The organism is Mesorhizobium sp. (assembly GCF_004963255.1).
Classification (GTDB): Bacteria; Pseudomonadota; Alphaproteobacteria; order Rhizobiales; family Rhizobiaceae; genus Mesorhizobium.
The window spans coordinates 56396-171384 of sequence record NZ_SUGA01000004.1; the positions used below are offsets into that span (position 1 = coordinate 56396).

Consider the following 114989-nt stretch of genomic DNA (forward strand, 5'->3'; position numbering starts at 1 on the left):
CCGGCGGGCAGCAGCACGCCGACCAGCGCGGCAAGGACCGCCTTGCGGGAGATCGAACCGAACCTGAGAAAAAAAGTCCCGCCAACATCAATCGTCATATTGTTTTCCTGGCAGCCGGGTTACTGCGAATTGGACCCGGTCAGATGTCCCATGGTAATATGTCAAGAAAACGCTCCGGGAGGAACCCCGCGGACCATGTCCAAACCTGACGATTCGGACAAAGCGGAAAATGGCGGACCTTCGGCCATCGAGCAATATCTGGTGAAGGATCCCGAGCGCTTCGCCTTGAATATGGCGCGCATGATCGAACAGGCCGGCAAGGCGGCGTCCGCCTGGACCGAACCGCGCGAGAAGGGCGAGGTGCGCGATCATGTCGCCGAACCGGTCGTCGACATGGTCAAGACCTTCTCCAAGCTCTCGGAGTACTGGCTTGGCGACCCGCAGCGCGCGCTCGAAGCGCAGACGCGGCTCTTCGCCGGCTATATGACGGTCTGGGCCAACGCCATACAGAAGGTCAATCCCAATGCCGAGGCGCCGCAGGACGCGGTTCAGCCCGAGCGCGGCGACAAGCGCTTCCAGGACCCCGAATGGGGCCGCAACGCCTTCTTCGACTTCCTCAAGCAGGCCTATCTCGTCACCTCGCGCTGGGCGAACGAGCTGGTCGAGCACGCCGAGGGCCTGGACGACCACACCCGCCACAAGGCGAGCTTCTACGTCAAGCAGGTGTCGAACGCGATCGCGCCGTCGAACTTCATCCTGACCAATCCGGAGCTGTTCCGCGAGACGGTCGCCTCGAATGGCGAGAACCTGGTCCGCGGCATGAAGATGCTGGCAGAGGACATCGCCGCCGGCCGTGGCGACCTGAAGCTGCGCCAGGCAGACTACACGCCTTTCGAAATCGGCAAGAACATCGCCACCACGCCCGGCAAGGTCATCGGCCGCAGCGATGTCGCCGAGATCATCCAGTACGATCCGGTGACCGAAACGGTGCTAAAGCGCCCGCTGCTGATCTGCCCGCCATGGATCAACAAATTCTACATCCTCGACCTCAACCCGCAGAAATCCTTTATCCGCTGGGCGATCGAGCAGGGCCACACGGTCTTCGTCATCTCCTGGATCAACCCGGACGAGCGCCACGGCGCCAAGGGCTGGGAAGCCTATATCCGCGAAGGCCTGCAATACGGTCTCGACATGGTTGAGAAGGCGACCGGTGAGAAGGAAGTCAACGCCATCGGCTATTGCGTCGGCGGCACGCTGCTTGCCGCGGCCCTCGCGCTGCTGGCGCAGGAAGGCGATGACCGCATCAAATCGGCCACCTTCTTCACCACCCAGGTCGACTTCACCTATGCCGGCGACCTCAAGGTCTTCGTCGACGAGGACCAGGTTGCCGCCGTCGAGCGCTCGATGAGCGAGAAGGGCTATCTCGAAGGCACCAAGATGGCCACCGCCTTCAACATGCTGCGGTCGGGCGACCTGATCTGGCCCTATGTCATCAACAACTACATGCGCGGCAAGGAGCCCCTGCCCTTCGACCTGCTCTACTGGAATTCCGATTCCACGCGCATGGCGGCGGCCAACCACTCCTTCTATCTGCGCAACTGCTATCTCGAGAACAATCTTTCGCGCGGCACGATGGAGCTTGCCGGCCGCACGGTGTCGCTGGCCGACATTACCATCCCCGTCTACAACCTTGCCACGAAGGAAGATCACATCGCGCCGGCGCTTTCGGTGTTCCTGGGCTCGCGCTTCTTCGGCGGCGACGTCGAGTACGTGATGGCGGGTTCCGGCCACATCGCAGGCGTCGTCAACCCGCCTGCCGCCAGGAAATATCAGTACTGGACCGGCGGCAAACCGGTGGGCGATTTCAACGCCTGGCTCGCAGCAGCGCATGAGCATCCGGGGTCCTGGTGGACGCACTGGCAGCACTGGATCGAGAACCAGGACAACATCCGCGTGCCCGCCCGCAAACCCGGCAAGCGTATGAAAACCTTGGGAGATGCGCCGGGCACCTATGTCAAGGTGCGTGTGTAACGGACTGTAATGTCTGGTGAGTTGACGGGCCGCCAAAACAGGGCGAAATGGTGGCGTCAATCGTTTCACGGCCTCAAATCAGCGTTCGAAGCAGATTAATTCCGAGGCTTGCAGATTCGACACATGTCCCGTTTCCGGTTGGGAACAGGAGGGTTATCGCGGCGCGATGCTGGAGTAGCGCGGCGATGACGGACCGACCGGATGCCGAGGGGGAATTTATTTTGAAATCAGTAGGTTGGCGTCTCGCACGAAGGGAAGGTCGCAGCATAGCGGCAGCGCTTTTCTCCGTGCTTCTGGCCTCCTGCACATCGACCGGCGACCCGACGATGTCGGTCGTTTCGCCCGCCTACAATTCAACCGCCACCGAAATGAGCGCGACGTCCGGCGCCAAGACGGCAACAACTGCCGATTCGTCGGCTCAGGCGCTATCTGCGACTGCCGATGCGGCAGCGACCGTGATGAGCGAAGGCGACACGCCTTTGCCCGAGAAGGTCGCCTATGTGCCGGAGACGCGGCCGGAAGCCGCCTTCCCCGCCGTCGTGGTGCCCGCCGGCGCCGCCGCGATTGCCGGCAACACACCGCAACCGCTGGTTCAGCCGGCGCAAACGGCGGAACAGACGCAAGCCGTGGCCCAGCAGATCGCCGCCGGCGATGCCGCCGCCATTGCATCCAAGGCGCAGGCGACCACCCAGGCCATGAGCAACGGCGTCTATGTCACCGCGGGCGAACCGGCGCAGCCGCAAGTCGCCGCGCCGAAGAAGAGCCTGTTCGCCTCGCTGTTCAGCACCACGCCGGCCTCGGCAGCACCTGCGCCGCTGATCAATTCGCGCTCCGGCGACCAACCGCCAGCGCAGGCCAAGACCGCAACCGCCGAGCCCGCCCCCGCCAAGCCGATCGTTGAGCTGGCCTCCGCGACGCCCGCCGCGAAGCCGGTGCAGCTCGCCTCGCTCGACGATCCGAGCTATCACATCACTGGCGCCGACGCCCTCCCCGGCGTGCGCCAGACCGCGCTGTTCGAGATCAAGCGCAAGTCCGGCATTGACGACGAGAGCGACGTCGACCTCAACGAGGATGAGGGCGGCGGCGGTTCCTACCAGGTGGCCTCGGCTGCCGGCATGGCAAGGCTCGCGCCCAACGGCCTTCTGAAGCAGAACGAAAGCGTCGACGTCGCCTGCCTCAAACCGTCGCTGGTGCGGGTGTTGAAGACGATCGAGGGCCATTTCGGCCGCAAGATGGTCGTCACCTCCGGCTACCGCGATCCCTCGCGCAACCGCCGCGCCAACGGCGCCAAGAACTCGCTGCACATGTACTGCGCCGCCGCCGACATCCAGTTGCCCGGCGTCTCGAAGTGGGAGCTGGCGAGCTACGTCCGCTCGATGCCCGGCCGCGGCGGCGTCGGCACCTACTGCCACACCGAATCCGTCCATATCGACGTCGGCCCCGAGCGCGACTGGAACTGGCGCTGCCGCCGCCGCAGCGGCGGTGGGGAAGACGGCTGATACTTATGGAGGCCGGCGGCCTCCGTTTCGATAAACCCTCACAGCACCAAACGTCGGCGATTAGCCGAAACCCTCCGAGCTTCGTCATCCACGGGCGGAGCGGGAGCGAAGCGGACGCGCAGACCCGAGGATCCATTCCGTTACCTCGACCGTGGAGTGCAGCGGCGCAGATTCTGTACCGTTGCAACGCTCATAGGTAACGGAATGGATTCTATGGTCTGCGCCGCGTCGCTTCGCTCCTTGCTCCGCCATAGAATGGCGACCGCGACTGGCGTTGTCCCAGCCAATCTCCAAAGGTGCGTGACCGAATGCGGCCGGAACCCTGCCCTGCCGCGAAAAGCCGACTTTTCCCGCCTTTTGAAAAAAGTTGTCGCATGTGGCGGCAGGTGGGTTGCCGGTTGGCAACAACGCAATTATAAGCCGCTTCGTCTGAGCGCGCCCATCGTCTAGCGGTTAGGACACCGCCCTTTCACGGCGGTAACAGGGGTTCGATTCCCCTTGGGCGTACCAGTCTTATCCTCCCTGAACGGCTGAATCCGGCACCTCGCGCTCACCGGGCCGAAACGCGTCATTAACGGCGTTGTTGGGTGACTCATGTTGGCAGCGATCAGACGGTGTAGAGTTCTGCCTCGCCATGGAGGCGCGGATGAACCTGCTTCGGACAGTTCTCTTATGCGCGGCAATGACCGGCCTGGCCGGGCTACAGCCCGTCTGCGCCGAGGATCAGCCCGCTCAGTCCAACGGCGACGCGGCGCAACAGCTGCCGCCCGTTCACTGCGAGGGGATGAATTGCCTGCCGCCGAGGAACGACCCCGCTTTGGAGTGCAAAGGGCAGGATTGCACGCCGGCTCCGGCGACCGACCAGCCCACAGGCCCCGAGATCAAGAAGGTCAAGTGAGCGGCATCGGGCGCTTTGCGGCGGGAACAGAAGGTCGCCGCCCTCGCCGAGTGACGTTGACGCTCCCAAAAGCAGGCTCCAACAGAGAGAAGCATCAGCCTCAGATCAATCCGGAACCATCGGCGCCGGCTCTTCGCACCGATAGACCATGCAACGACCGTCACTGGCCGGAACATAGTCGACCATCGGCACGTAGGGAGCATCGCACTCATTGCCGAACTGGCGGACATAGCGCTCATATGTGTTCGCCCCGGTGGTCAGCACCGCCGCATGCCGGCTCTGGATCAGCGCCTGGGTCTGCGCGCAAGTCATTGTGCGCGTGTCGGGTCGTGCATCGGCGAAAGTTGTGGCGGCAACGATCATCGCTGCCGCGCAAAACGCAATCTTGCCTATGGGCATGGTGGCATCCTCACAAAACATCGGGTCGCCAAATTCGCATCTGGCGACGCCGCTCCGCAACGGCAGCGCGGTCACGATGCAGCGAGCAAAGCCTTGCAGTTGAAACCCGCGCCCAAACCCTGGAATTGCCCGAGGACAAATGACGTCCGAGGTCAGGCTGTTGCAAAAACCACTGTCTGCAGCAGCCCTCCCCCCGGCCGGTTCTCCAGCGTGATCGTCCCGCCGTAGCGTTCGATGATTTCCTTGGCGATGGCGAGACCCAGCCCCGCGCCCGGGATGAACTGCGTACGCGCCGGATCGACCCGGAAGAACGGCTCGAAGGCCTTGTTCAACAGGTCCGGCGGAATGCCGGCGCCGCGGTCGGCGATGGTAAGAACCGCCTGGCCGCCTCGCCGAGCAAGCGCGATGGTGCAGCTCTTGCCATGCGTGGCGGCGTTGACGATCAGGTTGCGCAGCGCGCGGCGCAAGCCGAGCGCGCCGGCCTTGACGAATACATGGTCGAGATGGTCGATCGTCACCGCATGGCCGAGCGAGACCATTTCGACCTCGATATCGCGGACTATCCGGTCCAGTTCCACCGGCTCGACCGCGTCCTGGTTGACCTCCTCGCGCACGAGGCGGATGGCGCTGTCGGCGATACGGTCGAGCTCGTCGAGGTCGCTCAGCCATTTCTCACGGTCCTCGTCGAGGAATTCGGCACGGAGCCGCATCCTGGTCATCGGGGTCCTGAGATCGTGGCCGGCCGCCGCGACCAGGCGCATGCGGCTTTCCATCGCCGTCTTCAGTCTTGCCGACAGCTCGTTGAGCGCATGGGCGGTGGCCCTCACCTCGGCCGAGCCTTTCTCCGGCAAAGTCGCCAGCATGCCATCCGAGCCGATCTTGCTGACGGCGGTTTCCAGCATTTCCAGCGGCCGAACCAGCACGCCGGTGAAATAGATCGACACCGGCGTGGCGCCGAGCACGATCAGGGCCATCCAGCCGGCGAACCCGTACCAGACATCGCGCGGCGGGCCCACGTCGGGAACATCGACGATCATCCAGCGATGGTCAGGCAAAGCGACCGAGGCGATCATCCCGGGTTGCTCGGCCCTGCGGCTGACGACCGCCGAAACATCGAGACCGTTCTGGCGCAGCATGTCGTTCAGCACCCGCGTGTGCTTGCGGTCCTCGAAACCCGGCGCCGGACGATCGCTGATCGTCACCGGCGCATCGCCGCTGCTCGGCACGTGGCCTGGAACCAATTGCGTCATATACCGGATCTGGTGCGCCAGCGGCCCCATCGTCAGCTCCGCCGACGGTCCGCCGAGCACCTTGACCGCCACGAAAGTGGCGAGGCCGACCACGCCGAGGATCGAAACGACCAGAAGAATGATCAGCCGACGGCGCAGCGAAGTCATGGCTCGACATCCGTCGTCGGGACGCGGCACTCCGCCGTCTCGACCCGCGCCGTCAGCTGATAGCCGCCATTGCGCACGGTCTTGAACAATGCCTCCTCGCCCGCTTCGGCGAATTTCCGGCGCAGCCGGCTCATCAGCACGTCGACGGACCGGTCGAGCGGCTCGCGCTCGCGCCCCTGCGTCAGATCGAGCAGCTGGTCGCGCGACAAAAGCCGTCCCGGCCGGTCGAGAAAGACCTGCAGCAGATCGAACTCCGCGCCGGTCAGGTCGACCAGGGCGCCATCGGCATCCATCACCTTTCGCGTGTCCGGCTCCAGCCTGTAACCGGCAAAATGATAGACGCGAACCTTGGGCGGGGCGGCTTGTTCGGGCGCCGAGCGCCTGAGTACCGCGCGGATGCGGGCCGAAAGCTCGCGGGGGTTGAACGGCTTGCCGAGATAGTCGTCGGCGCCGAGCTCCAGGCCGATGATACGGTCGACATCTTCCTTCAGCGCCGTCAGCAGGATGACCGGAATGTGCGGCTTGCGATCGCGCAGGCTCCGGCAGATGTCGAGGCCGGAGCCGTCCGGCAGCATGACGTCGAGCACGATCAGGTCGAACTGGCCGGAGCCGAGCTTCTGCTCGCATTCGCGCCGGTCCGCCGCCACCGACACGCGAAAGCCCTGCCCGTCGAGATAGCGCCCGAGCAGCGTCCTGATCTCGCGATCGTCGTCCACGACGAGGATGTGGGGTTGTGCCTGCATTCTTCGCCCGCTTGCCTTTTCGTTCCTGATTATAGGGAGCGACGCCGCCAAGCGGCATGGAAAATTGCAACGGAACGTTTCCAAGACCCCGCCGGAAACATTCCGAAACAAATCTCCTTTTTCTGGAAACCTTCGGCAACGCGCCGAAGCAAAGCGGCAAAAGATGCTTCCTATCCTCCCGGCATCCGAAGCATGCAGGAAAGGATCACGTCATGCGAAGCAGACTTCTGGCGCTCGGCCTGTTCTCGGTCGCGGCCGTCCACCCGGTGTTCGCCGGCCACCCGGAGCCCGGCGCTGCACCCGCGGACGAGCCGCCGGCAATCGGCCGGCAAGACGATGCTGGCCCCGGCCCGATGGAGCCGTGGCCCGGTCAGCGCTGGGCGATGCGTCAAGGCCCGGAAGACTTCGGCCCGCGTCGCATGGGTCCGCCGCCCGAATTTCTCGCTGCCCGGCTCGCTGCGCTCGAGACCCGGATCGGCATCCGCTCCGAGCAGCTCGATGCCTGGCGCGACTATACCAGCGCGCTGCAGGCGGTGCTGGCGCCGCCGCCGCGACCGGACTTCGGTTTGGGAGGCACAGGGGCTCAGGGTCCTGGCGGGCCTCCGCCAGATGCCGCCCCCGTCCCCTTCGCCTTCCAGGAAAAGCTGGCCGACGAGGTGACCAAACGCGCCGCTTCCGCCGCCAAACTCAAGGACGCCATCGGGGTGCTGCGCACCAAGCTGACGCCCGAACAGCTCGAAATCCTCGCTTCGGCGGACCGGCCTCATGGCCACCCCCCCGGTCCATGGGGCAATCCGCCGGATGCAGCCGGCCCCGGAGGTCTGCCTGATCACGGACAGCTCCCTCCACCCCTACCCCGGAGTGGCGAGCAACTCTGACCGGCTGCGCCGGCCGGCCCCCTCACCCACCCGTTCAAGGGCCGGCCGGTTTCCAATCAAGGCAGCGTCTCACAGGGCAGCGGCTTCGCGAAGCGCACGGAGAACACTATGTGGGAAGCTTTGATGATGCTGCGCCTGATCGCGTCTGCAGCTCCGCGCTTCACGCTTGGGCGCCTGCAGCCAGCCCTTGCGCGGCGCACGCTCAAGGGCGCGATACGGCTGAGCTTCGCCGGATACCGCCTCGCGCTGCCGACCCCGCCGCCAAACCTCGAAAATCGCACAAATCGGACTTCCATGGAGATATTTATCTCGGCCGACCGCGCTGAAGGCGCGCACCTACGATCGGCAAGGGCACTTGGTTTACTGGCACGGATCGGCATACTGATGCCGGCGGGCGTCGCGGCCGCTCATTCGGCCCCCTTCGTCGAACGATCCTGGCCGCGCAAAAGGAGCGCGACATGACCCGCTTCGGCTCATTGCTGGACGCCCAGGCGCAGTGCTCCGTCGCCCAGGCTCGGTACTCCGTCGCCCAGGCGCGGTACTCCGTCGCCCAGGCGCGGTACTCCGTCGCCCACGCGCGAACACCCATCGTGGTTGCCGCGACCGATAACGGCTTTCCTCGCCCTTCCATGCTTGTCCCACGCCTCCCCCATAGGTGCCCGTCGCCCAATGGCTCTGCAATGCGCCTGCGTCAGCCATCGGGCGGCCTTAGCAACTCCAGCGAAAGATGATCCGGGCCATGCGCATTTCATTCAGCCAGCATTCCTTGCCGACGCGCCTCATGGCGGTCCTCGCGCTGTTTGGCACCGCGCTGTTGCTGGCAGCCTGCTCGCAGGAGAAGAGCCAGGTGCCGGCGGGCATGGGGGGTGCCGGCAGGCCCGAGGTCGGCGTCGTCACCCTGCACCCGCAATCGGTCGCGATCACCGCCGAACTGCCGGGCCGTACCGCCGCCTCGCTCATCGCCGAGGTGCGCCCGCAGGTCGACGGCATCATCCGGCAGCGGCTGTTCCAGGAAGGCGCCGAGGTGGTGGCGGGGCAGCCGCTCTACCTCATCGACCCGGCGAGCTATCAGGCCGCCTATGACAGCGCCGTCGCGACGCAGCAGAAGGCCGAAGCCGCAGTGCCCACCGCCCAGGCCAAGTTCGACCGCTATGCCGGGCTGCTGAAGCAGAACGTCGTCTCGAAGCAGGATTACGATGATGCCGCCGCGACGCTGGCGCAGGCGCAGGCCGACGTCGCGGCGGCCAAGGCCAGCGTCGAAACCGCGAAGATCAGCCTCAATCGCACCTCGATCACCGCGCCGATCGCCGGCCGCATCGACAAATCGACATTGACGCCGGGAGCATTGGTCACTGCCAACCAAGAAACGGTGCTGACCACCATTCGCTCGCTGGACCCGATCAATGTCGACGTCACGCAGTCGAGCACCAACCTGCTCAATCTGCGACAGGCGATCAACGAAGGCCGGCTGAAATTCAGCGGGACCAATGTCAGCGTCAAGCTGAAGCTCGACAACGGCACCATCTACGCGCAGAACGGCAAGCTGGAGTTCGCTGGCGCCAATGTCGACCAGTCGACCGGCACCTTTGCGCTCAGAGCCCAGTTCCCCAATCCTGACCGCCTGCTCTTGCCTGGCATGTATGTGCGCGCCATCGTCGAGGAAGGCGTCGCCCAAAACAGCTTCCTGGTGCCGCAGCGCGGCGTCACCCGCGACCCCAAGGGCCAGGCGACGGCCATGGTCGTCAATGCCCAGGGCAAGGTCGAGCAGCGCGTGCTCAGCGTGCGCAACAGCGTCGGCAACAATTGGCTGGTGGATTCCGGCGTCGGCGACGGCGACCGCGTCATCGTCGAGGGCCTGCAGCTGGCGCGCGCCGGCGGCGACGCGACAGCGGTCGAGGTGACGATCGACGAAACGACCGGCGAGATCAAGGACCGCGAGCAGAACTCCGCCTCGGCCACCGCCGCCGGCGGCAATGCCGCCGGTGCCGCCAAGCAGCCGGCCTCCGGCGCAACCGGGAACTGAAGCGATGTCGGGATTCTTCATCAACCGGCCGATCTTCGCCTGGGTGATCGCCATCGTGATCATGCTGGGCGGCCTCTTGGCGCTGCAGTCGCTGCCGATCTCGCAATACCCGCAGATCGCGCCAACCACCGTCAACATCAGCGCCAGCTATCCCGGCGCCGACGCTCAGACCGTCGAGAACTCGGTGACCAAGGTCATCGAGCAGGGCATGACCGGCATCGACAACCTCGATTACATGACGGCGACGTCGACCTCGACCGGACAGGCCTCGATCACGCTGACCTTCACCAGCGGCGCCAACGCGGACACCGCCCAGGTGCAGACGCAGAACAAGCTGCAGCTCGTGCAGTCGCAGCTGCCGCAGGTCGTCCAGAACAACGGCATCACCGTCTCCAAATCCTCGACCGGCTTCCTGATGGTCATCGGCTTCGTCTCTAGCGACGGCAAGATGAACTCGACCGACCTCGCGGACTATGTCGACTCAACCATCAACGACACGCTGAAGCGCGTCGAAGGCGTCGGCTCGACGCAGCTTTTCGGCTCCGGCTACGCCATGCGCATCTGGCTCGACCCGGACAAACTAGCGCAATATTCGCTGATGCCGAGCGATGTCGCCACGGCCGTCGAGGCGCAGAACACGCAGGTCTCGGCCGGCCAGCTCGGCGGGTTGCCGGCGCGCAAGGGCCAACAGCTCAACGCCACCGTCACGGCGAAGAGCCGGCTGCAGACCGCCGAGCAGTTCCGCAACATCATCCTGAAGAGCAATACCGACGGCTCGTTGGTGCGGCTGAACGATGTCGCCGAGGTCGAGATCGGCGCCGAAAGCTACACCACCCAGGCCCACTACAACGGCAAGCCGGCCGCCGGCGTCGCCGTCAGCCTGGCGACCGGCGCCAACGCCATCAGCACGGCGGAAGCGGTGCGCACGACGATCAATCGCCTGAGCTCGACCTTCCCGCAGGGCGTCGAGGTCGTCTATCCGTACGACACCTCGCCCTTCGTGCGCCTGTCGATCGAGGAAGTGGTGAAGACGCTGGCCGAAGCGATCGTGCTCGTGTTTTTGGTGATGCTGCTTTTCCTGCAGAACCTGCGCGCCACCATCATCCCGACGATCGCGGTGCCGGTGGTGCTGCTCGGCACCTTCGGCGTGCTCTCGTTCTTCGGCTATTCGATCAACACGCTGACAATGTTCGCCATGGTGCTGGCCATCGGCCTGCTCGTCGACGACGCCATCGTCGTGGTCGAGAATGTCGAGCGCGTCATGCAGGAGGAAGACCTGCCGCCCAAAGAGGCGACGCGCAAATCGATGAACGAGATCACCGGCGCGCTGATCGGCATCGCCACGGTGCTGTCGGCCGTGTTCGTGCCGATGGCCTTCTTCGGCGGCTCGACCGGCATCATCTACCGGCAGTTCTCGGTCACCATCGTCTCGGCGATGGTGCTCTCGGTGCTGGTGGCACTGGTGCTGACGCCGGCGCTCTGCGCCACCATCCTGCGCCCGCCAAAAGACCATGCGACGCAAAGGGGTCCGTTCGGCTGGTTCAACCGCATGTTCGATCGCGGCACCATCGCCTACCGCGACGGCTCGCGCGGCATCATCAACCGTTCCTGGCGCTTCCTTGCCGTGTTCCTCGCCATCGTCATCGCCATGGGCTGGATGTTCGCCCGGCTGCCGAGCTCGTTCCTGCCGGACGAGGACCAGGGCATCCTGATCACCAGCGCTTCACTGCCGGTCGGCGCGACGCAGGACCGCACCGAGCGCGTGCTGGCCGAGGTGACCAACCACTATCTCAACGAAGAGAAGGACGCGGTCGAAGGCGTGTTCACCGCTTCCGGTTTCGGTTTCGGCGGTGCCGGGCAGAATGTCGGCATCGCCTTCGTGCGACTGAAGGACTTCGATCAGCGCAAGACGCCGGCTCTCGCCGCATCGGCGGTGGCCGGTCGGGCCATGGGCGCCTTCTCCAAGATCAGGGACGCTCAGGTTTTCGCGCTCGCGCCGCCCGCCATCCAGGGTTTCGGCAACACCAACGGCTTCGATTTCTACCTGCAGGACGTCAACGGCGCCGGCCACGACGCGCTGATCCAGACGCGCAACCAGCTTCTGGGTCTGGCGGCAAAGAGCAAGCTACTTGCCAACACGCGCCCCAACGGCCAGGAGGACCAGCCGCAATTCTCGATCGATATCGACCAGGAAAAGGCCAGCGCGCTCGGCATCGGCCTCGCCGACATCAACAACACGCTGTCGACCGCCTGGGGCAGCGATTACGTCAACGACTTCATCGATCGGGGACGAGTGAAGCCGGTCTATCTGCAGTCGGGCGCGGATTTCCGCATGCAGCCGGAAGATCTCGCCAAATGGCAGGTTCGCAACTCCGGCGGCGCCATGGTGCCGTTCTCGGCCTTCGCCTCCAGCCACTGGACCTACGGTTCGCCCCGCCTCGAACGCTACAACGGCTCGGCGGCGATCGAGATCCAGGGCGCCGCGGCCGCAGGCCAAAGCTCAGGTGCGGCGATGGACGAGATCGACAAATTGGTCGCGCAACTACCCGCCGGATATTCGCATGAATGGACCGGCCTGTCACACCAGGAGAGGCTTTCCGGCAACCAGGCGATGTCGCTCTACGCGATTTCAGCGCTGGTCGTGTTCCTGTGCCTTGCCGCGCTTTACGAAAGCTGGTCGATCCCGTTCGCGGTGATGCTGTCGGTGCCGATCGGCATCTTCGGCGCCCTGGCGGCGGCCACTCTCTTCGGCCAGACCAATGACGTCTATTTCAAGGTCGGCCTGCTCACCACGATCGGTCTGGCGGCCAAGAACGCCATCCTCATCGTCGAGTTCGCCATCGAGCGGCAGTCTGCCGGCATGGGGCTGGTCGAGGCAACGCTAGAAGCGGCGCGGCAACGCCTGCGGCCGATCCTGATGACATCGCTGGCCTTCATCCTCGGCGTCACGCCTCTGGCGATCGCCAGCGGCGCGGGCTCGGGCGCGCAGAACTCGGTCGGCATCGGTGTCATGGGCGGCATGATCGCGGCGACCGTGATCGGCGTCTTCCTGGTGCCGCTTCTCTTCGTCACGGTGCGCCGCATCTTCAAGGGCAAGGCAGCCAACGAGAATTCAGGCAGGACCCCAGCCACAGCCACTCAAGAATAGAGGTTTTTTCCATGCCAGGTTTTGAACGCGGTCTCGCGACCGCGAAGGGGTTCTTTTTGCCCGCGTTTGCCGCAGCCCTGCTCTCGGGTTGCGTCGTCGGTCCGGACTACCAGAAGCCGCTGCTGGCAATGCCGGCAAGCTGGAGCGGGCAAAGGGCGGCAAGGCCGGCAAAGCCTGCGCAGCTGTCGCAATGGTGGCGGCGCCTGTGCGATCCCGAGTTGGACGCGCTCGTCGCGGAGGCGGTCGCCGGCAATCTCGATGTCGCTACCGCCAAGGCCAAGATCCGTGAGGCGCGGGCAAGCTACCGCCAGTCGGTGGGCACGTTGCTCCCATCCGCGGACGGTTCGGCCTCGGCCACCCGCAATAGGACCGCAGCAACCAGCTCGGGCACGGCAACCAGCACAACCTATGACCAGTATCAGGCAGGCTTCGATGCCAGCTGGGAACTCGACCTCTTCGGCGCCAACCGCAGGGGCGTCGAAGCGGCGAGCTACGGACTGGACGCCTCCGAAGAGGAACTGCGATCCACCCTCCTTACGCTGGTTGGCGACGTGACCTCGAACTATGTCCAGGCACGCGGTTATCAGGCCCGCATTGCGCTTGCCCGGCGCTCCGCCGCATCGCAGCGGCAGACAGCCCAGCTCACCCGCACCATGGCGCTGGCCGGCTCGGCGACCGCGGCGGACGTCGCCAAGGCCGAAGGGCAGGCCAGCGGCACGGAAGCCGGCGTTCCGAGCCTGGAAGCGGGCTATGCCGAGGCCGTGCATCGGCTTTCCGTACTGACCGGGCGGCCGCCTGCGGCCCTCACCGAGCGCTTGAAGCTCGTAAAGCCGATCCCGGCGCCGCGCCTGCCGATCCCGACCGGAGTTCCAGCTGACATCCTGCTCACCCGTCCGGACGTACGCATGGCCGAGAGGCAATATGCGCAGTACACGGCAAAGGTCGGGCAGGCCGAGGCGGCGCGCTATCCGAGCGTCAGCCTGACTGGCGACATCAGCACCACGTCCCTCAAGCTCGGCGATCTCGGCAAGAACTCCACCATCGGCTGGTCCTTCGGGCCGGCGCTCAGCGTGCCGCTGTTCAATGGCGGCCAGTTGCAGGCGGCCGTCGACGTCGCCAAGGCCCAGCGCGACCAATATTTCGTCGCCTACAAGGCCGCCGTGCTGACCGCACTGGAAGATGTGGAGAACGCCACCGTTTCGCTGTCGCAGGAGCGCATCAGGAACGGCAAGCTCGCCTCCTCCGCGAAGTCCTACGGCGATGCCGCGCGGCTTGAAAGAACGCTCTACAAGGCTGGCGAGACCAGCCTCCTCGACGTGCTCGATGCCGAACGCTCAGCCTATTCCGCCGACGATTCCGTCCTGCAAAGCCGCGTCTCGATCGCCACCGATTACATAGCCTTGAACAAGGCGCTTGGCGGTGGCTGGAACGGCGCGATCGATACAGGCAGGCCCGAAATCATCGATGTCGGCACCGGACCGCGGCTGGCATCGAAGACCCAGTGAGACCAGGTGCACGGTGTCTATCCGCCTGTTGACAACCATACAAATTCCCGTGAGCGATGCCCGCAACCAATCTCCCGCTATATAACAGCGTCGTTGAGGTCATGAGATGTCAGGCGCTTACGATCTGGGAACCAATCTGGTCCGCCGTATCTATGAAAAACGCATAGATGCGCCGGCCATTCTTGATGCCGGCACGCATTTTCCCAATGCGGCGAAGTTCGCCGCCGCCTGGCAGGACATCCGCGATGAAGCGCTCGCAGCAAAACTGAACAAGGCGCCGCGTTTCCACGACATCATGCCGGAACAGGCCGATATCTCGGCCAATGACGGGCTCGACTGGCGCATGTTCGTGCTCAAGGCTTACGACATGACGGTCCCGGAAAACCTCGCGCGCATGCCGGTGCTGAGCCGGCTGCTCGCCGAATGCCCCGAGGTCAAGTCAGCGGCCGTCTCGTTCCTCGCCCCGCACAAGCACATCCCGCCGCACCGTGGACCGTTTCGCGGCATCATGCGCTTCCATCTCGGCCTGGTCATCCCGAAGCAGCCGGACGGCCGCCCGGCAACGATCATGATGATCAATCATGAGGAAAGGCGCATCGCCGACGGCGAATGCATGCTGTGGGACGACACGTTCGAGCACGAAGTCATGAACAACTCGGATCAGCCGCGCGTCGCTCTCCTGCTCGACGTGTGGCGTCCGCAAATGCCGCTGGATATGGAGATCCTGTCGCGCGTGATCGTGCGCGGCGTGCAGGTGGGAATGCGCTATCGGGGCGTGTCGTTCGGCGGCTGAACCCAGTAGCAAGGCTCAAGCGCGTCACGCTTTAAGCACGCGCCTCGCGATGTGTCCCTGCCCTGCGCTTGCCGGGAAACATCGCGTCCCTCGCCAGCAATCCGCTGACGCGGCAGAAGGTTGCAAACGCCCGGCAGGCTTCCTCGGTGCTGGCCACATCGACCGTCGCCCCGAAGCAGGCATTGAAGGCGGCTTCGTAGATCTTGCCCTGCCTGCGCTTCGGCCAATCCTGCAGGAAATCGAGCGCCTGCTCGACACTGTAGATTTCCTCGACCGGCAGGCCGGGCGCGGGCGTGATGCGCACCGGCACCTCGAATTGCAGTCTGTCCATTCCCTGTCTCCCGAACTGGCGTAGCCGAACCAACGCCGCTCGATGTGAAAAGTTGCTTTTGCGGCCTTCTGACTCAGGAATGTGACCTCAGTGCGGTGAAGAATCGGTTCGCGGACATGTCGGGCCAGCGCCCGGCCGATCCGCGCAGGCCGACAGGGCGACGCTACCCACACCGCCCTGCCCCCGGCCCCTTGCCTTTGCCGCTACTGATTGGCCGGGTCCGTCTCCGCGTCATAGGCCATGCGGGTAACCACCATCAGCACATAGGTGGACGGCAGCGCGAAGATGGCGCCGAGCACCATCGCCGCTGTTCCGTCCATGCCAAGGGTGGCGGCAACGGCCCAATAGACGGTGCCGATGCAGATTATCGCCTGAACCGCCAGGAAGCAGGCCGCGGCAGCCGCGCGGGTGAGTGTCTTGAATGTCTTGATGCGTTGCATTGAAGAAAATCCGTATTGAAGCGCACGCAACCGGCGGACGGCCGGCGGCCGTCGCTGGGTCGCGACGCGAAGGAATGTTTTGATTTGGATGCCGCGCTCGGCGGCCGGGGCTTATGCGGCGGGTGGCGCGCGTGGCTGGTTCGCACGCGACGGCGTTGCGATTCCCGCCGCGGGCGTGACACCCATTTCGGCTGGCAATGCCTGGCCGATAACCAGCAAATCGGCTGCGGGCGCAAGCACGCCGGGATTGCCGCTGACAAGCTTCACGGGAAGCGGCCGGCTGGCTCGAACCTCGAGCGCCTGCGTCTTGCCGGAGGTCCTGAGCAGCGCCATCGTGTCGCCCTGGCGGGCGGCGCTGATGCCGGAGCCACCCTGGAGCGAGACGGCCGATGCAGAGATTCCGGCCTGTGCGAAGCCCAGCAGCGCGAGCATCAGCAGCGCCATCAGGCCGGCAAAAGCGGTCCTGACCGGCAGCAGTTTCGATCTCTCGCGTTCAGGTGCCGTCAAGGCTATCTCCGGATACCAGAACCGGCCCTAACCCATGAAACGGCCGAAGGAAAGCCGCAACGGACGGCGCGCTCGCACTTCGTCCTTGAACCTTGCGGCTTCCGGTGCCAAATCTGGGGCAGATTTTGGCACTCGGCTCCCTTTGGAGCCAACGCCGGCAAACGGACAAAAATGGTTACCTATCTCGACGCCGCCACGGCCCCCCTTCGAAACACCGGCCAGATCCGCCTCTATGGCGAGGAAGGTTTTGCCGGCATGCGCAAGGCCTGCGATCTCACCGCGCGCTGCCTCGACGAGCTGGTGCCGATGGTCAAGCCCGGCGTGACGACGGAAGCGATCGACCGCTTCGTTTTCGAATTCGGCATGGACCACGGAGCATTGCCGGCGACGCTCAACTATCGCGGCTACACCAAATCGTCCTGCACCTCGATCAATCATGTCGTCTGCCACGGCATTCCCGACAACAAGCCGCTGAAGGATGGCGACATCGTCAACATCGACGTCACCTATATCTTGGACGGCTGGCACGGCGATTCCTCGCGCATGTATCCGGTGGGCACCATCAAGCGCGCCGCCGAGCGGCTGCTCGAAGTGACCTATGAATGCCTGATGCGCGGCATCGCCGCGATCAAGCCCGGCGCCCGCACCGGCGCCATAGGCGCCGCGATCCAGACCTACGCCGAGGCCGAGCGCTGCTCGGTGGTGCGCGATTTCTGCGGCCACGGCGTCGGCCAGCTTTTCCACGACGCGCCGAACATCCTGCATTACGGCACCGTCAATGAAGGCGTCGAGATGCGGCCAGGTATGATCTTCACAGTCGAGCCGATGATTAATCTCGGCCGCCCGCATGTGAAGGTCCTGTCGGACGGCTGGACGGCGGTTACGCGCGACCGTTCGCTGTCGGCGCAATACGAACACACGATCGGCGTCACGGATACCGGCTGCGAGATCTTCACGCTGTCGCCGAAGAACCTCGACCGGCCCGGCCTGCCAGCCTAGCTTTCTTGCCGCTGGCCTTCCCGGCCTGGCGAGCGCTTGAAGTTCGTCCGCGAGAATTGCCTGCCGTGGCTCCTTGGGGGCGCGAAAGGCATCTGGCGCCCGACCAAGAGCGGCCGGGGGCGACCTGCCGCATCATAGCCCCGTTTGGGGCCCTTCCTTCGACTCGTTCCGAACAGCGACCCGCCGTGATCGTCATGTAGCATTTTTGTTACAGGCGACGACGGATTGAACGCAGCTCCAATTACGTCATCCGACCATTGACCTAGGTCAACCGAGCATCTCTCCACGGCTGTCATTGCTGCAGCGCACCACATTCGAATTCCATGGAGAGATATTATGGTGAGAAACTGGGTTGGGCAGTGGCGGGGGATCGCAGTTGCCGCAGCGCTTGTCGTGGCAGGAATGCAGCAGGCCACGGCGGCGGACATACAATCCGTGACACAGAACGTGCCGCCTGTAGCAGCATCGGGTCCCTGGCAGATTCGCCTGCGCGCCTTGGGCGTGATCACGGACGACAAGGGCAACGTCAACGGAATCCCCGGCTCCGACCTTTCCTATTCGGATACCGTGACGCCGGAATTGGACATTTCCTACTACTTCACCGACAACGTCGCCGCCGAACTCATTCTCGGCACCACCTACGCCAATATCTATGGCGAGGGGACGATCAGCGGGTTGGGCAAGGTCGGCAAGGTCTGGGTGCTCCCGCCAACGCTCACGCTGCAATACCACTTTACCGATTTCGGCGCCTTCAAGCCCTATGTCGGCGCCGGCGTGAACTACACGATCTTCTACAATCAGGATGCCGGCAGCGCTGACGCCCTCCATGTCAAGAACACCTTCGGCGGCGCTCTGCAGGTCGGGTTCGATTACATGCTGGATCAGCATTGGGGCGTCAATTTCGACGTCAAGAAGCTCTTTCTGGAGCCGAAATTCGACGTCACGGTCGGCGGCACGAACTTGACTGGCAAGGCCAAGCTCAACCCCTGGCTGATTGGCACGGGCGTCACCTACCGCTTCTGACAAGGCGGGACGAAAGCCGGTTGCCGACATTAACTGGCCATAAGGAGGGTGCCATGTTGCACCCTCCTCTCACCTCGGATGCTGGCAACTCCAAATCATCGCCGGTGGAGCACGCTTACACCACCATCATGACGGGGCCGATGCAGGGATTTTCGCGCTCGCGCCGAAAAAACTCGACTGCGTCCGGCCCGTCGGCTTACAGTTTCCTTCTGCCGGGCCTTTCCGGCCAAGGGCGGGCAACCATGGGGGAAACCAGCGACGACGAGCGGGGATTTTTCGCGGAGCTGCCGGTCCGGCGGCCCACCAAGGCCGCGCCGATCGAAAAGCCGCACTATCACGGCCATCGCGATCGTCTGCGCGAACGGTTCGTCGCCGGCGGGCCAGACGCCCTCCCCGACTATGAACTGCTCGAGCTGCTGCTTTTCCGGCTGATCCCGCGCGTCGACACCAAGCCGATCGCCAAGGCGCTGATCGCCCGCTTCGGCTCGCTCGCCGAAGTGCTCGGCGCGCCGCCTTCGCTGCTCGAGGAGGTCAAAGGCATCGGGCCGACGGTTGCTGTCGACCTCAAAGTCATCGCCGCGACGGCCCAGCGCATGGCGCGTGGCGAGGTGCGCGGTCGCGAGGTGCTGTCCAACTGGACGCAACTGCTCGACTATTGCCGCTCCGCCATGGCGTTCGAGAACCGTGAGCAGTTCCGCATCCTGTTCCTCGACAAGAAGAACGGGCTGATCGCCGACGAGGTGCAGCAGACCGGCACCGTCGACCACACGCCCGTCTATCCGCGCGAGGTGGTGAAGCGCGCGCTCGAGCTCTCCGCCAGCGCCGTCATCCTGGTCCACAACCATCCGTCCGGCGACCCCACACCGTCCCGCGCGGACATCGAGATGACCAAGCAGATTATCGACACGGCCAAACCGCTCGGCATCGCCGTGCACGACCACATCATCATCGGCCGCAAGGGCAACGCCTCGATGAAAGGACTGCTGCTGATCTGATGGGCTGCCGGAGATTGCCAGGGGCTTGGCCGGCTACCGCAGATCGGACCATGCGCCTGCCAATGACTGGCGCGGCCTGCGGGGACAGCGCGCAAAAAGGCTGGATTTGAAAATCGTTCAATTGCGCAACGAATGATCCCCGTGACGGCGCCGGCGTGGATCAATCTTCTATCCAAGGAAGATCGCAGCAGCGTCTTTAGAAGATAATTCCGTTGAGGCCTTTCACATCCGCTGCTAGCGTTTGAAACGCTTCAATTGGATCACGCCTTTGCAACGCAAGCGCCCGACCATTGCCGATGTAGCACGAGCCGCCGGTGTTTCCATCGGCACGGTCTCAAACTTCATCAATGGCACGGCCGGCCTCAAGGAAGGCACGCGAGAGCGCATAGAGAAGGCGATCGCCGCCCTGATGTACCGGCCGAGCTCGTTTGCGCGCTCCCTGCCCGGCCGTGCCCCGCAGCGGCCGAAGAATCTCGACCATCTGCCCAGGCTCCTGGTCGCCGGACGGGTGAGCGTCGACTTCCTCTGCCGCGTCGAGGTGCTGCCGCATCGCGACGACCGGATCACGGCCAGCCATATCGACAAGGCGCTCGGCGGCCCCGCCGCCAATCTCGCGGTTGCCGCGGCCGGCGTCGGGGCGCCCTACGCGCTTGACGTGGAACTGGCGACGGCGGTCGGCGAGGACGCGGAGAGCGACTGGGCGCTGGGCGAGCTTTCCAAGCTGGGCGTGCACGCCTTGCCAATCCGCAGCACGCCCAACAACCGGCTCTCGCAGGCGATCGTCATTATCGAGCGCAACGGCAGCCGCACCATCATCAGCGAACCGTTCGAACTTGGCGAAGTCGATCTCACCGCCAATCTCGACATCCAACCCGAACAGCGACCCGCCTGCCTTCACATCGAAGGCTTCCATTACGAGACGATGACGGCATCCATCGCGCGTTTTCACCAGGCGGGCTGGAAGGTGAGCCTGCATTCCGCCGGCCTGCCCAGGAGCGCGCGCACGCCTGAAATCTTCGCGCAGATGGTCAGGCAGATCGACCTGACCTTCATCAACGATGTGATGATCAGGGAGATCTACGGATTTCGCACGCGCATGGCGACCATGATCGAAGAGGTTCGCCTCATGCTGTCGCGCATCAAGCCGCGCGGAACGGTCGTGCTCACCCTCGGCGAGTTCGGCGCGGTGGTGTTTCCGGCGACCGGCGGACCGCAGATCGAGGTGCCGGCCCTGCCAGTCAACCGCGTGGATGCGACCGGCGCGGGCGACAGCTTTGCCGGCATCTTCCTCAGCCTCTGGCTGCATGGCGCGTCGCTGGAAACCGCGGCCCGCTACGCCGCGGTCGGCGCCAGCCTGACGACGACGGTCGAAGGCGCGCAAGGCTACATCGCCGACTTCGCGACACTGAAGGCCACCGCTGCCGCGAGCGACGTTATGGCCAGCTAGATCAATGGCTTACCGGCCCAGGGCGGCCGGCAGGCAAGTAACAGGCAATATCGGGAGAACATGAGTCATGCCGAAAACGAAAGTCCTTCTGGTCGGCGAGAGCTGGATGAGTTCCGCCACCCACTACAAGGGCTTCGACCAGTTCGGCAGCGTCACCTTCCATCTCGGCGCCACGCCTTTGGTCAACGCCTTGAAGGACAGCGAGTTCGATCTTGAATACATGCCGGCCCACGAGGCGGTCGAAAAGCTGCCTTTCACCATGGAGGGCCTGTCGCAATACAAGGCGATCGTGCTCTCCGATATCGGCGCCAACTCGTTGCTTTTACATCCCGATGTGTGGCTGCACGGCAAGACCGTGCCCAACCGGCTCAAGCTGCTGCGCGACTGGACGCGAGGCGGCGGCGGCCTGGTCATGATCGGCGGCTATTTCAGTTTTCAGGGCATCGACGGCAAGGCCCGCTGGCACCGCACGGCCGTCGAGGACGCGCTGCCGGTGACCTGCCTTCCCTATGACGACCGGCTCGAAATTCCCGAGGGCTTTCGGCCCGAGATCATCGGCCCCAGGGATCATACACTCTTTGCCGGTATCGAGGGCGAGTGGCCGATCCTGCTCGGCGCCAACGAGGTCATTGCCCGCGACCGCGACGATGTCGAGATCCTGGCCCGGCTGCCGCAGGACCAGGGCGGTCATCCGCTGCTGGTCACCGGGCGCCATGGCGAGGGGCGCACCCTGGTCTGGACGTCCGATATCGGCCCGCACTGGCTGCCGAACAGCTTCGTCGAATGGCCCGGCTACGCGCGGCTTTGGACCAACGTGCTGCGCTGGGTCAGCAAGGCCGTCTAGCCTATCCACGAATGCCGGAGAAACCGTCATGACGGCCCCTTTTCTCGTCGCCAGGAACATCGCCAAGCGCTTCGGCGCGCTGACCGCCCTTGCCGATGTCGACCTGGAAATCCGGCCCGGCGAAGTGCTGGCGCTGCTCGGCGACAACGGCGCGGGCAAATCGACTTTCATCAAGATCCTGGCGGGCGCCCATCCGCCGAGCGACGGCGAACTTCTGATCGAAGGCAAAGCGGTGGCGTTCGCCTCGCCCAAGGATGCGGCGGCGTCCGGAATCGCGACGATCTTTCAGGAACTGGCGCTTTCGGAGAACCTCTCGATCGCCGAAAACGTCTTTCTCGGTCGTGAATTGAAACGCTCCATTTTTGGCATCCCGTTTCTGAAACGCGCCGAGATGCGCCAGCGCGTCGACGGACTTCTGCAGGAGCTCGACGCCCATATCTCCGATCCCGAGGCCCCGGTCGGCAGCCTGTCGGGCGGCCAGCGCCAGGCCGTCGCTATCTGCCGGGCGCTCAATCTCAACGCCCGGCTGGTCATCATGGATGAACCGACGGCCGCCCTTGCCGTCGCCGAGACCCGCAAAGTGCTGGCGCTGACTCGGCGCCTTGCCGGCCGCGGCTGCGCCGTCGTGCTCATCAGCCACAACATTTCCGAAGTCTTTGAGGTTGCCGACCGGATCGTGGTTTTCCGGCGTGGCCGCAAGGTGGCCGAACGGCTGGCCGCCGAGACCAATCACGAGGAAGTCGTTTCGCTCATAACAGGCGCCCATCCCGACGTGCGGGCGCTCGAAAAAACAAACTGACACGCACGTCATTCCAGAGAGGATCAAAAACAATGCTTTCACAACTCAGGAAAGTGCTCGCGGCCTCCGCGCTGTCCTTCGTCGTCGCGACGACGGCGCATGCGGCGGACAAGCATAAGGTCGCCTTCGTCCCGCAGCTTATCGGCATTCCCTACTTCAACGCCATGGAGGCGGGCGGCAATCGCGCCGCCAAGGATCTCGGCGTCGATTTCGTCTATTCCGGCCCGGTCGACACCAACCCGGTCGACCAGTTGCAGATCGTGCAGAACCTGATCGACCAGGGCGTCGAAGCGGTCTCGGTCTCCGTTCTCGATGCTTCGAGCATCGCCCCGGTGGTGGAGAGCGCCAAGGCCAAGGGCATCAAATTGTTCACCAGCGACAGCGACGCGCCCGACAGCGGCCGCGCGGTCTATGTGGCGCAGGCGACAGACGAGGGTCTCGGCACCACGATCATCGACGAACTGGTCAAGCGCGTCGGCGAGGACGCCACGATCGGCATCGTCTCCGGTGAGGCGACCGCGTCCAACCTCAACGCCTGGATCGGCTTCATGCAGAAGGAAGCCACCGCCAAATATCCCAAGCTGAAGCTGCTCGCCCCGCAATTCGCCGGCGGCACGGCCGAGCGCGCCGCGCAGATCTCGGGCGACCTCATGGCCGCCAATCCCGACATCAAGGCCATCATCGCCGTCGCATCCTCGACCTGCCCGGGCGTTGCCCAGGCGATCGAGACCGCGGGCAAGATCGGCTCGGTTATCGGGACCGGTTACTGCAGCCCGAACACCGCGCGCTCCTATCTGAAGAGCGGCGCCTTCGGCTTCACCGTGCTGTGGGACCCTGAACAGCTGGGCTACCTGACGGTCTGGGCCGGCAAGCAGCTTATCGACGGCAAGAGCTTCGAGGCCGAGAACAAGATTGCCGGCCTCGACAAGCCCGCCACCTATGATGCCGCCAAGGGCATCCTGCTGCTCGGGCCGCCGGCCGTCTTCACCAAGGACAATGTCGACAAGTTCAACTTCTGAGCCCTGACGTGAGCGCGGTGCGGCAGTCTGGAAGCGGTGTCTTCTCCATGAACGGGCGGGAGTGGTCTTTGCTTGTCGCCTGTTTGCTGGCGATCGCCATCTTCTCTGTCGCATCGCCGCACTACGCGACCCCGGGCAACGCGGTCACCGTGCTGCGCAACAGCGTCGAGCTGCTGCTGATCGGCCTCGGCATGACCTTGCTGCTCGCCATGGGCGGCATCGATGTCTCGATCGGCATCGTCATGGGCCTCGCGGCCATCGCCATCGGCCGTATAGTTGGCGCCGATGGCAGCCCGTTCGTGGCGCTTGTCGCGGGCCCGCTCGTCGGTGCGCTGCTGGGCTGCGTGACGGCCGCCGTCGTCGTCCTCGGCCGCGTCCCGGCAATCGTCGGAACGCTTGGCTTGCTCGGCGTCTACCGCACCGCCGTGTTTGCGCTGCTTGGCGGGCAATGGCTTTCCGGCCTGCCCTCGAGCCTCACCGATCTGCTGGCAACCACCGTGCTCGGCATCCCCGTGCCGGCCCTGGTGATCGCCGTTGCCTATCTGACTGTCTGGCTGGCACTGCGGCGCACGCCCTATGGTTTGCATCTGCTGGCGATCGGCAATTCGGAAGAAAAGGCGCGGCTTTCGGGAATTCCGGTGATCAAGGTCAGATTCCTGACCTTTGTCATCAGCGGCGTCCTGACCGGCATTGCCGCCACCTTCTATGTCGCAACCTACCGCAACGTTGAAATGTCGATCGGCAGCACCTCGGCGCTGGATGCCATCGCCGCGGTCATTCTCGGCGGCACAAGCATATTGGGCGGGCGCTGCAGCCTGCTCGGCACGGTGCTTGGCGTGCTCCTGCTCAGAATTCTCCAGAATGGCCTGCTTCTCATCGGTGTCCCCTCGCTTTGGCAGCCGGTCGTCACCGGCGTGCTGGTCATCGGTGTGCTCGGCTTCGAAGCGGTCTCCAATCGCCTGCCTCTTACCCGGTTCCAGCGAGCCCGCGCATGAGAACGCTTCGGAACCTGCAGGGCCCGGCCCTGACCCTGGCTTTGCTGTGCGCGCTGTGGCTGATCGTGATTGTCGGCCTGCTGGCGCTCAAGCCTTCCGTCTTCAATCTCGGCACCGTAACCACCATTCTTCAGTTCTCGACCATCCTGGCACTGGTTGGCCTCGGACAGGGGATGGTCATCCTGGCCGGCGGCACAGGCATAGACCTGTCGGTCGGCGGCGCGGTTTCGCTCTCCGCCATCATCGCCATGCTGTCGCTCAAACTGGGCTTGCCGCCGGTCCTGCTGCCGGCCGTCTGCATCCTGGCCGGCGCAGCGCTCGGCGCCCTCAATGGATTGCTGGTGAACGGCCTGGCGCTGCTGCCCTTCATCGCGACGCTCGGCACCTTCTTCGTCTATTCCGGCGTAGCGCTTGCCGTCACGGGCGGCGCGGCCCAGTCGGGCGTGCCAGGATGGCTGCTTCTATGGGGGCGCGGTGTCGTCGCCGGCATTCCCGTGCCCTTCCTCACCCTGGCCATCCCCTGCTTCGCGCTGGCCGGCCTTGCGCTGATGGCGACGGCCTGGGGGCGCTGGATCTATGCGATGGGCTTCAACGAACGCTCAGCCAGGCTGGTCGGCATTCCTGTCGATCGCGTGCGCTTCATCCTCTACGCCCTGAGCGGCGCGCTCGCCGGCGCCGCCGGCCTGGTTTCGCTCGCCTGGCTCGGCAGCGGCAGGCCCAATATCGGCCAGAACCTCGAGCTGGAATCTCTGACCGCCGCGATGCTTGGCGGCATCGCCATCACTGGCGGGCGCGGCGGCGTCGGGGGCGTGTTCGCGGCCGTGCTGCTCCTGGTCACGCTCAAGACCGGCCTGCTGCAACTGAACATCAACACGGTCTGGCAAGTGGGGATCGTCGGCGCCCTTCTGGTGTTCGTCCTTCTTGCCGACCGGCTTTCCCAACGTTGGAGATCCTAATGCCTTCCATGGAAGAGACCATCGCCGCGCGCGTCGAGGCAGCGGCCGATCGCATCGTCGAGACGCTGAGCGATCTCGTCGCCTTCCCCTCGATCGTGAAATCCAATCCGAAAGAGGCCGGCCCGGGCGAGCGCGACTGCCAACTCTATCTGCAGAAGCGCCTGGAGGCGCTCGGCTTCACCACCGATCTGTGGGACCCGGACGGCCCGGCGCTCTATGAAAAATACAAGGGACGCGCCGGCGCCAACAAGGGCAGGACATTTGAAGGCCGGCCCAATCTGGGCGGCGTGCTGAAGGGCACGGGCGGCGGCCGCTCGATCATGCTGACCGGTCATATCGACGTCGTGCCGCCGGGTGCGGCCGGACACTGGGCAACCGATCCGTTCCAGCCCGTGCTGAAGGACGGTTTCCTGCATGGGCGCGGCACCGTCGACATGAAGGGCGGCGTCGCCTGCATGCTGATGGCGGTCGAAATCCTGAAGGGGCTCGGCGTCAGTCTTTCCGGAGACATCGTCTTCACCACCGTCGTCGACGAGGAGATCGGCGGCATGGGGTCGCTCGCCATGGTCGATCGCGGCTTTCGCGCCGATGCCGGCATCATGACCGAGCCGACGGCAAACAGGATCGCGCCGCTCTGTCACGGCATATTGTGGGGCAGGATCATCATCGACGGCATCGGCGGCCATGCCGAGCTCACGCCGAACGCCTGGTATTCGAGCGGCCCGGTCGATGCCGTGCAACTCTGCCGGCAGATCCTCGACGGCATTGATATCCTCAACCGGCGCTGGATGTTCGATCCCAGGAAGAACCATCCGCTGATGGACCTGCCCAACCAGATCATCGTCACCCAGATCAATGCCGGCGAGCACCCCTCCTCTATGGCTGGTCGCGGCGAGATCATCATCGACGCGCAGTACCTGCCGAGCGAGCATGACGAATTCAGGCTGGGCGGCAACGTCAAGCGCGAGATCGAAGAGCATATCGCCAATGTCTGCCAGGCGGACCCTTATCTGCGCCAGCACCCTGCCCGGGTCGAATGGATCCTCGATGCCGACTGTGCCGAAATCCCCTCCGACAATCCGTTCGTGAGTGTCTTTCAGGAAGCCGTGAAGGACGCCAATCTGTCACCGATGCTGAGCGGCTTCGGCGCGCATAGCGACATCGGCCTGCCGACAGGCCTCGGCAACACGCCGACCGTCAATTTCGGCCCCGGCGACCCGGCGCAGGCGCATCAGCCCAACGAGCGCGTTTCGGTGCGCGACCTCGTCGATTGCACGAAGGCGATTGCGATTGCCGTGGAGAAATGGTGCCGCTAGAGCAAGCTGGAGCATGATCCAGAACGGTAGCGAAGGCGCTGGCATAGTAATCCGGCCATCTGGCCGCCGCCTTGCGTCTCGAAAGTCGGCGTAAAGAGCAGATTTTGCCAATCAGATAGTCGGCTCTGGAGTTCCAACCGAAAAGCGAGCATGATGCGCTCGGCATTTCGGAACGCTTCGCGCGTTTGGAATGCCGGGAGGAACGGGACATGGCCGTTGTGCTTGTACTCGTTTTGATCGTCGTGGGCTCGGTGTTGTTCCACCTGTTGAGTCCATGGTGGTGGACGCCCATTGCCTCCAACTGGGACTATATCGACAACACCATCATCATCAGCTTCTGGATCACCGGCATCGTCTTTGCCGCTGTCGTCCTGTTCATGGCTTATTGCGTCTTCCGCTTCCGGCATCGGGAAGGCAATCGCGCGGCATACGAACCCGAGAACAAGCGCCTCGAATCGTGGCTGATGATCGTCACCGCGTTCGGCGTCACCGCTTTGCTGGTTCCCGGCCTGTTCGTCTGGAGCCGCTTCGTCACGGTGCCAGGCGATGCGACCGCAATCGAGGTGGTCGCCCAGCAATGGCAGTGGAGCTTCCGTTTGCCGGGCAAGGACGGCAAGCTCGGCACTTCCGACACCCGCGACGTCACCGCCGACAATCCGTTGGGCGTCGCCCCCAAGGATCCGAACGGCCAGGACGATGTCCTGGTCCAAGCCGCCGATCTTCATCTGCCGGTCGGCAAGCCGGTCAAGGTGCTGCTGCGTTCGATCGACGTGCTGCATGATTTCTATATCCCGGAATTCCGCGCCAAGATGGACATGATCCCCGGCTCGGTGACCTATTTCTGGTTCACTCCGACCAGGACGGGTACCTTCCAGGTCTTGTGCGCCGAACTATGCGGCCAAGGGCACCCGCTGATGCATGGCGTGGTCGTGGTCGACACCGAGCAGGATTATCTGGCCTGGCTCGGCCAGCAGCAGACCTTCGCGCAATTGTCGGCGCCCCAGCAATCGGGCTCGGCGAAGCAGCCGCCAGGTAAGATAATGGCGTCCAATCTGGGCGTCGCGGCAAACTCGAAACTTTCGAGGTCCGCACAATAGGGCACGGAGGTGCTCCGATGGTCGACGTCACACCCGCAGATGCCGTTCCGCCCGCCGAAGTTGGCGAGGTCGAACTCTACCATCCGCACAGCTGGTGGACGAAATATGTCTTCTCGCAGGATGCGAAGGTCATAGCGGTCCAGTACTCGGCGACGGCAACCGCGATCGGCCTTGTGGCGCTGGTTCTGTCCTGGCTGATGCGCCTGCAGCTCGGCTTTCCCGGCACGTTCGACTTCATCACACCGGAGGCCTATTACCAGTTCATCACCATGCACGGCATGATCATGGTGATCTACCTGCTCACCGCGCTCTTCCTCGGCGGCTTCGGCAACTACCTCATCCCGCTGATGGTCGGCGCCCGCGACATGGTCTTTCCCTATGTCAACATGCTGAGCTACTGGATCTATCTGCTCGCCGTGCTCGTTCTGGTGTCGAGCTTCTTTGCGCCGGGCGGGCCGACCGGCGCAGGCTGGACGCTCTACCCGCCGCAGGCCATCATGTCCGGCACGCCGGGCGGGCAGGACTGGGGCATCATCCTGATGCTCTCTTCGCTCATCCTGTTCATCGTCGGCTTCACCATGGGCGGCCTCAACTATGTGGTGACGGTGCTGCAGGGCCGCACGCGCGGCATGACCTTGATGCGCCTGCCGCTCACCGTCTGGGGCATCTTCACCGCCACCGTCATGGCGCTGCTCGCCTTCCCGGCGCTGTTCGTCGCTTGTGTGATGATGCTGCTCGACCGCGTTCTCGGCACCTCATTCTTCATGCCGGCGATTGTCGAGATGGGCGAGCAACTGCAGCACAATGGCGGCAGCCCGATCCTGTTCCAGCACCTGTTCTGGTTCTTCGGCCATCCGGAGGTCTATATCGTGGCCCTGCCGGCCTTCGGCATCGTGTCCGACCTGATCAGCACGCATGCGCGCAAGAACATCTTCGGCTACCGCATGATGGTTTGGGCGATCATCGCCATCGGCGCCCTGAGCTTCGTCGTCTGGGCGCACCACATGTATGTCAGCGGCATGAACCCCTATTTCGGCTTCTTCTTCGCGACCACGACCCTTATCATTGCCGTGCCGACGGCGATCAAGGTCTATAACTGGGTGCTGACGCTGTGGCGCGGCGACATCCATCTGACCATACCGATGCTTTTCGCGCTCGCCTTCATCGTCACCTTCGTCAATGGCGGCCTGACCGGGCTGTTCCTCGGCAATGTCGTCGTCGACGTGCCGCTGTCGGACACCATGTTTGTCGTTGCCCATTTCCACATGGTCATGGGAGTCGCGCCGATCCTGGTGATCTTCGGCGCGATCTATCACTGGTACCCGAAGGTCACCGGACGGATGCTGGACGAGACGCTCGGCCGCTTCCATTTCTGGGTGACCTTCGTTGGCGCCTACCTGATCTTCTTTCCCATGCATTATCTCGGCCTGATGGGCGTTCCGCGGCGTTACGCCGAGCTCACCGACATGACCATAATGACGGAATCGGCTCGTCATCTGAACTCGTTCATCTCGATCATGGCCTTCATCGTCGGCTTCGCCCAGATGGTGTTCCTGTTCAACCTGATCTGGAGCATCCGCCATGGCCGCGAGGCCGGCGGCAACCCATGGCGGGCGACGACGCTCGAATGGCAGACGCCGCAGACGCCGCCGGCGCACGGCAATTTCGGCAAGGAGCTGCCGATCGTCTATCGCTGGGCCTATGACTACAGCGTGCCGGGAGCCAAGGAGGACTGCATCCCGCAGAACGTGCCGGGCGACTTCGCGCCCTCGAGGGAGCCGGCATGAGCGTCATCCTGGTCTTTCTGCTGGTGATCGCCGGCTTTGCCGGATGGTGGCTTTCGCACCAGCGGCTGACGGCCAAGCCCTGGCTGGAGCAAGGCCTGGCCGGGGATTTCGTCGGTTTCGACCGGTCGGCGCTGCCTACCGCCAAGATCGGCCTCGGCGTCTTCCTCGCCGTGGTCGGCTGCCTGTTTTCGCTGTTCACCAGCGCCTATTTCATGCGCATGGGCCTGCCCGACTGGCAGCCGCTGCCGCTGCCGCGCCTGCTCTGGCTCAACACCGGCGTGCTGGTGCTAAGCAGCGTCGCGCTGCAATGTGCCGTGGTCGCCGCGCGCAAGGGCCAGGTCGACAACGTCCGGCTGGGCCTTGCTACGGCGGGGTTCACGACGCTTGCCTTTCTCGTCGGTCAGTTGATGGCATGGTGGCAACTGACCGGGGACGGCTATCTGCTCGCATCCAACCCGGCCAACAGCTTCTTCTATCTGATCACCGGCATGCATGGCCTGCACATACTCGGCGGTCTGGTCGGCCTTGGGAGGACGAGCATCGGCGCCTGGAATGGAGCGCGGCCGGAGCGGCTTCGCCTAAGCGTCGAGCTCTGCGCCATGTACTGGCACTTCCTGCTTTTCGTCTGGCTCTGCATCTTCGCCCTGTTGGCGGGTTGGGCCGCGACCTTCATCGACATCTGCCAACGGCTGATGACCTAGGAGACCGCAATGGCTGACACGACCATGACCCATACCAGCCAGATGGAGACCAGGCCCGCCGGCTGGCGCGGCATCGCCGCCGATTGGGCCTCGGATCAGCGGGCGTTCAAGAACGTGTCCTGGGGCAAGGCCATGATGTGGATCTTCCTGCTCAGCGACACCTTCATCTTCGGCTGCTTCCTGCTCTCCTACATGACCGCGCGCATGTCCACGCGCGTGCCGTGGCCGAACCCGAGCGAGGTCTTCGCCCTTCGCATTGGCGGTTCGGAGATTCCGCTGATCCTGATCGCCATCATGACCTTCGTGCTGATATCGAGCAGCGGCACCATGGCGATGGCTGTCAATTTCGGCTACCGCCATGATCGCCGCAAAACCGCGATCCTGATGCTTTTGACCGCGGCACTCGGCGCGACATTCGTCGGCATGCAGGCCTTCGAATGGACCAAGCTGATCACCGAAGGGGTGCGGCCATGGGGCAATCCCTGGGGGGCCGCGCAATTCGGCTCGTGCTTCTTCATGATCACCGGCTTTCACGGCACCCATGTCACGATCGGCGTGATCTTCCTGATCATCGTGGCGCGAAAAGTCTGGCGTGGCGATTTCGACATCGGACGGCCCGGCTACTTCACCAGCCGCCGGGGCCGGTACGAGAATGTCGAGATCATGGGTCTCTACTGGCACTTCGTCGACCTGGTCTGGGTGTTCATCTTCGCCTTCTTCTATCTTTGGTGAGGCAGATATGGCTGAAGCAACCGCAAACGGTCTCGGACAACACGCACTGCACGCCACCCATGCGCATGATGCGGCGGCCGTCGCCACCACCGACACCCACCAGGAGCACCCGATCAAGCTCTACCTGGTGGTCTGGGCCTGGCTGTTCATCCTCAGCACATGCTCCTACCTGGTCGACTATTTCGGCATCCACGGCTATCTCAGATGGTCGCTGATCCTGATCTTCATGATGCTCAAGGCGGGATTGATCGTCGCCGTCTTCATGCACATGGCCTGGGAGCGGCTAGCGATGATGTATGCGATCATCCTGCCGCCGATATTGGTGCTGGTCTTCGTGACCATGATGGTTTTCGAAGCCGACTATACGCTGCTGACCCGTATCGCGTTTTTCGGACCCGGCCCCTGATTGCATAAAAACGAGGAGATGTTCTCTTGCCGTATCGCGCGCCCTTTTTGGGCGCGCACAGCGCGCTGTACCGCTTGATGGGCCTATGATCTTTTTCGAAAATCGATCCCGATTTTCGGGTCATCCCGCCCGGTCGAAGGTGAACGTCATGGACACGCGGACGCTTGTCATACTCGGCCTTGGCATAGTCGTTCTGCTGCTGTTGGGGTTCTTCGCGTTGCCGGCATAGCGGCATGCGAGCGCGACATTTCAACAGCGCAATTGCAGGACGACCAGCGATTGTGCCCGGAAGGGCAGCCTATTTGGAGAACTGCTTCAGGTAGGCGATGACGTTGGCTATGTCCTTATCATCCTTGAGGCCGGCAAATGTCATCTTCGTGCCCTTGACCATCGCCTGGGGGGCGTGAAGGTAGGTCGCCAGGGTCGGCTCGTCCCATTTGACGCCGGATTTTCCAGCCGCGATCATGGCCGCGGAATAAGTGAAGTTGGGATGCGTTCCGGCAACACGCCCGATGACGCCGTTGAGAGACGGACCGATCCTGTTCTGGTCCTGGTCGGCAACGTGGCAGACCTTGCATTTGGTGAAGACCTTCTCGCCCGCGGCAGCATCTTGCGCCTGCGATGGGGTTGCGAGGATGGTGGTAGCGGACAAGACGATGAAAAGCGCGATTATACGCATCGCATTTCCTCCCTGATGGTCTCGTTTTGCGTCGGAACGATCGGCGCCACACCGGCCCGCTTGCGTGCGCCACGCATTAGAGCGGAGGATCCGGGTTTCTTCAGTGGAATTGCGGCACCTATATACCACAGAATCGTGCAAACGGATAGAAAAAGGCGAGCTTTTGCCGAGGCTTAGGCCCGCACAATGCGATGCTCGATATCATCGGCAAGGTGTTTGGGCGCCCCATGACGACCACCGAACTGGAAAGCCTGTTCTAGGGCATGTCTCCTGAAAGGGTGATCCGGTTCGGGGAAAAGACAGGCGTAAAATCAAAACCTAAAGCGCATGGAGCGAATCTGAAAGATCGCGACGCGCTTCAGGCCGCGAGGTCAAGGTGGATCGGTTTTGCAGCTTGCGGCGATCTGGCCGATCGCTTTGGAGAGACCTGCAAGTTCGAAATCGGCCTCGCCGCGCCCCGACAGAAGACCGAAGCGCCATGACAGCGTCAGCCGGCTCGCTGAAACCAGGCGCTTGATGCCGTCGTCTCCGTCCCTGAACAGCGTTCTGCCGCGCGGGCCGACCGACCAGCTTTCATCGGTCTTGCCGCCGTCGACAATGACGGAGATGGTGATCTTGCGGCTGGCGGAGACCGGATCTTTGAGCTGTAGCCATTCGCTCCAGCGTGGTTCGCCATCGCGCCGGCAAGCCAAGGTCAGCACCGGGCTGTAGCCCAGCGCTCCGCCCCCTGTGATGAGCTTGTTGATGGCATGCAGCGAGGCCGTTATCTGGGCGTCGCTGCCGGTGTCGACGCGCCAATTGCCGAGATCCGGCTCGGTCCGGGCACCTCCTTCAGCCGCCGCCAAGAGGAGGGCCGGGACCTCCGGCTCGGCGCGGACGCTCCCGCCCGTCGTCGCCAACAAGAGCGTCGCGGCAACGACTAAGCCTCTTACCATGAACCCAGCCTCACAAACGCCTCTGACCCCGCGAACGCCATCGAAACAGATAATCTTCAACGGTTGGTATCGCCAGCGGCAGGCCATCAAGACAAGTTGCGTGTGTTGCCGCGCCGCCACAATGACACAGGCCGTAATGAAAAGGCCGCCCGGAGGCGGCCTTTCTAGATCACGGTATTGAAACCCGTTACTCGGCTTCCTTGGCAACCTTCTTCTTCGGCGCGGCCTTCTTCTTCGGCTCCTCGGCCTCGGCGGCTTCACCCGCCTCTGCCTTGGCTTCGGCCTTCTTCGAGGAGGCCTTCTTGGCCGGCTTCGCCTTTGTCGCGGTTTCGGCTTCCTCGTCGTCGGCCATCAGCTCGTCCTTGCCGACCTTGACGTCGTTCACCGAGATCTGGCCGAGCAGATAGTCGACGACCTTCTCCTCGAACATCGGCGCGCGCAGCGCGTTGATGGCTTCCGGATTGCTGCGATAGAACTCGAAGGCTTCCTGTTGCTGGTTGGCCGGGAAGCGGCGCACCTGTTCGAACAGGCCGCGCTGCAGTTCCTCGTCCGACACGGTGACGCCTGCCTTTTCGCCGATCTCGGCGAGCACCAGACCGAGGCGCACGCGGCGCTCGGCAAGGCGCATATATTCGGCGCGCGCCTCTTCTTCCGTGGTCTCTTCGTCGGCGAAGGTGCGGCCGGCAGCCTCGAGGTCGCGGTTGACCTGAGCCCAGATGTTGTTGAATTCGGCCTCGACGAGCTTGGACGGCGCCTCGAAGGAGTAGGATGCGTCGAGCTGGTCGAGCAGCTGGCGCTTCACCTTCTGGCGGGTCATCGAGCCGAACTGGTTCTCGAGCTGGCCGCGCACGATCTCGCGCAGGCGCTCTAGCGATTCCAGGCCGAGATTCTTGGCCGTCTCGTCATTGACTTCGAGCTCGCCGGGCGCCGACACTTCCTTGACGGTGACGTCGAAGGTGGCTTCCTTGCCGGCCAGATGCGCCGCCTGGTAGTTTTCGGGGAAGGTGACGGTGATCTGCTTCTCGTCGCCGGCCTTGGTGCCGATCAGCTGGTCCTCGAATCCCGGGATGAACTCCTTGGAGCCGAGCACCAGCGGCTGGTCGGTGCCGGCGCCGCCGGCGAAGGCCTCGCCGCCGATCTTGCCGACATAATCGATGGTCACGCGGTCGCCCTCGGCGGCCTTGCCGGTCTTGGGCTCGTAGCTGCGCGCCGATTCGGCAACGCGCTTCACCTGATCGTCGACTTCCGATTCCGGCACGTCATAGACCTGACGCGTCACCTTGATATCGGAGAAAGCCTTGATCTCGATCGCCGGGATGACCTCGTAGTTGAGGCTGAATTCGAAATCCGTGCCGCCGGCAAGGATCTTCTCGGCCTCCTTCTCGTCCTCCGTCATGATCACTTCGGGCTGCATGGCGGCCTTTTCGCCGCGGCCGGTGATGATCGAACGGGTCGAGTCGTTGAGGATTTCGTTGACGACCTCAGCCATGAACGACTTGCCGTACATCTTGCGCAGATGCTGCACCGGCACCTTGCCCGGGCGGAAGCCGTTGATGCGCACCTTGTCGCGGGCATCGGTCAGCCGCGCCATCAGCTTGGCTTCCATGTCACCGGCCGGCACGGTGATCTTGATCTCGCGCTTGAGACCGGAGTTGAGCGTTTCGGTGACCTGCATCCTAGAACCTTTGTTTTCAACAATGAGACTGCCAAACGGTCCTAGCCGTTTACAGCCTGCCGGTATGATGTTGCCGGAAATGGCTTTTGGTACGGAACCTGGCGATTTGACCGCTAACGCGGTTCAAACTCTCCTGAACTACGCCTTGCCAGATGCGAATAAGTCTCTGTTTTTAATATAACTTTTCACATCTTGCAGAAGCGGAAACTCACGTTCCGTCACATTCGACACGCCTTTTGTCACAGGCTAGGCCAATTTTCAACTATCTTCGCGTCTAGCCGGATAAGCATGATCTGAGCCTCGACATTGACAGAATGATGGCTACATGGGATTGCCGGGGACAAGCGGATGTGGCGGAATTGGTAGACGCCCTGGATTTAGGTTCCAGTGCCGAAAGGCGTGGGGGTTCGAGTCCCTTCATCCGCACCATCCTTTGCTCTTCCAGCTTCGTGTGGCGAGCCAACGCGTCAAACTCGTCAGCGCCAACGCAAAGACGCCTAGCTCTTCAATAAAGCGGCTCCTCGAACAGCGTCTTGTCGCCGTCCATCAGCGCCTTGATCTGTGCAGTACCGTCGGATGCGAGCGCGAGCTTGATGCCGAACGGCCGCACGCGCATGTCGTTCTGGATCGCCATGCCTTCGCCCTCCGGCAGATAGAAGCGGTCGATCCCGTAGTCCGGCGCGATCGTCGCGTCCGTATCACGAAGGCCCCAGCCCTCCACGACATGGCCGGCAATGTCCGCTTCACCCTCGCCTGCCGGCGCCGGCGCCTGGCCGAACCATGCCGCGGTCGGCTGCCAATAACCGTCGGCGCCTTTCTTCAGCCGCACCACGATCGATGTATCCTCGCTGGAGAACTGACCCTGTGGAATGTTGGCGATCAGCTTCACCGGGATCCGCGAAATGTTGTTGTTGAGCGAGATGTAGTCACCGCGCAGGAGATCGCGCGGATCGACGGGCTGGACTTTCAACAGCACTTCCTTGCCGTTGCGGAGGATCGCCGCGCGGCCGGCGATGATCCAGCTGAGAAAGCCGATCTGGACAAGCGCCAGCACCAGCGCGGAGATGATCAGTTTCTTGCCGGTCATGCCGCTGCTCCTGTTCCGGCAGGCGCTTTCATGCGTTTTTCGATGCGGATGATGACCAGCGCCAGTACGCCGAGCAGCACCGCCGCCGCCAGGAAGAAGCCGGCCGTATCCAGCATCGACCTCAAGGTGACGCTGTAGATGATGGCGAGCTCGAAGGCGAAGCCGGTATAGGCCAGCCAGCGCAAGCCCCTGCTCTCGCGCCCCGCCAGCATGATTGCCGCCACGATACTGGCCAGCGCCACGATCGAAGCGACGGCAAACCCGCTGTTGTAGGTGCTTTCATCCGCCAGCTCGAACTGGATGATCGCCATGGCGGTGAGGAAGCCGAGCAAGGCGTGCAAGGGCAGCCGGCCGCCGAGCTGCAGGATCCTGTCGATCTGATCGCCCGCAAAGACGGAAGCGGCAAAGAGCAGCACCGAGACCATGGCCAGCGACATGGCAACCGGCAGCGTCTCGCGATCCGTCGCCAGCAGGACCAGATAGAGAATGACCGACAGAATGACGAGATGGCGCGCGGCCTGGCTGCGCGCCCAGAACGAAATGCCGAACAAGACGATCGCCACGACGATGAAGAGATGCGGGGTTTCCGCGCGCCAGTAGAAGCCGAACCCCTTGAGGACCAGCCAGGCGTCGGCGATGCCGACCGCCGCGACCGTCAGCGGGCTTGAACGCAGCGCGACCGCCGCCAGCGCCGTGCCGGCGCACCACGTCACCAGCGCCGAGGCCTCGTCGCCAGAAAGGTGGTACATCTGGCCGACCAGCGCGATCGCTCCGCCGAACGCCGCCGCGGCAACGATCCACAGCGCCTCGCCGATAGCGGCATGGTCACGCGTCTTCAACACCGCGCCGCCGACATAGCCGCCGAGGATGACGAAGAAAAGCGCCGCCACGCGCAAGAGGCGTGGGAAGGCCTCCCAATTGGCGGCGACGAAGATCAGGATCGCCGCGCCGAACAAAAGCGCCGCCATCATCGCCAGGATGGAGCCGAAGCTCAGCGACGCGCGTTCATTGGCGGCGACATCGCGCGTCAGCGCCTCCGCCGTGGCGGGATCGATCAGCCCGATCTCCCGCCAGCGCGCGATATCCGCCCTCACCCGTGTGGCATAGCCCGCCATGCATTTCCCCCAAGCCCGACCACTTCCTTAGTCGAAACAGCCAAACCGTTGACGCAGCGGCATTTTTCGATTCGGCCTTCTTTGTGGCGCAGGCATGAACGGCGGTTAATGTTGCATTGCACAATTTGCATTGCTGCCATGCGCCAACGGCACTTTTAAACCGATATGATCCCACTTATTTTCTGTTCGTACACAAACGGAATGATCCGAACTAAAGACGAAACGAGAACTACCATGAACCTGATCCGCAACTACCGCAACTGGCGCCGCTACCGGGAAACCGTTTCCGAGCTGAACCGCCTGTCGAACCGTGAACTGACCGACCTCGGCATCAGCCGCAGCGACATCCACTACGTCGCCCGCAAGGCGGTCTAATCCGCTTCGGACCGCAAATGGTCCGAACCAGTTTTGAAGAGAGTTAAGACAATGAACCTGATCCGTAGCTACCGTAACTGGCGCGTTTATCGCGAGACGGTTTCCGAGCTGGGTCGGCTTTCGAACCGTCAGCTCCATGATCTCGGCATCGTTCGCGACGAGATCAAGATGGTCGCCCGCAAGGCGATCTAAGCAAGGAATTTCGCCAGGGTCGACCTCCTCCCCGACCCTGACGAATGAGGTCAACCTTCACCTCCTCCCGAGGGTTGGCCACCGAAACGGCGCCCGCCGGACCTCCTCCCCCGGCGGGCGTTGTTCAGAAGCGAAGATCGTTCGTCTTCGAAGGTTTCGCCCTTCTAAAAAGGCGAAAGAGATTTCGTCAAAGCCGACCTCCTCCCCGGCGATGACGAATTAGGTCGATCTTCACCTCCTCCCGAGGATCGACCCCCAAAACGACACCCGCCGGACCTCCTCCCCCGGCGGGTGTTGTTGTTTTTGGCGCCAGCTTCTCGCCGTCGCCGCCCGGCAATTGCAATCGGGCCGCCAAGCGATTATTCCGGCGCTCATGAACAAAAATCCCGTACACGTCATCGGCGGCGGCCTCGCCGGATCCGAGGCGGCATGGCAAATCGCCGAGGCCGGCGTTCCCGTCATACTGCACGAGATGCGCCCGGTGCGCGGCACCGACGCGCACAAGACCGATGGTCTGGCCGAGCTCGTCTGCTCGAACTCTTTCCGATCCGACGATGCCGAAAACAACGCGGTCGGCCTGCTGCATGCCGAAATGCGGCTGGCCGGCTCGCTGATCATGAGCTCCGGCGATGCCAACCAGGTTCCCGCCGGCGGCGCGCTGGCCGTCGACCGCGACCGGTTTTCCGACGCGGTCACCGCGAAGATCGAAGCGCATCCGCGGATCACCATCCAGCGCGAGGAAGTGCCTGGGCTCCCGCCGGCGGACTGGGACCAGGCGATCATCGCCACCGGTCCTCTGACGGCGCCGTCGCTGGCGCAGTCGATCGCCGAGGCAACCGGAGCCGACGCGCTTGCCTTCTTCGACGCCATCGCGCCGATCGTGCATTTCGACACGATCGACATGGACACGGCCTGGTTCCAGTCGCGCTACGACAAGGTCGGCCCCGGCGGCAACGGCAAGGACTACATCAACTGCCCGATGGACAAGGACCAGTATTTCGCCTTCGTCCAGGCGCTGCTGGAAGGCCAGAAAACCGAGTTCAAAGAGTGGGAAGGCACACCCTATTTCGACGGCTGCCTGCCGATCGAGGTGATGGCCGAGCGCGGCGTCGAGACCCTGCGCTACGGCCCGATGAAGCCGATGGGCCTGACCAACGCCCACAATCCCTCGGTAAAAGCCTATGCGGTGGTGCAGCTCCGTCAGGACAATGCGCTGGGCACGCTCTACAACATGGTCGGTTTCCAGACGAAGCTGAAGCATGCCGAGCAGGTGAGCATCTTCCGCACCATTCCCGGGCTCGAGAATGCCGAGTTCGCCCGCCTCGGCGGCCTGCACCGGAACACCTACATCAACTCGCCGACGCTGCTCGACCCCTCGCTGCAGCTGAAATCGCGGCCGGGCCTGCGCTTTGCCGGCCAGATCACCGGCTGCGAAGGCTATGTGGAAAGCGCCGCGATCGGCCTGCTCGCCGGCCGCTTCGCCGCCGCCGAGCGGCTCGGCCACGCGCCCGCGCTGCCGCCGGCGACCACCGCCTTCGGCGCGCTGCTCAACCACATCACCGGCGGGCATATCGTGTCGGACGATGAGCCCGGCAAGCGCTCCTTCCAGCCAATGAACGTCAATTTCGGCCTTTTCCCGCCGGTCGAAGCGCCGAAGACCGACGGCAAGCGCCTGCGCGGCAAGGACAAGACCGTCGCCAAACGTCATGCGATCACGGCGAGAGCGCTGGCCGATTGCCGCGAGTGGTTGGGACAGGCTCCCCGAACGGAAGCGGCAGCTTGATCTGTGGCTGACGTCTCGCGTCCGCCACAGCTTTTGCGACCGGGCTACGAGACCAGCGACGAACCCTTCACCGGCGACTGCGGACCGCTGCGAACGAAGTTGCCTGCGATACTTTGACCAAGGAACGCTTCCCCCATACGGTCTCATGGTGTATCACCCGGGACTTATGGGGCGAAGGGCGGTATAATGTCGGGCGTCGTCTTGGACGAAACAAATTTGTCGAGTGAGATCTTCGACGGCGAAGTCGTTGCGGTGAACTTTGCGACTGGCAAGTATTACGGCATGAAGGGAAGCGCGCAGCTCATCTGGGAGATGTTGCGCGAACCCGTCGATCCCGCCATGATCGAGACAGCGTTGAGGACGGGTTATCCCAACCTGGACGACGACGACGTTGCCTCAGTGCAACGTTTCCTCGACCTCCTCGTGGAGGAAGGCATACTTCAGCCGGCCTCGCCGATCGCATCGCCGAAGCTACCCGACATTTCCGGCCGTGCATCGTTCGTAAGGCCGGAGCTAGAGATCCACACGGACTTGCAGGAGTTGATCGTCCTCGACCCCATCCATGACGTGGATCCGAGCGGTGGATGGCCACTGCGGCGGGAATTGGGGGACAGCTGATCCGAATGGTCCGAGCCGCCGTCGATTCCCGTACGGCGCCTGCAGCATTCGTCCGCCGCGTCATTGCCGACGCGAGTTTCCGGTGGTCCGAATCCGGCGCTGAGCATTGCTTTCGCCTTGGCGGGTTGACGCTGAGGCTGCGCACATGCGGAAGCGCGCTCGATCCGGTCATCCTGCCGGTTCTACGCCATGCGCAAACAAGGTCAGCCATAGCGGGAGACCGCTCGATCACTGTCTACGCCGTCTCGCATGAGGATGACGGCTTCGCGGCTCCGCCTGCCGAATGGCCCTTTGAAGCGGACGAGGCCAACGCTGTCACCCGGACCGCATGGGACACCGCGGCCGGCGTCGCGATCGTATCCGACGAGAGCCGCGGAATCTGGCATCTGCACGACCTGTCCGCCGGCACCGGCGTGTATTGGGTCAGAGCCGCTGCCCGGCTGCCGGCCTGGGAATATGGGTCTCCGCTGCGCCACCACATCCATTGGGGCGCGTTGGCAATGGGCCATGCGATGCTTCATTCCGCCGTTGTCGGCGAAAATGGCGTGGGCGTGATGCTTGCCGGTCCGGGGGGTTCCGGCAAATCGACGCTGACGGCGGCCGCGATCTCCGTCGGGATGCAGACCACGGGCGATGACTTTATCCTAGTGTCGCAGTCTGGGGCAGACTGGCGGAGCCACTCGCTTTTCGACACCATGAAACTCATTGGAATGGCGGAGACCCTCTTCAGCGGGCTTGCCGCGCAAGCGGTGAACCGGGACCGTCGCCCGGAAGAAAAGGCGCTCATCCCGATCAGCACGACGATACAGGATGCGCTAGTCCCGCAAATCGCGGTGAAGGCGCTTGTCTCCTGCAAACTCACCGGCGAAGATGCTTCGATAATCCGTCCCGCTTCCCGGTTCGAGATGATCCGTGCCCTCTTGCCGAGCACGTCGAAAATCTTGCGGACCGCTCACGACGAGACATTCCAGCAGGTCGCTAGTCTGTCGCGCTCGCTTCCCTGCCATGAGTTCCTGATCGGCAATGATCCGGTGGAAGCGACAACTGTGCTGCAAGAGTTCCTGCGGGAACTGAGAGCATGAGCGACATCCCAAAGATCAGCGTCATCATGCCGGTGCGAAATGGCGAGAAATATATCGCCGACGCGCTGAAAACCGTATTCGACCAAGCGTGGCCGGTGCAGGAAATCCTGGTGATCGACGACGGCTCGACCGATCGCTCGCGCGAGGTCGTCGAGTCCCTGGCTTCGCGTTTCCCGGCGATCCGTGTCCTCGACGGACCGCGGCGCGGCCCGGGGCCAGCGCGAAACGTCGCCCTGCGGATCGCTGGCGGCGAATTCATCGGCTTCCTGGATTGCGATGACCTCTGGCCGGCCGACAAGTTGTCGCTGCATCTCGCACGCTTTGCCCGAACACCTCATATGGATGTCGTTTCCGGCTTCGTCAGCTATTTCGACCGACAAATGACGGATGCGCCCGCACCCGATCCGGCGGCGATAACAGACGAACTTTTCCATGTTCATCTGGGTGCAACCCTTTATCGCCGGACAGTCTTCGAGCGGGTGGGGATATTCGACGAGAACTTCCTTTATTCCGAAGACGTCGACCTCATGCTCCGGATCCGCGAAGCAGAAATTCCGATGACGATCCTCAATGCGGTGACCCTGTGCTACCGTCGGCATGCAGAGTCGATGACAAGCACCTATACGGCAGAGGAGAAGCGCGACTTCAACCGCGCCCTGATGCAGTCGCTCATTCGTCGGCGCAAGAGCGGCAACGCAAGACCGTTGCCTCCGTTCAAGCATCTGATGGAGGAGTGAGTGGAAACGCCGTTTTTCAGCGTCATCATTCCTGCGTGGAACGCGTCCGCCACGCTTCATGAGACGCTCGACAGCATCGCGGAACAGAATGACCTTTCGCCGAGGGAAGTCATCGTCGTCGATGACGGTTCGAGCGACCGCACGGTCGAGGTCGCTCAGGACCATTCATCCCACCCGCGCATAATCAGGAAAGCCAATGGCGGAGCGCCGTCCGCATTCAATGTCGGCATAAAGGCCGCCACCGGCGCGGTTCTCGCATTCCTGGATGCCGACGACCTCTGGATGCCCGACAAGCTGGCCCTGCAGCGGGCCGCGCTGGATTCGGATCCCTCGCTCGACGCCGTGCTGGGCCACAGCGAAACCTTCGAAAGCCCGGAATACCCAGCCGAAGCCTTTGACTCTCTCCACTATAAGAAAGGCCGCTATCCGGGCTATCTCGCGAGTTCGCTTGCGGTGCGGCGAGCCGCTGTCGAACGGCTCGACATCCTGTTCGATGAAAGCCTGCGCACTGGCTCCTTCATAGATTGGTACCGCAGGGCTATTGCCGCGGGTATGAAAATGACCATGCTGGACGAGACGGTTCATCGACGTCGTATTCGACCAGGCACTTTGTCCAGAAGGGTTGCCGTCGCCGGCAGCGCACCGGCCGGCATGGCATCCGACTTTCTTGAAATCGCTCGCCGGGCGATCATGGCCAAGAGGGGTGATGATGAAGGAGAGAGAGGGGGGCAATGAATTGGCCTCTCTGGTACCCATCTCTTGATCGCGCCTGGCCCGCTGGCGATCACGAGCGCCTCCTGCTGGCCGCCGTGCACGTCGATCCGGTGGCGGCCGAAAGGGAACTGCGCGCCTGGATCGGCACGCACGACCTGGACGATTGCACGTTCAGCGAGCAGCGGTTGATTCTCGCCACCTGGAACAGGCTTGGACCCGGTTTGAGGGATCTGCCGGATGCGCCGAGGCTTGCCGGGCTTCAACGGATGCTATGGACGCGAACCATGCTTCTGATGAGGGAGTGCCAACCGGCATTCGCGGCGCTGGCTGTGGCGAACGTGCCGATGATGCTCATCAAGGGAGCCGCGCGTGCCGCTGATCCCGTTGGACGGGGTGGGCGCTCGTTCCACGACCTCGATATCGTGGTCCCGAGGAACCGGCTGGGCGATGCCTTGGGCGCGTTCATTGAACTGGGCTGGGAGCCGTCGAGCGGTTCCAGCGCCATGCGCATGCTGACCCTGGCAGGACGGCTGCGCAGCGTCAATCTTCACAAGGGCCGCTACGGCGACATCGATCTTCACGGCTGCATCTTTCGTCCGGGCCAGGGCAGCCCCGCCGACGACGGCCGGGTCTGGGCGCGGGCCAGATCGGTGGATTTCAATTCGGTGGCCTGCGGGTTGCCGGTCCGGGAAGACCTGGCGGTGATCGCCATCGCCAATGGCGGTCTCGATGCCCATGCCAACAGCGACTGGCTGGTCGATCTGTCCCGCCTCATCGTTGAACCCGGCTTCGATTGGAGGCTGTTTTCCGACGAAGTTCTCGCCCGCGACATTGCGGTGCCGGCATTGATCGCGCTTGGCTGGTTAAAAGCGCGGGCAGGCTATGCGATTGATGCAGAGGCGATGAGACGCTTCGAGGCGGCCCTGCCCGGGCCGATGGCCGCGTGGATGGCTTTCGTTCAAGCAAGGCCCAGGCAAAGCGAGACTCCCGCCGGTGCCGCCCTTCGTTGGCTTGCAAAGACGCGTCGCAAGTCGCTTGAGCTGGCCCAGTCCGAACCACGCGGCGAACAGAAACCGAGACCGCGCCTGAAGACGAAATTCCGCAGGGGTTTGCCTGCAGGCCACGGCGTGCTGCGCGCCGATCTGCCTCTCCCCGCTTCCGATCGCGCCGGCATTCTGCGCTTGCACATCCGATTGCCGGCGTCGGTGAAATGGCGGCGTCTCGCCTTCGAGATCAACAGCGACGCCGGGCATGTTGCCGCCTTTCATGTGCGCCCGAAGCTTCCCCGCGCGGGCACCGCATTGGAGGTGTTTTGCGAGATCCAGCTTGACACTCTCCCTGGCGCGACAAGGGTCTGGCTTGAAAGCCGGCCGCTGCGATCCGCACGAATGCTGACGGAGGAGAACGCCGCGCGTTACGCCGCGCCTCGCTTTTGGCTGGTCAGCTCGGAATTTCGTCCCGACGCACCTCCGGAGGCGCTCATCGACGGCATTACCCGCGAAGACCCCGCAAACGGGACGCGATGAAAGCCTTGCTGATCCAGTCGGAGGCACGGAGACTTGGCTGTCCCCGAATATGATATCGCGCGCATCGCGGCAGCGCCCTCGCCTCGCGATGACTATTCCGCCGGCTCGGCACGCGCTGGCGGCAATCCCGGCTTGCCTGCTTGGGAAGGATTTCGCCTGACATAGGCCGCCTTCAGCGTTTCCGACGTGTCGCGCGAGCCGTCATGACTCCAGCCGGGCGGCTGGATGAGATAATTCAACCTCTGGCCAAGCGTCAACCCCGGCGCCAGCGCGTCCTTGAACATGCCGATCCATTCGTGGAACGCCACCTTCAGCGGGTTGAAGGTGCCGATGTTCTTGACGATGCCGTAGCGCGGCCGGTCTTCCTCCAACTCCTCGACGAAGGTGCCGAACATGCGGTCCCAGATGATCAGCGTGCCGGCATAATTGGCGTCGAGATAGCGCGGATTGGTGGCGTGGTGGACGCGGTGGTGCGAGGGCGTGTTGAAGACGAACTCGAACCAGCCCCACATCTTGCCGATCGTCTCGGTGTGGATCCAGAACTGCCAGACCAGGTTGAAGCCGAAGACGAAGGCGATCACCGCCGGATGGAAGCCGGCGAGCACCAGCGGCGCCTGCAGGATGAAGGTGAAGGTGAACAGTCCGGTCCAGCTTTGTCTCAGCGCTGTCGAGAGATTGTAGTGCTGGCTGGAGTGATGGTTGACATGCTCGGCCCACACCCAGCGCACGCGGTGCGCTATGCGGTGATAAACATAATAGCGCAAGTCATCGAGCAGGAAGGCAGCGACGAACACCCAGATCGACAGGCCGAGATTGAAGAAGCGGAATTGCCACAGCCACAGCAGCGCCCAATAGGACAGGACGCCGAGCAGCAGGCCGGCGACGACATTGCCGGTCCCCATCATCAGGCTGGTCAGCGTGTCGCGCGTCTCGAATGATCCCTTGGCGCGGCCGGTGCGCACCAGCCAGAGCTCGATCAGGATCGCCGCGACGAAGAAAGGAATCGCAAGCTGGGTGACCTGCGGGAAATTATACTCGTCCATCACGCCGCCTCCCGGATCCAATCGCTGGTCTGCAGGGCCGCCGCCACGGCTCGCGCATCGGCTTCGCCGTCAAAGACGAACCTGCCGCCCTTCCATGTGAAATCGTTGAGCCGCAGCGACACCACATTCCCTTCCCTCGTAAGCGCCAGAATGTCGTGCGGCGTGACGATGCGCGTGAGAAAACAGTCGCCGATGCTCTGGACGATGCCGCAGCGTTGCGGGCCTAGGTCAAGAAACGCGGCATGATTGTCGGCGGTCAGCCGCACAGCTCCAGGCTTCTCATCGGGAAAATCCTCGGCAAAGCGTGCGAGCGCCTGATCCGCGCCGGCAAGCTTCGCGGTTGTCGTGCCGCCGGTGAAATGCACGGCCGCGACGGACAATGCGATGCCGAACGCGACTAGGACGACCAGGACTGGCAGGCTCATGGAAACGCGGCTCCTCCGGCGGCCCGCATTTCTTTGACGCGGGTCCACGCGACAGAACCCCTAGCACGATTGACGTTTACGTCAAAGGGGCCTCCAACCCCGCATCGCGTGACGCAGGAGCAGCCAGTGCCGGCGCAGGATGGAAAGCGTCGCCGTGGCGTTGAGTGGCGACCTGCCAGCGGCCTCCATCTTGTCGAGATAGGCGCGGGTCAGCGCCAACGGCAGGAAGGCCGGCCGCAACGAAACGGGAAGCGCCGCCGCACCTTTCTCGAACGCGTTGAGATGCTCCCGCGCCAGCGCGATCATCGCCGCAACCGCGCGCTCGGCGGCAGCCCCGCCCTCTCCCTTGATGAACTCTTCCGGCGTCGTGCCGGCTGCCGCGAGGATGTCTGCGGGCACAAAGCACTGGCCGCGTCGGCGGTGCAGCGGTAGCAGAAGCAGCAGGCCGGTGATGGCCTGGGCGCAACCAGCCCGGCCGGCCAGTTCGGCAAAGCTTGGCGCCGCCACCGGATCGAGCACCATGGCCGCAAGCTGGATCAGGGCCGCGGCCGTTTCGCCGCAATAGCCCTCGAGATCGGTCCGCGACGGCATTGGATCGTCATAGAGATCGAAGATCCGCGCCTCGAGCATGTTCTCGAAAGCAGCCTTCGGCAGATGGTGGGCGGCGATCGTCGCGCGCAACGCATCGGCGGTCGGGTGGCCTGTGCCGGCATCCCCGTCGGCCGCGATGACGTCTCGCCACCATTGCAGCCTGACCTCACCTGGCAGCGGCTCATGGATGCGATCGCGCACGCTGGCGATCTCGGCATTGAAGGCGTAGAGCGCAAGCAGCGCGTCGCGCTTGTCGGCCGGCGCATAGAGCGCCGACAAATAGCGGTCATGGTCGGCGGCGCGCACCGCGTCCATGACGATGTCGCCATTGTTGACGATGTCGGGCGTGCCGGCCATTCAGTCGACGGCGATCAGCGCGGCGGCCACGGCGCGGTCTTCGGCCAGCAGCACATTGTAGGTCCGCACCGCAGCGCCGGTCGACATCGGGTCGGCGGAGATTCCGGCCTCCTTGAGCGCGGCGCGCAGCGCCGCCGGCAGCGGCCGCAAATCCTTGCCCATGCCGACCAGCAGTATCTCCACGCGTTCAGCTTCGGCGAGCAACTTGTCGAAGTCCGAGGCCTTCAGCGCCAGCGGATCGGCCGGCTCCCAGCCATGGATGCCCGACGGCAGCACAAGCAGCGATCCGCGATGCGACATGTCGGCAAAGCGGAAGCCACCGTTGCCATAGGCTTCGATCGCCGCCTTGCCGGGGAAATGCGCCTCGCGGATGATGATGCCTTTGGCCATGGGACGAGAGCGTGACAATCCGGCTCTAGAGCATGATCCCGAAAAAAGGGAACCGGTTTTCGGAAAAGATCACGCTCCAACAAAAGGTTAGATCAGCAGGACGGTTCAACGAAACGTCCTCCTGATCCGGTAATATCAGGTCGTCAGGGCCTTGCCGTTCACCGGCTTCTTCTCCTCTTCGGTCGCGGCCTGCGGCCGCAACCGGAACAGGATCAGCAGCGGCGCGGCGATGAAGATCGACGAGTAGGTGCCGAACACCACACCGAACAGCATCGCCAGCGTGAAGGAGCGGATCACTTCGCCGCCGAACAGCACCAGCGCCAAGAGCGCCAGCGATGTCGTAACCGACGTCAACGTGGTTCTGGACAGCGTCTCGTTGATGGCGTTGTTCAAGAGCTGCGGCAGCGGCATCTTCTTGTATTTTCGTAGATCCTCGCGGACGCGGTCATAAACCACGATCGTGTCGTTCAGCGAATAGCCGATGATGGTCAGGATCGCCGCCAGCGACGACTGGTTGAACTCCAGCCCGGTCAGGACGAAGAAGCCGATCGTCATGACCACGTCGTGGACCGTCGCCACGATGGCTCCGACCGCGAACTGCCATTCGAAACGGAACCAAACATAGAGCAGGATGCCGACCAGCGCGATCAGCATGGCGATCGTGCCCTGCTTGGCAAGCTCGCCCGATACCGTCGGGCCGACCACTTCAACGCGACGGAAATCATACTGGTCCTGCAGTTCGCCCCGCACCTTATCGATAACGGTCTGCTCGGCATTCTCGCCGGCATCCTGCGTGCCAACGCGGATCAAGACATCGTTCGGCGCGCCGAACTGCTGCACCTGGATCTCACCGATGTTGAGCTCGGACAACCGGTTGCGGATGTCGCCGAGGTCGGCGTCGCCCTGCTTCGCCTGCACCTCGATAATCGAGCCGCCCTTGAAGTCGATGCCGTAATTGATGTCGATGGTCAGGAAGCCGACGACCGAAAGCACCGACAACAGGCTGGACAGAGCGAAGGTCCAGCGGCGGATGCCCATGAACGGGATTTTCGTGCCCGGCGGAATGAACGTGACCGGCGCGCGCGGCAATTCCTTGGGGCGCGCGCGGCGCAGCCAGATCGCAACCAGCATGCGGGTGAAGGTGAAGGCGGTGAACACCGTGGTCAGAATGCCGATCGCATAGGTGACGGCAAAGCCTTTGACCGGGCCGGTGCCGAGGAAAAACAGCACGACGGTCGCGATCAGCGATGTGACGTTGGAATCGACGATGGTCGCCAGCGCCTTGGAGAAGCCGGTGTCGATCGCCTGAATGACTGAGCGGCCGTTTCGTCGCTCCTCGCGGATGCGCTCATAGATCAGGACGTTGGAGTCCACCGCCATGCCGATGGTGAGCACGATACCGGCGATACCCGGCAACGTCAGCGTGGCGCCGAGCAGCGATAGCGCGCCGACGATCATCGCCACGTGCACAGCCAAGGCGATGTTGGCGATAAAGCCGAGGAAGCCATAGGCGACGAACATGAAGGCAACGACGAGGATCGAGCCGATCACGCCCGCCACCTTGCCGGCGTGGATCGAGTCCTGGCCGAGGCCCGGGCCGACTGTGCGCTCTTCGATGATGGTCAATTTCGCCGGCAAGGCGCCGGCGCGCAGCAGGACGGCGAGGTCGTTGGCGCTCTCTGCCGTGAAGTTGCCCGAAATCTGCCCCGTGCCGCCAAGGATAGGTTCACGGATGACCGGCGCGGAGATGACTTGATTGTCCAGCACGATCGCAAAAGGTTTGCCGACATTCTGCTGGGTCGCCTGGCCGAACCGCGTCGCCCCGCGGGAATTGAAGGTGAACGAAACGACCGGCTCGTTGGTCTGCGAGTTATAGGTTGGCGTCGCATTCGACAGGTCTTCGCCCGACACGATGACGCGGTTTTCGACCAGATAAGGAACGGGAGGATCATCCTGTGAGTAAAGAACGGAGTCGCCGGGCGGCGGTCGATTTTTCATCGCGTCCTGGACCGGCACCGACGTATCGACCATCTGGAAGGTCAGCTTGGCGGTCTGGCCGATGATATCCTTGAGCCTTTGCGGATTTTGCAGTCCGGGCACCTGAACCAGAATGCGATCGTCACCCTGCCGCTGCACGATCGGTTCCGTGGTGCCGAGCGCGTTGACGCGCCGCTCCACCACCTCGATCGCTTGTGATAACGCCGTCGATGTGCGGTACTTGATACCCGCATCCGTGACAGTGAACTTCAGCAACCCGGGCTCGGAATCATCGAGCGTCATCGACTGGACGGAACCACCGCTAAAGAGCCCGGCCGTGACCGGGTTGGTTATCGGCTTCAATGCATTCTTTGCGGCGTCGACCTGGCTCGGATCGTTGATGCGCACCTGCACGGTGCGGCCCGTGCCGCCAAGGCCGGTATATTGAATCTTGGCGTCGCGCAGCAGCGTCCTGATCTCGTCGCGCGTCGTCTCCAGTTGATCCTTGATCAGATCGTTCTGGTCCATCTGGAGCAGGATGTGCGAACCGCCCTGAAGGTCGAGGCCGAGCGTCATCTGCCGCTTCGGCACCCAGCTCGGCAATTGCGCCAGCATGCTTGCCGGGAAGAGATTGGGCGCGGCAAGGATCACTGTGACGGCCACGGCGAGCCAGATCAGGATCATCTTCAGGCGCGAGAAATAGAGCATTCGTTCTTATCCGTTCAGGCGTACAAGCGGCAGCGTTCCGCCATCGAGGGTTGGGGTTACTTCTTGGCGTTCTGGTTCGCCACCGGCTCGCCCTTGACGCGCACGTCCGAGATCGTCGAGCGCAGCGCCGTCACCTTGGTTCCGCCGCCAAGGTCGATCTCCAGCTCATTGTCGTCGATCACCTTGGTCACCTTGCCGACGAAGCCGCCGCCGGTCACCACCGTATCGCCGCGGCGCACCGCCGAAAGCATTTCCTGGCGCTTCTTCAACTGCGAGCGCTGCGGCCGGATGATCAGAAAATACATGATCACGAAAATCAGGACAAACGGCAAAATCGAGATGAACATGTCTGGCGAAGCGCCGACGCCCTGGGCGTATGCCGGTGTAACGAACATCAAGAAACTCCTGGATGGTGAAATTCCGCCGCGGCCGCCCGCGAAAATTTGGCCGGAATATAGTCGGTAAACTTGCCAATGCAACTGCGCTGCCAGCTCAATCCGTTGCTTTTCCAGCCGTTTGCGGCGTGCTAGAGCGTCGCAGCGGAAGCGGCTTCGAGGCCACCGAAAAGATCATGCTCCAACAAAAGCTTGGGCCTGGTTCTTGCAGCGATGTCATGGAAGCTGCTCCCACACGCTGAAAGAGCTCAACAAAAAGACCCAAAATGACCGACAGCCTGGACGCCTTGAACAAGAAGCTCGACCGCCTGATCGAGGCGGTTTCCCGTCTCGCCCCGCCACCGGTGCCACAGACCGATCTCGGCATGGCGGACTGCTTCGTCTGGCAGGCTGATCCCGGTTTCCTGGAACCGGTGCGCAAGGTCAACCGCGTCGACATCGGCCTGATCCGCGGCGTCGATCGCGTGCGCGACATCCTGCTCGACAACACCGAGCGCTTCGCGTCCGGCTACGCGGCCAACAACGTGCTCTTGTGGGGCGCGCGCGGCATGGGCAAGTCGTCTTTGGTCAAGGCCGTGCATGCCACCGTCAACGCCTCCGACAAACTCGACCGGCCGCTGAAGCTGATCGAGATCCACCGAGAGGACATCGACACGCTGCCCAAGCTAATGGGCCTCCTGAAGGCGGCGCCTTACCGCTTCATCCTGTTTTGCGACGACCTCTCCTTCGACCACGATGACACCTCGTACAAGTCGCTGAAGGCGGCGCTGGAAGGCGGCGTCGAAGGCCGGCCCACCAATGTCATCTTCTACGCCACGTCCAACCGCCGGCATCTCTTGCCGCGCGACATGATCGACAATGAGCGCTCGACCGCCATCAACCCTTCCGAAGCGGTCGAGGAAAAAGTCTCGCTATCCGACCGTTTCGGCTTGTGGCTCGGCTTCCACAAATGCTCACAGGACGAATATCTCGACATGATCGACGGCTATGTCCGCTATCACGACCTCACTATCGATCCTGAGCAATTGCGCGCCGAGGCGCTGGAATGGGCGACGACGCGCGGCAGCCGCTCCGGCCGTGTCGCCTGGCAGTTCACGCAGGACCTCGCCGGCCGGCTCGGCAAGCCGCTGAAGGATTGAATGTCACTTGGGCGGTTGCGCCCGTCGCAGGTCGCGCGGCGTCAGGCCGATCTCCCGGCGCATCCAATGCGCCAGATGTGACTGGTGCGCGAAGCCGGTCAACGCCGCGACCTCGCTCGTGCTGAGATCGCCGCGTCGCAGCAGGACACATGCTCTTTCCACGCGACGGCGCAACACATAGCGATGCAAGGTGACGCCCATCGCCGCCTTGAACCATGTGCGCAAATGCGAGCTGCTCGCACCGGCAACCCGGCTCAGGCGATCGATCGAAAGCGGCTCATGGAGAGCGGCCTCGATGTGCTCCAGGACACGCTTTAGCTGCGCATCCGACAACCGGTTCACGCGAATGATGTCCGGGCCATCGAGGCCAAGCAGCCTTACCGCAAGCGCGGCGCCGATGCTCTCGGCAAACAAGGGGCCGCTCGACGCGCCCGCGGCGAGATCGCTCTGCAGTGCTCGAGCGAGATGCTCGATGCGCTGGTCACGAAGCAGATGGCGGGTGTCGAGCCGCGATGTCCGCGCCTTGCCGCCAAGTTCCGCGGCGACCCTTTCCATCAAGGCCGGCGGCAAGACGATCTCCATCGTCTCGAACGGCGTTTCGGCCTCGAAGCCGCCCTCCTCGCCGGCCGGCACCAGGTCGATATCGCCGGCGCGCCTGACGAAATATCGCCCGGCCTGATTGCAGTAGGAGCGCGTCGCAGCACTCGCATGCACCATGATGCGGTGGTGCGGCGCCCGCGGCAGCCGATGCACGCCTGCCTCGACATGCCGGCAAACCATCATAACGTCGGACGGGGCCGGAGCGAAGTGCGGACGCATGCTCTCTCGATTCATGGCAAAACCTGTTCAAGATTTGGCAATTCCCGCGCGATTTTCAACGCCCCAAGCCTGTACTCCCGCCTCTCCTTCAAAACCTGGAAGAGAGGTTGCCATGAGTTCGTATGTTGTTGTCGGCGCGGGTCCGGTTGGACGCGAGACGGCTCGCCTTCTTGGCGAAGAAGGCCATGATGTCATCCTGACCAGCCGAGGCGTCGGTTCGAACGCGTTGCGCAATGTGCGGTCGATACAGGCCGACGCCACGGACGCCCCGGCGCTGTCGCGTGTCTGCCGAGGCGCCGATGCCGTGTTCATGTGCGCCATGGCCACATACCATCGCTGGCCAACCGACTTTTTCCCCATAATCGACGGCACCGTGCGCGCGGCGGAAGCAGTCGGCGCCAAGCTCATCGTGCTCGGAAACCTCTATGGTTACGGCACGAATGGCGAAAGCCCGCTACGCTCCGACATGCCGCTGGATCCGAATTCGAAGAAAGGAACCACCAGGACGATCATGTGGCAGCGGGCGGCCCGCGCCAGCGTGCCGGCGATCGAGATACGCTCCAGCGACTATCTCGGGCACGGCGCGATCAGCTACTTCTCGCTGATCGCTCTGCCCTCCATCATCGAGGACAAGCCCGTCGCCTTCATTGGCGACCTCGACGCCATCCATGCCTGGAGCTTCACCAGGGACGTCGCCAGGACGCTCGTCGCGGCCTCCCGCTACAAGGGCGAATGGGGACGGGCGTTTCATGTCCCCTCCCAACACGCCTCGCCCAACGAGCTCATCCGCAAAACCGCGGCGATGCTCGGCCGGGATATTGCCGAGACGCACTCCTACTCCGTCCCCGAGATGGAAGCGCTCGGCATGCAGGAGCTCATCGAGATGAGGTATCTCTTCGAGACCCCGCTGCTGGTCGATTCCTCCGATGCGGAGACGCTTCTAGGCGTGAAGGCCAGTAGCCTCGAGGAGATGATCGCCGACACGCTCCGTGATCACCTTTGAGCCCTGCATCCCTCGCAACTGAAAAAGCCCGCTCCTTGCGGAACGGGCGAAGACGGCGGGCCGGACTGGAGGTCAGGCGGCCCGCAATTGTTCTTGTTCTATTCGAGATAGCCCGACGGATCGACCGGCGCCGAGTTCTTGCGCACTTCAAAGTGCAGCTTGGGCGAGTCGGTGGTGCCGCTCATGCCGGACAGCGCGATCTCCTGGCCGCGCTTGACCTTCTGGCCGCGCTGCACCTCGATCGAGCTTGCATGGCCGTAGACGGTGACCAGGCCGTTCTCGTGCCGCACCAGCACGGTATTGCCGAACTCCTTGAGGCCGTCGCCGGCATAGATGACGACGCCGTTCTCGGCCGCCTTAATCGGCGTTCCTTCCGGCACCGCGATGTCGACGCCGTCCTTGCCGGAGCCGAAGCTGGAGATTACGCGGCCGCGCACCGGCCAGCGCATCTTGCCGATGCCGGTCGCGTCGGGCGCCTCGGCATTGTCGTCCTCGGCCTGCTGGATGACCTTGGCATCCTTCTTAGGCGGCGTGTAGGAGGCGAGCGTCTCGGTGGTCTTCGCTGGCGGCGGCGTCGTCGCCGTCGTCACCGGATCGACCGCGGGCTTGGTGGTGGCCGCCGGCTTGGCAGCCGCCACGACGGTGCCGCCAGCCGGAACCTTGAGCGTCTGTCCGATCTTGAGCAAGCCGTCCTGCATGCCGTTGGCCTGCTTCAGCGTCGTGACGCTGACGCCCGTCTTCCTGGCGATCGACGACAGGGAGTCGCCCTGCTGGACAGTATAGGTGCCTCCGGCGCCGGCGGGCTTTGCCTCGGCGACCTGTTGAGCGGGCTTCGGGTTCTTGGAGCCCGTGGCCGCAGCCGACGCATCGACCTGAGCGGCCGCCTTGCCGTCCTTGACCTTCGGCTGCTGCGGCAGCACCGCGACCTTTTCCGGCGCTGGCTGCTTCGGCGTGTTCGTCGGCTTGCCTTCGGCGACCTTCGGCTGCCCCTTGCTCGAATAGGCATAAGCGGGGATGACGATCTTCTGGCCGGACCGGATGCCCTTCTTCGGATCGATCCCGTTGACCTTGGCGATAGCGTCGGCCGGCACGTGGTAATGCGCCGCCAGGCCCGAAAGCGTCTCGCCGTCCCGGACAACAATTTCGGTCGCATGCGGCGCAGCACTTGCGTTGCGGACCGCGTCAGGCTCGGCGGTCTTGAACGGTTTTGCCGGCGTGACCGTGCCAGTGGCCGTCCTGTCGAGATGCGGTGCCGGCGCAAGCGCCGGAGCCGGCGCGAGGGCGGGAGCCGAAGCGGTACGCATCGGCTTTGCCGTAGCCGGCGCCGAGGGCGGCGGCAATTGCTGGGTCGTGACCGGCTCGAGGCTGGAGCGGCTCACCGACTGGGTGTGCGTGCCATCGACCGGCGCAGGCGCGACCGTGTCGCCCGGATAGGGCTGGTCGACATTCTGCTTGTTGATGATGGCGCGCTGATTGTTGGTGGATGACGTAAAGACATCATCGACACCGTTGAAGCGCATCGACTGGGAACTGCACCCGGCCGCCGCGCCGGCAATCATCAGCACGGCGCAACCGCGCGCCAGATTGCGTCTGTTTGCTTTCAAGTGATTGAATTGCATCGCACTAACCCGCACAGACCCGGTACAAACTGGCCCTGATTAAAGCGCGTTAATGTTACTGCCGGGTTAACCCCTTAGAATCCGACGAAAATTTTCTTAAAACATTTCGGGCCGCATGGGACGGGCCGAGATTCAGGTCAGCCCGAGTCGAGAATGGTGGTATCCGAGAACCGGAGCGGAGCGTACTATCAGTACGTGAGCACCGGAAGCGCAGGAGACCGCCTTTCGCAGGCCGGGCTCACCTGAACATCCGGCTCGATCCCTAGATCACCGCGGCGACGCTGCGCAGGATCGGCTGCAGCCTGACCATGCCGATGTCCTCGCGCTCGAAGCGGCTGCCGACCTTGGTGAGCTTGGCCAGCACCTGCTCGCCCTCTTCCGGGCCGATCGGCGCGATGACGACGCCGCCGCTCGACAATTGGTCGAGCAGGAAGCGCGGCAGGCTGTCGAAGGCCGCCCAGGCGACGATGCGGTCGAACGGCCCTTCATTGGGCAGGCCGTTGGAACCGTCGGCCTGGCGGACGATGATGTTGCTGATGGCGAGCGCCTCGAAGCGCTGCTTGGCCTGCTCGGTCAGCGTCTTGTAGCGATCGATGGTGATGACGCGTGCGGCAAGCCTCGACATGACAGCGGCCGTGTAGCCCGAGCCGGTGCCGATCTCGAGCACGCGGTTGCCCGGCTCGATGTGGAGCGCGGCGATTACCGCGGCCTGCAGATCGGCGCCCTCGATCGCCTCGCCGCATTCGATCGGCAGCATGCCGTCCGACCAGGCGATCGAATGGAACTGGGCCGCCAGGAAACCGCGCCGCGGCGTCGCCTCAAAGGCGGCGACCAGTGCCTTGGGCGCCGTGCCCCTGCCCCGCAGCCTGAGCAGGAAAGCGGCGAAACCTTCGCGGTCGTCGATGCCTGTGTTCATACCAAAACCACGTTCATGCCAAAACCACGTTCATGCCCAAAACCGTGTTCATGCCGATGCCATGTTCATGACAGCGCCTTGGTCAGTTGGTCGCGGAGCTCATGGGCGGTGAGGTCGAGCTGAAGCGGCGTCACCGACACCAGTCGGTTGCGTAGCGCGTAAAGGTCCGTGCCCTTCTTGCCTTCGACCGGCTCGCGGCCGAAGCGCAGCCAGTAGTAAGGCAGGCCGCGTCCGTCGCGCCGTTCGTCAACCCAAAGGCTGTGCACCAGCTTGCCCTGCGAGGTGACGACGGTGCCTTCGACTTCGTCCGGCGCGCAGTTCGGGAAATTGACGTTGAGCAGCACACCGTCCGGCAGCGGCGTTTCCACCAGTCGCTTCAACAACGCCGGCGCCAGCGCCTCGGTCGTCTCATAAGGAACCACGCGGTCCTCGCCGACATAGGAATAGGCCTGGCTGACCGCGATCGAGCGCACGCCGAGCAGCGCGCCTTCCATGGCGCCCGCCACGGTGCCGGAATAGGTGACGTCGTCGGCGATGTTGGCGCCGGAATTGACGCCGGACAGGATCAGGTCCGGCGGCCCGGGCAGGATCTTTTTCGTGCCCATGATGACACAGTCGGTCGGCGTGCCGCGCACGGCATAGTGCTTCTCGCCGATCTTGCGCAGCCGGAGCGGCTCCGAAATCGACAGCGAATGCGCATAGCCGGACTGGTCCTGCTCAGGCGCCACCACCCAGACGTCGTCCGACAGCGTGCGGGCGATGCGTTCAAGCGACGCCAGCCCTTCGGCATGGATGCCGTCATCGTTGGTCAGGAGAATGCGCATCAAGTCACTTCGCTTCGATCTTGGCGAGACCACCCATGTAAGGCCGCAGCACTTCAGGAATGGTTACGCTGCCATCCTCATTCTGGTAGTTTTCGATGACAGCTATGAGAGCGCGGCCGACAGCGGTGCCCGAACCATTGAGCGTGTGGACGAAGCGGTTGCCCTTGCCGTCCTTGTCCTTGTAGCGGGCATCCATGCGCCTGGCCTGGAAATCGCCGCAGACCGAGCAGGACGAGATTTCGCGATAGGCGTTCTGCCCCGGCAGCCAGACCTCGATATCGTAGGTCTTGCGCGCGCCGAAACCCATGTCGCCGGTGCAGAGAGTGACCGTGCGGAACGGCAGGCCGAGCCGCTTCAGCACCTCCTCGGCGCATTGCGTCATACGCTCATGCTCGGCGATCGAGCTTTCCTGGTCGGTGATCGAGACCAGCTCGACCTTGTAGAACTGGTGCTGACGCAGCATGCCGCGGGTGTCGCGGCCGGCAGAACCCGCTTCCGAGCGAAAGCACGGCGTCAGCGCCGTGTAGCGCAACGGCAGTTTTTCATGCGCGGTGATCTCCTCGCGCACGAGGTTGGTGAGCGGCACTTCCGCTGTGGGGATCAGGCCAAGCCGACCGTCGCCATGCGGCGTGAAGAACAGGTCTTCCTCGAATTTCGGCAGCTGGTTGGTGCCGAAAAGCACCTCGTCGCGCACCATCAGCGGCGGAATGACCTCCTCATAGCCATGCTCCGTCGTGTGCAGGTCGAGCATGAACTGGCCAAGCGCGCGCTCCATGCGCGCCAGCTGGCTCTTCAGCACGGTGAAGCGCGCGCCGGACAATTTTGCCGCCCGCTCGAAATCCATCATGCCGAGCGCTTCGCCGATCTCGAAATGCTCCTTCACCCAGTTCGGACGCGTCGGCACCTCGCCGACGATGCGCTTGACGACATTGTCGTGCTCGTCCTTGCCGACCGGCACATCCTCCAGCGGCACGTTGGGCAGAACCGCCAGCGCGTCGTTTAGCGCCTTGTCGAGCTCGCGCTCGCGCGCCTCGCCGTTCTGGATGAACGCCTTGATGTCGCTGACTTCGCCCTTGAGCTTCTCGGCAAGTGCTGAATCGCCCGAACGCATGGCGTTGCCGATCTCCTTCGAGGCGGCATTGCGGCGCTCCTGCTTGACCTGCAATTCGCTCAGATGCGAGCGCCGCGCCTCGTCCTTGGCAATCAGATCGTCGACCGTGGACTGCGCCTCGTCAGCCGACCACGAGCGCTTCACCAGCGCCTCGACAAGGGCCTTCGGGTTGTCGCGAATCCATTTGATGTCAAGCATGGTCGATCCTCAAAAGTAAGGACCGAGGGCGTAAACCGCATCGGCTATCGATGCAAGACGGCGGATAGGCGCGCCGCCTCGATTTCCCTGCCTTGCCGCCGCTTAGCTGGACGAGGCGTCCGGCGTGTTGCTGGCGGCCGAGTTCGCCGCCTGCTCGCGCGCCAGGCGATCGCGCGCCTGGGCGCGCTCGATCATGCGCGATGACCAGATCGCGACTTCGTAAAGGATGATGGTCGGGATAGCGAGGCCACACTGGCTCATCGGATCGGGCGGCGTCAGCACGGCGGCGACCACGAAGGAAAGCACGATCGCCCATTTGCGCTTCTCGGCCAGCGCCTGCGACGACAGGAGCCCGACGCGCGTCAAAAGGCTGGTCACCACCGGCAGCTGGAACACCAAGCCGAAGGAGAAGATCAGCGTCATGATCAGACTGAGATATTCCGACACCTTCGGCAGCAGCGAAATCTGCACCTGGTCGTTGGTGCCGACCTGCTGCATGGCCAGGAAGAACCACATCACCATCGGGGTGAAGAAGAAATAGACCAACGAGGCGCCCATCAGGAACAGGATGGGTGAGGCAATCAGGAACGGCAGGAAAGCGCTGCGTTCGTTCTTGTAGAGGCCCGGCGCGATGAACTTGTAGATTTGCGTGGCGATCAGCGGGAAGGCGATCACCATGCCGCCGAACATGGCAAGCTTCACCTGGGTGAAGAAGAACTCCTGCGGCGCGGTATAGATCAGCTCGACCTTGTGCGGGTCGAGGCCTGCCCATTGCGTCGCCCATTTGAAGGGGATGACCAACAGATTGAACAGGCGCTTGGCGAAAAAGAAGCAGACGAGGAAGGCGACGAAGAAGCCGCCCAGCGACCAGATCAGGCGGCGGCGCAACTCGATGAGATGCTCGATCAGCGGCGCCGACGATTTCTCGATTTCTTCCCGCTCCTTGTCCGATACGCTCACTTGGCGGCTCCCGCCGTCTTCTTGGTGTCAGCCGTCTTCTTGGAGGCAGGCTTCCTGGCCGCGGCAGGCTTTACCTCAGCCTTGGGCGCCGCTTTCCTCGCGGGCGCGGCGGCTTCAGCCGCGGCCGGCGCGGCCTTGGCCGATGTCTTTGCCGCGGATGCCTTCGGTGGCACCACCGTTTTCGCCGCTGCGCTGGTCGTCTTGGCCTTCGCGGTTGCAGCTTTTTTCACCGGCTTGGCCGCCACAGGCGCATCCGAAACCGGGGCGGTGACCGAGGCATCCGTCATGGCCGGGAAGGTCGGAGCGGCCGGGGCGGGCTCGGTCGAGCTGGCGCCGGGCATGTCCGTCGCGCCATTCTTGAGCGGCTCGGCGGGCTGCGGCGTGTCTGCTGCCGGCGCGGCAGGGTCGGCGGCGGGCTTCGGCTTCATCATCGTATCGACGCCGGCCCGCACATCGGCCGCAGCCTGCTCGAACGGATTGAGCTGCTTGCGCACCTCGTTCATCGGATTGAGACTGCGGAGACTGTCGATCGAGCTCTTGACGTCGTCGAGCTCGGCTTCCTTCAGCGCCTCGTTGAACTGCTTCTGGAAGTCGCCGGCCATAGCGCGTAATTTCGCCGCGGTACGGCCGAAGGTGCGCAGCATGTTGGGCAGATCCTTGGGCCCGACGACCACGATCATGACGACCGCGATCACCAGCAGTTCGCTCCAACCGACTTCGAACATGACAATCTATTCCGACGAGAGCATGCCGCCCAAAAAAGCCAAGCGGTCTTGGGACAAAGGCAGGCTCAAACCAACAATCGGATCAGCTCTTGCTGACCTTTTCCTTGCCCGGCGAAACGGTCTCGTCGGCGCGGTGCTCGACGGTACGCTTGTCGTCAACGTCGTCGTCAGCCATGCCCTTCTTGAAGCTCTTGATGCCCTTGGCCATGTCGCCCATCAGCTCGGGGATCTTGCCGCGGCCGAACACCAGCAGCACGATCACCAGCACGATCATCCAGTGCCAAATTGAAAACGAACCCATAACGATCTCTCTCGAATGTTTTCCCTCGGCGATGATCTATGCGTTTTCGCTCGGGGATTCAAACACAACCGCAATGAAGTTGATAAAATGGCTAGCGGATGTCACGCACTTTCGGCGTGAGCGCCTTGCTACGAATCCGCGCAGGCCTTGCTAATAGACCAATCGTGCCGGTTCCCTAAAGCATGTCTCCCGAAAGTGGGAACCGGTTTCGGGATAAAGACATGCGTAAGATCGCAAACCTAAAGCGCAGAGCGAATCTGAAAGATCGCGACGCGCTTTAGGTCACTCTTCCGTGACGCGCGGCGTCAGCAATCCGAGTTCCTCGAGGTCGATATCGGTCAGCGCGTCCTCGTCCTCGGCGAGCGCATCGGGATCGGCCGGCGGCACCGGCATCGAGAAATTGGCCGGCATGCGCGTCGAGAGCAGGCCGGCGCCCTTCAGCTCTTCCATGCCGGGGAGATCGCGGATCTCCTCCAGCGCAAAATGGTCGAGGAAGGCGTCGGTGGTGCCATAGGTCACCGGCCGCCCGGGCGTGCGGCGGCGGCCGCGCATCCTGACCCATTCGGTTTCGAGCAGCGTGTCGAGCGTGCCCTTCGACGTTTCGACGCCTCTGATGTCTTCGATTTCGGCGCGCGTGACGGGCTGGTGATAGGCGATGATCGCCAGCACTTCGAGCGCCGCGCGCGACAGCTTTCTCTGCTGGACGGAGTCACGGCTCATCAGGAAAGCGAGGTCGCCTGCGGTGCGGAAGGCCCAGGCATCGCCGACCCGCACCAGATTGACGCCGCGTTTGGCATAAATCTGCTGCAGATCCGCCATCGCGGCGGCAATGTTGACGCCTTCAGGCAGGCGCGCGGCAAGCTGCTTTTCGCTGACCGGCTCGGCGCTGGCGAAAACGATCGCCTCGGCCATCCGTACGGCTTCCGACAATTGCAGCCGCTCGGCGGGGTTTTCGATGGAACCCTGCTCGGCCATTTCGTCTTCCGGTTCGTCCTCGACCTTGAACGGAATGACCGAAGCGTTGGCGCGTTCGCTCATGATACCACCTCGACTGCCTTCACCCTTTGCGCGCGGCCGCGCAGATAGATCGGCGCGAACACCTGATCCTGCCGCACTTCCAACTTGCCCTCGCGCACCATCTCGAGGGTCGCCGCAAACGAACTGGCCATCGCCGTGCGCTTCTCTTCCGGCGCCGCCAGATATTCGATCAGGAAGCTGTCCAGCGCCGTCCAGTCGCCGACCGAGCCGACCAGCCGCGCCAGCACCTCGCGCGCATCCTTCAGCGACCACACGGCGCGCCGGGCGATCGTCACATTGTTGATCGCCTGCCGCTGGCGCTGCTGCGCGTAGGCGGTGAGCAGATCGTAGAGCGAAGCCGAAAAGCTGTTGCGCTTCTCGATGATGACCATCTCCGGCATGCCGCGCGCGAAGACGTCGCGGCCGAGGCGATTGCGGTTGACCAGTCGCGCCGAGGCATCGCGCATGGCTTCCAGCCGCTTCAGCCGGAATTGCAGCACCGCCGCCAGCTCCTCGCCGCTTTCGCCCTCCTCGCCCGGCTGTTTCGGGATCAACAGCTTCGACTTCAGGAAGGCGAGCCACGCTGCCATCACCAGATAATCGGCGGCAAGCTCCAACCTCAGCGCCCGCACCTTTTCGATGAAGGCGAGATACTGCTCGGCAAGCGCCAAGATCGAAATGCGCGCCAGATCGACCTTCTGGTTGCGGGCAAGGTGCAAGAGAAGATCGAGCGGACCTTCGAAACCGGCCACATCGACCACCAGCGAGGGGTCGCCGGTCAGGCGTGAATCGTCGTTCTCGGCCCACAGACGGTCCATCGGTGCGGCCTTCGCGGCCTTGCCTTCCAATGTCTCCGCCACTTGCCTTTCGTCCCTTCCGGTTCAGGCCACCGCTTCGAAATAGGTGGCAAATTCCGCGCGTATCGCCGTTTCGTCGGCGACGTCGCGATCCTTTATATAGGTCAGCGCCCGCTCCGCGCGTTGCAAGGACTTGCCCGACAGCCCTGTCGTGCGCGAGGCGATCCCCGACATCTCCTCGAAAACCCCGTTGCAGTGAAGGACGAGATCGCAGCCGGCCGCAAGGATCGAGGCCGCCTTTGTCGGGAAATCCCCAGAAAGTGCCTTCATCGAGGTGTCGTCGCTCATCAACAGCCCGTCGAAGCCGATCTCGCCGCGGATCACCTGATCGACGACCTTGGCGGACGTCGTCGCCGGATTGTCGGGGTCGATGGCGCTGTAGACGACATGCGCCGTCATCGCCATCGGCAGCGCGTTCAACGCCTTGAACGGGGCAAAATCATGCCGCCTGAGCTCCTCGAGCGGCGTATCGACGGTCGGCAGCGCGAAATGCGTGTCGGCAAAGGCGCGGCCATGGCCGGGAATATGCTTCATCACCGGCAGCACGCCGCCCGACATCAAGCCCTCGGCCGAGGCCCGGCCAAGCTCGATCACGGCATTGGGCTCCTTGCCATAGGCGCGCGCGCCGATGACGTCGCTGGCGCCTTCGACCGGAACGTCGAGCACCGGCAGGCAGTCGGCGGTGATGCCCAGGCGGGAAAGATCGAAGGCGTGCAGCCGCGCCATCAGCCAGGCGGCGCGGCGGCCGGCTTCCTTGTCCTCGCGCCACAGCGCGCCGAGCGCGCCCCCGGCGGGATAGTTCGGCGCCAGCGGCGGACGCAGGCGCTGCACCCGGCCGCCTTCCTGGTCGATGAAGACCGGTGCCTCCGGGCGACCGACGCAGTCGCGCATTGCGGCGACCAGGTCGCGGATCTGTGCCGCCTCGCCGATGTTGCGCGCAAACAGGATGAAGCCCCAGGGACGTTCGTCCCGATAGAAGCGGATTTCGTCTTCGGTGAGGGATTTCCCGGCGCAGCCGAGGATCATGGATTTTGATTCGCTCATACACCGAAGCTTAAGGCTTTGAGCGAGCAAAGGGAATCACCCCTGCCCTTGGACTGGCCAAAGCCCACAACCGTCCACAACGAAAAGCCGGCGCGGCCTTGCGGCGGCGCCGGCTTTCGGTGTGTTGGGACGGATCAGCGCGACACGAAGCAGTTGCCGCCGGCCGCCTTATAGCTCGTGCAAAGGTTGATCGCATCGTTGCGCGACTGGGCCGGAACGCGGACGCGGTAGAAGGTGCCCTTGCCCGCAACCTCGGCCTTGACGATGTTGGCGGTGCGGCCGGAGAGCACGCTTCCGTAGCGGCGCTGCAGATCCTGATAGGTCGACTGCGCGCTTTGCACCGTCGGCTGCGAGGCGATCTGCATCGACCACGAGCCGCCGCCGGCTGCCGCCGCCGGATCGATGGAAGCGACCTGGTCCGGCTTGACCTCGCCGACGATGTCGACCGGCTGGTCGGACGGGCGCGCCGGCGCTACCGGCACCGTCGCCGGCGTGTTGCTCGACTGCGTCTTGGCTTCAGCCTTCTTTGCAGGCTTCGCCGGCTTCACGGTCGCCGCATCGGCCTGACCCGTATCGGCCTGGCCCGCATCTGAAGCCACCGTTCCCGTCTGCTGGCCGTCGGAGGCCGGCGCGACATGCTGTGGCGCCGGATCGCTCGGCTCGGCCGCCGCGACCTTCGGCGCGGCCGGAGCCGGATCCTCGCGCGGCACCAGCGAGCCGTCAGGCTTGACCATCATGGTCTTCACCTTGCGCGGCGCGACGGCGACGACATCGTTGTTGTTGGCGGTGTTGGCGGCATCCTGCTGCAGCACCTGGGCGATGCGGTCTTCCGACTTCGGTGCCGGCGCGGCCGGCTGCGCGCTTGCCGGCGCGGCAGGCTGGGCACTTTCGGGCACAGCGGCTTGTTCGACGCCGGGCAACGCCGAGCTTGTATTGCCGGCGGCACCAGTGCCGGCCGCGGCATCGTCGTCGGTGGGCGAAAGATCGACCACGCGGCTCGGCGGCGGTTCCTTCGAGGCCAGGTCCACGGGCTGTTCGGTGGTGTTCACCAGCTTCTGCTGCACCGGCTCGGCAGGCTTTGCCGCGCCGCCGCCCTTGGCGACCGCGTCATAAACCTTGTTGTCCTGGTTCGGCACCACCACGCCACCCGGATTTTCGGGCTTCACCTTGATCGGCGAATTGTCGGCCTTGACGATGACCGGAGCCTCGCTGCCGCCCTTGCCTCCGAAGGAGAAGGCCAGCGCGCCAAGGCCGCCGAGAACCACCACGGCTCCGACCAGCCCCGCGATCATCATGCCGCGACGGCGCGGCTGCGCCGCCTCGCGCTCGGCAAGCCCTGGGATCGCCATCGCCTCGTCGAGCTCAGGATCGTAATCGAGATCGTCGGTCGCGAATTCGTCCGCCTGTGAGACCGGCCGGCTGCCGGGCAGATCGTCGGCGTCGTAATCCTTCGCGGCGGCAAAGGAAGCCTGAGCGGCTGGAGCCGCCGGAGCCTCGGCCCGCAAGTCGCGACGATCATAACCGTTGAAACCGGCGCTGTAGGTTTCGTCGTCATAGCCACGGTTCGGCACGGGCGCCGATGCGATCTCCGTCGCGTTCATGTCGGTGAGCAGGCTCGCGAATTCCGCGTCCAGATCGTCATAAGCGGCCGCCGCCGGCTGATCCTCCTCGAAGCTGAGCTCCGGAATGTCGAGGTCGTCGGCGAGCGCGACCACGCGCTCCGGCACATCGACCGTCTCGACGTCCGGCACCTCGTCGTGCTGGCGGGGCTGCGGCGCAGCCGTCGGAGCCTGCGCCGGTTTGGCATGGGCGGAATAATCCGGTGCCGGCTCGTTGCGGTAAGCAGGCGCGGTCATCTGCAGCGGCGCTGAAGGCGCTGCCACCTGCACCGGCGCCGCTGGGGCCGACTGTGCCGCAAACGAGGCTTGCACCGGCGGAACGGCGGTCGGGGTCGAACGGCTCCACGACCTTGTCTGCTCGACCGGCGTCGGATGCATCCAATCGGACGAATTTGCCGGAGACTTCGCCCTGGCGGCCGCCTGCTCGGCCTCGATACTCCGGGCGAAAGCGGCGCCGAAGGCGTCGTCGTCGAAATCAATGTCCTGTTCGGCCGCCGAAGGTCCGGCGCTGGAGGGCTCGGCCCTGGCCGAGGCCGCAAAATCCTGGCGGTCGAGCTCGTTGGCGAGCAGGTCGTCCAGGTCGCTCTCCACCGCCTGAGCGTCCTGCCCGTCCTGCGCCGGCTGGTGCTCGTCGATATCCCAGTCGAGATCGTCGGCCGCCGTGTTCCCGCCGGCGTGGCTCGCGGATTCCGCAACCAGCCGTGGCGCGGGAGCAGGCTCCTTGACCGTGGGCATCGGCCGTGCGGTCATGGCGCCGAGCAGCGCGTTGAGCTCGTCCTCCAGGCTGCGCTCGCTGGCGGCCGGCTTTGCCGGTTCCACTGCCGCGATCGGAGGGACCGGAGCAGCGGCAACTGGTGGAACTGGAGCAGCCACGACCGGAGCCGGCTCTGCCGGCTGCAATACGGCGGCGGGCTCGACGGCCGGAGCTTGCGGCTCTTCATTCAGCGCGTCGCGGAAGCTCAGCTCGAAATCGTCATCGAGGGTCAGCGCGGCGGAAGGTTCAGGCGCGGCGGATCCCGGCTCAGCGGCAAAGTGGGCGGCCTCCGCCTCGACCATCGGCGCCGGCTCGTCGGCGAGCGACAGCTCCGGCTCCTGAAAAGCCTGATCCTGGCCGAGATTGATGTCATCGCCCGGCGTCTGGTCGAAATGGCCGGCGAAATCATCTTCGGAGATCAGCGGGGCGGCTGCATGAGCTTCGGCCGGCTCGACGGCCCGCGCATGCTGCTCGGGCTCATGGCTTTCAAACGACAGCTCGTCTTCAAGCGACATGTGGACCGCGCTGTCGAAATCGGCGTCGAAAGCCTCTTCGCTCGCGGCCTGCATGGCTTCGACGGCATCCTGACGGGCGTCGGCCGGCTCGTGATGGTCGAGCCGGAAATCCTGGTCCAGCGAGGCCGCCATTTCATGATCGATCGAAAGGTCATCTTCGACCGGCGCGATATCAAGCGAACTGGCGACGGCCTTGTCGAAATCATCGTCGAAAGCGACTTCCGGCTCTGGGGCGGCCTGCTGCTCCGGCTCGAAACGCTCAGATGCGAAATGCGCCTCTGGCGCGACTTCCGGCTCCGCCGCGAAGTGCGGTTCTGGAGCGAGCTGCGGCTCCGGTGCGCGCGCCACGGCGAAGTCGGCGTGATCGGCCGCGTCGTCAAAGACGAAATCCTGCTCGAAGGACGCGGTGAGCTCGTCATCATTCGCGCCAGCACTTGCAGCCTCGAAGGCCGGCTCATGGCTGATCTGGTGGATGGCAGCCTGCTGCGCGACCGGCTCGCTTTCCTCGACGGAATCGAACTCGCCCATCAACTCCTTCTCGAGGTCGATGTCGAAATCGTCAGCCTCCGCGGCGTGATGAGCCGGCGTGGCCTTCTCGGCCGCGGGGGCCGGCTGTCTTACCGGCTGGCGCGGGTCGAAACCCATGATCCGGGTCAGTTCCGCGAACGGATCATCGTCGGCGATATCGTTATGGTCGGCTACTTTCAGCGGGGTTCTGTCTGCCATTATTGTTCCCGAACTCGCACAAAGTCGGACGCCATGGACGTCGCGCAGGGTTGGCCCTTACCAGCGCAATGTGGGCAAAAGGTGACAGGTTTTTTAGTTAAACCTAACGCATTTCCGTGGGCGCGTCTGCCCCGATCAGCGTCAGGCCGGAGGTCAAGACATCCGAAACAGCCTGCACCAGCCCTAGTCTGGCATAGGTTGATTCTCGGTCGTTAACCTTAACAAAACGTAAGTCTGGATTGTCATGGCCGCGATTCCACTGTGCATGGAAGCCCGAAGCCAGGTCATAGAGGTAGAAAGCGAGCCGGTGCGGCTCCAGCGAAAGCGCCGCGGATTCGATCAATCTTGGATATTCAGCCAGCTTGCGGATCAACGCGATTTCGCCTTCATCGGTGAGCGCAGCCACGGAAGCCGCGAGCCGGTTGCGGTCGAAATTCGCCTCGCCGAGCTGCTCGCTCGCCTGCCTGAAGACGGAATGGCAGCGAGCCGAAGCGTACTGCACATAGAACACCGGATTGTCCTTCGACTGCTCCGTGACCTTGGCGAAGTCGAAATCGAGCGGCGCGTCGTTCTTGCGGTAAAGCATCATGAAGCGGATCGGGTCGCGGCCGACCTCCTCCACCACGTCGCGCAAGGTGACGAAATCGCCGGACCGCTTCGACATCCGGACCGGCTCGCCGTCGCGGAACAGTTTTACGAGCTGGCAAAGCAACACGGTGAGCTTGACCGTGTCGCCGGCCACCGCCCGCGCCAGCGCCTCGAGCCGCTTCACATAGCCGCCATGGTCGGCGCCGAGCACATAGATGAGATCGACGAAGCCGCGCTCGACCTTGTCCTTGAGATAGGCGACGTCGGCCGCGAAATAGGTGAACGAGCCGTCCGACTTGACCAGCGCCCTGTCCATGTCGTCGCCGACCGCGGTCGACCGGAACAGCGTCTGCTCGCGGTCTTCCCAGTCGTCCGGCTTCTCGCCCTTCGGCGGCGGCAGCTTGCCCTTGTAGATATGCCCCTTGAGCGTCAGGTCGGCGATCGCCGCGCGGATCTTCTTGGCGTTGTCGGCATGCAGCGTGCGCTCGGAGAAGAACACGTCGTGATGCACGTTGAGCAGCGCCAGATCCTCGCGGATCATCGCCATCATGGCGTCGACGGTGCGGTCCTTGACGATCGCCAGCGCCTCGTCCTCGGGCATCTCCAGCAGGCCGAGGCCGAATTCCTCGGCCAGCGCCTGGCCGACGGGGATCAGGTAATCGCCCGGATAAAGCCCTGGCGGGATCTCGCCGATGGCTTCGCCAAGCGCCTCGCGGTAGCGCAGGAACGCCGAGCGGCCGAGCACGTCGATCTGGGAGCCGGCGTCGTTGATCACATATTCCTTGGTCACATCGTAGCCGGCGAAGGCCATCAGATTGGCAAGCGTGTCGCCGACCACAGCGCCGCGGCAATGGCCGACATGCATCGGGCCGGTCGGGTTGGCCGAGACATATTCGACATTGGCCTTGCGGCCGCCGCCGATGGTCGAGCGGCCATAATTGCGCCCCTCGCCAAGCAGCGCCGCCAGATGCGTGTGCCAGAACGCGTCCTTGAGCCTGAGATTGACGAAGCCCGGCCCGGCGATCTCGGCCGAGGCGATATCGGCGTCGCCCCGCAGCGCTTCGGCGAGTTTCTCGGCAAGCGCACGCGGGTTCTGTCCGGTGGGCTTCGCCAGCACCATCGCCGCATTGGTTGCGAGGTCGCCATGGCTGGCGTCGCGCGGCGGCTCGACCGCGATACGCGACAGGTCGAGCGTGCCCCCCTCCTTGTCCTTCAGGTCAAGGGCTTCGACGGCCTTTACGATCCGCGCGTTGAAATCGGCGAAGATATTCATTGGAAGTGCTCTGGACTTTAAGAGGCGACCGGCCCTACCGGCCGGCAAAATCGTGGCTCGCCCTAGCTCAAATCGGGCGTATGGTCAAACAGACGCCGATGTTCCTTCAAGGCATAGGTGTCGGTCATGCCGGCCAGGAAGTCGGCGACGCTGCGCGCCTTGATGCGGTCCTCGGCCCGGTCGAGCCCCTCGCGCCAGCCATCGGGCATGGCGCGCGGATCGGCGAAATAGACGTCGAACAGCTCGAGCACGATGCGCTCGGCGTCGGCCCGCACCCGCATCACCTCCGGATGGCGGTAGAGATGCTTGTAGAGGAAAGCCTTCAATTCCTTTTCGGCCGCGGCCATGCCCGTCGAAAACGTCACCAGGGTCTCGCCCGCAGCACGCACCGCATCGGCGCTGTCCGGTTTGAGGCGCTCAATATTGGCGGTGGTCGATGCGATGACATCCTCGACCATCAAGGTGATCTGCCGCCGCATCAACTCGTGGCCGGTGCGGACATCGTCAAGCTGGGGGTATTTGGCGCGCACGCCCTTCAGGATCGAGCCCGGGAGCCCGACGCCTCCCAGCATGTCCAGCGTCAGCAGACCGGCGCGCAGGCCATCGTCTATGTCGTGGGTGTTGTAGGCGATATCGTCGGCGATCGCGGCGCACTGCGCCTCGATGCCGGCGAAACGGTCGAGCTCGAGATCGTGCAGTTCGGAATAGTCGCGGATCGCCTGGGGTACCGCACCTTTGAGCCCCTTCCCGCTCGCATCGGTCAACGGGCCATTGTGCTTGACCAGCCCTTCCAGCGTTTCCCAGGTGAGGTTCAGCCCGTCGAATTCGGCGTAGCGCCGCTCGAGCCTTGTGACCACGCGCAGCGACTGCGCGTTGTGATCGAAGCCGCCCCAAGCAGCCATCTTCTCGTTGAGCGCGTCCTCGCCGGTATGCCCAAACGGCGTGTGGCCGAAATCATGCACAAGCGCCACGGCCTCGGCGAGATCCTCGTCGCCGCGCAGCGCCCGCGCCAGGGCGCGCGCGATCTGCGCCACCTCGATCGAATGCGTCAGCCGGGTCCGGTAATGGTCGCCCTCATGCGCGACGAAGACCTGCGTCTTGTGCTTCAGGCGGCGGAAAGCGGTGGAATGGATGATGCGGTCGCGGTCGCGCTGGAACGGCGTGCGCGTCGGGCTTTCGGCCTCCGGGAACAGGCGGCCGCGCGAACGCGCCGGGTCGCTCGCATAGACGGCGCGCGGCCGATAGCCGAACCCGATGTCGCCGAGGGCATCCTTGCCCCGCTGCTCTTCCATTGATCCACCAGTTGACTCAGGCGTGTCCGCTTCATACCTATCATGTGAAACCGAAAGCAAGGTGACGCCGATGGGCGCGGATGCCAAGACTGCCATGAAGGTCGAAATGACCGACGCCGCGGCAAAGCGGATCGCCAGGATCGTCGCCGGCGAATCGGGCAAGACGGCTCTGCGCGTCTCCGTCGAGGGCGGCGGCTGCTCCGGCTTTTCCTACAAATTCGACCTCGTCGGCGACCGCAATGATGACGATGTCGCCATCGAGAAGGATGGCGCGACCATCCTGATCGACGACCTTTCGCTGGTCTATATGGGCGGCTCGGTGATCGACTTCGTCGACGACCTGATGGGCCAGTCCTTCCAGATCAGGAACCCGAACGCGGTCGCCTCCTGCGGCTGCGGCACCAGCTTCTCCATCTGATCGACCGGACTTCGCAAGCCTATGACCGGTGCGAGCCGGGTAGCGCGTGCCTGTCCCCTGGCTTTGGCAGGAATGCGGCCGGACGGCCTTTCTAAAGGTCCGAGCAGGCAATACGATCCGCTTCGTCGAACGCCTTCCGTCCGAACAGCATCGAGGCCTGCATGAAGATCGTCACCTGGAACATCAACGGCGTTCGCGCCCGCATCGGCAACCTTACCCACTGGCTGACCGAAAGCGCGCCGGACATCGTTTGCCTGCAGGAGATCAAGACAGTCGACGAGCAGTTCCCGCGCGCCGAGATCGAGGCGCTGGGCTACAATGTCGAAACCAACGGTCAGAAGAGTTTCAACGGCGTCGCCATTCTGTCGAAGCTGCCCTTCGACGAGGTCAATCGCGGCCTGCCTGGCGACGATGCCGATGACCACGCCCGCTTCATCGAAGGCGTCTTCTCCACCGACCAGGGCGCCCTGCGCGTCGCCTCGCTTTATCTGCCCAACGGCAATCCGGTCGAGGATGAACGGAAGTTTTCCTACAAGCTTGCCTGGATGGCGCGGCTGGAGCGCTGGGCGGAAGAGCGGCTGCGGCTGGAGGAAGCGCTGGTGCTGGCCGGCGACTATAATGTCATTCCCGAACCCGCCGATGCCCGGTTCCCGGAAAACTGGCTGGGCGATGCGCTGTTCCAGCCGCAGACGAGGCAGGCCTTCCGCCGGCTGAAGAATCTCGGCTTCACCGAAGCGGTGCGCTCGGTGACCGACTCGGCCGGCGTCTACACCTTCTGGGACTATCAGGCCGGCGCCTGGCAGAAGAACAACGGCATCCGCATCGACCATCTGCTGCTGTCGCCGGAAGCCGCCAACCGCTTCTCGTCGGCCTCGGTGGAAAAGCACGTCCGCGCCTGGGAGAAGCCCTCCGATCACGTGCCGGTCGCGATCGAGCTCAGCCTGCAGCCGGCCTGAGACGCCGCCAAGACCCTGATATCGCCACAAATCCCCTCTTTGATGCGGGTTGCTGTGGGGGTTGAATGGCGATCCGATTTCTTTTCAGGCCGGTCGGCCTTGCCTTGGCGCTTGCCGCACCGACGCCCTCGCTGGCTGCACCGGCCTGTTTGGCCAACGGCAAGTCCTTCAATGTCGGTCAGACGGCCTGCCTGACCATTGCCGGCGAAAGCCATCTCGCCCGCTGCGACATGGTCCTCAACAACACGTCCTGGACCAGGATCAAGGACGAATGTCCAGGAGAAGCGCCAAAACCGCACCCGACCTCGATCTCGACGCCGACGCCCGGCCCGACGCCGACGGAGCCGACCGAGAACTGAAGCGCCGCTGATCTCCCGTATCCAGGTTACGCTGTGCACAGGTCTTCTGGGATTGGCGTGACTGGCTAGGCCGCGGCTTGATTGCCAAGTGGTTCCCCCATCCGTCGCTGCTTCGCAGCGCCACCTTTCTCCCTCCGGAGGGAAAGGAAGGGAGCCTTGCTGGACGGCAAAAAGGCTTGGCGCCTTTCCTCTACCCCGTCGATCGGGGGAGAGGTGGCTCGGCGAAGCCGAGACGGAGTGGGGGTCGACCAGCGCACCATAAGACAATGCATGCGCCAAGCTGCCATGCACGCTATCGACAAACCTGCGCTTACTGGTCGCCGTTGCTGCCCTTGGTCAGGATATCGTCGGCGAGCGAGATCGCGGTCCGGCGATCGGCCTCGCCGGCCGCGGCGAACGCCTCTTCCTGCATGCTGCGGATCCAGGGCTGATCGGCCGCCGGAGCCCGCTGAAGCGCCGCCGTCATCATCGCCAGGCCGCGCACGATCTTGCCACTCTGGAACAGGAGGTTGCCAAGCGTCGCCTGCGCGCCGGCATGGCCCTTCTCGGCTGCCAGCTGCAGCCAGCGGCCGGCCTGCTTGACGCTCGCCTTCACGCCGCCCTCGCCCTTGAGGAACATCCGTCCGATCTCGAACTGGGCGTTCGGATTGCGGTAGTTGGCGGCGGCGCGCATATAATATTCCTGCGCCGCGACTTCGTTCTCCTCGACCGGCGTGCCGGGAATGCCCTTGCGCAGATAGTCACCGAGCGCCACCAGCGCGTCCGAGACGTAGCTTTCCTCCGGCGAGCCGGGCTCGACATCCTGGTCGACGATTTCCGAGAAGAACTTGAAGGCGGCATAGTCGTCGCGCGTCACGCCGTCGCCTTCGGCATACATGCGCGCGAGCTTCCAGGTGGCGCCGATCTGGCCGTTTTCGGCGGCGTATTTATAGGCCTCGACCGCCTGGTCCTTGTGGCCGCTCTTGTAGGCGGAGAAGCCGAACTGAAACACCGCCCACGGGCTCGACTGCGGCTTCACGCCGGTCTTGTCGTCGAACACCTTGTCGTCGAAGGCCATGGCCTGCCCGACGGCGCCCAAGGTCGCAAGCGCGACCAGTGCCGAAAAGACAGACGACCTCAACACCTCAGATGTCCGCATAGCAGTGCGTTTCTTCTGCCCCACCCGGATGAGTCACCGCGCCGTCGCGGGCCGACCCTACGGTCTGTGCATATTTCCATATCGCGCCCGACTGATAGTCGGTCTTGCGCGGCTTCCATTTCTTTGCCCGGGCCGCCAGCTCGGCGTCCGACAGGGCCACTTCGATCGTGCCGTTCACGGCGTCGATCGAGATCACGTCGCCATCCTTGATCAGCCCGATCGGCCCGCCGACCGCCGCCTCCGGCCCGACATGGCCGATGCAGAAGCCGCGCGTGGCGCCCGAGAAGCGTCCGTCGGTGATCAGCGCCACCTTGCCGCCCATGCCCTGGCCGTAGAGCGCAGCCGTCGTCGACAGCATCTCGCGCATGCCCGGACCGCCGCGCGGCCCCTCGTAGCGGATGACGAGAACCTCGCCCTCCCGGTAGTTGCGCTGCGTGACCGCTTCGAAGCACTCCTCTTCCGAATCGAAACAGCGCGCCGGCCCTGAGAATTTCAGTTCCGACATGCCCGCGACCTTCACGATCGCACCTTCGGGGGCAAGGTTGCCCTTCAAGCCCACAACGCCGCCTGTCTTGGTGATCGGCCGATTGGCGGGACGCACAACATCCTGGCTCTCATTCCAGGCAACGTGCTCCATATTTTCGGCCAAAGTGCGGCCAGTGACCGTCATGCAGTCGCCGTGCAGATAGCCGTGATCGAGCAGCGTCTTCATCAGCAGCGGAATGCCGCCGGCCTCGAACATGTCCTTGGCGACATATTTGCCGCCCGGCTTGAGGTCGGCGATATAGGGCGTCTTCTCGAAGATCGCGGCCACGTCGAAGAGGTCGAACTTGATGCCGGCCTCATGCGCGATCGCCGGCAGATGCAGAGCCGCATTGGTCGAGCCGCCGGTGGCCGACACCACGGTCGCGGCATTTTCCAGCGCCTTCAACGTAACGATGTCGCGCGGCCGGATGTTCTTGGCGATCAGCTCCATGACCTTTTCGCCTGAGGCGAAATTGAAGCGGTCGCGCATCTCGTAGGGCGCCGGCGCGCCGCAGGAATAGGGCAGCGCCAGGCCGATCGCCTCGGCGACGGTGGCCATGGTGTTGGCGGTGAACTGAGCGCCGCAGGAACCGGCCGAAGGACAGGCCACCTGCTCGATCTCGAGCAGTTCGGCATCGCTGATCGTGCCCACCGAATGCTTGCCGACCGCCTCGAACACATCCTGCACGGTGATCTGCCGGCCGCGATAGCTGCCGGGCAGGATCGAGCCGCCATAGATGAAGATCGACGGCACGTTGAGGCGCACCATCGCCATCATCATGCCGGGCAGCGACTTGTCGCAGCCGGCGAGTCCGACAAGGGCATCGTAGCAATGGCCGCGCATGGTGAGCTCGACCGAATCGGCGATCACCTCGCGCGACACCAGCGACGACTTCATGCCCTGGTGGCCCATGGCGATGCCGTCGGTGACGGTGATGGTGCAGAACTCCCGCGGCGTGCCGTTGGCGGCCGCCACGCCCTTCTTGACCACCTGCGCCTGACGCATCAGCGAAATGTTGCAGGGCGCAGCCTCATTCCAGCAGCTCGCGACGCCGACAAGTGGCTGCGCGATCTCGGCCGCCGACAGGCCCATGGCATAGAGGTAGGAACGATGCGGCGCCCGCGCCGGACCTTCGGTCACGTAGCGGCTGGGCAGCTTGGCCTTCGAGATTACCCTGGCGTCCATACTCGTCCTTGCCGCACACCCCGCGGCCGGTCCCCTCGCCGCGCCAACCTGGCACGCATCCCGGGACATATCTCGGGTGCTCCGGGTTTATGGCGGGAAATGGGCAGTTCCCTCTGTCGGACTTCTACACGAGGGGTTGTTCAGAAAGTGTTGCCGAAACGCCACAATCGCACGAGGCCCGGCTTGGCAGCGAATCTGGAATATCGGGCGGAGAGTTCAGGCTGGACGGTCGGTCACACAACAAAAAGGCCGGGTATTGCCCGGCCTTTTCGGTGAGTTTTCAGAGGCTTAGAACTTGATCTTGAGGCCACCCGAAATCGCTGTGACCAGATCGTTGCCGAAGTCGTAGCTGACTTCGGTGCCGGCCTGATATCCGTTCTCACCATTCACTATCCCGGAATGGCCGCTGGTCAACACACCGATCGCGCCGGCCAGGCGAAGTTCAATGTTCGGCCGGGGCGTATAGGCGACGCCACCGCCCAGCGTCCAGGTATCGGTCTGCGAGCCGTAGCCATGCGAGGTGCCGCGATCCCAGCTCAGTTGGCCGGCGGCGCTCCACTGATCGTTGAACTTGTGGCCAATGCCGCCGGAAACTGTCCAGCCGTCACGATACATTAAGTCCAGCGACGTGATTTGGCCCGAATGCAGTTTATCGCCGGTAACGCATGCCGAAGAGGGAGTGCCTACGACGCAGATCGGGACGCTTTGCAGCAGGCTCCAGTTGACCCATTTGACTGAGCCGAAGGCGAGCCATCCAGGCGCGATACCGGACTGAAGCTTAAACTCGACCACATCGGGCATATACTGCGTCGAGCCGTAAATTGGCAGCACAGTTCCGCCGACATTCGTCAAGTCTAGGGTGCCCTCGATATTATCGAGCTTAACTTTTGAATTATAGACCAAGCTAGCCCTTAGAGCAATGTCGGGAATTTCATAGGCTAGACCAGCCCGCCAGCCCCAGCCGTTGCTGGTTAGATCGACGCGACCAGTACCCCCAAAGTTCGGCACAGCTGGTGAAATCAGGTCTTCCTTGAAGCCATAGACTTTTTGGTAAAACACACCGCCGATGAACCGAAGTTGGCCTTTACCCGCGTCCATCTTGTAGGAGCAGGTCGCCGCGTAATTGTCGCTCTTGATATCTGTTTCTATATTTGAGTACGAGCCGTTCCAAATACCCGGAGCGGTATGAGCACCCCACGGTTGCGAATAGTCGACCATACAGTCGACGCCTTGCACGATCTGGGCCTTGGCGCCGATACGCGGCACCCAATAGTCCTCGCTATCCTTGGCCGTGCTCATACCTGTCAACACACCCGGATTGCCCGAGGTGTCCACGGCGTTCTTCAGCTTGCGATCCGGCATCACATAGGTCGCTTCCGCTTCCGTCGCGAACGGTGCCGGATCGAACAGCAGGTCGATGTCGTAACCACCGCGCTCGATGCCGCCGGCATGCGCGGGTTGCATCGCTGCGCCGATCAACGCGATCGAAAAGCAGCCTGCCCCCGCCAGAGCTTTGAGCCGCAGAATATTCATGGAAATCCCTCCCCGAAATACAAGTGGCTCAAGCTAGAACCAATTCGGGTTAACGACGCAACAACGTTTTCAAGCGCTGTACATGTACACCTTGACAGCACCTATTTTTGCCATGGTGATCGGCCTCGCGATTGCAGCCTAAATCACGCCAACCGCGATCAAACAGCCGAAAAAATGCGGAGAAAGGATCCAAAAAGGGCCCAAAACAGCCGTTTTTGGGCTTGACGGGCCACATTGTTACATTACGGCAACAATGCGGCGCAAACTTTCCGTTTACGTCAAAATTAACGTAGCGGCACACCTATTTTCGAGGCAGCTAACGTACCGGAAAGCACCTCCGCGCTGAGGGCGATTCTTGCCGCTTAGCCGGCGTCGCGGACCCTTGTCAAAGCCACCGAAAGCTTCTCCTGCGCCTCGCGATATTCGGCGAGTTTCTCACGCTCGGCTTCGACCACCTCTTCCGGCGCGTTGGCGACGAACTTTTCGTTCGACAGCTTCTTGTGCAGACGGGCGATCTCCTCGGTCACCTTGGCCAATTCCTTCTGAAGCCGCGCGGCTTCGGCCTGGAGATCGATCAGGCTGCCGAGCGGCAGGCTTATCGTCGCCTCGTTGAGCACGATCTGGGCCGAGCCCTTTGGCGGCGCGTCGACCAACGCGATATCGCCGACGCGCGCCAGCCGCTTGATCGCCTGGGCGTGGCGCTCCAGCCGCTCCTGCGTCAGCGTGTTGGCGCCGATCACCATCAGCGGCGCGATCGCCGCCGGCGGCACGTTCATCTCCGACCGCACCGAGCGGATGCCCGAAACAAGGTCGACCAGCCAGTTGATGTCGGCGGCAGCCTCTTCGTCCTCGAAGTCGGGCGACGGCCAGGCGGCATGGCAAAGCAGCGACGAGCGCTCCTTGCCCTCGCCCGCGGTCTGCGCCCACAGCTCCTCGGTCATGAACGGCATCATCGGATGCAGGAGCTTATAGATCTCGTCGAGCACGAAGGCGACGCAGGCCCGGCTCTCGGCCTTGGCGGCCTCGTCCGTGCCCATGAACACCGGCTTCAGCAGCTCCAGGTACCAGTCGCAGAACAGGTTCCAGACGAAGCGGTAGGCAGCGCCCGCCGCCTCGTTGAAGCGGTAGCTGGTGATGCCCTCGGTGACCGCGCGCGCCGCCCGCGTCAGCTCGGTCAGGATCCAGCGATTGACCGGCAGCTTGGCGTCGTTCAGCCAGAAGTCGTCGTTGCGCGCAACCTCGTTCATCTCGGCGAAGCGCGTCGCGTTCCACAGCTTGGTGCCGAAATTGCGGTAGCCGGCGATGCGCGCCGGATCGAGCTTCACGTCGCGCCCTTGCGCCGCCATCACAGTCAGCGTGAAACGCAGCGCGTCGGCGCCGTACTCATCGATGAGGTCGAGCGGATCGATGACGTTGCCCTTCGACTTCGACATCTTGGCGCCGTTCTTGTCGCGCACCAGCGCATGCACATAGACGGTGTGGAACGGCTCCTCGTCCATGAAGTGCAGGCCCATCATCATCATGCGGGCCACCCAGAAGAAGATGATGTCAAAGCCGGTCACCAGCACGTCGGTCTGATAATAGGTCTTGAGCTCGGGCGTCTGGTCGGGCCAGCCGAGCGTCGAGAACGGCCACAGGGCCGACGAGAACCAGGTGTCCAGCACGTCCTCGTCGCGGGTCAGGATCTCGCCCGGCTGAAAATTCTCGAGCTTGTCCTCGACCCAGGCCTTCCACGGCCCTTCCAGCGCCAGGTAATATTCGACCGCCGCGGCTAAAGCCTCTTCCTCGGTCTTCTCGACGAAGACATGCCCGTCCGGCCCATACCAGGCCGGGATCTGGTGGCCCCACCAGAGCTGGCGCGAAATGCACCAGGGCTGGATGTTCTCCATCCAGTCGAAATAGGTCTTTTCCCAGTTCTTCGGCACGAAGTTCGTGCGGCCCTCGCGCACCGAGGCGATCGCCGGCTTGGCGAGCTCGGCGGCGTTGACATACCATTGGTCGGTCAGGAAGGGCTCGATCGGCACGCCGCCACGGTCGCCATGCGGCACGGTGTGCCGATGCGGCTCGACCTTGTCGAGGAACGCGCCCGCTTCCATCAGCGCGACGACCTTCTTGCGGGCAGCGAAGCGGTCGAGCCCGTCGAGTTCGTCCCAGACGGCCTGGCGCTCCGGCGTGACCTCGAGACCGGCGAGGAAATCCTCATTGTCCTTGAGCTTGATGGCGGCTTCGACCGTCAGGATGTTGATCGCCGGCAGCTTGTGACGCTTGCCGACCTCGAAATCGTTGAAGTCGTGCGCCGGCGTGATCTTGACGGCGCCGGAGCCCTTCTCCGGATCGGAATATTCGTCCGCCACGATCGGTATCTTGCGGCCGACGATCGGCAGCACGACGTTGCGGCCGACCAGATCGGTGAAGCGCGCGTCATCCGGATGCACGGCAACCGCCGTGTCGCCAAGCATCGTCTCGGGACGCGTCGTCGCGACCGTGATGAAGGTCTTCGGGTTCTCAGGGTCGAACGCCTCGCCTTCGATCGGGTAGCGGAAGTGCCAGAGATTGCCGTTGACCTCATGCTGCTCGACCTCGAGGTCGGAAATGGCTGTGAGCAGCTTCGGGTCCCAGTTCACAAGGCGCTTGTCCTTGTAGATGAGGCCTTCCTTATAGAGCGTGACGAAGACTTCCAGCACGGCCTTGGACAGACCTTCGTCCATGGTGAAGCGTTCGCGCGACCAGTCGGCCGAGGCGCCGAGGCGCTTCAGCTGGTTGAAGATCGCGCCGCCGGATTCCGCCTTCCACTCCCACACCTTCTCGATGAATTGCTCGCGCGTCAGATCGCGGCGGTGGATCTGCCTTTCCATGAGCTGGCGCTCGACCACCATCTGTGTGGCGATGCCGGCGTGATCCATGCCGGGCTGCCAAAGCACGTTCTTGCCGCGCATGCGCTCGAAGCGCACGAGAATGTCCTGCAGCGTGTTGTTGAGCGCATGCCCCATGTGCAGCGAGCCGGTGACGTTCGGCGGCGGGATGACGATGGTGAAAGCTTCCGCCCCTTCCTCCGCGCCGGCGCCGGCCCGGAAGGCGTCGGCCTCTTCCCAGATTTTGGCGATCTTCGGCTCGACGGTCTTGGCGTCGTAAGTCTTTTCAAGCATGGAGGAGGTCCGAACTGTCGGGAACAAGCGTCCGGTGTAAATCGGAAGGTCTTGGCCGAGTCAACCGCGAGAGCTGCGATCGCTCTCACAGATAGGCCTGCCGCGGCCAGCGACAATGCCAGAACAACGGCACGTGCACGCGGGCAGCCTCAAACGAAAGCGCCGCCCCAAGGCGGCGCTCTTCAGCCTGCGTGTTGCGGCGGCTACTGCGCGCCGCGCGCCACGCGCTCGATCTCTTCGCGCACCAGCCTTTCGACCAGCGTCGGCAGGTTGTTGTCGAGCCAATCCTGCAGCATCGGCCGCAGCATCTCCTCGGCCATTTCATCGAAGCTCTTCTTGCCACGGCTGGCAAAGGCATCGGAAAGCTCGCCGAACGCGGCGGCAACCTGCCTGCCCGTGTGCTCGGAAAGGATCGCGGGACGGGACGGCTGAGCCTCAGGCGCGGAGGACTGGGGAGCGCCGGCATGCGCGACAGCTTCGACCGCGGGTTCTTCCTTGTCGATCTCGACCCGCGGCGCGGCTTCCGGAGCCCGGACAGCCGGCTTCGCTGTGACGGTGCTGCCTCCGGCCGCGGCGATTTCCCGCCGCCAATCGGCGACAATGGTTTCGGCGGTCTGCGGCGCGTTTGCAGCGGCGGGCCTGTTGGCGGCTGCCGGCGCGCTCGGCTCGGCCGCGCGTCTAACACCAGTCTCCGCCGGGGTCGTCGGCGCCGGCGCCGCCTTCACCGGCTCCGAGCGAGCTTCGGCGCGCGCAAGCACGGGATCAGTCGCTGCAAGCTGGGCCTGGACTTCCGCCAGCGTCGCCGGCTTGCGGGGACCGGCATCGGCATGCAGTTCGGAACGAAAGCTGTCGACCTCGACGGCGGGTACGGCCGCGGAGGGAATATTGACGACGGCCGGCTCCAGGTCCTGGCGCAGCTCACCGGCCTCGGCCGGCTGCTTGCGACCGGTATCGCTGTCCTCGATGATCCTTCGGATGGAAGCCAGTATCTCTTCCATGGAAGGTTCGCGCTGCGCGCTGCTTGCCGTCGCCATCGTCACATCCGCCGCCCTTGTGACCCATTACGCAATTCCGTTCCCGCTCGGGCCGGAATTCGAATCAATGGCGACAGCGTAACCGACCGATCGTCATCCGAGAATCCCCAATCTGGGGACGCGTTGGATTTCAACAGATTAGGCGAAGCGCAACCCGGTCAGCCACGCGGAAAAGACAAACGCCGCGCATCCGATCGATACGCGGCGTTTGTCAAAGCTCGGATCGGAAATCAGCGCCCGTCGGGCGTGCGCAATCCAATCCACTTGTCCTTGACGGCGTTGTAATGCTCTTCCGGCCTGTATTTGGTGACTGCCAGGCCCAGGCGATCGACCGACAGCCGTCCCATCGCCGACAGGATGGCGTAGCTCGCCACCACCACGTCGCGCTCGGAGCTTGCCTGGTTGATCTTGGCGGTGATGACGGCGTTCTGCGCGTTCAACACGTCGAGCGTCGTGCGCTGGCCGACATTGCGCTCCTCGATGACGCCGTTCAGCGCCAGCTGCGCGGCATCGATGACCTGCCTGTTGGCGTCCACGCTTTCGCGCGCTGCGACATATTGCGTCCAAGCCGAGACCACGGCCTGGCGCACCTGGTCGCGGCTGACATCGACCTGGATGCGCGCCTCGCTGAGCGATTCCTTGTTCTGCCGCACAATCGCCGAGGTCCGGCCGCCCGAATAGATCGGAATGGTCAGAGTGGCGCCGATATTGGCGGACGTCGAGCTACCGTTGGGATTGCTGACGGAACCGGGAGAGGTGTGGCTGTAATTGTCCGAAATGCCGGCGGAGGCCGAAAGCTGGGGCAGCAGCGCACCTTCCGACGACTTCACCGAAAACGCCGCCGCATCGACGAGATGCTGCGTGGCAAGGATGGCCGGATGCTCGGCGGAAGCGACGGCCAGGGCGGATTCGAGATTGCCCGGCAACAGCTTGCCTAGTGGCGAAGCCGCCTTCAGCTTGCCCGGCTCGTCGCCGACGATCTGGTGATAGGTGGCGGCGCTCGCCAGCGCGGTCGCGCGGGCAGCGCTCAACTGCGCCACCGCCGTCGCCCGCGAGGCATCGGCCTGGGCGACATCGGTGCGGGTGCCTTCGCCGACCTCGAAGCGCGAGCGGGCGGCGCGCGCCTGCTCGGTCAGGAACTGCAGGTTCTGCTCGGTCAGCACCGCCACCTGACGGTCGCGAATCACGTCCATATAGGCGCTGGCCGCGTTGAACAGGATGTTCTCTTCGGTGTTGCGCAGGCTTTCGACCGAAGCCTTCACCTGCGATTCGGCGGCGGCGACATTGTTCTTGGTCTGAAAGCCGTCGAACAGCGTCTGGTTGATCTGCACGCCGAAGCTGCCGGTCGTCAGTCTCCTGCTGGTGCCAAATCCGTGCGTGTTGGTGTAGTCGATGTTGGCCGAACCGGTGACGGTCGGGCGCCAGCCCGACTTGGCGATGGCAACGCCCTCATCGGTGACGCGCACGCCGGCGCGAGCGGCGTTGAGCTGCGAATTGTACTGGTAGGCTTTGGCGAGGGCGCCCGTAATGGTCTCGGCGGAGGCGGCCAACGGCGAAAGCGCCGTCGCGGAAACGAGAATAGCTGCTAAAACTCTTTTGTGTCGGGGCGGCACGTTATTTCCCTCATTCGTTTTGCATGGGAACCACGCCACGTCAGCCTACCCTTGCGGATCGGCCAGCGCCGCGTTGTTTATCGTTCCCCCGCTGACGGCCTCCCGAAACGCCCGGTTAACCAAATCAGCAACGATTGTCAGGCGCAAGCGATCATGACAGCGCCTTCGCTGCAAGGCAAAAACGCTCAGAATTCAAACGCGTGAGCACGTTCGAAGCCCGGTAGTGGCTTAATTGCCGCATTAAACGCCCGTCTTCCGGTTACAACCCCCCCGGCCTTAAAAAACAGCCGGGCCACGCCAGAGTTGCCTTGTCCCTCGACCACAACCAGGCGTCCACCTTCCGCAAGCTGGTCGAGCAGCGCCGGCGGCACTTCCTCGACGCTGCCGCCGACGAAGATGACGTCGTAGGGCGCTTTAGCGGCATGCCCCTGCGGCAGCGGCCCGGTGATGACCGTGACATTTTGGCAGCCGAGGCTGGAAAGCGTGGATTTGGCGGTCTCGGCCAGCGCGGGATCGCTTTCCAGCGCCACCACGGACCGGGCAAGCCTGGACAGCAATGCGGCGGAATAGCCGCTGCCGCAACCGACATCGAGCACCGAATCACTCGCGTCGATCTCGGCCAGTTGCAAAAGCTTGGCGAGCGGCGACGGCTCCATCAGGTAGCGTGCGCCGCCGCCATTGGCGCCGTCCGAAATGCGGATGTCTTCGTCGATATAGGCCAGATCCCGCTGCCCGGCGCCGACAAAGTCCTCGCGCGGAACGGTCAGCATCGCTTCGATGAGGGGCGCGCTGGTGACATCGGTGGTGCGGATCTGGCCGTCGACCATCTTCACGCGGCGTTCGGAAAAATCAGCGCTCATGTCCCAACAATCCGCTCCCCGCGCCAAACGCGCGGCTAAAACTTCAACCGGAACCCCCGCTCCGGCGCGATTGCGCTGGAGCCCGCAAGCATCTGGAGGCCTCGCCCGGAATCGAACCGGGGTGCAAGGATTTGCAGTCCTCTGCGTAACCACTCCGCCACGAGGCCTCGCAATGCTCCCGGCGTTCCGAGCGAACTCATTATGTTGACGCTCAAGGGTCGTCAAGCGGCGGCGCGTCATTCCCGATGCTTTCGCATGGAGCGGCCAAAGTGGTGATTGCCAATCGGTTGTGACGGCTGGAGCATCGCAGTCGCCGGCCGGCTGCCCGCCGCCGGGGCTCCTCAGTCGGGTCGACGCCGGCGTTCCCACCAGACGATGAAACGCCGCCGGTGGCGTCGGATCATTGCGAATTCATAAGAAAGCACCAGGAGACCGAGCGGAATCATCCAGAAGCCGAGAATCGGCAGAAAGCCCAGAAGCCCGCCAAAGGTAAGCAGCATGCCGATGGCGATTCGCCAACCGCGCGAGCGCGGCATGGTGAACTCGCGGCCGAAGATCGAAATCTTGCGGGCCGGGGCGTCGTCATCGTCCGCTGCGGTCATTCAAACCAATCCCATCCGCTGCCTAAGCCATGTCAAGGCGATGACCGGCCGCTTTGTTCCGTGCCGGTGTGAAGCCCTTCATATGTGGGCGCGCCGAACGATGGCACAAATAGCCGCATCAAAAACTGGAGAAAAATTGCGAAATGCTGCTTTGCAAAGCCGAAAGGTGTTTGCTATAGGCTGCGCCACTCACGTCAGAGCCTCCGTTCCCCGGTAGCTCAGTGGTAGAGCAACCGGCTGTTAACCGGTTGGTCGCTGGTTCGAATCCGGCCCGGGGAGCCAATTTGCTAATCTTTTCATTTAGCGCTCCGCTTTCAACACATTGAAATCCTTACGTAGCTCAGCCGCACGGGCCTGGCAGAGCAGATTTTGCGCCAAAATTTGCTAATCATTACGCTAAACAATTTGCCAATCATGCCCGGTATCGGTAGGTTGACGATTAGAACATACCTAGCTGGAAGTGGCGGGCTATCCCGTGAACCTGACCTTACGCAATCGCACCTATCATATCGTCCGCCGCGTGCCGAAGCGCTATGCCCAAATCGACCCCCGGAAGCAGGTGTGGATTAGCCTACACACCGACTCGAAAACCGTCGCGGAACAGAAAGCGCCGACCGCGTGGGCTCACATGGTCGAGGGCTGGGAGGCCCGCCTTGCCGGCGCAACTGACGATGCGGAGCGACGGTTTGCAGCGGCGAAGGAATTGGCCGCCGTTCGCGGCTTCAGCTACCTGCCCGCTGATCGAGTCGCCCAACTCCCCCGCGAAAAGCTGCTTGAACGTGTTGAGTCTGCCCTGAAGCTCAATGGCGACGCTGCCAAGATCGAGGCCCGCGCCGTGCTGGGCGGCGCTCGCGAACCGGGGATCAAGATCAGCAAGGCGCTAGAACTGTATTGGGGCTTTGCCAAGCAGGACACGATAGGCAAGAGCGAGGATCAGCTTCGCCGCTGGGAGCACCCCCGGAAACGGGCCATCGCCAACTTGATTGAAGAGATCGGCGACAAGGAGCTTTCCGAGATCACGGGCGATGACATGCTCGACTTCCGCGAAACATGGATGGAACGGATCGCGGCCGGTGATGCGCAGCCCGACACCGCCAACAAGGATTTCCAGCACATCGGCAATATCCTTCGCACCGTAGTCAAGATGAAGCGGTTAGGGCTGGTCCTGCCGCTGGACGGTCTCACCTTCAAAGCCGACAAGGAGCGGAGCCGCCCGCCTTTCTCGGTCGAATGGATCAAGACCAAGCTTCTTGCCCCTGGCGCACTAGACAGCTTGAACACCGAAGCGCGGTGCATCCTGCTAGGCATGATTAACACCGGCTATCGCCCCGGCGAAGCGGCCGGGCTCATGCCGCACCACATCCGGCTTGACGTAGACGTGCCGCACATCTCGATTGAGCCTGAAGGCCGACAGCTAAAGAACAAGGTCAGCCAGCGTTTAATTCCGCTGGTAGGCGTGTCGCTCGAAGCCTTCAAGCAATGCCCGCAAGGCTTTCCCACCTATCGTTTCAGGGACAAGATCAGCAACACGGTGAACAAGTACCTTCGGGAACATGACCTCTTAGAGACACCGGAGCATGTGCTCTACAGCCTGAGGCATTCATTTGAAGACCGGATGATTGCCGCCAAGGTCGATGACCGTATCCGGCGCGACCTGTTCGGTCATTCGCTCGGCAGGGAACGCTACGGCGAAGGCGCGACGTTGGCCCACAAGCGGGACATCCTTCAGAGCTTCGCCCTTTGAGCGGCGACGATTGCCCGCGCCCGGGCGATTGGGTCACCCCTCGCTTCTTCGGCGACAATCTCGACCTCTAGCCGCATGAAGATCGGCGCATAGATCGCATCTTCGATCACAAGCCCGGCAACGAACGCGTGCGCAGCTTTGAGCCGGGCCAGCATGGACCCGTTATCGTCGGTTATTGTCGAAGAATGCAGCATGGCTTGGGTCTGTTTTTGAAACTGGGTGCAAACTCAGCGGCGCAGGAAATGCGCGCCAATCCAGATGGCAGGCCAAACGGCTAAGAACAGCGCCGCCGCTACCAATGCGGCCCGCCTGCCCCGGTGAAGGTCTTCCACCACGGCATGAGAGTCTGCCGCTACGGCCGGCCCAGCGTTGCGATTAGTGACGATGCCTTGAATGAAGAGCAGACCGCCGCCGACCCAGAGCGCGCCCGCCAGTAAAATCATGTCTGTTGTCATCGTCGGAAACCCCGTCCGCTTTTGATCGAGGCGGGAGTCTACGGCAGCCGGCATTTAAGTCAATAACACTGAAAAACTAACGCAGAAAGCATACTTGCCGTCTACTTTGAAAAGCGGCATACAGTGTCTTCGTCAACAGGGTTAGTCTGTATTTTGTAAAGGGGCTCAAACGGTTACACTGCCGAAATAATGGCATTATAGGCGAACGTATGATAGACCGGGCTTGCGCTGGTTCACGCTGCGCGGCGTGAGCTTTAAGGACGGCGGTGTGGGCTTTTCCGTGGTTGGTGGCCCGCACCGCCGTCACACCAACCACGGAATACGATCATGTCACTGAATGCAGCCGCCGCACGCCCGCAATCCGCCAACACCAGCAATCCCCCGCGTTATGACCTAAGCAAGTTCGACGCGCGGAGAACCGACCTGATGACGCCGTGGGAGGAAAACCCTACAGGCACCGCGATACAGGTACTTGTCTATCGTCGCCTAATAGAAGCGTGGATGCCGTACCTATCTCCGGCCGAGTTTGTCGTTATGGCCTTCATACTGCGATACACCGCTGGTATGGGCCGCAAAGGCGCCCACGACCGTGGCCGTCTATCGGCCGGCTTTCATTACAAGCAGATCGCCAACGCAACGGGCCTTAGCCGGACCACGGTAGAGCGAGCCATCGGCCGCCTTAAAGAACTTGGCTTCATCACCGTGAACAACGGCGACAACAGACAGTGCCTCATAGTCACCCCTGACCTGAATTGGATGGCTTACAAAGACACGCTTCCGGCGTTCCACGGGAGGAGGGCTTTGGCTGCGAAACGTAAGCCCAAAAAGGCTTCGCCCGTCTCTACGTGGGCTAACCCACCTCTTCCAAGAGGAGACCCCTACCTCCTCCAAGAGGAGACCTCGCGCCTCTTCCAAGAGGAGACCCCTCACCTCTTCCAAGAGGTGCTTCTAGAATGCAAGGAAGAAGACAAGAAAGAAGATTTAGAAGACACAGGACTACCGGCAGCGCCCGCTACGCGGTCGACCGGTGGCCCGGAAGTTCCCTCTTCAAGTGTCCCGGTTTCTGTCCGGGTGCGAGTCCGCCAGCGTGCCGGCTCTCTTCCGGCAAAAAAAGAGCCCCCCCAGTTGCGCGCCGCCCCCCCGGCCTCCGACATCGCCGAGCCTATGCTGCCCCTGCGCCTCGAAACCGCATCACGCCAGTTCACCGACGAGGAGCGCGCCGCCGACCGTGCCCGCCAGCTTCAGACGGTGCGCACGATTTTGAAACCGGGTGCACTCGAAAAGACCTATCGCGCGGCGTTCGAGGACGCCTACGGAGACCAGCCCGGCGTGTTCGCGCTCGCGTGGACCCACGTCCAGCTTGCCAAGATCGGCGCGGTGATCGTGAAGAAATGGCCGGCAGGCGCGGCGGAGGATTGCCACGATTACATCGCATGGGTCGTGATGAATTTCTCGCGGCTGCGCCGGCAGGTGTTCGGCTGGATGAAAAAGCCCGAAGCCCCGGTTGCGCCGAACGCTGATTTCCTCGCCCGCTGGCACGGCGACCTCCTGAAGGCTTACCAGAAGCGCCGGCAGGAACAGAACATCGAATGCCTCGACAGCCACGAGGAACGCAAGCTCGCCCATCTGACGCTCGTGCAGGGCAAGTCCCCCGAGGAAGCACTGATCAGCATCGCCGAAGACCGCGCCGCGCTGAAGCTCCGGGACGAGATCGAGGCCGGCAAGGCGGAAGCGACCCGGCGTCTGCGCGCCGCGCAACTCGCTGAACAGGCTGCGGCCAAGAAACCCATGGGCATCCATCCCCGGTCGGAGGTCGCCATGCGCCTCCGCGAACTTGAAGCCAAGATGCACAAAAAGGCCGTCGACCCCAATGAACCGATAGACCTGATGGCGGCGCTGGAAGAGGGCGAACGCCGCGCACGAGAGGATAGCCCTGCGGAGGCAAAGACGCATTAGAGCGCTCCAGCCACCCCATGATTGATAACCCTTCTTGGCTCGGGCTTCATGGCGATACGCCGTCCGCGTTATGCGCATTAAACTGGCCAGGAAGCCCACGACACGCCTGACGACGGCAAGAGCCCAGCGGCCAAAGCTCGGCTCGAAAGACGGAAAAAATGCGCCCACGTGTCACCGGAGCGGCGCTTGGAGATCAGTAAGAAGGCGGCGTGAAAACCCGAACAGTGGTTGCGTGTTAAGAATTTCTCCCATACGGTAGGGGAAGATTCGTTAACACGGAGAACCGTTGTGCCTGAAATGCCCCAAATGGTCCCGACCCGTATCCTTCGGGAAGACTGGCAAGTTCTGCCTCGCCTTGAAGACCTTCAGCTTGAAAAGGCCAAGCTCTTGAACATCCGCGCTACGGCTGTCGGCGCGGCGGCCGACACCACGCCTTACCACCCCGCGAACACGGCCGGCACTCTGTCCTATCACTTCGGTACTTTCGCACTCAGGAATGAGTTTGTCGGCAAGGTCTGGGTGCTTGATCGCACGAACGGGGTCGAGACCATTAAGAACGAGACCAAGCGCATCAAAGTCGTCTTCGCCAACGTGGACATTGCTTGCAATGACGACCACCCGCCTAAGCCGCGCTCGACCAAAGGAGCCGGTGCCGAGCGTCTGTGCGTCGGCAACGACCTGTTCGGCGGGCTTCCGCACTATGCCCCCGCTGTTGCCGAGGCCGGTTGGACCGTCTTCTATCTGATGGTGGCTCCCGACGGGGCGGTGGAACTAAGTTGCCCGCTGCTTAAGAACGGCACTTTTCAGCACTTTGTCGAGCGCCTGTATCTGTCTGACGGTAGCGATCTCGACAAAGAGCCGAAGTTGTCGCTTGACGAAGATGACGCGGCCGACGATTTCGATCCGCAGGTTGCCCGTAAGAAGTAAAGCGTCATGGCATTCAATCCGAAGAGACTCATCCTCGCCCGGAAACGGCGGCGGATGACTGGCAAAGGACTCGCTGAGGCGGCCGGCTTGTCGCCGATCACCGTGTCCCGCGTCGAAAATGGTGAGAATGAGCCCGACGAGGCTACAGTGGATAGGTTCGCAAAAGCGCTCGCCTATCCGGCGACCTTTTTCTATCTCGATGACCCTGACGAACTCGACACTACGGCTGTCAGTTTTCGAAGCCTTTCGAAAATGAGTTCAAAGGAACGCGATGCCGCCATCAACGCCGGCCGCCTTGGTCTGCAATTGAGCGATTGGCTTGAAGGGCAGTTTAGTCTGCCTGACGCCAACCTGGTGGATCTCAGCTACGAAACAGACCCAGAAGCAGCCGCTCGCACTCTGCGCGCCTATTGGAGCCTAGGAGAAAAGCCCATTGGCAACATGCTTGGTCTTTTGGAGGTTCAAGGGGTCAGGGTGTTCTCCCTTTCGGAAGCGACTAGCTCGGTGGACGCCTTCTCGTTCTGGCGCGATGAACGGCCATTCGTATTTTTGAATAACTACAAAACTGCGGAACACAGCATCTTTGATGCTGCCCATGAGCTATGCCATTTGGTGATGCACAGGCACGCCGGCTCTCAGCTGTCGCGAACGGCCGAGCGCGAGGCCAACCAATTCGCTTCGGCATTTTTGATGCCGGAGAACGATGTGCGTTCACGTATGCCGCGGTTCATCACTGTCGATCTTATTATTCGCGCAAAGGCCCGTTGGCGGGTATCGGCGATGGCGATGGCCTACAGGCTTCATTCGTTGAATTTGCTTAGCGAGTGGCAATACAAATCTGCCTGCATTGAGCTAGGCCGCCGGGGCTATCGGAGCGGCGAGCCCAACGGCATCGAGCGCGAGACATCAGCGGTCTGGAGGAAAATTCTCGCCCACCTCTGGAGCGAGAAAGTGACAAAGCACGAAATAGCGGGCCTTCTACATCTCCCGCCAGATGAGCTTGAAGGGCTGATCTGGGGATTGGCTGGACCAGTCGTCCGACCGGATCGGGACGATAGCCGCGCTGGCTTGCGCCTGATTTAATGTGAACTTTTCATACTTCCCTGCAGTGGCCGCTGGCGTGTCGAAAACACTCTGGTCGATACGAGAAGATGGACGCTGTTGCGTTCTGGCGATGCTGGAGCAGGACCGTGCTCTAGGGCGAGCGCCACACTGCCCGCCAGCGGGAGATTATCGCCATCCTTCAGCGCAATGGCTTCAGGACGGATTTGACCGAAAGAGCTTTTGGCCCTGTTTGCGCAGATGCAAATTCTGCACATCGCTCACGGAGTCGGCTTTTTAATTCAAACTGATACCCTACCCGAGTTTGCCCAACAGGTTGCAAAATGAGGCGGTCCGGAAATCAAGCTTGCGGTATAATCCCAGTCTTATCCGCCACTCGCCTTGCCAGTCTCGACAGTGTTGACCGGGAACATCCCGTTGCCGAAACGATGGTGCTCCAGCTTTGCCCGCTGGTGAGCATGTTTTGGATCGCCGCGTTTCGCGCCTTGTCTTCGGGACGACCCCGGTATTTGCCCTCGTCCTTGGCCTTTGCAATGCCCTGCATCTGCCTGCGTCGCCTGTCATCATAATCCTTGCGGGCAATGGCTGCCAACATGTCCAGTAGCATCCCGTTGACCGCTTCCAACATGCGCGCCGTGAAGGAGTCCTCCTCCGCCGTCATCATCTGGTGCGAGGCCTGAAGGTCCAACGCAACGATCTTGACCTTCCGTTGTGCAATCTCCTGCTTGAGGCGCTCCCAGTCGACGGCATTGAGGCGGCTCAACCGATCCACCTGTTCGATGAGGAGGATATCTCCCGGCTCACAGTCGGCAAGAAGGCGGAACAATTCCGGGCGGGCTAAGGATGCTCCGCTCTCGTTCTCCAGATAGGTGGCGGCGATTTTGAGGCCCCGCTCTTTGGCGAACGCGAGGAGATCGCTCTTGGCACGGCTGGCGTCCTGCTCTTTGGTTGAGGCTCGAAGATATGCGCGTACGAACATGTGACCCCCGGTTCGATATGAACCGTCTGATATTGCCCGGTACGATTAGGGTGGTCAAACATTATTATCGAACCAGCCCAAAAGGTGGTTCGCTAAAAGCATACCTTGAAGAACCGGCCGCCACGGGAGCAGACGCGGCTTCATTTCGGGCCGCGTGAGTGCGTGTAAGATCTGGGTAGTCAACCAGAGAGCACGCATGACAGCTTGGCAGCCGCCCAGCAATTTGTGCTGGCGGGGGCAGATTCCAGCCTACTCTAATTCAGCTCGTATCGACCCGGGCTCTCCAATTGCGCCATTTGATCCGGGAGGCCCATCCACACCATCGGAGCCTGAAGGCCCGTCCTTGCCGCCGCTACAAAAATGACTACCGTTCCCGCCACGGCCACCGCGCCCACCAGGGCCGCCTCGACCGCCATGGCCCCCTGCTCCTCCCTGTCCACCATTGGAAGTAAACAAAATTTCAGCCCTGAATGCGCTAATCGGGCCTCGCAGAACGAGATAGCCTCCGTTCCCACCGTCGCCGCCTCTACCTCCTGGACCACCGGGTCCGCCTTGACCTCCCGGACTTCCCGGCTTGCCCGACCTGCGACAGTTCAATAATTCCTCAAGTGCTGGCTCTCCATTCAGCCCTTGAGCACCAGGCGAACCCGGAGCGCCTTCTTGTCCCGGCTCGCCCGGCTGGCCACTTAGGTCAACGGTCAACAGAGATCGCGGGTTTACATCAATAGCATTCAAAAGCACGGTTCCGCCTGATCGGCCCGAAAGCCTATCGATGCCATTGCCACTAATTCGATCATCGAAGCTCACGATGCTTGCGTTGTCCCATTCGAACTCGGACGCATTCACGATTAAGTTCACGCCGTTCGTAACAATCTTGGCGCCATTCTTTAATACCATCTTTGACACTGAGATGTTCTCCGCGCCAAAATACCCGCTTCCGGAAGCGCTGGTGGCAGAGATGCTGAGAGTTGCGCCATCTAGAACTAGGACAGGAAGACGTTTTAAACTGGCATCAAATGAGAAAGGATCCAACTTCTCCGCGAGGTATTCGGGCGGCTTAATCTCTCGCGGAAGGCTGGCTGAATCCACAATTGTCCCCGGCCCATACATTATCATCCCGCCTGCCCCGGCCGGGGCGGATAGTAAGAGCACAGCTCCCAACGCAATCAGGCAGCGGAGGCTCATTGGTTCGGTCCATGTTTCTTAACGACCTGTCCGATCTTGACGAACGGAGCCGCTGCCTTCGAGGCCCCCTTCGAAGTCAAGTCGCCTCCGGGCTCGGGCCAACGAACAAGTAAATCTCGCGTCGGGTCCCAAAATGTAAACATGTTTGGAACAGAATGTTGCGCGACGAGAACAGTCATAGGTTCGTCACCCGACCGCCAATACCAATCTTGGCCCTGTTTAATAAACGACGCACCTATTGAGCTGTCGTACTCGTATTCAAGAGCAGCTACTGGCACCACAGCTGGGTTAACCTGGGGGGCCGAAACCGCCCCCGCAAATATCGGACTAGCCGACAGTAGTGCCCCGACGGCGAGCCCCGTGTTAAACGATTTCGGATCGCTTCCGCGTCCTCCCGCCTGATGCATCCCTACAAAGTCAAACTTGCCATCAAAAATTGGCGCTCCCGAACTGCCCGAGTCGGTGTCGCACGTATGATGAATCTTTGTGTCCGCTATTCCAGGGTCTGACGTCTTGCAATCAAGGCGAGTTAAGACCAATGAGCCCGGGCCAGGAAAGTGCAGCATAAATAAATCCTCACCCGCACCCACGGGAGAGTCGGGCAACTTGAGCGAAGCCCCGGAGAACTCAGCGATTGGCTCTTTGCTCTCAATTATTACGAAATCATTCTGCTCGCTCTCCTCGGCGAACGCATGCTTCAGCTCATATACTTTTTTGGCGCCGTCGGTATGTGCCATCCAGACATAAGACCGAATATACCCGACATCTCCCCCGGCCTGGTCGTAAAAACAATGTCGCGCAGTGATTATGTATTTCGTCGAAATAGCCAATGCCGAACAAACTGCGGTTACGGTTGACCCCCCACTATCGTCCGGAAGCTCCAAACTAAGCTGCCCGACCATCTTTGCCAAAGTAAAATAGTCTGATGCCGGTGAGACGCTCTCTCGTCGCGATGCAGGTGCCGAGCTCTCTGTCGCGTATAATTGCGACGAGCTACCCGCAAAACAAAGACCCAACGCAGCGCAGATTCGGTGAAAATCCTTCATTTGGGCGTCTTAATTCGCTGGTAATTTTCCCAAACCAACCTCAAAGAGCGCAGCCTCTGCTTCGCGCCTTCGCAACAATCCTTTTACGCCAGGCCAAAGCCTCATCATGCTTCTTATTTCGTCAGGAATTAGCTTGAATTCTCCCTGCACCATATGCTTGCGTATATTTCGCATCTCGCGATATCTGCCGGAGCCGTCGCTCGTCTCCGGAACGTCAAACGAAGGGCCCCGATTATATGTCAACGAGACTAGCGCCCCGCGACAATCTTCAGATAGCGCCTTAAAATTCGGAAGACTTCGTTGAGTTAACGCGACATACTTCTGAATCTCAATGTCGAATTGAGTTCGTGCGGGTTCCCACAACACTTCAACATCGGAAACGTTAGGCACTAGATCGCGAGCCGCATCGCCAGTAACGCCGCACGTGTGACTTAATGTCTTTATCGCGGAGTCATTGTTCAAGATGTTAGACCAATCGTCTTTCAATCCCGCTACAGTTACATAGCCGATATCATAGCCTAAACCGATCGTTATACCCGATCTACCTCCTGGCCATACCGGCTTTTGATACCGCTGCTTATAAAGCGTCTCGCTAGATACCTCAAAGGCGATGATTAGGCTGATCGCGTCGGGAGATATCTTTAATTTGGAAGGCTTGAGGCGGCTGGGGGCTCGCTCTAGCTTCAATGCAGGGAAGTTTTCAGCAAACTCACGGAATTGGTAATTTACTTCTGACAAATCGCTTGAGTTCTGGAAATCTTTGAGAGCCAATTGGACAGTCTCAGACGGGCTGGTCGCTTCTGCAGAACGTAGGCTCAAAAAATGGAATCCAGAGAGGACAGCCGCGCCCAAAAGCATTTCCCGCCGGGTGGGCAGGCTAGCTCCTATAGCAGAGTTTATCTGTCCCTGGCGCCGCACGCTCCCTCTCCGCTTTGCCTAGAGAGCAAAAGCAAAGCACATGCTTCCTATAATATCAAGCCGCGCGCGGTGAAACCAGGTGTGCGCGGCAATCTTGATCGAACAGTTCGCCAGGTGGGAGTGGGATATACACCAGGTGTCGCCCCGTGTTTGCGGCGACAGTAGCCATTTGCTGGGCGGTAGCTTAGAAGACAATCTTGCAGAGCGGTGGGATCAGCGACAGGAGGGGGAAATGGAAGCAGGCCTAACCAAGGCGATTTGGATCTATGTGCCGGAAGAAGAGGGGAGCGAGTCTTGGACTGGGCGCCTATGGTACGAAGACGACCAATTCCGGCGTTGGAAATTTGAGACAATCCGGCACGCCGACCTGAACAATGTTTACGACAACGGTAAATTTCAGAATGCCAAACCAACCGTCATACTTCTGGATCATCAGCGCCCAGCGACACTAATCCGCCCACTTGTGCTGCGTGTGGACCCGGGCAAGTACGGGGTCACCGATCCATTTGTCCGCACAAGACTTGAGGGGACTTTCCACTCTCTCCTTACCGGCCTGGCTATTGAGGATGAGCACGAAGCACGCTTCGAAGGGGTTAGTTTCGAGTCCCAAGCTTTCGGCGCTTGGTACGGTGGACGACACTTCGTCCCCACCATGGGCGAAAGCCACCGCACGATGAGTATTGAGGTGACGGCACCCGAATCTGAGACAACTGTCGTCGAAGGCCTCGGCACCGTCGTGGCGACAAACGTTGCGGAGGTGAGGTCTGACCACAGCACGAGCGAGATACGCTCAAACTCGCTTCTCAAAATCACCTTCGACAATCTGCGGTCCCTGTCTGATGTTATGGATTTGTGCCTTGGCTTGGAACTTACTTTCGGCTTCCTCGCGGGTTTTCGACCGAAACTGCCCATTTTCCATCTCCGGCCTCAAGCCCCTCCTGGTTTCGACAGCAAATCTCCAGTTCCAATTGGAGAGCTTGAGCTTGGCGGTGTTCACTTCAAGGATGTTCCGACGCCGCACCCATTCGAGCGTATTAATCGATGTGGGAATGACGGTACCAGTCTCTCAGGTGTCCTTAGGAATTTCACGGCTGCCCCGGTAGATATTGTCACCCGCATTTACGCAGTGCAGCAAAGTCGATGGTTTAGTAGCTCGCTCAATGACAGGTTTGCGGCTGTGATGCCTGTGTTCGAACAGTATGTCCAAGCCACATTCAAGGACGCAGAGGAGGAAAGTTATCTAGCCTCCGAAAAGGCGTTCTTCGCCTACGTCGACGCTGCCGAAAACGATGAAATCAAGGAGTTTTCAAAAAAACATCTCAAGCTAGTCAACAAGAAAGCGCCGTCGCTGCCATCCCTGATCGAGCGGTCGATCGAGGCTTTAAACCTTTTGGGGTTCAGATTCGATCCGAAGTTGGCCAAACGCATATCAGAACGCCGGGCAACGATGTTCCATTCGGCGCCCTTGATGAGCGAAGCCGACGTGCAATCCTTTTATGAGGAGACGCAAACTGTAACCGCCCTACTGATGTTGCGAACCCTCGGCGACCTTGGTGTCGATGTTGCAGGATTGGCCAACAATTATCACGCTTTGCCGGAGTTCACTCGCTTTATGAAAGAGCGCCCCACGTACGAGGCTGGATAGGCTTGTTGAATATGGTCAAGCTCAGTCCAGCTTCACACAGGCAGCGGCGTGGCCCAATCCGATATTGCAGATATACTCAAAGCTCCCGAGCCAAATAGCGCTGTAGTTGAACTAATGGCATGGCAGACCGTTGGGAAATGCGTACGGAAGCGGGTACTGGCTTACTTGGAAAGATCCTTGGACACCCGAGAGCGCGGCGGCCAGCGCAACAGTTGGCCGATAAGCAGGTTTCACCGAGAAAACTTGATGCCAACATAGCGGACGTGACATGGTCACGATACTATGCAAAAGCCGTCTGTTCGAAACAACAAGAGAGCGATGTCTTGCTATGGCAGTGAGCACCAGCGTTCGAACCTGTTACATAGTGGCCCCCGCTAACAGCAACCTAAAGACGCTGACAGAGGCACTTCGCCAACGAGACATCCGTATTGTCGTTCCCGAAAGGCACCCTGAGGGCCAATCGTCGGCGATGACAAGCATTCTGGCAGACACCGACCTTGTCATAGGTGTGATGACAAGGGAGCGCCGCTCGGACTGGGTGCTTTTCGATCTCGGCCAAGCTTGGGGAATGGGCAAGCGGATTCTGCTCTTCGCACCCCCGAACGCCTCGTTTCTTCCGTCTTATCTCCAGCGATTCCTGACAGTTCGTGCAAACCTGTCTAATCGCGAGGCGATAGCATTTGCGCTCGATCAGCTTTTGGCCGCCCCTGCATCCAGCTTCGCTCAAGAGCGAGTACCTACCGCCGCGCGAATTTTGGGGCCGGCAGCCGACCGTTATCTTCAAGGGAGTTATCAACTCGGTACAAGCTCGCCTTTGGAGTTAGAGCGTCTGGTCGAGAACGCGCTGAGAGAAGGCGGCGTAGACGTCGTTTCGACCGCACCGGGTCGAGAACAAGGTGTTGATCTAGCTATTTGGTCCGACGCGTTGCAGGCCTCCGTGGGCAATCCGCTATTGGTCGAGATCAGGTCTAGGCTGCGCGAGCCCAGTCTCGCCAGTGAAGCCGTCCGGCAACTGTCGCAGCAGGTTGCGGCGTCGGGAAGCTATTGGGGCCTCCTGCTTTATGGCGACGGCGAGCAGACAACGCTCCGGGGCTCACTACCGCCCAACGTGCTTTTATTGTCTCTTAAGACGCTCTTTGAGCGGATGCGCCACGAGCCCTTCGATGACATCATACGTGACCTGCGTAATCGTCGTGTCCACGGCGGATCAATCTAGTGGTCGCGATCAATCAAAACATGATCCAAGGCTTTGTCGACGCCGGCGTCAACGGAGCGACGACTGCAGACAAGGGCAAAGCATTAGAGGACTTGATCTGCTACTTGTTCGACCTCGTGCCGGGCATCGCGATTACCCATCGCAACGAAAAGAACGAGTTCGCGACCGAAGAGATCGACGTTGCACTCTTCAATGAAGGCTTGCCGTTTCTCCCCAACATCATCCTCGTCGAAGCCAAGAATTGGTCGAACCGTGTCGGCAGCGTCGAGGTTGCCTGGTTCCTTACAAAGCTTGCGAACCGGGGACTGGATTTTGGTATTCTGGTGACCACTTTGGGGATCACCGGCGACGCCGGCGATCTGACAGCGGCGCACCAGACAGTGGCTATGGCACTCCCGCAGCGTCGCAAGCTTATTGTTCTCACCATCGACGAGATCAGCGCACTGGCAGATACAGATGAACTGGTCAAACTAATAAAAACGAAATTGTGCGACCTCGCCGTTAAGGGTACAATTGGCTAATCGCATTAGATCGCCACATAATCCGGTAAAAGTACTTCCCAAAGCGTGACAGTGTGAAGCTTAACGCGCTCGACTACTCAGCGATCCCAAGAATGTAGTGCCGTGGCACACATTTTGGGACGAGGACTTCATAGTCTAAGAACCTGCTCCATCGCGCTTTGCCACCCATCGTATCTTCGCGCAATTCTGGCCGAAACCAGACATCCCAATCCATTTCATGGAATGCCCGCATCGTCTTGAAGCGGCGCGCACCTGCTCCACGCCCGATCCTAACCTCGACCCCCTTTAAGAGGAGGATTTCAGGGGAGATCGCCAGCATCATCGGTCGACGAAGCCGATCGACACCGCGATCCTTTGGCATCAACACCGTCTTGAAGAAGGAAATAAACACGTAGTCGACGAGACCGTCTCTTGCGTCGAAAAAATTTGTAAGACTGTTCCCCCCGGGCATTTCGGGGCGGATGCCGCGCGCGGCGGCCTCAGCCTTCAAAAGCAGACCGTGCTTGTCGATAGACGCCTCATTGGCTCGATCAGAGAAGTGATAAAGCGCACCGCCCAAGTGCTCATGGATTGCGGCGACTAGTTGGGCATCGCCCCATTCCTCTCTAGCCTTGGCCATTGACCGCCTCCGAAATCGCCACTGCTCCTGTCGTTTTTGAACGAGCAAGAGAGGGCCGCATGTCCTGGTCTTCGCCGAAATGGCGCAAAAGTTCGCCCGCCCGAGCTCAACGTAGTCCCCGGTGCAGGAGCCGAGCGGGGCCAGTTTCCGCGTCTGCGCCAGGTGCCGGCTCGCAACACGCAAAACGCTGGCTTCAACGAGCTTCCAGCGCCGACTAACGGGTGATTCAGGTCACCTTTTTGCCGTCGATATAGAGGTTCTTACGGACGAGGTCAGGCCGAACGTCATCCTCAACACGGACGTAGTGCCCCTGCATGATCAGATCGATCATCTCCTGCTCCGTGCGAACCAATACGCGATTAACGACTGTGTGCTGCTTCCTGCCAAACTTCTTGAAGTCGCCAAGGACATAGTATCCGTTCTCTTTAACGGCATATCTCTTTCTGCCGGTCTTTGGCTCCAAGCGATAGACGCGCATTTCTTCCCTACCCTTATTTGAAAGCACAGCGGGTCAGCTACTTCCATCTTGTTGGACCAAGCGGGCTGTCTGTGGATCGTAGCGGAACTTGGTAATAGAACCGTCCCGAATCTTCTCCACTGCCTGGTCCACCGCCGACAAGGGAACGAGATACCATTCCCTCGGCTTCACTGGATTGCCGAAACGATCTTCGATTGTCAGGTCGAGGCGGGCTGGCGCGAATATGCGATGCAGCAGGTTTTCCAGCCTAGTCCGGTTGATGTTGAAAAGCTTGTAGGTGGCTACGACATCGACATCCGCGAGCAGATAGGTTGCGTCCAGCGCGGCGTGAGCAATCCGCGTCTCGACCTTTCCGCCAGTGACACCAATCTTGTGAATGAGTTCCCTATGCGGCACGATGCCTGGATGGTCGGACTTGCTTCGCAGAACGTAGATAGTCCCGCTTTCGAGGTCTCCATCGTCTGCCATTTCGCCGAACAGCGGCCCTGCTGATGGATCAGTGATGCGTCGCCCTGCCTCGTCCTTGTAAAGCGCGCGCTGGAGCGACCGACGCAGCAAATTGCTTTGGGTCCCGTTGGAGTAGATAACACGCAGCCGGGCGTCGTATTCCCCATTTGGGGCTTTGAAGGTTTCGCCAACTTCGGCCACGTAGGCGATTTGGCCGCCAAGAATGAAGAACTGGCCTTCTGTGATGTCCGCTTTCAGGAAACCGGCATCCTTCACAAACGAGCGGGTTGTCCTGACACCGGTGTCGAGGTCGCGCTGAACGTTGGTGAATAACGGCTTGAACTTCCCAAAATCCGGGCAGGGATCGCGGTTGGCGATTTCCTCGGCGGCGCGCTTCTCAGCGCTGGTGCGGACATGTCGAAGGTCGGTAATGTCAGACGATCCGATCGCGCCGCCCAACTCGGCAAGCAACTCGTCCGCATCCATCGTCTCTATGGGCGCGGCAACAGACGCTGCCCCGCCAAGAAGCCCTAACCGGTCGAGAGGCGTTAGAAGCGAACGGCACTCTTCCAGCATGCGCAGCCGGTCGAGACGCACGGCATAAAGCCGCTCGAAAATTTCGCGGTCCTCACCGTGCTGCGGCGCATGGCCATGCTGCTCGGCGAAACGTTGGATTTCGTCAAATCCGGCGACAATCCGCTCCTCCCGTGACGAGCGGCCGCCCTTCTTTTCCGGGACGGCGAAATCGTCGAGTTCGGCCCGTAGGCTGTCAAGGTCGAGGTCACTCATAGCGGCCCTCGTCCTTGAATCTCACAAAGGCGGCCGCTCCCTCCGCCACCCGTTTCTCCCAGGCATCGTTCGAACTGATGGACGGCAGCCGTCCCCGTTCCTTCTTGAATTTCACCGCGCGCACCGCAAGTTCCTTGGCTTCCTCCGGCGTCAGGCTGGTGCGTTTGCCGGCGATGGCGGCGGCTACCTGTTTCAGGCTGTCCTCGCTCATTGTCTTAGCGAGAATGGCGTAAGCCTCGCCGAACGGGTTGATGCGGTCGATTAGATCGATGTCCAGTTCGCGTACGTCCATCGCAAATTTTCGCACACCGTCGATCAGGGCAGTGTTGGATGGCGGTTCGTTGTCGCCGCCGCCAAGTGCGATCTGTTTGGCCTGCTGCGTCAGGTTGAGGGCGGCGATGGCGTGCTGGCGCACGGCCTCCTGATCCTCCTCACCCAGACCGGGGTATTTGTCCTTGATAATCTTGCCCAACCTGACCTGGGTCAGTTCCTCCGGCACCAGTTCCTCGTCGAACAGGCCGCGCTCTATCGCCGTCTTGTCCTGAACGAACGCGGCTATGACCTCGTTCAAATCCTCTCGGCAGATGCGCTGCCCCTCTTTGCTCATCGGCTCGGCAAGGCCCTTGATCTCGATCTGGAACTCTCCAGTGTTTTCATTGAAGCCAACATTGCACTTGTTCGGATCATAGCCCCCCTCGCCATAGTTGAAACCGGGCGTCGGGCCGCTCGTAGGATACTTCGGCTTGAACTCAAAGCGCGGAGCGAGCACCTGTTCCATCAATAGACTGGCGGCGATGGCTTTCAGGGTATCGTTAACGGCCTCGGTGACGGCCTCCTCGGAAGCGTCCGGCTCGGCGATGAGGTTGGTGAAACGGGCGCGCGTCTTTCCAGGGGCGTCGCGGGTTGCGCGCCCGATAATCTGGACGATCTCGGTCAAGCTCGACCGATAGCCGACCGTCAGCGCGTGCTCGCACCAAATCCAATCGAACCCTTCTTTGGCCATGCCCAGGGCGATGATGATGTCCACATGATCACGGTTGTTCTTCTGGCCGGGGTCTTTCAGCGCGGCGGAAACCTTGTCCCGCTTTGCCGCATCGTCATCGACAAGATCAGCGATGCGCAGGATGCGGCCATCCTTCGCCTTGACCAACTGGAAGCCAGTAGTGGGGTCAGATCCCTGCCACGCGCCCAGTTCTTCGATGATGTGCTCCACCTCCCTGATCTTGTCCTTCGTGCTTTCGCGCGAATTGACGCTTGGGATGTGGATGATGGTTTTCTCGGCGGGATCGAGGACTTTGAGGATATCGTCGGCATAGGGGCCGGAATAGAAGAAATAGCCAATATCGAGGGATTTCAGATATTCGTAGCCGTTCAGTTGCTCGTAGTAGGTGTAGGTGACCGTATCGAACTTCTCCTCGTCCTGCGGAGCGAGAACGGGCACTGCGTCGCCCCGGAAATAGGAGCCGGTCATAGCGACGATGTGCACTTTGTCACGAGCGATGAGTTGCCCAAGATGCTGCCCGAGCCTGCTCTCGGGGTCGGCAGAAACATGGTGGAACTCATCCACGGCGATCAACCGGTCGTCAAACTTTTCGATGCCGAACTTCTCTACCGCGAATCGGAAGGTCGCATGCGTACAGACCAGCACTTTGTCGTCGCCCTCCAGGAAGACGCCAAGTGAGTTGACCTTGCCGCCGTTATCCGAACCAGGAGCGTTGCAGAGATTCCATTGCGGCTCGACGGCCCAGTCAGCCCAGAAGCCGAACTTGGTCAGAGGCTCGTTGTTGAAGCTGGCGCCGATGGACTTCTCAGGCACAACGATTATAGCCTGCTTCAAGCCCTGATTGGTCAGCTTGTCGAGGGCGATGAACATGAGCGCCCGGCTTTTGCCGGAAGCCGGAGGTGACTTGATGAGAAGATACTGCTCGCCGCGCCGCTCATAAGCTCGTTCCTGCATAGGCCTCATGCCGAGCGAGTTGGCTTTGGTCGAGGAGCCGTTGCGGGCGTAGGAGACCGAAACGGATGGGACCATTTTCTTTTCGTCGGTCATGCTCTTTCCTTCGCCCCTCGCTTGTTCTTTGCCCCGGCTTTTTGGGCGACCTCCGGCGACGCGGCCATCTTGGTGTAGAGGTCGAACAACTTCTCTAGGCGCTCCGTATCGTTACGGAACCGTCGCCCGATGTAGATGCGCTCCAGCACATCGTCATTGTGGTCATGCGCTTCGCGCAGATCGACCGGCATCTTAGAGACGCCATCCTTGACCTCGTACAGGTCAGCCAATGAATCGGGAAAATGCGCCTCTCGCGCGAGCGTAATCTCAGCAGCGCTATTGGTCAGGTCCGAGACATTCTTATTTGTAAGAGCGGGAAGTGGGAACGTATTCCAACCAAGCGTATTGGAATAAGAGTAATCTGATCGCAAGCGGCCGCAGATTGCGGCAACCCATGCCAGATGTAGTTTCGATGATAATATTGCCAAGCACCACAGAGGCGCGTTTCCAATAAAAAAGGTCTTGTTGGTTGGAATTACACTTCCATCAACCAATCCGGCAGGAAAATACTCACGATTCTCCGATGACACGATCGGTATCAGTATCTTCCGTTGCTCTTCCCCTTTACGTTCACGAAATTGATGCGGCCTGGCAGCCAGTTTGTTGACCGCAGCGTCTTCAGTTTCTAGTCGGTCCTGGCGAACAGCCTCAATTCGGCGACGAACCTCTGGAAACTGATTAGCTATGCCGAGATCGGCATCATCAAGCCAAAGGCAATACCGCTCCACGCCATTGATAAACTCAGTTGACCCGAGAAATCGCTTTAGCAGATTGCTTGGAAAACCGCGTTGCGAAAGGTCGCGTGCTTCACTTGGCTCCAACATCAATCCGGCAGATTTAGAATAGTAAACACCATAGTCCATCGCGACGGAAGTAAACATCGGTCGCCGCGATGGCGGTACAATATCTATTTTGTGCTCTGTCAAATACGGATTTATATTTTCAACCGACCGCCTATTATCGCCAGTCATCAGATATCGTTCACCACCGGCGTCGGCATCCAATCCTACCACTATCACCGTTACGCCAGCACGGTTTTTGGCCAAATTCGACCAAATAAATGAGGTGTAAGCGAATCGTATTCGGAACCCCAAATCCCTTAGAACCGCCCACGTGATCGGCACCTGTTGCCCCTGGCAAAGGCTATTCGTTGCGACAAAGGCGAAAGGGGCCTGGCACTGTTTATTATACTGTGCCGCTTTAACCAGCCACGCGCCCACGTAGTCTACGTTCTTCCACTTCGTCGTGTATCTAGAGAAGACGGTTTCCAGATCGCTCTTTTGTTCATCAGTCTGCTTGCGGGTTCCCGTGAAGGGTGGATTTCCACAGATATACGTCTCCCCGCCTTCGTTCTCGAAATCGATCTGCGCTTGATCCAAAGGCGTGGGAAACAGGTCGTCCGCATGGTGCCTCACCCCAGTCCCGATCGGGGGACAGATGCTCAACCAGTCCAGCCGCAAGGCATTGCCGCAAGTGATCCAGTTCTGCGCGTCGAGCGGTAGAAATTCGGCCAGCGCCTCTTTTTGGCCGCGATAGAGCACGTCACACTGAAACTCCGCGACGATGAGCGCAAGGCGGGCAACCTCCGCCGGGAAGTCGCGCAGTTCGATGCCCCGAAAATTGGTCAACGGGATTTCGGTACGTCGGTCGTCCTCGCCTCGCCGCTTGTTGATCTCGGCTTCGATGGCCCGCATTTCCTTGTAGGCGATGACGAGGAAATTGCCCGAGCCACAGGCCGGGTCAAACACCCTGATCCGCGACATCCGTTTGCGCAGGTTGAGCAGCATGCGGGCATTATCGCCGGCCTCTTCAAGGCGCGCGCGCAGTCCATCGAGGAACAGCGGATTAAGCACTTTCAGTATGTTCGGCACGGACGTGTAGTGCATGCCGAGAGCGCCGCGCTCCTCATCGTCAGCGACCGCCTGGATCATTGAGCCGAAAATGTCGGGGTTGATCTTAGTCCAGTCGAGACCACCAATATGAATGAGGTAGGAACGGGCTATCTTGCTGAAACGTGGTACGTCGATATTGCCCGAAAAAAGCTCTCCGTTCACATACGGGAAGGTGTCGGCCCACCTCGGCAGATTAGCCGCCTTCCGTTCGGCGATCTTCGTATTCATGGTGAGGAATAGCGTGCGGATGACCTCGTGGGTGTTCGACGAGTCGCGCGCGCTCATCTGCTCGACCGTGGTCGTGAAGAGGCCGGTACCGTTGAAGATGTCCGTATCCTCGGCGAAGAAGCAAAAGATCAGCCGCGCCATGAAATGGTTCATCTCTGCGCGGCGCTCGGCGGCATCCCAATCCGGATTTTCTTCCAGCAGTGTACGGTAGAGCCTGTTCAGACGGCCGGTGGCTCTGATGTCGAAGGAGCTCTCTCGTATCTGCTTAACGGTCGTGATGCCGGCGAGTGGCAGGAAGAAACCGAAATGATTCGGGAAATCGGCATAGGCACAGGCAACGGTTTCGCCGCTCGCCAGGTCTTCGGCCTCAAAGGTGTCTCCGTCTGTCGCCAGCGCAAATTTCGCCCTGGCCCTGACCGTGGCCGGGCTGGCTTTCAGCATACCAAGCGTCGCCGTGACTTCGCCGGGAGCGGCCACGGCGATATGGATGTTGCTAGTCTGAAGCACGCCGCCGGCAAGGTCGGACTTATTCGACGCACCCGCCCGTAGCTTTCGGATCGTCGTTTCCTTATTTCCGAAGGCTTGCAGGAAGAGATAAGGGAACTCGGCAGGATCAAAGGCCTGCTCTGCGAGAGCCGTAATGGCTTCCTCGATCTCGACTGCGTTCAACGAATGCCCCTCCGAAGTCATCGGCACGATGAAGAATCACCGAAGTGCCGACTGTCCTTCTGTTATCTCACCAGTCTGTTCTGTCAAAAGACGCCGACCACAACGCCCCCGCCCAGTCCGGCCAACTCAATCCGCCAAGCGGTTGCTCTCGATCAACTGGTCGAGGAGTGTTCCCTCGTCGGGATAAGGTGGCGGCTGAGGTCCTGCTTATCCGCAGTCTAGACCGCGACGGCCCGCAGGCAACAGGGGGGCCAGGCAGGATTTTGCTACCTGCCGCGTGGCCTATTTCCAACGGATGTGCCTGTTAAACGATCGACCTCCGCCAGCCGGTATAGGGAAAGTTGACGCGAGCCATGAAGCGAGCGGCTGCTCGTCGTTGGATCAAGTCCTCAGGCTATTTGATGGATGGCTCTGTCCGAGTCGGAACAATCGCCTTCTGGCGCTTCTTCAGATCGTCGGCGAGCACGCGTAGATGCTTCTCGATCAGACAAAGAGCGGCGAGCGCTCCGCAGATGATCGAGGCGGCAGCGAAGCCTACAATCGCACCGAAAATGACGCCGGCCTTGGGGAGATAAGCATTGCCCCATAGAGCGCCGGCCCCAATGATGATAAGCGCGACAAAGACGTTCATGGTCGACAGCATGTTGACGAGTGCTCGGCTCATTGTCTCCCCCTAAGTTTGCTTTGCCCGGCAGCGGCAATGCCGTTCGTAATATCTGATTTTTGGATAATCCGGATATCGGATTACCGGCGGGTTGATCACTGGTCAACCGTTCAATGCCGAAGTCGGTCCACTCCACGCGCCACAGGATGGTTGCAGCGGCGCTGGCCAGTCAGCGGCGCGCAAAGGGGATGTCACAGACCGAGGTAGCGAAGGTTCTCGGCCGGCATCAACCATTCATTGCGAACATCGAAAGCGGCGAGCGCCGAGTCGATCTCGTTGAACTGATGGATATCGCTAAGATCATCGATTTGGATGTGGTTGCGCTGGTGCGCACTCTTCAAGACAGCCCGGATTGATGCTGCCGCCGAGCGGGTTAACTTGCAGGCGGTGAATTTCCTCGACCCTTGTGACTTTTAGCAGGTACAGACTATTTGCCAACCGACCCACCCTTGGCGTTAGGGTCGTGGCGGGCCGTGCTAGCCCCGCTGAACAGCGGCAATGTTGTTCCGGGGAAAGGGGCTCTCCGGAAAACGTCAGCGATTTGAGCCCCGTACTGGGCGCGTAGCGTTGCGGCCAAATCTATTGGCTCCATGGCAAGGACATAGAACCACTCCTCGCCCGTCACGGCATACCTTTCCACGATGCGTTTCCAAGCATCGGGTTCGCGGAACCGGCGGTGCAAGGTCATGTGAATTTGCCGGCTGATCGGATACGGAGACCACGGGGAGTAATAGTCCTCGCAATGCATCTGGAGGTTTTCCGTGGAACCGGAGATCGAGCATCGCTCCGGCTTCGCCAACCAGCCACTGGCGATGAAGTGGTGTATGAGTTGCCAGCCGCGAACTCGCTCCTCGTGGGTGAAACCGTTGTAGAGTGGCATCCGTGGCCACTTCCATTCCGGCAGGCCAGTGGGTTCGAAGAGGCTCATAGATTTTGCAACCGGATTCAAAATCTGACACTGCTAGGCGGCGTTTCGCTAATCATTTTGCTATACAAAACGCAGTGCGAAAGCAAGGTAACTGATTGATATTAATTGATATTATTTTCGCCTTGGCTCTGGCCCGGGGAGCCAACAATTCCAAGATCTTCAGAGTTTTTCAGAGCAGCCAAAAATCGGCTGATCTGCGGCATATCTACACAACTCGACTTCGCTGGGTGCCGATCTACACCGGAACCGCTCGAAGGGTAGACTTGGCACCATGGATCGCGTTTTTGGTGAGCGGATCGGCCTGCAGAGGGAGCATCGGCGATGGAATTTTCGTGCCCCCAGTCCAGACTTGGGCGCTTCGCCCAGCCGGAAACCTGGCGACCGGTCGTAGTTCGCGGTCATAGATAGCTGTCGCGCCAAGTCACTATATATTAGCAATAGCTTGTATTTATGGGTCCACTGGCAGATAATATCGGTCGGGCATCTGAGGGACTGTCCGATGCGTTGGCCCCTGTTCGTCATCGCGCTCATTATCGGCTTCATTCTCTGGGACCGTTTCGAGAACGACGGCACCTATACCGCTGAAGTCGAGCGGAGTTTCCGTAGCGCTGCGTTGGATATGCCTGGAGGCTTCGGGTGGAAGCCTCCGGCCATCACCGTCAACCGCGACGCGTTTAAACCCTGAACGCCGCGCAGAGTTGATGACAATCTCGATAACCCGATTGCAAGATTACGGTGACAGCGCACCTTCCTTTTGCATTCAGCCACGGGCTGCGGAAATTCAGGAGCACTGGCTTACTGGTTAGCCAACGACGTTAGGCCCAACGCAATGGGCATTCAGTCCAAATTGCTGGTCTTCACGACGCCAAATAACCTCGCGAAGGAAAGGCAGGGGCACATGGCGGGGAAACGGGCGATTGCAGTCAAGGATTGGTCTTGCGCCATGAGTGATGAGATTGGCCGCGTGGTCTTGGCCATAAACTCGACCGAAGGTGAAACGACCTATGTTCTTATGACGATCTTCCAGGCGGCAAAGATTGCCCGGGAGCTGCGGTCGCCAAAGATGGTCCCCCGATACGACATGTAGCCATCTCTGGTGAAAACACTGAGCAGCACAAAGCTGGCTGGCCCGCCTAATTGAAGAAACGGAGCCAGACCGGCGCCACCCACTCCGCATGGGCCAAATTCCCATAGCCATTGCACCGGCGAATTTTGCTTTGCGGCTCGGTCACCCTGCCTTAGCCTCCGCTCAAACACCTTGCCGACAAGCCGATCGCCGGACCATGCCGTGCCCCTGAAAGCCACCGCCCATATCGAGGCCATGTCCGCTTTCGCGCTGGCGAATTTCGGCGGCTATGACCGGCCGACATTGGCGCAGAACGAGAGCGCCTTCCCGCCCAGCCCCAAGGCGATCGAGGCCGGGCGTGACGCCGTCGCGCGCAGCCATCTTTATCCGGACCCAGACTGGACCTTGCTGCGCGAGGCCATCGCAAAAACCTATGGCGTCGAGCGTGACCTTGTCCTGTGCGGCGCCGGCTCGATGGAGCTGATCGCCTGCACGATTGCGGCCTTCGCCGGTCCCGGCGCGGAGGTGCTTGGCACGGACTATGCCTATAATTTTGCCGCCTCGGCGGCAGCCCGTGTCGGGGCGACCTATGTCAAGGCGCAGGAGCGCGGCTTTGAGGTCTCGGTCGACACCATCCTGGCGGCTCTCACACCGCAGACGCGCATCGTGTTCGTCTGCAACCCCGGCAACCCGACCGGCACGCGCATCAAGAACGCGGAACTGCTGCGCCTGCGCGCGGCGCTGCCTGGCGACGTTCTCCTGATGATCGACCAGGCCTATGGCGAATTCGACCACCAGGACCCGCAGGCTGTTTTCGCGCTCGCCGGACGCGGCGACACCGTCGTCCTGCGCAGTCTGTCCAAGGCATACGGACTGGCCGGTGCGCGCGTCGGCTGGGGGTTGTTCGCGCCCCAGATCGCCGCCGAAGTGCGCAAAATGCAGAACTCCAACCAGGTCTCGACGGTCAGCCTCGCCATGGCCGTCGCGGCCGTCGAGGACCAGGCTCATATGCGCGCGACGGTGGCGCGCACATCGGACATTCGCGACCGCTTCGCGCAAGGCTTGCGCGCCGCCGGCTACGAGGTCCCGGAAAGCCGGACGAATTTCGTCCTGGTGCGCTTTGCCGGCACGGCGGCAGCGGCGGCAGCCGACAACGCCCTACGTGGCGCCGACATCTTCGTGCGCGGCCTCGGCGGTTACGGCCTCACCGATTGCCTGCGCATCACGATCGGGCCGCAGGACGTCATGGATCGCACGCTGCGCGCGCTCACCGCCCTGCGGGGTCGGCAATGCTGGTAGGGTTTTTATCCGAGGGGATTTCAAGACGTGACGTCCGACATGCCGTATCTGCCCGCCCGCGATTTCATCGGCTATGGCGAGCAGCCTCCGCAGGCTGAATGGCCCGGCGGCGCAAAACTGGCGCTCAACATCGTCGTCAATTACGAGGAAGGCGCGGAATACTCGATCGGCGAAGGCGACGGTGTTTCCGAATCGATCCTGTCCGACCTTGCCGTCGCGCCCGCCATGCCGGGCTTGCGCAACCGCAATATGGAATCGCTCTATGAGTACGGCTCGCGCGTCGGCGTGTGGCGGCTGATCTCGCTGTTCCGGGACAAGGGCGTCATCCCGACCTTCTACGTCGTGGGGCGCGCGCTGGAGCTAAACCCGGCCGCGGGCAAGGCGATCGCCGCGCTTGGCAGCGACATCGTCTGCCATGGCTGGCGCTGGATCGACTACGCGCCGCTCAGCGAAGAGGAGGAGCGCCAGCATATCGCCATGACGGTGGATGCGGTGCGCAAGACCACCGGCATCGATCCGCTCGGCTGGTACACCGGCCGGCCAAGCCTCAACACCAGAAGGCTGGTCGTCGAGCATGGCGGCTTCCTGTTCGACTGCGACGACTACAATGACGACCTACCCTATTTCGTCGATGTCGGCGGCAAGCGGCATCTGGTCGTGCCGCACAGCTTCGACAACAACGACAGCCGCTTTTCGCGCGGCTCCGGCCTGGAGACCGGCAGCCAGTTCTTCGACTATGTCAGCGACGGCGTCGACTGGCTGTTGAAAGAAGGCCAGAAGACACCGCGCATGATGACGGTGTCGCTGCATTGCCGGCTGGCGGCTCGTCCCGGCCGCATGATCGGCCTGGAGCGATTCCTCGATAAGATCACGGCCAATCCCGAGATCTGGGTCTGCCGCCGCTCCGACCTCGCCCGCCACTGGCTGAGCCGCTTCGGCGTCTGAGCCAGTCATCGGCGGCTGGTCAAGCGGCGGGCCATGCTCCACCGCCCGCCGGCCAACCCTACTTGTTCGGCACTTCGTAGACCTTGCCGTGCCAAGGCGCTGCATCGATCTGGTCGAGCGCCATCACGTAAAGCATCTTCTCGTCGGGCCCGAAGGCGAAGTTCGGCATTGATGGCGACGGCACCGAAAGCGTGCGCAGAAGCTTGGCGTCCTTGTCGACGACGATAATCTTGCCGGGCGCGTCGAGCGAGCGAGGGCTCTGGCCGATATACATCTCGCCTTCCTTGTCCATCTTGATGCCATCAGGCCAGATATGCGGCTGGTTCGGGAAGAGATCGTCGAGCCGCAGGAAGACGCGGCGGTTCGACAGGCTGTGGTCGGACGAAACGTCGAATTCGATGATCCTGTTGTCCTCGGTCTCGACCAGATAGAGGATTTTGCCGTCATTCGACATGACGAGGCCATTGGCATTGTGCAGGTCGCCGGCGACCTTCTTCACGCTGCCATCCTTGCCGATGTAATAGGCCGAAGCGTCGATCAATGGGCCGCCCTTGCCGGATCCGGTGAAATAGACGCCGCCGTCCTTGTCGGGCGCGAAATCATTCGGACCGCTGAACGGCTTGCCGTCCGTATCCTTGTCATAGGCCGGCAGCATCTTGCCGTCGGCCGAGATACGGCCGATGGTGTTGTTGTCGTAGCAGGTGACGAGGAATTCACCGGTCGTCGTCGGCAGCACGGCCGAAGGCCCGCAGCCATCCATCTTCCAGAAGATCGCGTTCTTCTTGCCGTCCCACACATCCACGGAGCCGCGACCGTATTCGACATAGAAAAGCTTGTCCTGATACCAGATCGGACCTTCGGCGAACCACGCGTCGTCGTTGACCACCTTGACGTCGGCCGCGTGAGCCATGGACGTCAGGACCAGGGCAAGCATCGTGCCCAGCAAATGCTGTTTGATCATGCGATTCCCCTCTTTTTGGTTGTTGGAAGTCCTCTTCGAAACTGGTGATTCCAGTGGCCGGCGTTTGCGACTCACGACCGCAGCCGCTTGCCCTCCGGGTCGAAGGGCGGATGCGCGAGCAGCACCGCATCATGAGGCCTGCCCAGTATGGCGACGGTTACCTTGTCGCCGGCCTTGGCGGTTCCGGCCTTGACGTAGCCCATCGCCAGCGACTGCTCGACAAAATAGCCATAGGCTCCCGACGACACCTGGCCGATCGGCGTGCCGTCCGGCAGGAAGATCGGCTCGCCACCGGTGGCGTCGGCATCCTTGGCCGAGACGGAAAGCATGATGAGCTCGTCCCGCGCCGGCTTTTCGGCAACGGCGAGATAGGCGTCACGATTGAGAAAGTCCTTGTCCGTCTTGATCAGCCTGTCGAGCTTGACTTCCTGCGGCCAGTATTCCGGAGAGTATTCGCGACTCCAGCTGCCGTAGCCCTTCTCGACGCGCAGCGACATCAGCGCTCTCGAGCCGACCGGCCCGGCGCCGACTTCTGCGCCCGCCTTGAGCAGCGCGCTGTAGAGCTCGACCTGGTCGGCAGCCTTGCAGTGCAGCTCCCAGCCGAGATCGCCGGTGAAGGAGACCCTGAGTGCCACGACATCGACGCCGGCCACGGTGATCTGGCGCGAGCGCATGAAGGGGAAGGCCTCGTTCGACAGGTCGTCATTGGTGAGCCGCTGCAGCAATTCGCGTGATTTCGGTCCGGCGACGTTGAAGCCGCCGAGCTCCTCGGTGCGCGAGCGGAAGGTCGTGCCTTCCGGCAGCGGCACCGACTTGAAGAAGCGCTGATGAAAACGCTCGGCCATGCCCGAGCCGATCACCATGAACTCGTCCTCCGCCAGTCTGGTCACGGTGAAGTCGCCGGCGATGCCGCCGCGCTTGCCGATCAGTGGCGTGAGGCAGGAGTTGCCGACCTTGGCCGGCATACGGTTGGCGAAGAGCGCGTTCAGCCAGGCTTCTGCGCCCGGACCCTTCACTTCGTATTTGGCGAAATTGGAGATGTCGATGATGCCGGCATGCTCGCGCAGCATGCGCGCCTCGCGACCCACCGGCCCCCACCAGTTCTGGCGCGTGAAGCCGACCGTTTCCTCGCGCGGCTCGCCTGCCGCAGCGAACCACAACGGATGCTCCCAGCCGAAATTGAGGCCGAAGACGGCGCCCATTTCCTTCTGCATGTCATAGACCGGCCGGGTGCGCACCGGACGCCCGGCGGCGCGTTCCTCGTTGGGGAAATGGATCTTGAAACGGTGGCTGTACTGGTCCTGCACGCGGGCCTTGGTGAAAGCCTTGCCGGCCCAATGGCCGAAGCGCGCCATGTCCCAGCCGAACATGTCGAGCGTGGGCTCGCCCTCGATCATCCATTCGGCGGCGAGCTTGCCCATGCCGCCCGACTGCGAGAAGCCGGGAATGATGCCGTTGCAGCAGAAATAATTGCTGAGCTCCGGCGCCGGCCCGAACAGCACGGCGCTGTCCGGCGACCAGATCATCGGGCCGTTGATCACCTTCTTGACGCCTGCTGTGGCGGCGGCGGGAACACGCTGGACGGCGCGCATCATGTTTTCTTCGATGCGGTCGAGATCGTCGGGAAACAGCTCGTGGCCGAAATCCAGCGGGGTGCCTTCCTCGGCCCAGAATTTCATGTTGCGCTCATAGGCGCCGATCAGCAGCCCCAAGCCCTCCTGGCGCAGATAATATTCGCCGTCGCGATCGGCGACCGACGGCAGGCGCCGTCCCATGGAAGCGATTTCGGGAATGGTCTCGGTGACGAAATACTGGTGCTCGGTCGGGATCAGCGGCAGTTGCAGCCCGGCCATGGCGGCGACCTCCCTGCCCCACAGGCCGGCGGCGTTGACCACCCATTGCGTGCGGATGTCGCCCTTCGGCGTGCGCACGATCCAGCTGCCGTCCGCTTGCGCCTCCGTCGCCATCACCGGGGTGAAGCGGTGGATCTCGGCGCCGCGCTGGCGGGCGCCCGCGGCATAGGCCGCCGTCACGCCAGACGGATCGACATTGCCGCCCTCCGGCTCATACATGATGCAGCGAATGCCGTCGAAATCGACCAGCGGATGCAGCCGCTCCGCCTCGTCGCGACCGACCTCGTAGAAATTCATCTTATAGCGCCGCGCCTTGGCTTCCTGCAGCCGCAGCTGATGCTCGCGCGCCTCGGTCTGTGCGAGATAGAGGGAGCCCGGTTGGAAGATGCCGCAGCCCTGGCCGGTCTCGGCCTCCAGCTCCTTGTAGAGCGCCATCGTGTAATGCTGCAGCCGGCTGATATTGGTGGAATCATGCAGGCCGTGGATGTTGGCCGCCGCGTGCCATGTCGAACCCGAGGTCAGCTCGCTGCGCTCCAGAAGCACGACGTCCGTCCAACCGAACTTGGCAAGATGATAGAGGATCGAGCAGCCGATCAGACCGCCGCCAATGACAACGGCTTGTGCATAAGTACGCATAGTTGAGCTTTCTTCCCTTGGTTCGGCGACTTGTTTGGCGCTCTCTGGCAGCGCTTTTGGTATTTCATTTAGCTGACTGAACAAGCGCAGTCGCCGGCTACGTCAGGGGTGCAAAAAAGCACCCCCGACCATTGCTTTGATCGGCCTGGTTTCAGGCCTTGTCGAGCCAGACCTTGTCCAGCTGCAGCTCGAAGGTCTGGTGCATGCCGAGGTTCTTCACATAGGTGGCATGGTGGCGGTAGAGCGAGCGCCAGAACGCCTGGACCAGAATGCCGGAGTCCTGCAGGATGAACTCCACCTCCTTCATCAGCTCCTTGCGCTTGGCCGGGTCGGCGACGGCCATCGCCTCGTTGAGCTTCTTGTCGAACTCCGGATTGGCGTAGCCTGACTCATTCCAGGCCTCGCCGCTGCGGTAGGCGATCGCCAACACCTGCACGCCCAGCGGCCGCATGCCCCAGTCGGTGGTCGACCACGGATATTTCGTCCAGTCGTTCCAGAACGAAGAGCCCGGGATGATGGTGCGCTTGACCTTGAAGCCGGCGTCGCGCATCTGCGCGGCAACGACGTCGGCCGGGTCCTTCACATAATCCGCATCGTAGGAGATCAGCTCGAACTCATGGTCCGTCTGGCCGGCCTCGGCCATCAGAGCCTTGGCCTTGGCCAGGTCGCGCGGAACTTTGGGCAGCGCGTAATATTCCGGATGGATTGGGCAGACATGGTGGTTTTCGGCGACCTGGCCGAGACCGCTATAACCGAGCTTCAGCACCGTCTCATTGTCGACCGCCAGCTGGATAGCGTTGCGGACCCGCTTGTCGTCGTAAGGCTTGTTGGTCACGTTGGTGCGCAGCACGATGGTGCCGGCGGTGACCACCTGCTCCTTGACCAGTCCCATGCTGTCATAGAGGTCGACGGTGCCGCCGACCGTCTGATAGTTGCAGTCGATCTCGCCGGCCTCGAAGGCGCTGCCGATGGCGGGGTTGGAGGCGTCCGATCCATAGTCGACCCAGTCGACGCCGTCGAGATAGGGCTCGCCGCCGAACCAGGAGAAGTCCTTGCGCCGCCTCACCGAAGCCGACTCGCCGACCTTGTAGGAGATCAGCTCATACGGACCGGTGCCTGGTGTCTTCAGCATGTCGGCGCCGTTCTTGTCGAAGTCGCGATGGACGATGACCGCCGGATAGTCGGAAAAGCCCGGGATGATAGTGACGTCCGACTGCCGGCATTTCAGCTTCACCGTATGGTCATCGACCTTGGTGATGGCGCCGGCGGCGGCTTTCTTGGTGGCGGGATCGATCAGTGAGCTCATGCGGCCGGCCATCGAATTGCCTTCGGCCGCCTTATCGCACCAGCGCCCGATGTTGTAGACGATGTCGTCCGCGTTGAAGTCGTCGCCGTTCGACCATTTCACGCCCTTGCGGAGGTGCAGCGTGTATTCGGTGGCGTCGTCGCTTACCTCCCAGCTTTCGACCAGATGGCCCTCGAAGGTGAAGTCGGTGGTGTAGCGGATCATGTAGTCGTTGCACTGGCGCATGACATTGGCGATTTCCGACCAGTCCCAGCTGCGTGGATCCTTCATGTCCTTGATGATCATCTGCATCTTCAGGATGCCGCCCTTCTTGCCGGGCAAGAGTGCGGCGGCCTTGGCCGGCTCGATCCCCGCCATCGAATAGGCGAGCGCCGTGGAAGCGCCCATCACGCTTGCCATGGCCAGGAATTCGCGGCGGTCCATCCCGCCCTTTTTGACTTCGGCTGCGTAGCTTTCGATGACCGCCGGGACGCGGTCACCGTTGCTCTTGAACATCGTCATCGTTGTTCTCCGGTTCAGGGCTTTTTGCCCGTTGCATTCCCCTTGCGGCACGCATGTTAGGGGTGATGCAAAAATCCCGGAAGGGCTCGAACGGCCACAAACCGCAGAAACGCGGCCTTTGAGGCCTAAAAAAACGACGCCATTGGCCCGTCAAATTTTTGAGGGGGCGAAAAGGGCTAAGGTCGCGCGGCGTCTTCCCTGGCCCTGGAGAGGATCCATTCCTTGACCGTGCGCGCGATGTTTCCCTTCGAAAGCTGGCTCTCGGTCAGATAGTAATTCCAGGGGCTTGGCGGCCGCACCGGAAACGGCTCGACGAGCAGCCCGCGATCCATATAGGCGTGCGACAGCGAGCGTTGCGTGGCGACCAGACCGGCGCCCATGGCAGCCAGTTCGAGCGCGATGTTCGAGGCATTGGTCGACAGGCCCTTGTCGTGATCCTCCATGTCGACCCCGAGCGCCTCGGTGACCACCTGCCAGTATTCCTGGCGGCCATGCACGAAGATCCAGTCAACCTTGAGCATGTCCTGCGGCGTCTTCAGCGCATGCTCGCCTTCGAGCATGCTCGGGGCACAGAGCAGGACCAGCTCGTCGTTCCAGAGCGGGATCGCGGAAGGCGGCCGGTCGTCGAAGCGCCGCGTCGAGATGGTGATGTCGGCGATCTGCTCGCTCAAGTCTTCCCAAATCGTGCCGTGCAGCACGATCTCGATCTCGGGATGCTTTTTGCGGAACGCGGCCATGCAGCCCGCCAGCCAGTTTTCCGCAAGGCTCATCGGACAGGAGACGACCACGGTTTTGTTTCGCGATGAAGCGACGATCGCTTCGGTCGCCTGGTCGATCTGGTCGAGCGCCTGGCGCAAGGTCGGCAGGAACGCCTCCCCCATCTCGGTCAGCTTCAGGCTGCGCGGATAGCGGATGAACAGCTGCCGGCCGATATAGTGTTCGAGCGCACGCACATGCGTGCTGACCGCGGCCTGCGTATAACCCAGTTCCTTGGCAGCTGTCGTGAAGCTCAAATGGCGGGCGGAGCTCTCGAACGAGCGGATATAGTTCAAGGGGGGTGGCGGCTTCATCCCGGTCTCCAGCTGCGTAATGTCCATAGCTATCGCATGGGCGACCGGCCGTTCAATCGCAGACAAGCGACATGGCATCGATATTTTTGGCCAAAGCCGCCAAACTAATCGCGTGCCTGCGCGATGAACCCAATTTAATGATGTTGTGAGAA

The 114989-nt window shown here is 62.3% G+C and carries 106 protein-coding genes and 4 tRNA genes (1 of these 110 cut by a window edge); 52 read left to right on the forward strand and 58 right to left on the reverse strand.

Annotated elements, in window-relative coordinates; all coding sequences use genetic code 11:
• Nucleotides 1-98: the 5' portion of a hypothetical protein gene (locus E5X34_RS06825; protein WP_292562486.1), read on the reverse strand. It extends 310 nt beyond the left edge of the window; 98 of the gene's 408 nt are visible here — the first part of the coding sequence; the start codon lies at nt 96-98; its stop codon lies off the left edge, out of view.
• Between the two features lie 97 nt (nt 99-195).
• Here E5X34_RS06825 and phaC point away from each other — a divergent pair, with 97 nt between their 5' ends.
• From phaC to E5X34_RS06845, 4 genes are all read left to right on the forward strand, one after another.
• Entirely contained in the window at nt 196-2031 is a 1836-nt protein-coding gene (phaC, locus tag E5X34_RS06830) for a class I poly(R)-hydroxyalkanoic acid synthase (RefSeq protein ID WP_292562488.1), read from the forward strand.
• A gap of 326 nt (nt 2032-2357) precedes the next feature.
• Nucleotides 2358-3530: a D-Ala-D-Ala carboxypeptidase family metallohydrolase gene (locus E5X34_RS06835; RefSeq protein ID WP_292562490.1), complete on the forward strand. Its 1173-nt coding sequence runs from the start codon at nt 2358-2360 to the stop codon at nt 3528-3530.
• Between the two features lie 435 nt (nt 3531-3965).
• A tRNA-Glu gene (locus tag E5X34_RS06840) sits at nt 3966-4040 on the forward strand.
• 136 nt (nt 4041-4176) lie between these two features.
• The gene (locus tag E5X34_RS06845; protein WP_292562492.1) at nt 4177-4428 is read left to right on the forward strand and encodes a hypothetical protein; all 252 of its coding nucleotides are present in this window, start codon (nt 4177-4179) and stop codon (nt 4426-4428) included.
• 105 nt (nt 4429-4533) lie between these two features.
• On the opposite strand, the gene E5X34_RS06850 is transcribed toward E5X34_RS06845, so the two are convergent.
• The 3 genes from E5X34_RS06850 to E5X34_RS06860 all read right to left on the reverse strand — a co-directional run bounded on the left by E5X34_RS06850 (nt 4534) and on the right by E5X34_RS06860 (nt 6967).
• Nucleotides 4534-4902: a hypothetical protein gene (locus tag E5X34_RS06850; protein WP_366664875.1), complete on the reverse strand. Its 369-nt coding sequence runs from the start codon at nt 4900-4902 to the stop codon at nt 4534-4536.
• 77 nt (nt 4903-4979) lie between these two features.
• Nucleotides 4980-6224, reverse strand: a complete 1245-nt coding sequence (locus E5X34_RS06855; RefSeq protein WP_292562494.1) for an ATP-binding protein — start codon at nt 6222-6224, stop codon at nt 4980-4982.
• Complete coding sequence (locus E5X34_RS06860; protein WP_292562496.1) at nt 6221-6967, reverse strand: response regulator; 747 nt, start codon at nt 6965-6967, stop codon at nt 6221-6223. Before E5X34_RS06860 ends, E5X34_RS06855 begins: the two co-directional genes overlap by 4 nt.
• A gap of 212 nt (nt 6968-7179) precedes the next feature.
• Between E5X34_RS06860 and E5X34_RS06865 the strand changes: the two genes are divergently transcribed.
• The 6 genes from E5X34_RS06865 (at nt 7180) to E5X34_RS06890 (ending at nt 15314) form a co-directional block, all read left to right on the forward strand.
• Entirely contained in the window at nt 7180-7845 is a 666-nt protein-coding gene (locus tag E5X34_RS06865; protein ID WP_292562498.1) for a hypothetical protein, read from the forward strand.
• A gap of 123 nt (nt 7846-7968) precedes the next feature.
• On the forward strand, nt 7969-8307 hold the full coding sequence (locus E5X34_RS06870; RefSeq protein ID WP_292562500.1) for a hypothetical protein: 339 nt from the start codon (nt 7969-7971) through the stop codon (nt 8305-8307).
• A gap of 277 nt (nt 8308-8584) precedes the next feature.
• Nucleotides 8585-9868, forward strand: a complete 1284-nt coding sequence (locus E5X34_RS06875; protein ID WP_292562502.1) for an efflux RND transporter periplasmic adaptor subunit — start codon at nt 8585-8587, stop codon at nt 9866-9868.
• Nucleotides 9869-9872: 4 nt separating this feature from the next.
• Nucleotides 9873-13016, forward strand: coding sequence for an efflux RND transporter permease subunit (locus tag E5X34_RS06880; protein ID WP_292562504.1), 3144 nt, complete (start codon nt 9873-9875; stop codon nt 13014-13016).
• Nucleotides 13017-13027: 11 nt separating this feature from the next.
• Nucleotides 13028-14521 (forward strand): efflux transporter outer membrane subunit, encoded by a 1494-nt coding sequence (locus E5X34_RS06885; RefSeq protein WP_292562506.1) that lies wholly within the window; start codon nt 13028-13030, stop codon nt 14519-14521.
• A gap of 106 nt (nt 14522-14627) precedes the next feature.
• Nucleotides 14628-15314 carry an aspartyl/asparaginyl beta-hydroxylase domain-containing protein gene (locus E5X34_RS06890; RefSeq protein WP_292562508.1) on the forward strand — a complete coding sequence of 229 codons (687 nt, stop codon included), beginning with the start codon at nt 14628-14630 and terminating at the stop codon, nt 15312-15314.
• Between the two features lie 31 nt (nt 15315-15345).
• On the opposite strand, the gene E5X34_RS06895 is transcribed toward E5X34_RS06890, so the two are convergent.
• The 3 genes from E5X34_RS06895 to E5X34_RS06905 all read right to left on the reverse strand — a co-directional run bounded on the left by E5X34_RS06895 (nt 15346) and on the right by E5X34_RS06905 (nt 16592).
• Nucleotides 15346-15645 (reverse strand): DUF982 domain-containing protein, encoded by a 300-nt coding sequence (locus E5X34_RS06895; RefSeq protein WP_126082328.1) that lies wholly within the window; start codon nt 15643-15645, stop codon nt 15346-15348.
• A gap of 203 nt (nt 15646-15848) precedes the next feature.
• The gene (locus E5X34_RS06900) at nt 15849-16085 is read right to left on the reverse strand and encodes a hypothetical protein (RefSeq protein ID WP_292562511.1); all 237 of its coding nucleotides are present in this window, start codon (nt 16083-16085) and stop codon (nt 15849-15851) included.
• 111 nt (nt 16086-16196) lie between these two features.
• Nucleotides 16197-16592: a hypothetical protein gene (locus E5X34_RS06905; protein WP_292562513.1), complete on the reverse strand. Its 396-nt coding sequence runs from the start codon at nt 16590-16592 to the stop codon at nt 16197-16199.
• A 171-nt stretch (nt 16593-16763) separates the two neighbouring features.
• Here E5X34_RS06905 and map point away from each other — a divergent pair, with 171 nt between their 5' ends.
• From map to E5X34_RS06980, 15 genes are all read left to right on the forward strand, one after another.
• Nucleotides 16764-17591 carry a type I methionyl aminopeptidase gene (gene map, locus E5X34_RS06910; RefSeq protein ID WP_292562515.1) on the forward strand — a complete coding sequence of 276 codons (828 nt, stop codon included), beginning with the start codon at nt 16764-16766 and terminating at the stop codon, nt 17589-17591.
• Nucleotides 17592-17927: 336 nt separating this feature from the next.
• Entirely contained in the window at nt 17928-18614 is a 687-nt protein-coding gene (locus E5X34_RS06915; RefSeq protein ID WP_292562517.1) for an OmpW family protein, read from the forward strand.
• 242 nt (nt 18615-18856) lie between these two features.
• Nucleotides 18857-19609 carry a DNA repair protein RadC gene (radC, locus tag E5X34_RS06920; protein WP_292562834.1) on the forward strand — a complete coding sequence of 251 codons (753 nt, stop codon included), beginning with the start codon at nt 18857-18859 and terminating at the stop codon, nt 19607-19609.
• A gap of 268 nt (nt 19610-19877) precedes the next feature.
• Nucleotides 19878-21056: a PfkB family carbohydrate kinase gene (locus tag E5X34_RS06925; protein ID WP_292562519.1), complete on the forward strand. Its 1179-nt coding sequence runs from the start codon at nt 19878-19880 to the stop codon at nt 21054-21056.
• A 67-nt stretch (nt 21057-21123) separates the two neighbouring features.
• Complete coding sequence (locus E5X34_RS06930; protein WP_292562521.1) at nt 21124-21900, forward strand: glutamine amidotransferase; 777 nt, start codon at nt 21124-21126, stop codon at nt 21898-21900.
• A gap of 28 nt (nt 21901-21928) precedes the next feature.
• Nucleotides 21929-22699 carry an ATP-binding cassette domain-containing protein gene (locus tag E5X34_RS06935; RefSeq protein WP_292562523.1) on the forward strand — a complete coding sequence of 257 codons (771 nt, stop codon included), beginning with the start codon at nt 21929-21931 and terminating at the stop codon, nt 22697-22699.
• 32 nt (nt 22700-22731) lie between these two features.
• Nucleotides 22732-23718, forward strand: coding sequence for an autoinducer 2 ABC transporter substrate-binding protein (locus E5X34_RS06940; RefSeq protein WP_292562525.1), 987 nt, complete (start codon nt 22732-22734; stop codon nt 23716-23718).
• Nucleotides 23719-23786: 68 nt separating this feature from the next.
• Nucleotides 23787-24713, forward strand: coding sequence for an ABC transporter permease (locus E5X34_RS06945; RefSeq protein WP_292562527.1), 927 nt, complete (start codon nt 23787-23789; stop codon nt 24711-24713).
• Entirely contained in the window at nt 24710-25669 is a 960-nt protein-coding gene (locus E5X34_RS06950) for an ABC transporter permease (RefSeq protein WP_292562529.1), read from the forward strand. The genes E5X34_RS06945 and E5X34_RS06950 overlap by 4 nt, the downstream gene beginning before the upstream one ends.
• Nucleotides 25669-26985, forward strand: coding sequence for a M20 family metallopeptidase (locus E5X34_RS06955; protein WP_292562531.1), 1317 nt, complete (start codon nt 25669-25671; stop codon nt 26983-26985). Before E5X34_RS06950 ends, E5X34_RS06955 begins: the two co-directional genes overlap by 1 nt.
• 209 nt (nt 26986-27194) lie before the next feature.
• The gene (locus E5X34_RS06960; RefSeq protein WP_292562533.1) at nt 27195-28082 is read left to right on the forward strand and encodes a cytochrome c oxidase subunit II; all 888 of its coding nucleotides are present in this window, start codon (nt 27195-27197) and stop codon (nt 28080-28082) included.
• A 17-nt stretch (nt 28083-28099) separates the two neighbouring features.
• Nucleotides 28100-29869, forward strand: coding sequence for a cytochrome c oxidase subunit I (gene ctaD, locus E5X34_RS06965; protein WP_292562535.1), 1770 nt, complete (start codon nt 28100-28102; stop codon nt 29867-29869).
• Nucleotides 29866-30570 (forward strand): cytochrome c oxidase subunit 3, encoded by a 705-nt coding sequence (locus E5X34_RS06970; RefSeq protein ID WP_292562537.1) that lies wholly within the window; start codon nt 29866-29868, stop codon nt 30568-30570. The genes ctaD and E5X34_RS06970 overlap by 4 nt, the downstream gene beginning before the upstream one ends.
• A gap of 9 nt (nt 30571-30579) precedes the next feature.
• Nucleotides 30580-31302 carry a heme-copper oxidase subunit III family protein gene (locus E5X34_RS06975; RefSeq protein ID WP_292562539.1) on the forward strand — a complete coding sequence of 241 codons (723 nt, stop codon included), beginning with the start codon at nt 30580-30582 and terminating at the stop codon, nt 31300-31302.
• 7 nt (nt 31303-31309) lie between these two features.
• Entirely contained in the window at nt 31310-31708 is a 399-nt protein-coding gene (locus tag E5X34_RS06980) for a cytochrome C oxidase subunit IV family protein (RefSeq protein ID WP_127253332.1), read from the forward strand.
• A gap of 298 nt (nt 31709-32006) precedes the next feature.
• Here the strand turns inward: E5X34_RS06980 and E5X34_RS06985 are convergent, their stop codons facing one another.
• The 3 genes from E5X34_RS06985 to tig form a co-directional block, all read right to left on the reverse strand.
• Complete coding sequence (locus E5X34_RS06985; RefSeq protein WP_292562541.1) at nt 32007-32387, reverse strand: cytochrome c family protein; 381 nt, start codon at nt 32385-32387, stop codon at nt 32007-32009.
• 371 nt (nt 32388-32758) lie between these two features.
• Complete coding sequence (locus E5X34_RS06990; RefSeq protein WP_292562543.1) at nt 32759-33409, reverse strand: hypothetical protein; 651 nt, start codon at nt 33407-33409, stop codon at nt 32759-32761.
• Between the two features lie 100 nt (nt 33410-33509).
• Nucleotides 33510-34997, reverse strand: coding sequence for a trigger factor (tig, locus tag E5X34_RS06995; RefSeq protein WP_292562545.1), 1488 nt, complete (start codon nt 34995-34997; stop codon nt 33510-33512).
• A gap of 344 nt (nt 34998-35341) precedes the next feature.
• On the opposite strand from tig, the gene E5X34_RS07000 reads away from it, so the two are divergent.
• A tRNA-Leu gene (locus E5X34_RS07000) sits at nt 35342-35426 on the forward strand.
• 76 nt (nt 35427-35502) lie between these two features.
• On the opposite strand, the gene E5X34_RS07005 is transcribed toward E5X34_RS07000, so the two are convergent.
• On the reverse strand, nt 35503-36084 hold the full coding sequence (locus E5X34_RS07005) for a GDYXXLXY domain-containing protein (protein ID WP_292562548.1): 582 nt from the start codon (nt 36082-36084) through the stop codon (nt 35503-35505).
• Nucleotides 36081-37199, reverse strand: coding sequence for a DUF2157 domain-containing protein (locus tag E5X34_RS07010; protein ID WP_292562550.1), 1119 nt, complete (start codon nt 37197-37199; stop codon nt 36081-36083). The genes E5X34_RS07005 and E5X34_RS07010 overlap by 4 nt, the downstream gene beginning before the upstream one ends.
• Before the next feature lie 234 nt (nt 37200-37433).
• Here E5X34_RS07010 and E5X34_RS07015 point away from each other — a divergent pair, with 234 nt between their 5' ends.
• The 8 genes from E5X34_RS07015 (at nt 37434) to E5X34_RS07050 (ending at nt 44226) form a co-directional block, all read left to right on the forward strand.
• Complete coding sequence (locus E5X34_RS07015; protein ID WP_082056373.1) at nt 37434-37574, forward strand: DUF1127 domain-containing protein; 141 nt, start codon at nt 37434-37436, stop codon at nt 37572-37574.
• A gap of 51 nt (nt 37575-37625) precedes the next feature.
• Nucleotides 37626-37766, forward strand: coding sequence for a DUF1127 domain-containing protein (locus E5X34_RS07020; RefSeq protein WP_082056374.1), 141 nt, complete (start codon nt 37626-37628; stop codon nt 37764-37766).
• Between the two features lie 373 nt (nt 37767-38139).
• Nucleotides 38140-39549, forward strand: coding sequence for a methylenetetrahydrofolate--tRNA-(uracil(54)-C(5))-methyltransferase (FADH(2)-oxidizing) TrmFO (gene trmFO / locus E5X34_RS07025; protein WP_292562552.1), 1410 nt, complete (start codon nt 38140-38142; stop codon nt 39547-39549).
• 186 nt (nt 39550-39735) lie between these two features.
• Nucleotides 39736-40167 (forward strand): PqqD family protein, encoded by a 432-nt coding sequence (locus tag E5X34_RS07030; protein ID WP_292562554.1) that lies wholly within the window; start codon nt 39736-39738, stop codon nt 40165-40167.
• Nucleotides 40134-41249, forward strand: coding sequence for a hypothetical protein (locus tag E5X34_RS07035; RefSeq protein WP_292562556.1), 1116 nt, complete (start codon nt 40134-40136; stop codon nt 41247-41249). Before E5X34_RS07030 ends, E5X34_RS07035 begins: the two co-directional genes overlap by 34 nt.
• Nucleotides 41246-41986 carry a glycosyltransferase family A protein gene (locus E5X34_RS07040; protein ID WP_292562558.1) on the forward strand — a complete coding sequence of 247 codons (741 nt, stop codon included), beginning with the start codon at nt 41246-41248 and terminating at the stop codon, nt 41984-41986. Before E5X34_RS07035 ends, E5X34_RS07040 begins: the two co-directional genes overlap by 4 nt.
• A complete protein-coding gene (locus tag E5X34_RS07045; RefSeq protein WP_292562559.1) occupies nt 41987-42721 on the forward strand; it encodes a glycosyltransferase family A protein in 735 nt (244 codons plus the stop codon).
• On the forward strand, nt 42718-44226 hold the full coding sequence (locus E5X34_RS07050) for a nucleotidyltransferase family protein (RefSeq protein WP_292562561.1): 1509 nt from the start codon (nt 42718-42720) through the stop codon (nt 44224-44226). The genes E5X34_RS07045 and E5X34_RS07050 overlap by 4 nt, the downstream gene beginning before the upstream one ends.
• Before the next feature lie 92 nt (nt 44227-44318).
• Here the strand turns inward: E5X34_RS07050 and E5X34_RS07055 are convergent, their stop codons facing one another.
• From E5X34_RS07055 to yajC, 6 genes are all read right to left on the reverse strand, one after another.
• On the reverse strand, nt 44319-45269 hold the full coding sequence (locus tag E5X34_RS07055) for a sterol desaturase family protein (protein WP_292562563.1): 951 nt from the start codon (nt 45267-45269) through the stop codon (nt 44319-44321).
• Entirely contained in the window at nt 45269-45694 is a 426-nt protein-coding gene (locus E5X34_RS07060; RefSeq protein ID WP_292562564.1) for a hypothetical protein, read from the reverse strand. Before E5X34_RS07060 ends, E5X34_RS07055 begins: the two co-directional genes overlap by 1 nt.
• Nucleotides 45695-45775: 81 nt before the next feature.
• A complete protein-coding gene (locus tag E5X34_RS07065; RefSeq protein WP_292562836.1) occupies nt 45776-46624 on the reverse strand; it encodes a phytoene/squalene synthase family protein in 849 nt (282 codons plus the stop codon).
• An 18-nt stretch (nt 46625-46642) separates the two neighbouring features.
• Nucleotides 46643-47032 (reverse strand): Mth938-like domain-containing protein, encoded by a 390-nt coding sequence (locus E5X34_RS07070; protein WP_292562566.1) that lies wholly within the window; start codon nt 47030-47032, stop codon nt 46643-46645.
• 135 nt (nt 47033-47167) lie between these two features.
• The gene (secDF, locus tag E5X34_RS07075; RefSeq protein ID WP_292562567.1) at nt 47168-49717 is read right to left on the reverse strand and encodes a protein translocase subunit SecDF; all 2550 of its coding nucleotides are present in this window, start codon (nt 49715-49717) and stop codon (nt 47168-47170) included.
• A 56-nt stretch (nt 49718-49773) separates the two neighbouring features.
• Nucleotides 49774-50112: a preprotein translocase subunit YajC gene (yajC, locus tag E5X34_RS07080; RefSeq protein ID WP_292562568.1), complete on the reverse strand. Its 339-nt coding sequence runs from the start codon at nt 50110-50112 to the stop codon at nt 49774-49776.
• Nucleotides 50113-50378: 266 nt separating this feature from the next.
• Between yajC and E5X34_RS07085 the strand changes: the two genes are divergently transcribed.
• Entirely contained in the window at nt 50379-51251 is an 873-nt protein-coding gene (locus E5X34_RS07085; RefSeq protein WP_292562569.1) for an ATP-binding protein, read from the forward strand.
• A 3-nt stretch (nt 51252-51254) separates the two neighbouring features.
• Here E5X34_RS07085 and E5X34_RS07090 read toward each other — a convergent pair whose 3' ends face one another.
• Entirely contained in the window at nt 51255-52070 is an 816-nt protein-coding gene (locus E5X34_RS07090; protein WP_292562570.1) for an AraC family transcriptional regulator, read from the reverse strand.
• Between the two features lie 112 nt (nt 52071-52182).
• Here E5X34_RS07090 and E5X34_RS07095 point away from each other — a divergent pair, with 112 nt between their 5' ends.
• A complete protein-coding gene (locus tag E5X34_RS07095; RefSeq protein ID WP_292562571.1) occupies nt 52183-53073 on the forward strand; it encodes an NAD-dependent epimerase/dehydratase family protein in 891 nt (296 codons plus the stop codon).
• Nucleotides 53074-53171: 98 nt separating this feature from the next.
• Here E5X34_RS07095 and E5X34_RS07100 read toward each other — a convergent pair whose 3' ends face one another.
• The 13 genes from E5X34_RS07100 to E5X34_RS07160 all read right to left on the reverse strand — a co-directional run bounded on the left by E5X34_RS07100 (nt 53172) and on the right by E5X34_RS07160 (nt 69412).
• The gene (locus tag E5X34_RS07100) at nt 53172-54692 is read right to left on the reverse strand and encodes a peptidoglycan DD-metalloendopeptidase family protein (protein ID WP_292562573.1); all 1521 of its coding nucleotides are present in this window, start codon (nt 54690-54692) and stop codon (nt 53172-53174) included.
• 262 nt (nt 54693-54954) lie between these two features.
• A complete protein-coding gene (locus tag E5X34_RS07105) occupies nt 54955-55608 on the reverse strand; it encodes a protein-L-isoaspartate(D-aspartate) O-methyltransferase (RefSeq protein ID WP_292562575.1) in 654 nt (217 codons plus the stop codon).
• A gap of 65 nt (nt 55609-55673) precedes the next feature.
• Nucleotides 55674-56432 carry a 5'/3'-nucleotidase SurE gene (gene surE, locus E5X34_RS07110; protein WP_126060403.1) on the reverse strand — a complete coding sequence of 253 codons (759 nt, stop codon included), beginning with the start codon at nt 56430-56432 and terminating at the stop codon, nt 55674-55676.
• A 4-nt stretch (nt 56433-56436) separates the two neighbouring features.
• Nucleotides 56437-57741, reverse strand: a complete 1305-nt coding sequence (serS, locus tag E5X34_RS07115; RefSeq protein ID WP_292227760.1) for a serine--tRNA ligase — start codon at nt 57739-57741, stop codon at nt 56437-56439.
• Between the two features lie 102 nt (nt 57742-57843).
• Nucleotides 57844-58701, reverse strand: a complete 858-nt coding sequence (gene tatC / locus E5X34_RS07120) for a twin-arginine translocase subunit TatC (protein WP_292562577.1) — start codon at nt 58699-58701, stop codon at nt 57844-57846.
• Nucleotides 58698-59426, reverse strand: a complete 729-nt coding sequence (gene tatB / locus E5X34_RS07125) for a Sec-independent protein translocase protein TatB (RefSeq protein WP_292562579.1) — start codon at nt 59424-59426, stop codon at nt 58698-58700. Before tatB ends, tatC begins: the two co-directional genes overlap by 4 nt.
• Before the next feature lie 82 nt (nt 59427-59508).
• A complete protein-coding gene (locus E5X34_RS07130) occupies nt 59509-59727 on the reverse strand; it encodes a twin-arginine translocase TatA/TatE family subunit (protein WP_095815328.1) in 219 nt (72 codons plus the stop codon).
• A 282-nt stretch (nt 59728-60009) separates the two neighbouring features.
• Nucleotides 60010-60765, reverse strand: a complete 756-nt coding sequence (gene scpB, locus E5X34_RS07135) for an SMC-Scp complex subunit ScpB (RefSeq protein ID WP_292562581.1) — start codon at nt 60763-60765, stop codon at nt 60010-60012.
• Entirely contained in the window at nt 60762-61562 is an 801-nt protein-coding gene (locus E5X34_RS07140) for a ScpA family protein (RefSeq protein ID WP_126064632.1), read from the reverse strand. Before E5X34_RS07140 ends, scpB begins: the two co-directional genes overlap by 4 nt.
• A gap of 63 nt (nt 61563-61625) precedes the next feature.
• Nucleotides 61626-62645: a beta-N-acetylhexosaminidase gene (gene nagZ / locus E5X34_RS07145; RefSeq protein WP_126082286.1), complete on the reverse strand. Its 1020-nt coding sequence runs from the start codon at nt 62643-62645 to the stop codon at nt 61626-61628.
• Nucleotides 62646-62779: 134 nt separating this feature from the next.
• Nucleotides 62780-66259, reverse strand: a complete 3480-nt coding sequence (locus tag E5X34_RS07150) for an SPOR domain-containing protein (RefSeq protein WP_292562583.1) — start codon at nt 66257-66259, stop codon at nt 62780-62782.
• 103 nt (nt 66260-66362) lie between these two features.
• A complete protein-coding gene (argS, locus tag E5X34_RS07155) occupies nt 66363-68120 on the reverse strand; it encodes an arginine--tRNA ligase (RefSeq protein WP_292562585.1) in 1758 nt (585 codons plus the stop codon).
• A 62-nt stretch (nt 68121-68182) separates the two neighbouring features.
• Nucleotides 68183-69412: a deoxyguanosinetriphosphate triphosphohydrolase gene (locus tag E5X34_RS07160; RefSeq protein WP_292562587.1), complete on the reverse strand. Its 1230-nt coding sequence runs from the start codon at nt 69410-69412 to the stop codon at nt 68183-68185.
• 70 nt (nt 69413-69482) lie between these two features.
• On the opposite strand from E5X34_RS07160, the gene erpA reads away from it, so the two are divergent.
• The 3 genes from erpA (at nt 69483) to E5X34_RS07175 (ending at nt 71145) form a co-directional block, all read left to right on the forward strand.
• Entirely contained in the window at nt 69483-69830 is a 348-nt protein-coding gene (gene erpA, locus E5X34_RS07165; RefSeq protein ID WP_292562589.1) for an iron-sulfur cluster insertion protein ErpA, read from the forward strand.
• Nucleotides 69831-69991: 161 nt separating this feature from the next.
• Nucleotides 69992-70786: an exodeoxyribonuclease III gene (gene xth, locus E5X34_RS07170; RefSeq protein WP_126060393.1), complete on the forward strand. Its 795-nt coding sequence runs from the start codon at nt 69992-69994 to the stop codon at nt 70784-70786.
• A gap of 65 nt (nt 70787-70851) precedes the next feature.
• Nucleotides 70852-71145, forward strand: coding sequence for a hypothetical protein (locus E5X34_RS07175; protein ID WP_292562591.1), 294 nt, complete (start codon nt 70852-70854; stop codon nt 71143-71145).
• A gap of 310 nt (nt 71146-71455) precedes the next feature.
• Here E5X34_RS07175 and E5X34_RS07180 read toward each other — a convergent pair whose 3' ends face one another.
• The 9 genes from E5X34_RS07180 to E5X34_RS07220 form a co-directional block, all read right to left on the reverse strand.
• The gene (locus E5X34_RS07180; RefSeq protein WP_042644768.1) at nt 71456-72283 is read right to left on the reverse strand and encodes a tetratricopeptide repeat protein; all 828 of its coding nucleotides are present in this window, start codon (nt 72281-72283) and stop codon (nt 71456-71458) included.
• Nucleotides 72270-73994 carry a dihydroxy-acid dehydratase gene (ilvD, locus tag E5X34_RS07185; RefSeq protein ID WP_292562593.1) on the reverse strand — a complete coding sequence of 575 codons (1725 nt, stop codon included), beginning with the start codon at nt 73992-73994 and terminating at the stop codon, nt 72270-72272. Before ilvD ends, E5X34_RS07180 begins: the two co-directional genes overlap by 14 nt.
• A 288-nt stretch (nt 73995-74282) precedes the next feature.
• A complete protein-coding gene (locus tag E5X34_RS07190; protein ID WP_292562595.1) occupies nt 74283-75527 on the reverse strand; it encodes an OmpP1/FadL family transporter in 1245 nt (414 codons plus the stop codon).
• A gap of 362 nt (nt 75528-75889) precedes the next feature.
• Complete coding sequence (locus E5X34_RS07195; protein ID WP_292562596.1) at nt 75890-78673, reverse strand: valine--tRNA ligase; 2784 nt, start codon at nt 78671-78673, stop codon at nt 75890-75892.
• Nucleotides 78674-78876: 203 nt separating this feature from the next.
• The gene (locus E5X34_RS07200; protein ID WP_292562598.1) at nt 78877-79707 is read right to left on the reverse strand and encodes a PopZ family protein; all 831 of its coding nucleotides are present in this window, start codon (nt 79705-79707) and stop codon (nt 78877-78879) included.
• 230 nt (nt 79708-79937) lie between these two features.
• Entirely contained in the window at nt 79938-81320 is a 1383-nt protein-coding gene (locus E5X34_RS07205; protein ID WP_292562599.1) for a TolC family outer membrane protein, read from the reverse strand.
• Between the two features lie 185 nt (nt 81321-81505).
• Nucleotides 81506-82180, reverse strand: coding sequence for a protein-L-isoaspartate O-methyltransferase (locus E5X34_RS07210; protein WP_292562601.1), 675 nt, complete (start codon nt 82178-82180; stop codon nt 81506-81508).
• A gap of 93 nt (nt 82181-82273) precedes the next feature.
• Nucleotides 82274-82347, reverse strand: a tRNA-Cys gene (locus E5X34_RS07215).
• A gap of 174 nt (nt 82348-82521) precedes the next feature.
• Complete coding sequence (locus tag E5X34_RS07220) at nt 82522-82782, reverse strand: hypothetical protein (protein ID WP_292562603.1); 261 nt, start codon at nt 82780-82782, stop codon at nt 82522-82524.
• A 207-nt stretch (nt 82783-82989) separates the two neighbouring features.
• On the opposite strand from E5X34_RS07220, the gene E5X34_RS07225 reads away from it, so the two are divergent.
• Both E5X34_RS07225 and E5X34_RS07230 read left to right on the forward strand, forming a co-directional pair.
• Nucleotides 82990-83064: transfer RNA gene (locus E5X34_RS07225), tRNA-Asn, on the forward strand.
• A gap of 193 nt (nt 83065-83257) precedes the next feature.
• Nucleotides 83258-84526, forward strand: a complete 1269-nt coding sequence (locus E5X34_RS07230) for a tyrosine-type recombinase/integrase (RefSeq protein ID WP_292562605.1) — start codon at nt 83258-83260, stop codon at nt 84524-84526.
• Here E5X34_RS07230 and E5X34_RS07235 read toward each other — a convergent pair.
• Both E5X34_RS07235 and E5X34_RS07240 read right to left on the reverse strand, forming a co-directional pair.
• Nucleotides 84508-84681 (reverse strand): hypothetical protein, encoded by a 174-nt coding sequence (locus E5X34_RS07235; RefSeq protein ID WP_292562607.1) that lies wholly within the window; start codon nt 84679-84681, stop codon nt 84508-84510. The genes E5X34_RS07230 and E5X34_RS07235 overlap by 19 nt on opposite strands.
• Nucleotides 84682-84753: 72 nt before the next feature.
• Nucleotides 84754-84981: a hypothetical protein gene (locus E5X34_RS07240; protein ID WP_292562609.1), complete on the reverse strand. Its 228-nt coding sequence runs from the start codon at nt 84979-84981 to the stop codon at nt 84754-84756.
• Between the two features lie 327 nt (nt 84982-85308).
• Here E5X34_RS07240 and E5X34_RS07245 point away from each other — a divergent pair, with 327 nt between their 5' ends.
• The 3 genes from E5X34_RS07245 to E5X34_RS07255 all read left to right on the forward strand — a co-directional run bounded on the left by E5X34_RS07245 (nt 85309) and on the right by E5X34_RS07255 (nt 88947).
• Nucleotides 85309-86937, forward strand: a complete 1629-nt coding sequence (locus E5X34_RS07245; RefSeq protein WP_292562610.1) for a winged helix-turn-helix transcriptional regulator — start codon at nt 85309-85311, stop codon at nt 86935-86937.
• A gap of 297 nt (nt 86938-87234) precedes the next feature.
• Nucleotides 87235-87864, forward strand: coding sequence for a hypothetical protein (locus tag E5X34_RS07250; protein ID WP_292562838.1), 630 nt, complete (start codon nt 87235-87237; stop codon nt 87862-87864).
• Nucleotides 87865-87870: 6 nt separating this feature from the next.
• Nucleotides 87871-88947, forward strand: a complete 1077-nt coding sequence (locus E5X34_RS07255; RefSeq protein ID WP_292562612.1) for an XRE family transcriptional regulator — start codon at nt 87871-87873, stop codon at nt 88945-88947.
• A 319-nt stretch (nt 88948-89266) separates the two neighbouring features.
• On the opposite strand, the gene E5X34_RS07260 is transcribed toward E5X34_RS07255, so the two are convergent.
• From E5X34_RS07260 to E5X34_RS07275, 4 genes are all read right to left on the reverse strand, one after another.
• Entirely contained in the window at nt 89267-89905 is a 639-nt protein-coding gene (locus tag E5X34_RS07260; protein ID WP_292562614.1) for a recombinase family protein, read from the reverse strand.
• A gap of 254 nt (nt 89906-90159) precedes the next feature.
• Nucleotides 90160-90321 (reverse strand): hypothetical protein, encoded by a 162-nt coding sequence (locus tag E5X34_RS07265; RefSeq protein ID WP_292562616.1) that lies wholly within the window; start codon nt 90319-90321, stop codon nt 90160-90162.
• A 765-nt stretch (nt 90322-91086) separates the two neighbouring features.
• Entirely contained in the window at nt 91087-92136 is a 1050-nt protein-coding gene (locus tag E5X34_RS07270; protein WP_292562618.1) for a trypsin-like peptidase domain-containing protein, read from the reverse strand.
• 9 nt (nt 92137-92145) lie between these two features.
• Entirely contained in the window at nt 92146-92988 is an 843-nt protein-coding gene (locus tag E5X34_RS07275; RefSeq protein WP_292562620.1) for a hypothetical protein, read from the reverse strand.
• Between the two features lie 298 nt (nt 92989-93286).
• Between E5X34_RS07275 and E5X34_RS07280 the strand changes: the two genes are divergently transcribed.
• From E5X34_RS07280 to E5X34_RS07290, 3 genes are all read left to right on the forward strand, one after another.
• Nucleotides 93287-94699: a hypothetical protein gene (locus E5X34_RS07280; RefSeq protein ID WP_292562622.1), complete on the forward strand. Its 1413-nt coding sequence runs from the start codon at nt 93287-93289 to the stop codon at nt 94697-94699.
• Nucleotides 94700-95168: 469 nt separating this feature from the next.
• On the forward strand, nt 95169-95915 hold the full coding sequence (locus E5X34_RS07285; protein ID WP_292562624.1) for a restriction endonuclease: 747 nt from the start codon (nt 95169-95171) through the stop codon (nt 95913-95915).
• Nucleotides 95915-96436: a restriction endonuclease gene (locus E5X34_RS07290; RefSeq protein ID WP_292562626.1), complete on the forward strand. Its 522-nt coding sequence runs from the start codon at nt 95915-95917 to the stop codon at nt 96434-96436. The genes E5X34_RS07285 and E5X34_RS07290 overlap by 1 nt, the downstream gene beginning before the upstream one ends.
• A 73-nt stretch (nt 96437-96509) precedes the next feature.
• Here E5X34_RS07290 and E5X34_RS07295 read toward each other — a convergent pair whose 3' ends face one another.
• From E5X34_RS07295 to E5X34_RS07320, 6 genes are all read right to left on the reverse strand, one after another.
• Complete coding sequence (locus tag E5X34_RS07295) at nt 96510-97055, reverse strand: hypothetical protein (protein WP_292562628.1); 546 nt, start codon at nt 97053-97055, stop codon at nt 96510-96512.
• A 226-nt stretch (nt 97056-97281) separates the two neighbouring features.
• Entirely contained in the window at nt 97282-97533 is a 252-nt protein-coding gene (locus tag E5X34_RS07300; protein WP_292562630.1) for a hypothetical protein, read from the reverse strand.
• Nucleotides 97534-97566: 33 nt separating this feature from the next.
• Entirely contained in the window at nt 97567-98769 is a 1203-nt protein-coding gene (locus tag E5X34_RS07305; protein WP_292562632.1) for a GIY-YIG nuclease family protein, read from the reverse strand.
• Nucleotides 98762-100819 carry a DEAD/DEAH box helicase gene (locus E5X34_RS07310; protein ID WP_292562634.1) on the reverse strand — a complete coding sequence of 686 codons (2058 nt, stop codon included), beginning with the start codon at nt 100817-100819 and terminating at the stop codon, nt 98762-98764. The genes E5X34_RS07305 and E5X34_RS07310 overlap by 8 nt, the downstream gene beginning before the upstream one ends.
• A complete protein-coding gene (locus E5X34_RS07315) occupies nt 100816-103608 on the reverse strand; it encodes a DNA methyltransferase (RefSeq protein ID WP_292562636.1) in 2793 nt (930 codons plus the stop codon). Before E5X34_RS07315 ends, E5X34_RS07310 begins: the two co-directional genes overlap by 4 nt.
• A 394-nt stretch (nt 103609-104002) precedes the next feature.
• Nucleotides 104003-104251: a hypothetical protein gene (locus E5X34_RS07320; RefSeq protein WP_292562638.1), complete on the reverse strand. Its 249-nt coding sequence runs from the start codon at nt 104249-104251 to the stop codon at nt 104003-104005.
• Between the two features lie 134 nt (nt 104252-104385).
• On the opposite strand from E5X34_RS07320, the gene E5X34_RS07325 reads away from it, so the two are divergent.
• Nucleotides 104386-104628, forward strand: a complete 243-nt coding sequence (locus tag E5X34_RS07325; RefSeq protein WP_292562640.1) for a helix-turn-helix transcriptional regulator — start codon at nt 104386-104388, stop codon at nt 104626-104628.
• Nucleotides 104629-104699: 71 nt separating this feature from the next.
• Here the strand turns inward: E5X34_RS07325 and E5X34_RS07330 are convergent, their stop codons facing one another.
• A complete protein-coding gene (locus tag E5X34_RS07330; RefSeq protein WP_292562641.1) occupies nt 104700-105200 on the reverse strand; it encodes a hypothetical protein in 501 nt (166 codons plus the stop codon).
• 499 nt (nt 105201-105699) lie between these two features.
• Here E5X34_RS07330 and E5X34_RS07335 point away from each other — a divergent pair, with 499 nt between their 5' ends.
• The 4 genes from E5X34_RS07335 to E5X34_RS07350 all read left to right on the forward strand — a co-directional run bounded on the left by E5X34_RS07335 (nt 105700) and on the right by E5X34_RS07350 (nt 108510).
• Nucleotides 105700-105885: a hypothetical protein gene (locus E5X34_RS07335; protein WP_042644823.1), complete on the forward strand. Its 186-nt coding sequence runs from the start codon at nt 105700-105702 to the stop codon at nt 105883-105885.
• A gap of 144 nt (nt 105886-106029) precedes the next feature.
• The gene (locus E5X34_RS07340; protein WP_292562643.1) at nt 106030-106287 is read left to right on the forward strand and encodes a hypothetical protein; all 258 of its coding nucleotides are present in this window, start codon (nt 106030-106032) and stop codon (nt 106285-106287) included.
• A 201-nt stretch (nt 106288-106488) separates the two neighbouring features.
• On the forward strand, nt 106489-107565 hold the full coding sequence (locus E5X34_RS07345; protein ID WP_292562645.1) for a histidinol-phosphate transaminase: 1077 nt from the start codon (nt 106489-106491) through the stop codon (nt 107563-107565).
• Between the two features lie 27 nt (nt 107566-107592).
• Nucleotides 107593-108510, forward strand: a complete 918-nt coding sequence (locus E5X34_RS07350) for an allantoinase PuuE (RefSeq protein WP_292562647.1) — start codon at nt 107593-107595, stop codon at nt 108508-108510.
• Nucleotides 108511-108568: 58 nt separating this feature from the next.
• On the opposite strand, the gene E5X34_RS07355 is transcribed toward E5X34_RS07350, so the two are convergent.
• From E5X34_RS07355 to E5X34_RS07370, 4 genes are all read right to left on the reverse strand, one after another.
• The gene (locus E5X34_RS07355) at nt 108569-109471 is read right to left on the reverse strand and encodes an SMP-30/gluconolactonase/LRE family protein (protein ID WP_292562649.1); all 903 of its coding nucleotides are present in this window, start codon (nt 109469-109471) and stop codon (nt 108569-108571) included.
• Between the two features lie 71 nt (nt 109472-109542).
• Nucleotides 109543-111960, reverse strand: a complete 2418-nt coding sequence (locus tag E5X34_RS07360; protein ID WP_292562651.1) for an FAD-dependent oxidoreductase — start codon at nt 111958-111960, stop codon at nt 109543-109545.
• 151 nt (nt 111961-112111) lie between these two features.
• Nucleotides 112112-113767, reverse strand: coding sequence for an ABC transporter substrate-binding protein (locus E5X34_RS07365; protein WP_292562652.1), 1656 nt, complete (start codon nt 113765-113767; stop codon nt 112112-112114).
• A gap of 176 nt (nt 113768-113943) precedes the next feature.
• Nucleotides 113944-114837: a LysR substrate-binding domain-containing protein gene (locus tag E5X34_RS07370; RefSeq protein ID WP_292562655.1), complete on the reverse strand. Its 894-nt coding sequence runs from the start codon at nt 114835-114837 to the stop codon at nt 113944-113946.
• Nucleotides 114838-114989: the final 152 nt, after the last annotated feature.

Excerpts from the sequence above, each read along its gene's own strand:
- E5X34_RS06955 (WP_292562531.1), top strand. The coding sequence starts at position 25,669 with ATGCCTTCCATGGAAGAGACCATCGCCGCGCGCGTCGAGGCAGCGGCC.
- E5X34_RS07015 (WP_082056373.1), top strand. The coding sequence starts at position 37,434 with ATGAACCTGATCCGCAACTACCGCAACTGGCGCCGCTACCGGGAAACC.
- E5X34_RS07095 (WP_292562571.1), top strand. The coding sequence starts at position 52,183 with ATGAGTTCGTATGTTGTTGTCGGCGCGGGTCCGGTTGGACGCGAGACG.
- E5X34_RS07040 (WP_292562558.1), top strand. The coding sequence starts at position 41,246 with ATGAGCGACATCCCAAAGATCAGCGTCATCATGCCGGTGCGAAATGGC.
- tig (WP_292562545.1), bottom strand. The coding sequence starts at position 34,997 with ATGCAGGTCACCGAAACGCTCAACTCCGGTCTCAAGCGCGAGATCAAG.
- tatB (WP_292562579.1), bottom strand. The coding sequence starts at position 59,426 with ATGTTCGAAGTCGGTTGGAGCGAACTGCTGGTGATCGCGGTCGTCATG.
- E5X34_RS06865 (WP_292562498.1), top strand. The coding sequence starts at position 7,180 with ATGCGAAGCAGACTTCTGGCGCTCGGCCTGTTCTCGGTCGCGGCCGTC.
- phaC (WP_292562488.1), top strand. The coding sequence starts at position 196 with ATGTCCAAACCTGACGATTCGGACAAAGCGGAAAATGGCGGACCTTCG.
- E5X34_RS07055 (WP_292562563.1), bottom strand. The coding sequence starts at position 45,269 with ATGGACGAGTATAATTTCCCGCAGGTCACCCAGCTTGCGATTCCTTTC.
- erpA (WP_292562589.1), top strand. The coding sequence starts at position 69,483 with ATGGGCGCGGATGCCAAGACTGCCATGAAGGTCGAAATGACCGACGCC.
- E5X34_RS06875 (WP_292562502.1), top strand. The coding sequence starts at position 8,585 with ATGCGCATTTCATTCAGCCAGCATTCCTTGCCGACGCGCCTCATGGCG.
- scpB (WP_292562581.1), bottom strand. The coding sequence starts at position 60,765 with ATGAGCGAACGCGCCAACGCTTCGGTCATTCCGTTCAAGGTCGAGGAC.
- E5X34_RS07270 (WP_292562618.1), bottom strand. The coding sequence starts at position 92,136 with ATGAAGGATTTTCACCGAATCTGCGCTGCGTTGGGTCTTTGTTTTGCG.
- E5X34_RS06970 (WP_292562537.1), top strand. The coding sequence starts at position 29,866 with ATGAGCGTCATCCTGGTCTTTCTGCTGGTGATCGCCGGCTTTGCCGGA.
- E5X34_RS06845 (WP_292562492.1), top strand. The coding sequence starts at position 4,177 with ATGAACCTGCTTCGGACAGTTCTCTTATGCGCGGCAATGACCGGCCTG.
- E5X34_RS07300 (WP_292562630.1), bottom strand. The coding sequence starts at position 97,533 with ATGCGCGTCTATCGCTTGGAGCCAAAGACCGGCAGAAAGAGATATGCC.
- trmFO (WP_292562552.1), top strand. The coding sequence starts at position 38,140 with ATGAACAAAAATCCCGTACACGTCATCGGCGGCGGCCTCGCCGGATCC.
- E5X34_RS07010 (WP_292562550.1), bottom strand. The coding sequence starts at position 37,199 with ATGGCGGGCTATGCCACACGGGTGAGGGCGGATATCGCGCGCTGGCGG.
- E5X34_RS06915 (WP_292562517.1), top strand. The coding sequence starts at position 17,928 with ATGGTGAGAAACTGGGTTGGGCAGTGGCGGGGGATCGCAGTTGCCGCA.
- E5X34_RS07150 (WP_292562583.1), bottom strand. The coding sequence starts at position 66,259 with ATGGCAGACAGAACCCCGCTGAAAGTAGCCGACCATAACGATATCGCC.
- E5X34_RS07255 (WP_292562612.1), top strand. The coding sequence starts at position 87,871 with ATGGCATTCAATCCGAAGAGACTCATCCTCGCCCGGAAACGGCGGCGG.
- E5X34_RS07050 (WP_292562561.1), top strand. The coding sequence starts at position 42,718 with ATGAATTGGCCTCTCTGGTACCCATCTCTTGATCGCGCCTGGCCCGCT.
- E5X34_RS07210 (WP_292562601.1), bottom strand. The coding sequence starts at position 82,180 with ATGAGCGCTGATTTTTCCGAACGCCGCGTGAAGATGGTCGACGGCCAG.
- E5X34_RS06855 (WP_292562494.1), bottom strand. The coding sequence starts at position 6,224 with ATGACTTCGCTGCGCCGTCGGCTGATCATTCTTCTGGTCGTTTCGATC.
- E5X34_RS07030 (WP_292562554.1), top strand. The coding sequence starts at position 39,736 with ATGTCGGGCGTCGTCTTGGACGAAACAAATTTGTCGAGTGAGATCTTC.
- surE (WP_126060403.1), bottom strand. The coding sequence starts at position 56,432 with ATGCGCATTCTCCTGACCAACGATGACGGCATCCATGCCGAAGGGCTG.
- E5X34_RS06985 (WP_292562541.1), bottom strand. The coding sequence starts at position 32,387 with ATGCGTATAATCGCGCTTTTCATCGTCTTGTCCGCTACCACCATCCTC.
- radC (WP_292562834.1), top strand. The coding sequence starts at position 18,857 with ATGGGGGAAACCAGCGACGACGAGCGGGGATTTTTCGCGGAGCTGCCG.
- E5X34_RS07360 (WP_292562651.1), bottom strand. The coding sequence starts at position 111,960 with ATGCGTACTTATGCACAAGCCGTTGTCATTGGCGGCGGTCTGATCGGC.
- E5X34_RS07280 (WP_292562622.1), top strand. The coding sequence starts at position 93,287 with ATGGAAGCAGGCCTAACCAAGGCGATTTGGATCTATGTGCCGGAAGAA.
- E5X34_RS07355 (WP_292562649.1), bottom strand. The coding sequence starts at position 109,471 with ATGATCAAACAGCATTTGCTGGGCACGATGCTTGCCCTGGTCCTGACG.
- E5X34_RS06860 (WP_292562496.1), bottom strand. The coding sequence starts at position 6,967 with ATGCAGGCACAACCCCACATCCTCGTCGTGGACGACGATCGCGAGATC.
- E5X34_RS07320 (WP_292562638.1), bottom strand. The coding sequence starts at position 104,251 with ATGCTGTCGACCATGAACGTCTTTGTCGCGCTTATCATCATTGGGGCC.
- E5X34_RS07090 (WP_292562570.1), bottom strand. The coding sequence starts at position 52,070 with ATGCGTCCGCACTTCGCTCCGGCCCCGTCCGACGTTATGATGGTTTGC.
- E5X34_RS07175 (WP_292562591.1), top strand. The coding sequence starts at position 70,852 with ATGGCGATCCGATTTCTTTTCAGGCCGGTCGGCCTTGCCTTGGCGCTT.
- ilvD (WP_292562593.1), bottom strand. The coding sequence starts at position 73,994 with ATGGACGCCAGGGTAATCTCGAAGGCCAAGCTGCCCAGCCGCTACGTG.
- E5X34_RS07250 (WP_292562838.1), top strand. The coding sequence starts at position 87,235 with ATGCCCCAAATGGTCCCGACCCGTATCCTTCGGGAAGACTGGCAAGTT.
- E5X34_RS07005 (WP_292562548.1), bottom strand. The coding sequence starts at position 36,084 with ATGACCGGCAAGAAACTGATCATCTCCGCGCTGGTGCTGGCGCTTGTC.
- E5X34_RS07365 (WP_292562652.1), bottom strand. The coding sequence starts at position 113,767 with ATGACGATGTTCAAGAGCAACGGTGACCGCGTCCCGGCGGTCATCGAA.
- E5X34_RS07180 (WP_042644768.1), bottom strand. The coding sequence starts at position 72,283 with ATGCGGACATCTGAGGTGTTGAGGTCGTCTGTCTTTTCGGCACTGGTC.
- E5X34_RS07140 (WP_126064632.1), bottom strand. The coding sequence starts at position 61,562 with ATGGACCGTCTGTGGGCCGAGAACGACGATTCACGCCTGACCGGCGAC.
- E5X34_RS07220 (WP_292562603.1), bottom strand. The coding sequence starts at position 82,782 with ATGACCGCAGCGGACGATGACGACGCCCCGGCCCGCAAGATTTCGATC.
- E5X34_RS06940 (WP_292562525.1), top strand. The coding sequence starts at position 22,732 with ATGCTTTCACAACTCAGGAAAGTGCTCGCGGCCTCCGCGCTGTCCTTC.
- E5X34_RS06980 (WP_127253332.1), top strand. The coding sequence starts at position 31,310 with ATGGCTGAAGCAACCGCAAACGGTCTCGGACAACACGCACTGCACGCC.
- E5X34_RS06935 (WP_292562523.1), top strand. The coding sequence starts at position 21,929 with ATGACGGCCCCTTTTCTCGTCGCCAGGAACATCGCCAAGCGCTTCGGC.
- E5X34_RS06990 (WP_292562543.1), bottom strand. The coding sequence starts at position 33,409 with ATGGCCTGCCGCTGGCGATACCAACCGTTGAAGATTATCTGTTTCGAT.
- nagZ (WP_126082286.1), bottom strand. The coding sequence starts at position 62,645 with ATGAGCGAATCAAAATCCATGATCCTCGGCTGCGCCGGGAAATCCCTC.
- secDF (WP_292562567.1), bottom strand. The coding sequence starts at position 49,717 with ATGCTCTATTTCTCGCGCCTGAAGATGATCCTGATCTGGCTCGCCGTG.
- E5X34_RS07070 (WP_292562566.1), bottom strand. The coding sequence starts at position 47,032 with ATGGCCAAAGGCATCATCATCCGCGAGGCGCATTTCCCCGGCAAGGCG.
- E5X34_RS07190 (WP_292562595.1), bottom strand. The coding sequence starts at position 75,527 with ATGAATATTCTGCGGCTCAAAGCTCTGGCGGGGGCAGGCTGCTTTTCG.
- E5X34_RS07240 (WP_292562609.1), bottom strand. The coding sequence starts at position 84,981 with ATGACAACAGACATGATTTTACTGGCGGGCGCGCTCTGGGTCGGCGGC.
- E5X34_RS07265 (WP_292562616.1), bottom strand. The coding sequence starts at position 90,321 with ATGGCGGTCGAGGCGGCCCTGGTGGGCGCGGTGGCCGTGGCGGGAACG.
- E5X34_RS07100 (WP_292562573.1), bottom strand. The coding sequence starts at position 54,692 with ATGCAATTCAATCACTTGAAAGCAAACAGACGCAATCTGGCGCGCGGT.
- argS (WP_292562585.1), bottom strand. The coding sequence starts at position 68,120 with ATGAATATCTTCGCCGATTTCAACGCGCGGATCGTAAAGGCCGTCGAA.
- E5X34_RS06975 (WP_292562539.1), top strand. The coding sequence starts at position 30,580 with ATGGCTGACACGACCATGACCCATACCAGCCAGATGGAGACCAGGCCC.
- map (WP_292562515.1), top strand. The coding sequence starts at position 16,764 with ATGGTTACCTATCTCGACGCCGCCACGGCCCCCCTTCGAAACACCGGC.
- E5X34_RS07285 (WP_292562624.1), top strand. The coding sequence starts at position 95,169 with ATGACAAGCATTCTGGCAGACACCGACCTTGTCATAGGTGTGATGACA.
- E5X34_RS07245 (WP_292562610.1), top strand. The coding sequence starts at position 85,309 with ATGTCACTGAATGCAGCCGCCGCACGCCCGCAATCCGCCAACACCAGC.
- E5X34_RS06930 (WP_292562521.1), top strand. The coding sequence starts at position 21,124 with ATGCCGAAAACGAAAGTCCTTCTGGTCGGCGAGAGCTGGATGAGTTCC.
- E5X34_RS06870 (WP_292562500.1), top strand. The coding sequence starts at position 7,969 with ATGATGCTGCGCCTGATCGCGTCTGCAGCTCCGCGCTTCACGCTTGGG.
- E5X34_RS07200 (WP_292562598.1), bottom strand. The coding sequence starts at position 79,707 with ATGGCGACGGCAAGCAGCGCGCAGCGCGAACCTTCCATGGAAGAGATA.
- E5X34_RS07325 (WP_292562640.1), top strand. The coding sequence starts at position 104,386 with ATGCCGAAGTCGGTCCACTCCACGCGCCACAGGATGGTTGCAGCGGCG.
- E5X34_RS06950 (WP_292562529.1), top strand. The coding sequence starts at position 24,710 with ATGAGAACGCTTCGGAACCTGCAGGGCCCGGCCCTGACCCTGGCTTTG.
- E5X34_RS07330 (WP_292562641.1), bottom strand. The coding sequence starts at position 105,200 with ATGAGCCTCTTCGAACCCACTGGCCTGCCGGAATGGAAGTGGCCACGG.
- E5X34_RS07340 (WP_292562643.1), top strand. The coding sequence starts at position 106,030 with ATGGGCATTCAGTCCAAATTGCTGGTCTTCACGACGCCAAATAACCTC.
- serS (WP_292227760.1), bottom strand. The coding sequence starts at position 57,741 with ATGCTTGACATCAAATGGATTCGCGACAACCCGAAGGCCCTTGTCGAG.
- E5X34_RS07195 (WP_292562596.1), bottom strand. The coding sequence starts at position 78,673 with ATGCTTGAAAAGACTTACGACGCCAAGACCGTCGAGCCGAAGATCGCC.
- E5X34_RS06885 (WP_292562506.1), top strand. The coding sequence starts at position 13,028 with ATGCCAGGTTTTGAACGCGGTCTCGCGACCGCGAAGGGGTTCTTTTTG.
- E5X34_RS06895 (WP_126082328.1), bottom strand. The coding sequence starts at position 15,645 with ATGGACAGACTGCAATTCGAGGTGCCGGTGCGCATCACGCCCGCGCCC.
- yajC (WP_292562568.1), bottom strand. The coding sequence starts at position 50,112 with ATGTTCGTTACACCGGCATACGCCCAGGGCGTCGGCGCTTCGCCAGAC.
- xth (WP_126060393.1), top strand. The coding sequence starts at position 69,992 with ATGAAGATCGTCACCTGGAACATCAACGGCGTTCGCGCCCGCATCGGC.
- E5X34_RS07105 (WP_292562575.1), bottom strand. The coding sequence starts at position 55,608 with ATGAACACAGGCATCGACGACCGCGAAGGTTTCGCCGCTTTCCTGCTC.
- E5X34_RS06835 (WP_292562490.1), top strand. The coding sequence starts at position 2,358 with ATGTCGGTCGTTTCGCCCGCCTACAATTCAACCGCCACCGAAATGAGC.
- E5X34_RS07020 (WP_082056374.1), top strand. The coding sequence starts at position 37,626 with ATGAACCTGATCCGTAGCTACCGTAACTGGCGCGTTTATCGCGAGACG.
- E5X34_RS07335 (WP_042644823.1), top strand. The coding sequence starts at position 105,700 with ATGCGTTGGCCCCTGTTCGTCATCGCGCTCATTATCGGCTTCATTCTC.
- E5X34_RS07130 (WP_095815328.1), bottom strand. The coding sequence starts at position 59,727 with ATGGGTTCGTTTTCAATTTGGCACTGGATGATCGTGCTGGTGATCGTG.
- E5X34_RS07035 (WP_292562556.1), top strand. The coding sequence starts at position 40,134 with ATGGCCACTGCGGCGGGAATTGGGGGACAGCTGATCCGAATGGTCCGA.
- E5X34_RS07060 (WP_292562564.1), bottom strand. The coding sequence starts at position 45,694 with ATGAGCCTGCCAGTCCTGGTCGTCCTAGTCGCGTTCGGCATCGCATTG.
- E5X34_RS07310 (WP_292562634.1), bottom strand. The coding sequence starts at position 100,819 with ATGACCGACGAAAAGAAAATGGTCCCATCCGTTTCGGTCTCCTACGCC.
- E5X34_RS06880 (WP_292562504.1), top strand. The coding sequence starts at position 9,873 with ATGTCGGGATTCTTCATCAACCGGCCGATCTTCGCCTGGGTGATCGCC.
- E5X34_RS07305 (WP_292562632.1), bottom strand. The coding sequence starts at position 98,769 with ATGAGTGACCTCGACCTTGACAGCCTACGGGCCGAACTCGACGATTTC.
- E5X34_RS07370 (WP_292562655.1), bottom strand. The coding sequence starts at position 114,837 with ATGAAGCCGCCACCCCCCTTGAACTATATCCGCTCGTTCGAGAGCTCC.
- E5X34_RS07295 (WP_292562628.1), bottom strand. The coding sequence starts at position 97,055 with ATGGCCAAGGCTAGAGAGGAATGGGGCGATGCCCAACTAGTCGCCGCA.
- E5X34_RS07160 (WP_292562587.1), bottom strand. The coding sequence starts at position 69,412 with ATGGAAGAGCAGCGGGGCAAGGATGCCCTCGGCGACATCGGGTTCGGC.
- E5X34_RS06900 (WP_292562511.1), bottom strand. The coding sequence starts at position 16,085 with ATGCAACGCATCAAGACATTCAAGACACTCACCCGCGCGGCTGCCGCG.
- E5X34_RS07085 (WP_292562569.1), top strand. The coding sequence starts at position 50,379 with ATGACCGACAGCCTGGACGCCTTGAACAAGAAGCTCGACCGCCTGATC.
- E5X34_RS06890 (WP_292562508.1), top strand. The coding sequence starts at position 14,628 with ATGTCAGGCGCTTACGATCTGGGAACCAATCTGGTCCGCCGTATCTAT.
- ctaD (WP_292562535.1), top strand. The coding sequence starts at position 28,100 with ATGGTCGACGTCACACCCGCAGATGCCGTTCCGCCCGCCGAAGTTGGC.
- E5X34_RS07260 (WP_292562614.1), bottom strand. The coding sequence starts at position 89,905 with ATGTTCGTACGCGCATATCTTCGAGCCTCAACCAAAGAGCAGGACGCC.
- E5X34_RS07235 (WP_292562607.1), bottom strand. The coding sequence starts at position 84,681 with ATGCTGGCCCGGCTCAAAGCTGCGCACGCGTTCGTTGCCGGGCTTGTG.
- E5X34_RS06960 (WP_292562533.1), top strand. The coding sequence starts at position 27,195 with ATGGCCGTTGTGCTTGTACTCGTTTTGATCGTCGTGGGCTCGGTGTTG.